Genomic DNA, 112101 nt, shown 5'->3' with positions numbered 1-112101 from the left:
AGCTGGCGCCCGGCGCCCTGGTGCAGGCGAACGCCTTCACGCTGGATGCGTTGAGCCCCGCCACCAAGACCATCGTCGACGACTGGGCGGTGCGCGCAGCCGGCGGTGGCGTGCTGTCCGGCTCGGCCGGCAGCACCCGCACCACGTTGGAGAACAGCACCCGCGCCGAGGTGGGCGATGGCGCCCGCATCACCACGGCCGACCGTGGCACGGCGCCGGCGGTGCTGGCCATCGGCGCCCGCAACCAGCTGGACCTGGCCGACAGCGTGCTGCTGGACACCGGCGGCGCCATCGCGGTGGCGGCCACCGATTCGGTGATCGACGCCCGCCGCAACGATGCCCAGGTGCGCATCGGCAGCGGCGCCCTGCTGCGCAGCAGCCGCGATGTGCTGCTGCAGGCCACCACCAGCGGCGTGGTCGATGTCGAGGCGCAGAGCAAGACCTACGGCCTGGCCGGCGCGGCCGAGGGATCGAGCAGCGCCCGCATCGCCACCGCCAACGGCATCACGCTGGACGGCGGCCGCATCGAGAGCGATGCCAACGTGCGGCTGGAAGCCGGCGCCGGCAATGTGCTGCGTGCCGATGCCGAAACCCGGCTGTGGAACCGCACCGCCGTGCCCATGCCCGGCATCCCCGATGCCGATGCGCTGCTGGAGCAGGACAACCGCATCATCATCCGCCCCTACGCCCTGCCGGCCGGCACCGCGGTGCCGACCGACCTGCGCGAGGCCCAGATCCAGCGCGCCGCCATCGCCACCGTGGGCGACACCACGCTGGCCGCCGGCACCGGCCAGACCACGCTGCGCGGCTTCGGCCGCGGCACCGACCTGTACCGCGAGGCACTGCAGGCCATCGGCCAGCTGTTCGACGGCGACCTGAGCCTGGACACCCAGGGCGGCCGCCAGGTCGATCTGTCGCGCAGCAGCGTGCAGGTCGATGGCACGGTGTTCGCCGGCACCCGCTGGCGCCAGGCGCTGGAGATCGGCGCCGACGGCCGCGTGCTGCGGCAGACCGATGCGCTGCGCTTCTCCACCCGCGACGATGTGCCGCTGGGCCGCGAGATCGAGACCCGCATCAAGGAACTGCAGCGCCTGGTGCAGGCCTATGCCGACAACCCCGCGGTGGCCGCCGGCTTCCAGGCCGACATCGCGGTGCTGGAATCGCGCCGGCAATCGCTGGGCGTCGATGCCAAGGTCGGCTTCATCGATCTGGCGCCGGCCACGGCCCGCGGCGGCAACCTGCGCATCAGCGGCGGCGCGCTGGTGGGCAGCGGCGAGCTGCTGGCGCCGGCCGATGCCAGCATCACCGTGCGCAACGAATCCACCCGCTTCCTGCGGGTGGCGCCCGGCAGCGCGGCGGCCGATTGCAGCGCCGCGCTGTGCATCCCCAGCGAGGGCTTCGGCGAGATCCTCTTCAACGGCGCCCGCGTGGGCAGCAATGCCGACATCACGCTGCGCAACGCGCCGCTGGCCGCGCCCGGCGCCACGGCGGCATTTGCCGACCTGGCCGAGCGCAGCACCACGCCGCCGCCGCTGATCGAGCTGCGCAACACCGCCACCACCGGCGCGCCCGACGGCAAGGGCGGCACCGGGCCGCGGCCCGAGGTGCAGGTCGACGGCAACCTGCTGAACCCGCGCGGCACGGTGCGGGTGGCCAGCACCGGCACCGTCACCGTGGCGGGCGATGTCACGGCCAGCACGGTGGACATCGCCACCCAGGGCGACTTCATCAAGACCTTCAGCCTGGGCTACACGCACAGTGCGGGTGACCCGTCGCTGGTGGTCGACCCGGTGGCCGATGCCCGCGAGGCCACCGCCGCCGCGGCCAACCCCACCGCCAAGGACCCATTCAGTGCCCTGCTGTTCCCGGTGGTCACCAGCAGCGGCACCGTCAACACCGTGGCCCGGCCCGGCGGGGCGGTGATCGCCGGCAACAACGTCTTCATCAGCGGCGAGAAGCTCAACCTCAACGGCCTGATCCAGAGCGGCATCGCCGATGTGCAGGTGCGCATCGACGACAAGGCGCTGGACGCCGCCAAGGCCGCCCGCGGCGCCTGGGTGGCGCTGGACAACACCGCCACCACCGGCCTGGATGCCGCGCTGCGCCCGCGCCTGCGCTGGGATGCCGCCAGCGGCCAGCTGGAGCTGGGCGACATCCGGGTGGAGGGTGGCAAGCTGCAGCTGTTCGGCAACATCTTCAGCACCGGCGGTGGTCAGCTGAAGGTGCTGGACGGCCACGGCCGCATCGTCGTCAGCAACGAGACCGCCGCGCCGCTGAAGCTCAACCAGCTCGACACCGGCAGCGGCAGCGCCGGCCAGATCCGCATCACCGACACCAGCAGCACCGATGCCCAAGGGCGCTTCCTGGTGACCACGCTGCGCCGCATCAACGGCCAGGTGGTCAGCACGCAGGAGAACGCCAACCCGAAGGACGACGACCGCGCCACCGCCGGCGCGGTGGCCGGCGATGCCACCGGCCGCCTGGCCACCTACACCCCGCGTCTGGGCCGGCGGCTGAACTGGATCAACGCCGAGAACACCACGGTCAGCTACAGCCAGCTCTACACCCGCACCTGCTTCGGCAGCTGCAGCTGGGGCGAGCTGGGCGACTGGCTGGCCAAGAACGCGCCCACGCAGACGGTGGTGGTCTCGCCGCCGGCGGTGTACAGCCCGCGCATCAGCGGCTTCTGGCTCAGCGAGCGCGACCGCCGCAGCGCCGACTACGCCTTCAGCTTCCGCAAGGAGCGCGACGGCATGGGCAACACCAACGAGTACTTCGTCGAGCGCTACCGCTCGGGCGTGGGCGGGGCCAACGAGAACATCGTGACCCGGCGCGACTGGACCTGGAAGGAGCGCAACTTCTACACCCACAGCCTGCATGCCAGCCGGCCGGTGGCCATCCAGTTCACCGGCGCCGACAGCGGCACCCTCACCGTCAACAGCAGCCGCAGCACGCTGACGCTGGGCGACACCCTGCGCAACGCGGTGGGCAGCAGCCGCATCGAGGCCAAGGGCCTGGCGGCGGCGCCCGGCGCCAGCGGCGCGCAGATCGTGGCCGACCGGCTGGACCTGCGCATCGGCGACGGCGGCGTGGGCAGCCTGGCCAGCCCGCTGGCGCTGCAGATGCGCGACAACGGCCGGCTCGACCTGCGCAGCACCGGTTCGGCCGTGCTGCGCAACTGGCAGGGCGGGTTGCGGCTGGGCGATGTCAACGCCGAGGGCACGGTGCAGCTGCACACCGAGGGCGACATCACCCGGGCCGACGGCAGCACCGGCAACCTGTCGGCACGCGCGCTGGTGCTGCGCTCGGACAACGGCGCCATCGGCAGCGCCGCCGCACCGCTGAGCATCGACCTGCCGACCAGCGCAGGCAGCCTCGGCGCCACCGCCGCCGGCACCATCGCCATCACCGAGCGCACCGGCGACCTGCGCCTGGGCCGGGTGGCCTCCAGCGGCGGCGATGTGTGGCTGCGCGCACCCACCGGCAGCATCGTCGACGTGGACCAGGCGCAGAGCGTGCGGCCCGAGACCCGCGAGGCCCTGCTGGGCGTGGCCCAGCGCGCCGGGCTGTTCGGCAGCGCGGCCGATGCCAGCGTGCAGGCCACGGTGCAGCAGTACAGCCAGGCCAAGCGCCAGCAGTACCTGGACTACTGGAACCTGCGCGGCATCCGCGAACAATTCGATGCCAAGGGCGTGTCCAAGGGCTACACCGCGGCCGCGTACGACAGCCGCTGGGCCTACAAGCTGGACGCCGCCACCGCCGCCCAGCTGAAGGCGGCCAACGGCTGGGGCGATGCCGAGCTGGCCGCCTTTGCCGCCGAACGCACCCGCTTCTACCACCAGGCCGCGGCCGAGTTCGGCAACGGCCCGGCCAGCAGCTTCAACCCCGGCTTCACCGTGCAGGTGGCACCCGACAGTGCGCTGGCGCAGGCACTGTCGCGCGGCGGCCGCTGGCGCGAGGACGAGGTCACCCAGCGCATCTCGGCCGGCCTGTTCAAGGACACGGCCGACACCCAGGTGACGCAGGAAGCGGCCAATGTGCGCGGACAGCGCATCACGCTGGAGGCGCGCGATGGCATCGGCCGGGCGTCCACCCTGCTGCGCATCAGCGCCAACCCGCGTGACTGGGAGGCGCTGGACGCCGACACCCAGCTGGCCCTGCTGGCCGCCGAACGCGGCGACATCCGCCGTGTCGGCGCGCAGGTGGAGATCACGCCCAAGGACGACATCGACCTGGCCATGGCGGCCGGCGGTGCCGTCAGCGCCAGCGCCAGCGGTGCCATCCACCTGGGCGCCGAGGGCGACCTGCGCCTCGGCCGGGTGGCCAGCAGCGGCGGCGAGGTGCGCATCAAGGCCCGCGGTGCGCTGCTGCAGGAGACCGCCGGCAGCGCCGCGGTGGTGGGCGGCCACCTGCTGGTGGAAGCCGGCGCCGGCGCGCTGGGCCAGACCGGCAACCCGCTGGTGGTGGCGCCGCGCACCGGTGGCCTGCTGGTGGCCCGCGCCGCCGACAGCCTGCTGCTGGCGGCCGAGCAGGCTCTGGTGATCGACCAGGTCTACACCCCGGCCGATGCCACGCTGGCCACCACGGGGTCCATCCTGGCGCGGCCGCAGGCGCCCACCGAGACGGTCGCCGACACCAACATCCGCGCCGGCAGCCTGACGCTGGCCGTCGGCGGCCGCATCGGCGATGCCACCAGCCCGCGCGACGCGCTGGCCGTGCGGGTGGACGGCCCGCTGCGGCTGAGCGCCGACACCGGCGCCTGGCTGGCCGCCAGCGGCGCCCGGCTCGACCTGGCCAGCGCGGTCGTGGCCAGCGGCCCGCTGCGGCTGGATGCCGACGTGGGCACGCTGCTGCTCAGCGGCAGCCTGCAGGCGGCCGGCAGCATCGGCCTGGCCAGCACCGGCGCGCTGCAGCAGGCCAGCGGCAGCCAACTGCGCGCCGCGGCCGTGGGCCTGTCGGCCGGCGGCAACATCGACCTGGCCGGCCGCAGCAGCGTGACAGGCGATCTGCAGGTGCAGACCACCGGCGCGCTGCGCCACAGCGGTCAGACCGGGGCGGGCGGCGCGGTGCAGCTGTCGGCCACCGGGCCGCTGCAACTGGGTGGCCGCCTGCAGGCCGGCAGCCTGGCCGCCGACAGCGACGCGGCGATCAGTCTGGACGGCGTGCTGACCAGCGTCGGCAGCGCCCGCTTCGATGCCGGCACCGACTGGCTGCAGCGCGGCCTGCTGCAGACCGGCCGGCTCGATGTGCTGGCCGGCCGCGACCTGACGCTCACCGGCATCGTGCGGGCCACCGACGATGTGCTGCTGCAGGCCGGCCGCGACATCCGGCTGCAGGGCCTGCTGTCGACCGCCGGCGGGCTGACCGCCAACGCGCTGCGCGACCTGTGGGTGCTGGGCAGTGCGCCGGTGGCCGCCGAAGGCGCCACCTACACGGCCGGCCGCCGCCGCGTGCTGCCGGCGGGGCTGCGCTGATGGGCGCGCCACGCACCACCGCGGCGCTGCTGCTGGCCGCCCTGCTGGCTGGTGCCGCCACGGCCCAGCCGGCGTTGCCGGATGCCGCCGCCCAGCAGGCACTGGAGCGCCAGCAGCGTGAACGCCAGCGCGAGGACGAGCGCCTGCAGCGCCAGCCCGCCCGGCCGCCGGTGGCCGCGCCCGCCGAACCTGCAGCGCCCGCACCCACCGGCGGCCCACTGGTGCCGGTGCAGCGCATCGAGACCGGCCCCTCGGCCATCCTGGGCGCCGCGCAGCTGCGCGCCGCGGTGGCGCCATACGAGGGCCGGTCGCTGCCGCTGGCCACGCTGCAGCAGGTGGTGCAGGCGATCAACGCGCTGTATGCCGCCGCCGGTGCGCCCACCGCCCGCGCCCTGCTGCCGCCGCAGGACGTGACCGACGGCGTGGTGCGCATCACCCTGGTCGAGGCCCGGCTGGGCCAGGTGCGCCTGGGCCCCACCCGCCTGGCTGCCGACGTGGTGCTGCCGCAGCTGCAGCTGGCCGAAGGCACGCTGCTGTCGGTGCCGCAGATCGAGGATGCGCTGCAGCGCTTCAACCGCGTCAACGCGGTGCAGCTGGCCGCCACGCTGGCCGCCGGCAACCGCACCGGCACCACCGATGTGCTGCTGCAGCCCGCCGATCCGCCGGCCCGGCAGTGGACGCTGTGGACCGACAACGCCGGCGCGCCCAGCCTGGGCCGCGCCCGGCTGGGGCTGGCGCTGCGCATCCCGCTGCTGAGCGCCGCCGGCGACAGCCTCAGCGCCAGCCTGCTGGCCACCGGAGCGGCACCCAGCCCCAGCCTGAGCCTGGCCTGGCAGCGCCCGCTGGGCCCCGACTGGCTGCTGGAGGCCAGCGCCACGGCCGGCCGCATCAGCGTGCAGCGCGGGCCGTTCGCGGCGCTGGACGTGCTGAGCCGCTCCGGCGAAGTTGGTCTGGCGCTGACCCGCCGGCTGTGGCTGGCGCCTGCGGGCCAATGGACCGCCGGCCTGCGCCTGGCCGGCCGCAGCGCCGCCACCGAGGTCGGCGGTGTGCGCCAGCAGCACCAGCAGCTGCGGCTGCTGAGCCTGCGCAGCGACCTGGACTGGAGCGACGCCACCGGCAGCTGGACCGCCGACCTGGCCCTGGTGCAGGGCCTGCGCGAGGCCGGCGGCGACCAGCGCTACCGCCTGCTGCGTGCCAATGCCGCCCGCCTGCAGCCGCTGGGCGGCGGCCAGCAACTGCTGCTGCGCGCCGCGCTGCAGTGGACCGATGCGGCCAGCCTGCCGGGTTCGGAAGACTTCCAGCTCGGTGGCGCGGCCAGCGTGCGCGGCCATGACGAAGGCGCGCTGGCCGGCCGCCGCGGCGCGCTGCTGGCGGCCGAGTGGCGCCGGCCCCTGCCGGTGCCGGTGGTCTGCCCGCCGCCCTGCCGGCTGCAGGGCGCGGTGTTTGCCGAAGGCGGCCGCACCAGCACCGCCACCGGCGCCCACACGCTGGCGGGCGCCGGGTTGGGCCTGGCCGGCGACATGGCCACGCCACTGGGCACGGCCGGCGCGCGCCTGGCGCTGGCCTGGCCGCTGCGCGCCATGCCCGGTCAGGCCGATCGCGGCAGCGCGCGGCTGCATGCCACGGCCTCGTTGCAGTGGTGACCCCCTGGAGCGCGGGGGACTAGCACTTCCGGACAGTGCCCCCCAAGCCTCCCGTCCGACCACACTCGCCCGGCCGTGCATCACCACGGCCACCACCGTTCGGAGTTGACACCATGCCCCTGCCCTGCCTCCCGCCGGCCCTGCGCCGACACACCGCCCGCTGGACCCTGGCCGCCTGCGCGCTGGCCGCCGGCCTGGGCATCGGCGCCACCGCCCAGGCCGCCGCCAGCGCCTCGGCGCAGGTCAGCAACCTGACGCTGACCCTGGTCGACCTGGACCCCGACGATGGTCTCGAGGCCCAGGTTGCGTGGGCCGATGGCCGCACCCTGGTCACCGGGCAGCTCGACGGCCTGCCCGGCGGCGCACCGGGCCCCGGCTTCGCGCTGGCCCTGTCGCAAGCCTTCGCCACGCTGGCCGACCAGCGCACGGTGTGGCCTGGCGGCTTCGCCGCAGCGCAAAGCGGACCGCCGCACCTGGTGGCCCACGGCAGCAGCGGCGACGGCGCCAGCTTCTCGGCCAATGCCAGCAGCGGGTACGGCCTGCTCGGGGGCGGTCTGGTGCTGGGCGCGGGCAGCGGGCTGAGGCTGTCGCTGGACTACGTGCTGCAGGCCAGCGTGGATGGCCGCGACAGCGGCTGCGCGTCCTGCGACACCGCACAGGCCCAGCTGGTGGTGGTGCTGGGCCTGGGACAGGACATGCCGCTGACCGCGCCCTTCAGCGTGCTGGCCGACACCGGCCTGGAACTGTTCAGCGACAGCCTGGCCGACAGCCTGGTGCTGCAGTGGGACAACACCAGCGGCGAAGACCAGACCCTGGGCCTGGGCGTGACGCTGTCGGCCTCGGGCTTCGCCACCAGCGCAGCGCCGGTGCCCGAGCCGGCGGCCGCGCTGCTGCTGTGCGGCGGCCTCGGCCTGCTGGCCGCCCTGCGGCGGGTGCGCCACCGCGCCGGCTGAAGTGCGCCTGCCGGCACGGCCGGCTCGGCACAATCCGGCCATGTCTGCCGCCGAGGACACCGCCAGCCACGCCGCAGCCGCCGAGCCCGAGGCGCTGCGCCTGCGCATCCTGGCCGACCAGGTGACGGCGCTGCAGCGCACGCTGCCCTCCATCCTGCTGGGCAACACCCTGGTGCCGCTGATCTTCCTGCTGGCGCTGTGGGGCAAGGCCCACCCGGCGCTGCTGCTGGGCTGGGTGGCGCTGCAGGGCCTGCACAGCGGCTTCAATGCCTGGGCCTGGTGGCGCACCCGCCAGCGCCCGGCGCGGCCGCACAACGCCCGCCAGCGGGCCCGCGCGGCGGTGATCGCCTCGCTGGCCAGCGGCCTGCTGTGGGGCCTCTCGCTGCCACTGCTGTGGCCGGCCGACCGGCTGGACCTGCAGAGCCTGCTGACCTTCCTGATCGGCGGCATGGCCAGCTCGGCGATGCATGCGCTGTCGGCGCTGCTGCCGGCGTTTTACGCCTTCCTGTGGCCGGCGGTGGTGGGCGTGGTGGCCACCAGCCTGTGGGCGGGCTCGCCACAGCACCTGGCGATGGCCGCCACGGTGCTGGTCTACGGCATCACCAGCACCCGCTTCGCCGCCAGCCTGAACCGCACCCTGGTCGATTCGCTGCGCAGCCGCTACCAGGTGGCCGCGCTGGCCGCCGACCTGCAGGTGCAGAAGGAACGGGCCGAGGCCGCCAGCCTGGACAAGAGCCGCTTCCTGGCCGCCGCCAGCCATGACCTGCGCCAGCCGGTGCATGCGCTGTCGCTGTTCCTCAGCGCGCTGCGCCGCCAGCCGTTGACACCCGAGGCCGCCCGCCTGGCCGGCCATGCCGCCACGGCGGTGGACACCATGGGCGGGCTGTTCAATGCCCTGCTCGATGTCTCGCGCCTGGATGCCGGCATGGTGCGGCCCGAGCCGCGGCCGTTTGCCCTGGCCGACCTGCTGCAGCGGGTGGCCGACCAGGAGCAGGCCGCCGCCAGTGCCGCCGGCCTGCGCCTGACGCTGCGCCTGCCACGCCACGGCGGCGGTCCCTGGGTCCACACCGATCCGGTGCTGCTGGAGCGGGTGCTGGGCAACCTGGTGGGCAACGCCCTGCGCTACACCGACCGCGGCACCGTGCTGATCGCGCTGCGCCATGGCGATGGCGGCCCGCGGGTGCAGGTGCGCGACAGCGGCATCGGCATCCCGGCCGACAGCCACGGCCGGGTGTTCCAGGAATTCGTGCAGCTGCACAACCCCGAGCGCGACCGCAGCAAGGGCCTGGGCCTGGGCCTGGCCATCGTGCGGCGCACCTGCGGCCTGCTGGGCGTGGGCATCGGCCTGCGCTCGGCGCCGGGCCGGGGCACCAGCTTCACGCTGGGGCCGTTGCCGCTGCATGCGCCCCTGGCGCCGCTGCCGCGGGCGGTTGCCCAGGCACCGGCGGTGCTGCCGCTGCCGCCGGGCGGCCGGGTGGTGGTGATCGACGACGACCCGGAGATCCTGGCCGCGATGCAGGCCCTGCTGACCGGCTGGGGCTGGCGGGTGCATGCCGCCGCCGACGTGGATGCCCTGGCGCCGGTGCTGCTGGCCGAGCAGGGCGTGCCCGACCTGCTGATCAGCGACTTCCGCCTGCGCGACGGCGCCAGCGGCCTGGATGCCGTGGCCCGGCTGCGCGACGAGTACAACGACGACATCCCCGCCATCCTGGTCACCGGCGACACCGCGCCCGAGCGGCTGGCCGAAGCCCAGGCCAGCGGCCTGCTGCTGCTGCACAAGCCGGTGCGCGACCAGGACCTGCAGGCCGCGATGGCCCGCGCCCTGACCCGCCGGCCCGCCGCCACCACCGGCGCGCAACCACTGGCCACACCGCTCTGACCCCCATCCCACCATGACCAGCCCGCGCCGCTTCCTGCTGATCGACGACCACCCGCTGATGCGCGAGGCCATGGCCAGCCTGGTGCGCGACGTGGAGCCCGCGGCCGAGCTGGTGCAGGCCGGCAGCCTGGCCGAGGGCCGTCGGCTGGCCGGCAGCGGGCGGGTGGATGCGGTGGTGATCGACCTGCAGCTGCCCGACGGCGACGGCAGCCTGCTGGTGGCCGAGTTCCGCCAGCGCTGGCCGCAGCTGCCCATCCTGGTGCTGACGGCCAGCGAAGACCTGGGCCGGGTGCGCCAGCTGATCGGCGCCGGCGCCAGCGGCTATGCGCCGAAGTCGGCCGGCCATGCCACGCTGAGCGCGGCGCTGCGCCTGGTGCTGGCCGGCCAGACCTATGTGCCGCCGATGGTGCTGGCCATGCCGCCGCCGGCGGCCGAGGCCGACGCCGATGCGGAGACCCTGGCCGCCGAGCAGGACGCCCGCGCCACCGCGGCCGACGGCAGCGGCCGGCTGACGCCGCGCCAGCTGGACGTGCTGCGCCTGGTCTGCAGCGGCCTGTCGAACAAGCACATCAGCCGCGAGCTGGGGCTGGCCGAGCGGACGGTGAAGGTGCACATCGGCGCGGTGTTCCGCGCGCTGGGGGTCAGCAACCGCACCCAGGCGGCGATGGTGGCGCAGGCCCGCGGCCTGATCGATTGACGCCCGTCGGCGCGCCGGTCAGAGGCCGAGCAGGCCGCCCACGCCGTACAGCGTGGCCAGCTGCGCCAGCTTGGGCGGTGCGCCCACCAGCTGCAGCGGCTTGCCGGCGGCACGCGCCTGGCGCTGGCATTCCAGCAGCAGCGCGATGGCGGCGGTGTCCAGCTCGGCCAGGGCCGAGGCATCAAGCACCGGCGCGGTGGCGGCCTGCAGCTGCGGCTGCAGCGCCGCCAGCGTGGCCCGCGCGTCGTTCATCGTGATGCGCGCCGGCAGCAAGAGGGCGGTCATGCGCGCGGTCAGTTCTTGGCCGTGGCCAGGCTCTTGTTCTTCTCGGCCAGGCGGGTGATCAGCGCGTCGATGCCGCCACTGCTCAGGTCCTTGGCGAACTGGCCCTTGTAGGCATCGACCAGCCAGAAACCGCCGACGTTGACGTCGTAGATCTTCCAGCCGTCGCCGGCCTTCTCCAGCCGGTAGTCCAGCTGGATCGGGTCGCCCTTGCCTCGCACCTCGCTGCGCACCACCAGCTCGGTCTGGTCAGGCGCCGCACGCAGCGGCCGCACCACCACCGTCTGGTCCTTCACCTGGGTCAGTGCGCCCGAGTAGGTGTTGACCATCAGCGTCTGGAACTCGGTGAGCATTCGCTTCTGCTGGTCGGGCGTGGCACTGCGCCACTGCGGGCCGACCGAGCTGGCCGTCATGCGCTGGAAGTTGACATGGGGCATCACCTTGGCATCGACGAGCGCGCGGATGCGCGACACATCGCCCGACTGGATGGCCTTGTCGGCCTTCACCGCGTCGATCACATCGGCCGACACCTGCTTGACGAAGGCGTCCGCGGCCACCGCCTCGGCCCGCACCAGCGGGCTGGCGGCCAGCAGCGCGGCAGCACCCAGGGCGGCCATCCAGAAACGTCGTTGCATCACTTCCATCCTTTGTTGCACCGGCGGCACCACGCCGCCCTGTCTTGACTCAACGCAAGCGCCCGCCCGGCCGTTGGCTCACTTCGGCATCAGCTGCTTCTTGTAGGGCGCCGAACCTGCACCGCCTTCTTCGGGCGGGTCACCGTCGTAGATCAGGCTGCGGCGGCGCGACAGGAAGGCATCGCGCAGCAGCACGTACTTGTCCAGCGCGATCTCGTCGAACACACGGCCGGCGGTGAGCAAGTTGGCGCGGGTGTCCAGCAGCTGCAACGCCAGCACCGGGTTGTGGTCGCGCGGCTCCGTCCAGATGTGGTTGATGGGGGAGTCATTGACCTCCAGCAGCCGTGCCGTGGTGTCGCGCAATGTCGACGGCCCCAGCAGCGGCAGCACCAGGTAGGGCCCGTTCCCGATGCCCCAGTAGCCCAGCGTCTGGCCCAGGTCCTCGCTGGTGAAGCGCTCCAGCCCGGCTTCTTCGGCCACGTCGAAGACACCGCCGACGCCCAGCACGGTGTTGACCGCCGTGCGCATGCCCATGTTCAGCCCGGCTGCGGGCTTGGCCTGCAGGAACAGGTTGACCGTGGTCCAGGCATCGCCGACGTTGCCGAGCACATTGCCCACGCCACGCCGCACCACGCCGGGCACCAGCGCCTGGTAGAGCTGCGCCGCCGGCTTGATGGCCACCGCATCGACCGCCTCGTTGAAGGCGAAGGTCTGGCGGTTGAAGCGTTCCCAGGGGTCGCCACGGGCGGTGTCGCCCGGCGGCGTGGTGGCGCAGCCACCCAGCAGGGCCACGCCTGCGAAGAGCAGCAGCAGCGATTTCCAGAGGCCGGTCATGGTTTGCCTCCAGGCGCGGCGCCGGCGTCGGCGGCCTTGTTGAACAGGAACTGCCCGATCAGGTTCTCCAGCACCACGGCCGACTGCGTCTGCTTGATGGTGGCACCGGGCGCCAGGTTGTCGACCTCGCCACCGGCTTCGATGCCGACGTACTGGTCGCCCAGCAAACCAGCGGTGAGGATCTTGGCCGAGCTGTCCTTCGGAAACTGGTAGCCGCGCTCGATCTCCATCGTCACCACGCCCTGGAAGGTCTTGGGGTCGAGTTGGATGCCGGTGATGCGGCCGATCACCACACCGGCGGCGCGCACCGGCGCGCGGGCCTTCAGGCCGCCGATGTTGTCGAAGCGGGCGGTGACGGTGTAGGTGTCGGCTTGGCCGAAGCTGGTGAGGTTGGCGGCCTTCAGCGCCACGAACAGCAGCGCCGCCAACCCCAGCAGCACGAACAGCCCCACGCCGATCTCGATGCCTTTCTTGTTCATGTCAATCCCGCCCGGCCGTTCCGAAGGGATTGACAGCCCCCTCGGGGGGCAGCGAACAAAGTGAGCGTGGGGGTGTCATGTCATTCCCTGTGTGCGGTGCAGCTTGCCAGATTCAAGGCGTGGAGAACATCAGCGCGGTGAGGATGAAGTCCATGCCCAGCACCGCCAGCGAGGAAATCACCACGGTGCGGGTGGTGGCGTAGGCCACGCCCTCGGGCGTGGCCTGGGTCTCGTAGCCCTGGTACAGCGCCACGAAGGTGCAGACCACACCGAACACCGCGCTCTTGACCACGCCGTTGCCCACGTCGCGCCAGATGTCCACCTTGTTCTGCTGGATCGACCAGAAGTTGCCGGCGTCGATGCCGATCAGGCCCACGGCCACCACCCAGGCGCCGAGGATGCCGATGGCCGAGAACAGGATGGCCAGCAGCGGCATGCTGATGGCGCCGGCGATGAAGCGCGGCGCGAGCACCCGGGCGCGCGGATCGATGGCCATCAGCTCCATCGCGGCCAGCTGCTCGCCGGCCTTCATCAGGCCGATCTCGGCGGTCAGCGAGGTGCCGGCCCGGCCGGCGAACAGCAGCGCGGTGACCACCGGGCCGAGCTCGCGCACCAGGCTCAAGTTGACCACCAGGCCCAGCGATTCGGCCGCGCCGTAGGTGACCAGCGCGTAGTACATCTGCAGCGCCAGCACGAAGCCCACCGCCAGGCCCGAGGCCAGGATGATCACCAGCGAGCGGTTGCCGATGGCGAAGATCTGGGTGATGACCAGGCCGAAGCGGCGCAGCGCCTGCGGCAGCACGCCCACCAGGCCGGCGAAGAAGATCGCCGCATGGCCCAGGCCCTGCAGCGAGGCCAGCACCCGGGCGCCGACCAGCTGGACGATGTTCATGCACCGCCCCCGAGGCCGAAGTCGTCGGCCATGGGCCGGGCGGGGTAATGGAACTTGACCGGCCCGTCGGGCTCGCCGCGCACGAACTGCCGCACCTCCGGGTCGGTGCTGGCCATCAGCTCGGCCGGTGTGCCCTGGGCCACGATGCGCCCGCCGGTGGCCATCAGCACCACCCAGTCGCTGATGGCCATGCACTCGGGCACGTCATGGCTGATCACCAGCGAGGTGGCGCCGGTCACGTCGTTCAAGGTGCGGATCAGCTTGGCGGCCACGCCCATGCTGATCAGGTCGAGCCCGGCGAACGGCTCGTCGTACATGATCAGCTCGGGGTCCAGCGCGATGGCACGGGCCAGCGCGATGCGCCGGGCCATGCCGCCCGACACCTCGGCGATCTTCAGCTGTGCCGCCCCGCGCAGGCCCACGGCATTGAGCTTCATCAGCACGATGTCATGGATCAGCGGCTCGGGCAGATCGGTCATCTCGCGCAGCGGGAAGGCCACGTTGTCGTAGACCGAGAGATCGGTGAACAACGCGCCGAACTGGAACAGCATGCCCAGACGGCGGCGGATGCGGTAGAGCTGCGCGCGGTCGCGGGTGTCGATCACTTCGCCATCGAAGACCACGCGGCCGCTGTTGGCCGCATGCACGCCGCCGATCAGCCGCAGCAGCGTGGTCTTGCCACAGCCCGAGCCGCCCAGCACGGCCGTGACCTGCCCGCGGCCGAAGCGCAGGCTGACGTCGTTCAGGATGGTGCGACTGCTGTCGTAGCCAAACGTGACGTGGTCGATCTCGATCAGGGGATCAGGGCGCAAGGGGTGGGGTGGGCGCACAGGCGGTGGGCGCAAGGACTGCCACCGCCGGGCCAAGCCGGTTGAAATACTCCGGAAATTGTCGCACGCAGGGCCAGACCCTCAGGGTTGGCCCCGATTCCCGCGGGTAAAGCTGTGTTGCCAGCGTGTCGGCTGCCGGATCAGCGGGGCAGCGTGCTGCTGCCCATCAGGAAGCCATCCACTTCACGCGCCGCCTGCCGGCCTTCGCGGATCGCCCAGACCACCAGGCTCTGCCCACGCCGCATGTCGCCAGCGGCGAACACCTTGTCGACGTTGGTGCGGTAGCCACCCTCGTCGGTGTGGGCCTTGGCGTTGCCGCGGTTGTCCTTGGTGACGCCAAAGGCATCGAGCACCGATGCCACCGGGTTGGTGAAGCCCATGGCCAGCAGCACCAGGTCGGCCTTGTAATCCTTCTCGGTGCCGGGGATCTCGACGAGCTTGCCGTCCTTCATCTCCACATGCACCGTGGTCAGGCCGGTCACCTTGCCCTTGGCGCCATTGAAGCGCTTGGTGCTGATGGCGAACTCGCGCACGCAGCCTTCCTCATGGCTGCTGCTGGTGCGCAGCTTCAGCGGCCAGTAGGGCCACACCAGCGGCTTGTTCTCCTGCTCGGGCGGCTGGGGCATGACCTCGAACTGGGTGACGCTGGCCGCACCGTGGCGGTTGCTGGTGCCCACGCAGTCGCTGCCGGTGTCGCCGCCGCCGATCACGATCACGTGCTTGCCGGTGGCCATGATCTGGCCCTTGAGCTTGTCGCCGGCCACGACCTTGTTCTGCATCGGCAGGAATTCCATCGCGTAGTGCACGCCGTCCAGGTCGCGCCCGGGCACTGGCAGGTCGCGGCTCTGCTCGCTGCCACCGGTCAGGATCACGGCGTCGAACTGGGCCTTCAGTTCGTCGGCGGTGATGGTGGTCTTGGCGTCGTTCGTCACCTTGCTGTCGGCCGGGAAGGCCCCCACCAGCACGCCGGTCTTGAACACCACGCCCTCGGCTTCCATCTGGGTGATGCGGCGGTCGATGTGCGACTTCTCCATCTTGAAGTCGGGGATGCCGTAGCGCAGCAGGCCGCCGATGCGGCTGTTCTTCTCGAACACCGTCACGCTGTGGCCGGCACGCGCCAGCTGCTGCGCGGCGGCCAGGCCGGCCGGGCCGCTGCCGACGATGGCCACGGTCTTGCCGGTCTTCACCGTGGCGGGCTGCGGCGTCACCCAGCCTTCGGCCCAGGCGCGGTCGATGATGGCGTGCTCGATGCTCTTGATGCCCACCGCGTCGTCGTTGACGTTGAGCGTGCAGGCGGCCTCACAGGGCGCCGGGCAGATGCGGCCGGTGAACTCGGGGAAGTTGTTGGTGCTGTGCAGCACGGTGATGGCGTTGGCCCAGTCACCCCGGAACACCAGGTCGTTGAAGTCCGGAATGATGTTGTTGACCGGGCAGCCGCTGTTGCAGAACGGCGTGCCGCAGTCCATGCAGCGCGCGCTCTGCACCTTGGCCTGTTCGTTGTTCAGGCCGATGACGAATTCCTTGTAGTTCTTGACGCGCTGGGGCACGGGCTCGTAGCCCTCTTCCAGACGCTCGAACTCCATGAAGCCGGTGACTTTTCCCATGATGCTGTGTCCTGTTGGTGCGTCGTCGTCAGATCACTTGGCCGGCACGGCCTTGGCCTTGGGCTCGCCCTTGGCCTTGGCGATGGTGGCGTCCTTGGCCTTGGCGGCGTGGATCTCGCCGAGCGCACGCTTGTACTCGTTGGGGAAGACCTTGACGAACTTGCCGCGCAGGGTGGCCCAGTCGTCGAGGATCTCGCGGGCGCGCAGGCTGCCGGTCCAGCTGTGGTGCTGCTCGATCAGCGCCTTCAGCAGTTCCTCGTCGGCCTGGCCCTCGCCGCCGACACGGTGCCAAATGGCACGGTCGACGCTGGCGGCCTGCTCCTCGGCCGTCAGCACCTTGTCCAGCGACACCATCGCGGTGTTGCAGCGCTTGGCGAACTGGCCGTCCTCGTCGTAGACGTAGGCGATGCCGCCGCTCATGCCGGCGGCGAAGTTGCGGCCGGTCTTGCCCAGCACCACCACCGTGCCGCCGGTCATGTATTCACAACCGTGGTCGCCGGTGCCTTCCACCACCGCGGTGGCGCCGCTCAGGCGCACCGCGAAGCGCTCGCCGGCCACGCCACGGAAGAACGCTTCACCGCTCGTCGCGCCGTACAGCGCGGTGTTGCCAATGATGATGTTTTTGGTGGCATCACCCCTGAAGTCGATGCTGGGCCGCACCACCACCCGGCCGCCACTCAGGCCCTTGCCGGCGTAGTCGTTCGCGTCGCCGATCAGGTACTGGGTGATGCCCTTGGCCAGGAAGGCCGCGAAGCTCTGGCCGCCAGTGCCTTCCATCTGCATGAAGATGGTGTGGTCGGGCAGGCCTTCGGGCCGGTGGCGGATCAGCTCGCCCGACAGCATGGCGCCCACGCTGCGGTTGCGGTTGCGCGCATCCTGCATGAACTGCACCTTCTCGCCGCGCAGGATGGCGGGCTGGCACTTCTCGATCAGCTGCACGTCCAGCGCCTTGTCCAGGCCGTGGTCCTGCACCTCGGTGTGGAAACGCGGCACATCGGCCGGCGCATCGGGCTGGTGGAACACGCGGCTGAAGTCCAGGCCGCGGGCCTTCCAGTGGGCGATGCCCTTCTTGGTGTCGAGCAGGTCGCTGCGGCCGATCAGGTCGTCGAACTTGCGGATGCCCAGCTGCGCCATGATCTGGCGCGCCTCTTCGGCGACGAAGAAGAAGTAGTTGACGACGTGCTCGGGCTTGCCGGCGAACTTCTTGCGCAGCACCGGATCCTGCGTGGCCACGCCCACCGGGCAGGTGTTCAGGTGGCACTTGCGCATCATGATGCAGCCCTCCACCACCAGCGGCGCGGTGGCGAAGCCGAATTCGTCGGCGCCCAGCAGCGCACCCACCACCACATCGCGGCCGGTCTTCATCTGGCCGTCGGCCTGCACCCGCACGCGGCTGCGCAGGCGGTTCAGCACCAGGGTCTGCTGGGTCTCGGCCAGGCCCAGTTCCCAGGGCGTGCCGCAGTGCTTGATGCTGCTCCACGGGCTGGCGCCGGTGCCGCCGTCATGCCCGGCGATCACCAGGTGGTCGGCCTTGCACTTGGTGACGCCCGCGGCGATGGTGCCCACGCCCACTTCGGACACCAGCTTCACGCTGATCGACGCGCGCGGGTTGGCGTTCTTCAGGTCGTGGATCAGCTGGGCCAGGTCTTCGATCGAGTAGATGTCATGGTGCGGCGGCGGCGAGATCAGGCCCACGCCCGGCACGCTGTAGCGCAGGAAGCCGATGTAGTCGGACACCTTGCCGCCGGGCAGCTGGCCACCCTCGCCCGGCTTGGCGCCCTGCGCCATCTTGATCTGGATCTGGTCGGCCGAGACCAGGTACTCGGTGGTGACACCGAAGCGGCCCGAGGCCACCTGCTTGATCTTGCTGCGCAGGCTGTCGCCGTCCTGCATCTCGTAGTCGGCCTCGATGACTTTGGCACCGATCACGTCGGACACCTTGGTGCCCTGGGTGATCTTGATGCCCTTCAACTCGTTGCGGTAGCGCGCCGGGTCTTCACCACCTTCACCGGTGTTGCTCTTGCCGCCGATGCGGTTCATCGCAATCGCCAGCGTGCTGTGGGCCTCGGTCGAGATCGAGCCCAGGCTCATCGCACCGGTGGCGAAGCGCTTGACGATCTCGGCCGCGGGCTCCACCTCGTCCAGCGGAATGGCCTTGGTCGGGTCGATCCGGAACTCGAACAGGCCGCGCAGCGTGACATGGCGCTTGCTCTGGTCGTTGATCAGCTGGGCGTATTCCTTGTAGGTGTCCCACTTGTTGGCGCGGGTGCTGTGCTGCAGCTTGGCAATGGCGTCCGGCGTCCACATGTGCTCTTCGCCGCGGGCGCGCCAGGCGTATTCGCCGCCGGCGTCCAGCATGGTGGCCAGCACCGGGTCGTTGCCGAAGGCGGCGCGGTGGGTGCGCAGGGCTTCCTCGGCCACCTCGAACACGCCGATGCCGCCCACCTGCGTGGCCGTGCCGCGGAAGTACTTCTGCACGAAGCTCTTCTCCAGGCCGATGGCCTCGAACAGCTGCGCGCCGCAGTAGCTCATGTAGGTGCTCACGCCCATCTTGGACATGATCTTCGACAGGCCCTTGCCGATGGCCTTGATGTAGTTGTAGATCGCCTTCTCGGACGACAGGGCGCCCGGCAGCTCGGCATGCAGCGCGGCCAGCGTCTCCATCGCCAGGTAGGGGTGCACGGCCTCGGCGCCGTAGCCGGCCAGCACCGCGAAGTGGTGCACCTCACGGGCCGAGCCGGTCTCCACCACCAGGCCGGCGGTGGTGCGCTTGCCTTCGCGCACCAGGTGGTGGTGCACGGCGCTCAGCGCCAGCAGCGCGGGGATGGCGACGTTGTCGCGGTCCATGCGCCGGTCGGTGATGATGAGGATGTTGTGGCCGCCCTGGATGGCATCCACCGCCTCGGCGCACAGGCTGGCCAGCTTGGCTTCCACGCCCTCATGGCCCCAGGCCAGCGGGTAGGTGATGTCCAGCTCGTAGCTCTTGAACTTGCCGCTGGTGTGCTGCTCGATGGCGCGCAGGCGGGCCATGTCGTCGAAGTCCAGCACCGGCTGGGCCACTTCCAGCCGCATCGGCGGGTTCACCGCGTTGATGTCCAGCAGGTTGGGCTTGGGGCCGATGAAGCTGTTCAGGCTCATCACGATGGCCTCGCGGATCGGGTCGATCGGCGGGTTCGTCACCTGGGCGAACAGCTGCTTGAAATAGTTGAACAGCGGCTTGTTCTTGTCACTCAGCACGGCCAGCGGGCTGTCGTTGCCCATCGAGCCGATGGCCTCTTCACCGGCCGTGGCCATCGGCGCCAGCAGGAACTTGATGTCTTCCTGCGTGGTGCCGAAGGCCTGCTGGCGGTCGAGCAGGCTCTCGGTGGCGGTGGGGGCGCTGGCCTTGACATCGATGCTGTCGAGGCGGATGCGCACGTTCTCGATCCACTGCCGGTAGGGCTTGGCAAAGGCGAACTGGTTCTTCAGTTCCTCGTCGTCGATGATGCGGCCCTGCTCCAGGTCGATCAGGAACATCTTGCCGGGCTGCAGGCGCCACTTCTTGACGATCTTGCGCTCGGCAAACGGCAGCACGCCCGATTCGGACGCCATCACCACCAGGTCGTCGTCGGTCACGATGTAGCGCGCCGGGCGCAGGCCGTTGCGGTCCAGCGTGGCACCGATCTGCTTGCCGTCGGTGAAGACCATCGCGGCCGGGCCGTCCCAGGGCTCCAGCATGGCGGCGTGGTACTCGTAGAACGCGCGGCGGCGGGCGTCCATGCCCTCGTGCTGCTCCCAGGCCTCGGGGATCATCATCATGGCCGCATGGGCCAGCGGGTAGCCGCTCATGGTGAGCAGTTCCAGCGCGTTGTCGAAGGTGGCGGTGTCGCTCTGGCCTTCAAAGCTGATCGGATACAGCTTCTTCAGGTCGTCGCCCAGCACCGGGCTCTTCATCACGCCTTCGCGGGCGCGCATCCAGTTGAAGTTGCCCTTGACGGTGTTGATCTCGCCGTTGTGGGCCACCATCCGGTAGGGGTGGGCCAGCGGCCACTCGGGGAAGGTGTTGGTGGAAAAGCGCTGGTGCACCAGCGCCAGGGCCGAGACCACACGCGCATCCTGCAGATCCAGGTAGTAGGTGCCCACCTGGTCGGCCAGCAGCAGGCCCTTGTAGATGATGGTGCGGCAGCTCATGCTGGGCACGTAGTACTCGCGGCTGTGGGTCAGCTGCAGCTTCTGGATGGCGGCGCTGGCGGTCTTGCGGATCACATACAGCTTGCGCTCCAGCGCGTCGGGCACGATCACGTCGGTGCCGCGGCCGATGAAGATCTGGCGGATCACCGGCTCCTTGGCGCGCACGGCCGGGCTCATCGGCATGTCGCGGTTGACCGGCACATCACGCCAGCCCAGCAGCACCTGGCCTTCGGCCTTCACCGCGCGGGCCAGCTCATGCTCGCAGGCCAGGCGGCTGGCCTGCTCCTTGGGCAGGAAGATCATGCCAACGCCGTATTCCCCCGGCGGCGGCAGCGTCACGCCCTGGGTGGCCATCTCGGCGCGGAAGTACTCGTCGGGAATCTGGATCAGGATGCCGGCGCCGTCGCCCATCAGCGCATCGGCACCCACGGCGCCCCGGTGGTCCAGGTTCTCCAGGATCTTCAGGCCCTGCTCGACGATGCTGTGGGCGCGCTGGCCCTTGATGTGCGCGACGAAGCCGACGCCGCAGGCGTCCTTCTCGTTGGCCGGGTCGTACAGGCCATGCTGCGCCAGATCGGCGATCTCGGCCGCGGAGGCCGGCGTGGGGTCCATGCCAGAGGTGTGGTCGGTCATGGCGCGCTCCTTCGCAATTCGGGGGATGGGAATTTACTGCAGTGCAGCAACAGACTCAAGCAGAAATAAATGGGGTCAGGCTTGTTTAAATCTGAGCCGCCACACTCGCTGCCCAATAAATGGGGACAGATCAAAGTCAACGGGCACCCGATGGCGGGAGCAAAACCCGCGCCTGCGGGCGGCCAGTCAGGCTGCGCGCGGCGGGCGACCCCGCGGCCGGGGCTGCACCGGACGGTCGACCTGCTGGGCCAACGCCGCCAGGAAGGCGGCATCGCCCACCGCCCAGCCCTTGTGGGCCGCATCGGCCAGGGCGGTGGCCCGCTCGGGCGCCAGACCGTCGGCCAGGCAGCGGCGGTAGGCCGCCTCGCGCTCGAAGGGCGTGTTGCCGAGCGCCCACCAGGCGGCGCAGTCGGTGATCAGCGGGTCGTGGCGCTCACCCAGGCGGTGGCCCAGGCTGGACCAGGCGGCGTCACCGCCGCCGGCGGACTGGCCCAGCAGGTCGACATGGCGCATGGCGTCCAGCAGGTGCGGCCCCGCCTGCACCACCGCAGTGCGGAAGCGCCCCGCCCACAGCGTGCCGCGCCGGCCGTGGCGGCGGTTGAAGGCGGCGCCATAGCGCCGGCCCAGGCCCTGCATCAGCGCGCCCAGGGCCGTGTCGCTGGCCGGCGTCAGCAGCAGCAGCACCTCGGTGGGCTGCAGCGCATAGGCATGCACCGCCACGCCGTGCTGCAGCGCCGATTCGCGCAGCGCCGCCAGGAACTGCCGGCGGTCGTCGTCATCGACGAACACCGGCTGGGCGCTGTGGCCCAGCATCAGCGCCAGATGGGCCTGGCCGGCCACGGCCAGTCGGGGCAGGCGGGCCATGCGGGTCAGAAGGTGGCGGCGGCCGGGCCGTCGAGGGCGCCGAACAGATCGCGGCCGGTCAGGCGGCGGTGCTCGCGCACCGCGAAGCGGTCGGTCATGCCGGCCACGTAGTCGGCCACCGCGCGGTGGCGGTCGGGCGGGGCCGCGTGCTCGGCCGGCAATTCGTGCGGGGCATCCAGGTAGGCGGCGAACAGCTCGCGCACCACCTGGCGGGCCACATCGGTGGTGCGCATCACCTGCGGATGGCGGTACAGCGCGGCAAACAGGAAGCGCTTGAGCGCGGTGGCCTCGGCATGCATGGCCTCGCTGTGGCGCAGCAGCCGCGGCGCCTGGCGGGCCGCATCGGCGCTGGCCGGCGCGGCCTCGGCCAGCGCCGCGGCGGTGGCATCGATCACGTCATGCACCTGGGCCGACAGCATGCGGCGGATGGTCTCGAACAGCAGCCGCCGGCCCGGCTGGCCGGCCAACGCCGGGTGCTCGGCCAGCGCGGCATCGCGGTGGCGGCGCACCAGCGGCAGCTCGGCCAGGGCGTCGAACTGCAGCAGTCCCGAGCGCACGCCGTCGTCGATGTCATGCGCGTTGTAGGCGATGGCGTCGGCCAGGTTGCAGAGCTGGGCCTCCAGGCTGGGCTGGGTGCCATCGAGGAAACGGCGGGCCACGCCGCCCGGCTCGTCGGCCTCCAGCGCCAGCGCATCGCGCCGGCTGCAGTGCTTGAGGATGCCCTCGCGTGCCTCGAAGCTGAGGTTCAGGCCGTCGAAGGCCGGGTAGCGGATCTCCAGCCGATCGACCACGCGCAGGCTCTGCAGGTTGTGCTCGAAGCCGCCGTGGGTCTGCATGCAGTCGTGCAGCGCGTCCTGTCCGGCATGGCCGAAGGGCGTGTGGCCCAGGTCATGGGCCAGGGCGATGGCTTCCACCAGATCCTCGTTCAGCCCCAGGCCGCGGGCGATGGAACGCCCCAGCTGCGCCACCTCCAGCGAGTGCGTCAGCCGGGTGCGGAACAGGTCGCCCTCGTGGTTGATGAAGACCTGGGTCTTGTAGACCAGCCGCCGGAAGGCGGTGCTGTGCACGATGCGGTCGCGGTCGCGCTGGAACGCATCGCGCAGCCGCACCGGCGGCTCGGGGTGGCGGCGGCCGCGGCTGTGCGCGGCATCACTGGCATAGGGCGCCAACGGCACCGGCAGCCCCTGCGCCGCTCAGCCCGGCGCCGCGTGGGCGCGGATCACATCGGCGACCAGCGTGTCGGGCGCCGGCCGCATCGCCGCGCGGCCCAGGCCGTCGATCACCACGAAGCGGATCTCGCCGCCCTCGGCCTTCTTGTCGACACGCATCAGCGCCATCCAGCGCTCGATGGGCAGGGCGGACAACGGCGGTGCCGTCACCGGCAAGCCGGCGCGGCGGCACAGCGCCTGCAGGCGCGGCACCAGCGCGGCATCCACCAGGCCCAGGCGCGCCGACAGCTCGGCCGCCAGCACCATGCCGCAACCCACCGCCTCGCCATGCAGCCAGGCGCCGTAGCCCAGGCCGGTCTCGATGGCATGGCCGAAGGTGTGGCCGAAGTTCAGGATGGCGCGCAGGCCGCCTTCGCGCTCGTCCTGCCCCACCACCCAGGCCTTGATCTCGCAGCTGCGCTTGACCGCATGGGCCAGCGCAGCGCGGTCACGCGCCATCAGCGCGTCGAGGTTGGCTTCGATCCAGGCCAGGAACTCGACATCGGCGATCGGCCCGTACTTGATCACCTCGGCCAGACCGGCGGAGAACTCACGCGCCGGCAGCGTGGCCAGCAGGTCCAGGTCACACAGCACCCGGGCTGGCTGGTAGAACGCGCCGATCATGTTCTTGCCCAGCGGATGGTTGATCGCCGTCTTGCCACCCACCGATGAATCCACCTGCGCCAGCAGCGTGGTGGGCACCTGCACAAACGGCACGCCGCGCATGTAGCAGGCGGCGGCAAAGCCGGTCATGTCGCCCACCACGCCACCGCCCAGCGCGTAGAGCACCGTCTTGCGGTCGCAGCCGGCGCCCAGCAGGGTGTCGTAGACCTGTTCCAGCACCGCGGCAGTCTTGTGCTCCTCGCCATCGGGCAGGGCCAGCTGCAGCACGCGGCGGTGGCGTTGGCGCATTGGCGCGGCCAGTGCCTCGGCATACAGCGGCGCCACCGTGGTGTTGCTGACGATCAGCGCATCGGCCGACGCCGGCAGTCCGGCCCAGGAGGCCGGATCGGCCAGCAGGCCGCTGCCGATGTGGATGTCGTAGCTGCGGTCGCCCAGGGCGATCGGCACGAGGAGGATGTCGGCCCGGGGCGGGGCGCTGGAAGCCGCTGCAGTCATGGGCGGGCAGTGTATGCGCCGCCTGCCTGCAGGCGCAGCGGGCTCAGGCCAGCGGCGGCATCACCCGGCCCACGGTGGCGGGCACCAGCATCGGGTCGACCAGGCCCGCCAGCTCCAGCTGCATCAGGATCATGTTGACCAGCGTGGGCACGGACGGCCGACCGGTCTCGATGGTGAAGTGGCAGGTCTCGCGGTACAGCGGATCGCGCTCGCGGTACAGATCGCGCAGGCGCTTGAGCGGATCGCGCACCTGCAGCAGCGGGCGCTGGGTGTCGTGGCGCAGGCGGCGGAACAGCTCTTCCGGCGTGGAGCGCAGGTAGAGCACCTGGCAGTGCTGCTGCAGCGCCGCCCGGTTCTCGGACCGCAGCACCGCACCGCCGCCGGTGGCCAGCACGGTGCCGGTCTGCTGGCACAGGCGGGCGATGGTCTGCGCCTCCAGATCCCGGAAGGCTGCCTCGCCGTGCTGCTCGAAGTAGACCCGGATCGAGCCGCCGATGGCGTGCTCGATCTCATGGTCGCTGTCGACGAACTGGCGGCCCAGCTGGCGGGCGAGGTGGCGGCCCACGGTGGATTTGCCGCTGCCGGGCATGCCGACCAGGGCCAGGGGGGCGCCCATCGGCGGAGGCTGCCGGTCCACAATGTCAGTCGGCGCTCTGGCAAGTGGACGAGGTGCCGAACGGGCTGCGAACAAACGCCGGCGGTGTGGCCTCCACGGTGACGTCCGACGACGCAAATGGCAGGCCGGACACGGTGCTGGCTTTGAATTCGCTACCGCCTACACCAGAAGCTGTAACGGTGATCAGGGCATCGATCCAGGACGCTGCGTTCTTCGGATACTCGATCTGCAGATACGCGAGCCCGCTGGCATTGGTTGTCGAGCCACCGACCATGGTGATGGCCACATAGGCCTTACGCGGATCTAGATCACCATTCCAGTTCAGGTCTTCCTGCCGGACGGCCAACACCGGCGCGACCACCCCGGCGTTGAATGTACCTGCCTCCCGAACTGCATTGCGGTTAACGTCTTCATTTGGGCAGGAAGGAGTGAGGGTCGGCGGCCCAAACGTCCAAGCTTTTGCGGCAGCGTCCCAAACATAGTTCTCCGACGATGGCGGTTGACTGACTACTACTGGCGGGCCTGGGCTGGTGATAGTTGCAGGCAGCAAGCTGTTGACCGGCACCCAGAGCGCGCCATTCCAACGGTAGAACCCCTTATAAAAGCGCAGCAGGTCCACCAATGGCGTGATTTGGGTGCCCGGCTTGGCCTGTCCGGCCGCATCAACGACCATCACCGCGTACCGCTTGATGTACGTGAGCCCGTTGGCACCGGGAGTGACTGTGTTGTCTGTTCCGATAGAAACCGACAAAACTTCTGCCCCGACCGTGAGTTTGGTGGTCACTTCATTCGGGCACGTGCTTGTCGCGAACTCGGCATCAGTTCGCGCCCAGCAAGCGCGTACGGTAACGCCATCAGTAGGACCGCCAATTAAGCCCGGCGTGAATGTACCGCGCGCCACTCCGGATGAATCAGAGTAAGCAAAAGCGCCCACATAGGACACCACACCGTCGGTGGTGTTTGTGTTGCCCTTCAGATCGAAGCGAACGCGAATATTTGGCACCGGCGCGTTGTTCGGGCCGATGAACAACGCCCGCAATTGCGCCTGATTGGTCGTGCTGCCAGAGGTGTTGACTGGAACCACGCTTGGGGTCGCCGATAGCGACACGCTTTCGGGCACGGTCGTGGCGTCGGGCACACCGCCGCTGCCCGCGGCAATCACCTGAATCCGCGAATCGCGGGTGGCCCCGGCCGAGATCGCGGTGACCACCACCTCTCCTGCCAAGGATGGAGCAGTGAAGGTGTAGTCGAACGACCCGTTAATGTTGGTTTGCCCGCTGAGGGCCGGCAGACCCGGCGCACCAACTGAAATTGGCTGGGCGGCCATTGGCTGCCCGTTCACATCAACGAGCTTGTAGGAGATGACGTTACCCGGGGTGCTTGCCGTGACCACAGGCGACAACGATGCCGAGAGAGTGGCACCGCGCACCGTGACCGACTTGGAATCAACCAAACTGCCACTGAAGGCGCTGACGCTGAGTGTCCGGTTGGTGAAGTCAGCGCCGACACGTACCAACGCCGTGACCACGCCGTTGCTGTCGGTCACCGCCCCGCCGGGCGTGAGGATTGCGTTGCCACCGACGGTGAAAGTGACGGGAATCCCTGCCAAGGTGTTACGGTTGGCGTCGACCGCTGTCGCTGTGGCTGTCACCGACGCCGCTGCCGTGTTGTCCAACGTGCTGCTGCTTAGTAGCAGGCTCAGCCCGGCCGCGACAGGCCGCGCCGCGCTGACAGCGGAGACAACCGGAAGTTGCACCGTGCGCACGGGCAGACCGTCCGTGCGCGCGCTGACGGTAATCACCCGGTTGCTGCGCTCGGTTCCGATGCCAACGATCGCCGTCATCGTGCCGTTGGCTGCAGTGACTGACCCGGCTGGTGCAACCGTTGCGCCGTTGTTCACCTCGAAGGTTACCGGAACGTTGGCCATTACATTCCGCTGCAGGTCCAGCGCGATCGCTGTGACTGTGACCGTCTGCGAGCCGTCGTTAGGAATCGTTGCCTGTGACAGGCTGACCAGCAGATCAGACGGATCGATGCCAGCGCCGCCGGCGGAACTGACCACCTGCAAGGTGGCAGTCCGGGACTTGGTGCCGCTTGTTGCCGTAATGGAGATCTGACGCGGTAACGCGTTGGCGCCGATGCCGATCGCGGCCGACAGCGTGCCGTCTGTGCCGGTTTTTGTACCGGTGGGAGTCACAACACCGGTGTCAGCAGACACCGTGATGGGCACGCCGGCCAAAGCGTTGTTGCGCGCATCCAGGGCGATAGCTGTTGCGGTGATGGTGGCCGAGCCGTCGTTGGGTACGGTGCTGGCGCTCAAGGTCAGTACTAGATCAACGGCCGTGGGAGTAGTGATGGCCGTCCCGAGCACTGGTGTACCGGGGCCATTTCCAAGGTTGCTGTCACCAGCATCACCACCGCCGCCGCAAGCGACCAGCGCCAGCACGCACAGCCCAGCCACCCAGGATTTGAATTTCACGAGAAACATGTCAGAAGCTCCCTGTCGGGCGTGGCCCGGTGGCCAGCGCCGCAGCTGTCAGCGCGCCGCAGCGCGCTCGGTCACGATCTTGGGTGTGATGAAGATCAGCAGTTCGGTCTTGGTCGCCACCCGGGCGGTGTTGCGGAACAGTGCCCCGGCATAGGGGATGTCGCCCAGCAACGGCACCTTGTTGACATCGTTGCTCTCGGTCTGGGTGAAGATGCCGCCGATCACCACCGTGCCGCCGTTCTCCACCAGCACCTCGGTCTGCACATGCTTGGTGTCGATGGCGAAGCCCTGCGGCGTCTGCTGGCCGACGCTGTCCTTGTTGATGTCCAGCGTCATGATCACGCTGCCCTCGGGCGTGATCTGCGGCTTGACTTCCAGCTTCAGGTTGGCCTTGCGGAACTGGATGGACGTGGCGCCGCTGCTGGTGGCCACCTGGTAGGGCAGCTCGGTGCCCTGCTCGATGATGGCCTTGTTCTGGTCGGCCGTGATCACACGCGGGCTGCTGATGATCTTGCCCTTGCCGTCGGCCTCCAGTGCCGACAGCTCCAGGTTCAGGAAGCGGTTGGCCGAGGGGCTGAACAGGCTCAGTGCGAAGCTGGGCAGCGTGTCGGTGCCCGAGAACACCGAGTTGATGGTGTTGGCCGGCAGGTTGACGAAGTTGGTGTTCGAGAACTCGACGGTACCGGTCTGGCGGGTCTGTGCACCGATGGCCGCGGCATTGCCGCCGATGGTGACGTAGTTGCCGCCACCGATCTTGTAGCCCGGGATGCCCCCCTGGATGCCGCGCAGATCCGATGCACCCAGCTTCACGCCCAGCGTGCGGCCGAACTTGTCGTCGGCCTCGACGATGCGGGCCTCGATCAGCACCTGGCGCACCGGGATGTCGATCTTCGAGATCAGCAGCTGGATCTCCTCGAGCTTGCTGGGGATGTCGGTGACGAACAGCTGGTTGGTGCGGGTCTCGTAGATCACGCTGCCGCGCGGCGACAGGATGCGGGTGGCCGGGTTGCCACTGCCGCTGGACGAGCCACCGCCAGACGCGCTGCCGCCACCGCCACCACCACCGCCCCCGCTGCCGGAGGCCTGCCCCGTCAGCCCGTTCGCCACCACCTCGGCCTTGGTGTAGTTGAGCTGGAACGACTGGGTGCGCGTGGGCTCCAGGTCGGCGATCTTCTTCTTCGATTCCAGGTCCAGCTGCTCCTTGGCCGCCAGCTCGTCCTTGGGCGCGATCCACAGCACGTTGCCGTTCTTGCGCACGCCCAGGCCCTTGCTCTGCATGATGATGTCCAGGGCCTGGTCCCAGGGCACGTCCTTCAGGCGCAGGGTGACGTTGCCGGTCACGGTGTCGCTGGTCACCACGTTGAAGTTGGTGAAGTCGGCGATCACCTGCAGCAGCGCCCGCACCTCGATGTTCTGGAAGTTCAGGCTCAGCTTCTCGCCGGAGAAGCCGGGGCCCTGGGTCAGCTTGTTCGGATCGACCTTCAGCGGCCGCACCTCCAGCACGAACTGGTTGTCGCTCTGGTAGGCACTGTGCTCCCAGCTGCCGCGCGGCTCGACGACCATGCGCACGCGCTCGCCGCTCTGGAAGGTGGCGATGCTCTGCACCGGCGTGCCGAAGTCGGCCACGTCAAGGCGGCGGCGCAGGGTCTCCGGCAGGCTGGAGCGCAGGAACTCGACCACCAGGCTCTGGCCCTGCTGGCGGATGTCCACGCCCACCTGGGTGCTGGCCAAGGCCACGATGACGCGGCCTGCACCGTCCGGTCCGCGGCGGAAGTCGATGTCGCGCAGCGGCAGCTGGTCGCGGTTCTGCGGCGCGGCAAAGTGCACCGGTTCGTTGGTGGTGGCGGCCAGGCCGGGCGCGTTGTTGTTCTCCAGCACCACCACCAGCACCTTGCCCTGCAGTTCTGCGCGGTAGTTGCTGGCCTGGCGCAGGTTCAGCACCAGGCGGGTGCGCTCGCCCGATTGGGCGACGGCGACGCTGCGCAGATTGCCCTGGTTGATGTCGACCACCGACTTGCCGAGCCCGTTGCCCACCGCCGGCAGATCGAGCGCCACCCGCGGCGGCGTCTGCACCACGAAGCCGTTGGGCACGGCCGCCAGCGGCGCGGCCAGTTCGATGCGCACCACCTCGGCGCCGGCCTGCTGGGTGCTGGTGATGGACTGGATGGTGTTGCCCGCCCCGGCCTGCGCCAGGGCCGCCGCGGGCGCCATGAAGGGTGCTGCGCATGCCAGCAGCAAGGCGGCAATCCGGTGTCGCCACTGGGGCATGGTGGTTCTCTCCTGCGGATCGTTCGGCGTTCTGGTCATTTGGGCGTCCCCTGCCCGCGCTCTTGCAGCTGCAGCGTGGCGTTGCGCTCGATCCACTCGCCGGCGGCATCTTGCACGATCTCCCGCAACGCCACCTCGGTCTCGGTGATGCGCAGGATGCGGCCGTAGTTCTGGCCCAGGTAGTCGCCCGCCTTGACCTGGTACAGCAGGTTGTCCACCCGCAGCAGCGCCACCGGTGCACCGGCCTTGGAGACGCTGCCCACCATCGACATGGCGTCCAGCGGGAAGGACTCCAGCGGCTCCTTGCGGCGGCTCATCTCGGCGGCCAGCATCGAGTTGGGCTGCTTGGCCTCCTGCTTCAGCGCCACGCTCAGCTTCTGGGTGCTGAACGGGTCGACCTGCTGCGCATTGGCGTAGGGCACCGGGTTGAACTTCTTGGGCGCGGCCAGCGGCGCCACGCTGGCGCGCACTTCGCGGCGCTGCTGGTCCATCCAGTCCTGCAGCTCCTGGGTCTCGCCGCCGCAGCCGCTCAGGCCCAGCACGGCCAGCAGCACGGCGCCGGCCAGCCAGGGCCGAGTGCAGCCGGGCGATGTCATGCGGGCGGGCTTCATTTGCGCGGCGCCTTGCTCTTGGACTCGGCCTCGCGGGCCTTGCGCACCTCGGCCAGTTCCACCGCGTCCAGGTAGCGGTAGGTGCGGGCCACGGCATCCATGGCCAGGGTACCGGCCGCGTCCTTGGTGGGCACGATGGCCAGGTTGTGCAGCGTGACGATGCGCGACAGGTTGGCCACGTCGGCGGTGAAGGCACCGATGTCATGGAAGCGGCCGGTCACCCGCACGGTGATCGGCAGCACGGCGTAGTAGTCCTTGATCTCGACCTGGCCGGGGCGGAACAGCTCGAACTGCAGGCCGCGGCCGATGCCAGCCTGGTTGATGTCGGACAGCAGCGCATCCATCTCGGCCTTGCCGGGCAGCTGCCGCTCGAGCTGGGTGACGTACTCCTGCACCTGCTGCTTCTGCTTGCGCAGCTCGGACAGGTTGACCGCCTGGCCCAGCTTGGCCCGGAAGTCGTCCTTCAGGCCCGGCTCGACGTTGCGGGCTGCCTCCAGCTCATCGGCGGCCGACGACACCAGCACGACCCAGCCCAGCCCCAGGGCCAGCGCGCCGGTGGCCACCCAGGCCAGCACCTTGGGCAGCAGCGGCCACTGGCCCGGCTCCTGGGGATTGAGCCCCTTGAACTGCTGCTGCGCACGGTCGAAGGCCGTGGCGACATCCAGCGTGCTGGCGGGGCGGATTGTGGTGGTCACCATGGCGCGGTCCTCATGCCGGCTTGGCCGCAGAGCCGGCGCGCGCGGGGGCCGATGCCGGCGCACCCGGCTGCTTGAGCGACACCCGCAGGGCAAATTCAAACAGGCGCCGCTGCTCGCGCGACCCCTGGGCCGGCGGCTGCATCACGGCCTTGATCTCCACCAGCTCCATGCGCTCCAGCCAGGGCGAATTGCTCTGCGCATTGCGCAGGAACTCCGACACCCGCTCATTGGTCTGCGCCACGCCGTTGACCAGCACGGTGCTGTCGGTCTGCTTGATGGCCGACAGGTAGATGCCTTCGGGCGTGAGCCGCACCAGTTCGTCGAGCAGGTGCACCGGCACATTGCGGTTGAGCTGCAGGTCTTCCACCGCGCCCTGGCGGGCCTTCAGGCTGTCGATCTCGGCGCGCAGCGTGGCGATGTCCTTGATCTGGCCCTCGAGCTTGGCAATCTCTTCGCGCAGGAAGTTGTTGCGCGCCTGCTGCGCCTGCGTCATCTGCTGCAGGGCGCCGTACCACAGCCCGGCCACCAGCAGGCCGCAGCACGCGGCCACACCCAGTCCGACGAAGAACGCTTGCTTGCGCTGCTTGCGCCGCGCCTCGCGGTGCGGCAGCAGGTTGATCAAGATCACTGCAGGAACCTCCGCATCGCCAGGCCGCAGGCGGTGAGGTAGGACGGAGACTCCTTGCGGACCTTGGACTCCTTGACGTGGCTGCCGATCTTCATGCCGTCAAACGGGTTCACCACCATCGATGCAAAGCCGGTCAGGTCGGTCACCCGCTCGCGCAGGCCCGGCAGGGTGGCCGTGCCACCCGCCAGCATGACGTAATTCACCTTGTGGTGCGGCGTGCTGGTGAAGAAGTACTGCAGCGCCCGGCCGATCTCCTGCGACAGGCTGTCGACGAAGGGGGTGAGCACCTGGGATTCATAGTCTTCGAGCTGATCGCCGGCCAGCTTCTTGTGCTCGGCTTCCTCGAACGACAGGCCGTACTGGCGCGAGATCAGCGTGGTCAGCTGCGAGCCACCAAAGGCCTGGTCGCGGTCGTAGAGCATCTCGCCCTCGCGCAGCACCTTCAGGCTGGTGGTGTCGGCGCCGATCTCGAACAGCGCCACCAGGGCATCCCGGCCCTCGTTGGGCAGGGTATCGACGATGCGGCCCATGGCCAGCAGCGAGGCATGGCTCTCGATGTCCAGCACCACCGGCTTCAGGCCGGCGGCCTCGGCCAGGCCCTGGCGGTCCTGCACCCGCTCCTTGCGCGAGGCGGCGATCAGCACCTCGATGTCGCCGCCCGATGTGGGGCTGGGGCCGATGACGCAGAAATCCAGGCTCACCTCGTCCAGCGAGAACGGGATGTACTGGTTGGCCTCGCTCTCGACCTGCAGCTCCAGCTCTTCGTCGCGCAGGCCGGCGGGCAGCATGATGCGCTTGGTGATCACCGCCGACTGCGGCATGGCCATCACCACCTGCCGCGTCTTGGTGCCGCTCTTGTCGATCAGCTTGCGCACCGCGGCCACCACCTCGTCGAACTTCTCGATCTGGCCGTCGGTGATCCAGCCCTTCTCGAAGGGTTCGGACGCCAGCCGTTCCAGCACGTACTCGCCCGTGGCCGACATGCCCAGTTCCACCAGCTTGGCACTGGACGAGCTGATGTCCAGCCCGATCATCGGCACATGCTTGCGGCCCAGCAGCAGGTCCAGAAGGCTCACGGAAGGCATCTCCCAACGTACAAAATGGGTGGGCGGGGCAACGGATCGAACTTAATAAGTTACTTCAATGCTAGCAGTAAAGCCTTTGTAGCCCAAAGGAATTTACCGTTTCAGACCGTGTTTGACGTTGTGATCTGCCGACGAATTTGACGGCAGACGGGCCGCTTGCAGCAGGCCATCCTGCAGCGCTTCGTCCCCGGTTGGCGCCGACGCTTTCTATACACTGCCCCCCACGATGACCGACCCCGAGCGCAGCCCGCCCGCGCCCTCGCCTGCTGCAACCACCGGCGGGCGCGCCATCCGGCCGCTGCGCTGGATCGGCCGTGCGCTGGGCGGCATGCTGGGCCTGGCACTGGCGCTGGGCTTGTCGGTGCTGCTGCTGGTCGGCGTGGCCCTGGCGGTGGCCTACCCCAACCTGCCCGACATCGGCGGCCTGACCGACTACCGGCCCAAGCTGCCGCTGCGGGTGATCTCGGCAGACGGCGTGCTGCTCGGAGAGTTCGGCGAGGAACGCCGCATCTACACGCCGATCGCGCAGATTCCGAAGGTGATGCAGGAGGCGGTGCTGGCCATCGAGGACGCCCGCTTCTACCGCCACAGCGGTGTCGACTACCTGGGCGTGGCCCGCGCCGCGCTGGCGCAGTTCAACAAGGCCAAGAGCCAGGGGGCGTCCACCATCACCATGCAGGTGGCGCGCAACTTCTACCTGAGCACCGAGAAGACCTTCACCCGCAAGATCTACGAGATCCTGCTGGCCCTGAAGATCGAGCGGCAGTTGTCCAAGCCGCAGATCCTGGAGGTCTACATGAACCAGATCTTCCTGGGGCAACGGGCCTACGGCTTCGCGGCGGCGGCCGACATCTACTTCGGCAAGCGGCTGGCCGACATCACCGTGGCCGAGGCGGCCATGCTGGCGGGCCTGCCGCAGGCGCCCAGTGCCTACAACCCGGTCAGCAACCCCAAGCGCGCCACCCGCCGCCAGCAGTACATCATCGACCGCATGGAGTCCAACGGCTTCATCACCGAGGAGCAGGCCATCGCCGCCCGCGCCGAGGTGCTGAAGCTGCGCGCCCCGACCGACGCCGTGGTGCATGCCGAGTACGTGGCCGAGGCGGTGCGCCAGCTGGTGCACAGCCAGTACGGCGCCGAGACCACCACCCGCGGCCTGAACGTGCAGGTGACGGTGAACGCCGCCGACCAGGCCGTCGCCTACCGCGCGCTGCGCCGCGGCCTGCTGGACTACGAACGCCGCCAGCACTACCGCGGCCCGGAAGACCGCATCGACCTGCCGGCGCAGATCGACGCCGCCACACTGGACACCCGCATCGCCGAAGCCCTGGCCGACCACCCGGACAACGACGAGTTGAAGGCCGCGGTGGTGCTGGAGGCCTCGCCGAAGAAGGTGGTGGCGGTGCTGCAGTCGGGCGAGAGCATCACCGTCACCGGCGAGGGGCTGAAACCGGTGACCAGCGGCCTGGCCGACAACGCCGAGGCACAGAAGCAGATCCGCCGCGGCGCGGTGGTGCGGGCGGTGCGCGGCCCCAAGGGCGACTGGACGCTGACCCAGCAGCCCGAGGTGGAAGGCGCCTTCGTGGCGATGGAGCCGCGCACCGGCGCCATCCGTGCCCTGGTGGGCGGCTTCGACTTCGGCAAGAACAAGTTCAACCACGTCACCCAGGCATGGCGGCAGCCAGGCTCCAGCTTCAAGCCGTTCATCTACTCGGCAGCGCTGGAGCGCGGCTTCACGCCCAACACCGTGGTGAATGACGCGCCACTGTTCTTCGACGCCGGCACCACCGGCAGCCAGCCCTGGGAGCCGAAGAACTACGACGGCAAGTTCGACGGCCCGATGCCGCTGAAGACCGCGCTGGCCAAGTCCAAGAACATGGTCTCGATCCGCGTGCTGCGCTCCACCGGCGTGCAGTTCGCGCAAGACTGGGTCACCCGCTTCGGCTTCGAGGCCGACAAGCACCCGGCCTACCTGACGATGGCGCTGGGCGCCGGCTCGGTCACCCCGCTGCAGATGGCCAGCGCCTACAGCGTGTTCGCCAACGGCGGCTACCGCGTCAACCCCATGCTGATCACCCGCATCACCGACAACAAGGGCCGGGTGCTGCAGCAGAGCCCGCCGCCGGTGATCGACGAATCGATGCGCGCCATCGATGCCCGCAACGCCTTCGTGATGAGCCAGCTGATGGGCGAGGTGACCCGCTCGGGCACGGCGGCCAAGGTGTATGCCACCTTCAAGCGCATGGACCTGGCCGGCAAGACCGGCACCACCAATGATTCGATGGACGCCTGGTTCGCCGGCTACCAGACCAACCTGGCGGCGGTGGTGTGGATCGGCTACGACAACCCACGCAAGCTGGGCGACCGGGAAACCGGCGGCGGCCTGGCGCTGCCGGTGTGGATCGAATACATGGCCCACGCCCTGCGCAGCCTGCCGCCGCAGGTGCCCGAGGTGCCCGAAGGCCTGGTGCAGCAGGGCGGCGACTGGGTGTTCGACGAGTTTGGCGGCGGCGCCGGCATCAGCAGCGTCGGCCTGGAAGACAAGCTGCCCGAGCCGCCCACCGAGGGCGAGCGCAAGAGCATCCTGGACCTGTTCAGGTGACGGGTGGCTCGAAGCGCAGCGCCTGGCCGGCTTGGGCGCTGGTGTGCTGCGACAGGGCGGTGAAGAACTCGGTGCCATCGCGGGTGTCGCGCCACTGGCCGTCCAGGTAGCGGTAGTGGTGGCCGCCAGCGCGTGCGGCCAGCCAGATCTCATGCAGCGGCGGCTGGGTGTTCAGGATGATCTTGCTGCCGCCGGGCAGGCTCAGCTCCAGCAGGCCGCCGGTGCGCTGGCTGTCGATGTCGACCACATCGTCATCCAGCCAGCGGTCGACCGTGGCCTCCACCTGGGCCAGCACGGCATGGGCCAGGCGGTGGAATTCACTGTCGGACAGCGCGGCTGCGGCAGGGGTGGTCGGGGTCATGGTGCATAGAATCCGGGCGATGGAATTGCGATCGAGTTTAGCGAGCCGGGCTGCCCTGCTGCTGGCAATGCTGCTTGGCACCGCCGCCCTGTCGGGATGTGGCCAGAAGGGCCCGCTCACCCTGCCCCAACCTCCGGCTGGCGCCGCCTCCGCGCCCACCAAATGACCCAAGAACTCCTGCCTGGCGCGCCGCACCTGGCCCGCCGGGATGCCGACCTGTGGCTGGACGGCGTGCGCCTGGCCGACCTGGCCACCGAATTCGGCACGCCGCTGTACGCCTATTCCCGCAGCGCCATGCGCGAGGCCGCCGCCGCCTACCAGCGTGCGCTGGCCGGCCGGCCGCACCTGCTGTGCTACGCGATGAAGGCCAACAGCAGCCTGGCGGTGCTGAAGACCTTTGCCGACCTGGGCCTGGGCTTCGACATCGTCTCGGCCGGTGAACTGGCACGGGTGATCGCCGCCGGCGGCGATCCGGCCAAGGTGGTGTTCTCCGGCGTCGGCAAGCGGCCCGACGAGATGCGCACGGCGTTGCAGGCCGGCGTGCACTGCTTCAACGTCGAGAGCGCAGCCGAGCTGGAGACGCTGTCGGCCGTCGCCAGCAGCATGGGCAAGACGGCCGCCATCAGCCTGCGCGTCAACCCCGATGTCGACGCCCAGACCCACCCCTACATCTCCACCGGGCTGAAGGGCAACAAGTTCGGCGTGGCGCATGACGAGGCCCGCGCCGTCTACCGCCGCGCCGCCAGCCTGCCCGGCATCCACGTGGCCGGCATCGACTGCCACATCGGCTCGCAGATCACCACCGTCGCGCCCTACCTGGACGCGCTGGACCGCCTGCTTGACCTGGTGGAACAGGTCGAGGCCGACGGCATCCCCATCGCCCACCTCGACATGGGCGGCGGCCTGGGCATCACCTACACCGACGAGACACCGCCCGCGGCCGATCTGCTGGTGGGCCAGTTGCTGGCGCGCATCGATGCCCGCGGCCATGGCCACCGCACGGTGCTGATGGAGCCGGGCCGCTCGCTGGTGGGCAATGCCGGCGTGCTGCTGACCGAGGCGCTGGTGCTCAAGCCCGGCCGGGTGGACGATGGCGGCAAGAACTTCTGCATCGTCGACGCCGCGATGAACGACATGGTGCGCCCGGCGATGTACGAGGCCTGGCTGGCCATCGTGCCCTGCCACCAGCGCGCCGAGCCACCCCTGACCTGGGATGTGGTGGGCCCGGTGTGTGAATCCGGCGACTGGCTGGGCCGCGACCGCGCGCTGGCCGTGCAGACTGGCGATGTGCTGGCGGTGCTGTCGGCCGGCGCCTACGGCATGGCCATGGCCAGCAACTACAACACCCGGCCGCGTGCGGCCGAGGTGATGGTCGACAACGGCCGCGCCACGCTGATCCGCCGCCGCGAGACGGTGGCCGACCTGTTCCGCGACGAGCTCATCCCAGGCTGATCAGCCGCACAGCGGGCCGGCGCCGGGCCGCCCCAAGCGGCCCGCTGATCCCCCCGGGGGATCGGGCGCGGTACGCCGCGCACGAGGGGCAGACATCACAGCCGTCCTTCGGTGACGGCGTGGCAGGCGATGCGGATGCCCTGGAAGTCCGCGAGCTCGGGCCGCTCGCTGCTGCAGCGGGCATTGGCATGCGGGCAGCGCGGGTGGAAGGCGCAGCCGCTGGGCGGATTGAGCGGGTTCGGCACCTCGCCCTGCACCGGCGTGCGCTGACGGCCGGTCATCGCGATGTCGGGGATCGCGTCCAGCAGCATGCGGGTGTACGGATGGCGAGGCGCCGAGAACAGCGTGCGCCGCGGCGCCAGTTCCACCAGCCGGCCCAGGTACATCACGCCCACGCTGTCGGCCACGTGGCGCACCACCGCCAGGTTGTGCGAGATGAACAGGTAGGTCAGCCCGCGCTGGCGCTGCAGGTCCTTCATGATGTTCAGCACCTGGGCCTGCACCGACACATCCAGCGCCGAGGTCGGCTCGTCGCAGATCAGGAACTCGGGCTCGGTGGCCAGCGCCCGGGCGATGGAGATGCGCTGCCGCTGCCCGCCCGAGAACTGGTGCGGAAACTTCTCCATGTCGGCCGCCGCCATGCCCACCTGGGCCAGCAGTGCGGCCACCTTGGCCTCCAGTTCGGCCTCGGTCATCGCCAGGCCATGCTCGCGCAGCGGCTCGCCGACGATGGCGCGCACCTTCCAGCGCGGGTTCAGGCTGGCGTACGGGTCCTGGAAGATCATCTGCATGCGCTTGCGCAGCGCGCGGGCGCCGGGCGAGGCCAGCGTGGCCGCGGTGTCGATGCCGTCGAATTCCACCGTGCCCCGGGTCGGGCCGTACAGGCCTACCAGCAGCCGTGCCACCGTGCTCTTGCCGCAACCCGATTCGCCCACCAGCGCCAGCGTGGTGCCGCGCGGGATGGCGAAGCTGACGCCATCGACCGCATGCACGAAACGCCGTGGCTGGCGCTCGATCACCCGGTTCAGCCAGGGCGCCGAGACATCAAACGTCTTGGCCAGGCCTTTGACTTCCACCAGCGCCGTCATGCCGCCACCTTGCTGTCATGCAGCCAGCAGGCGGCGCGGGTGGCGCCGGCGGGCAGCAGGTCCGGCCGGTCCGTCCGGCAGCGGTCCATCACCTTTGGACAGCGTGGGTTGAAGGCGCAGCCGCTGGGGATGGCGTTGAGCCGCGGCATCGCACCGTCGATCTGCATCAGGCGTTCCCGTTCTTCGTCCATGGCCGGAATCGAGCCCATCAGGCCCACGGTGTAGGGATGGGACGGCCGGTGGATCACGTCGGCCACCGGGCCGATCTCCACCACCCGCCCGGCGTACATCACCGCCACCCGGTCGCAGGCCTCGGCGATCACGCCCATGTCGTGCGTCACCAGCATCACCGCGGCGCCCTGCTCCTTGGTGAGCTTCTTGAGCAGGGCGATGATCTGCGCCTGGATGGACACATCCAGCGCGGTGGTGGGCTCGTCGGCCACGATCAGCGCCGGCTGCGCCGCCAGCGCCAGCGCGATGACCACCCGCTGGCGCATGCCGCCGCTGAACTGGTGCGGGTACTGGTCGATGCGTTGCTCGGCCGCCGGGATGCCGGTGCTCTGCAGCAGGGCGATGGCCCGCTGGCGCGCCGCCGCCGCATCCAGCCCCAGGTGCACCTGGATGGTCTCGATCAGCTGCCGGCCCACGGTGTACAGCGGGTTCAGCGAGGTCAGCGGGTCCTGGAAGATGGCGCCGATGCGCTTGCCGCGGATCTTGCGCATGGCCTCGGCCGGCAGGTTGTCGATGCGCTGGCCGTCCAGCAGGATCTGGCCGCTGGCCACCCGGCCGGGCGGTTCCAGCAGGCCGATGATGGCCGCGCCGGTCAGGCTCTTGCCCGCGCCGGATTCACCGACCACGCCGAGGATCTCGCCGGGCGCGATGCTGAACGACACATCGTCCAGCGCGAGCAGGGTGCCGCGCCGGGTCGGGAATTCCACCCGCAGGTGTTGCACTTCAAGGAGAGGCGATGCCATGGTCTCAGCGCAGTCTCGGGTTCAGCGCATCGCGCAGCCAGTCGCCCAGCAGGTTCACGCTCAGGGCGATCATCACCAGCACCAGGCCAGGGAAGATGGTGATCCACCATTCGCCCGAGAAGAGAAAGTCCTGACCCACGCGGATCAGCGTGCCCAGGGACGGCGAGGTGGGCGGCACGCCCACGCCCAGGAAGGACAGCGTGGCCTCGGTGATGATGGCCGAGGCGATCTGGATGGTGGCCAGCACCAGCACCGGCCCCAGCACATTGGGCAGCACATGGCGGCGCATGATGCGGAAGCTGGACACGCCGATCACCCGCGCGGCCTGCACGTATTCCTTCTGCCGCTCGACCAGGGTGCTGCCGCGCACCGTGCGGGCGTACTGCACCCAGCCGGTCAGCGAGATCGCCAGGATCAGCACGGTGAAGGCCAGGGTCTCGTGGGCATTCGGGAACATCGCCCGGCCGACGCCGTCGATCAGCAGCGCCACCAGGATGGCGGGGAAGGACAGCATCACGTCGCAGACCCGCATGATGAAGCTGTCGACCCGGCCGCCGACAAAGCCGGCCAGCAAGCCCAGGCCGACGCCGAGCACCATGCTCAGCACGACGGAGGCCAGCCCCACCAGCAGCGAGATGCGGGCGCCGTACATCAGTGCCGACAGGATGTCGCGGCCCTGGTCATCGGTGCCCAGAGGGTACTTGGCCTGGCCGTCGGCCACCCAGGCCGGCGGCAGGCGGGCATCCATCAGCTGCAGCGAGGCCAGGTCCTGCGGGTTGTGCGGCGCCAGCCAGGGCGCAAACGCCGCGGCGACGACGCAGACCAGGGCGATGACGGCGGCCACCATCGCGGTGGGCGACTGCTTGAAGCTGTGCCAGACATCGCCGTCGAAGAAGCGGGCCAGCGCGCCGGCCGTGGGCGCCAGCGGCGCCGAGGAAGTCTTGGCCATGTCAGTGGCCTCCCGAGCGCTCGATGCGCAGGCGTGGGTCGACCGCGAAATACAGCAGGTCGACCGCGAGGTTGATGACCACGAAGATCAGGGCGATCAGGCAGAGGTAGGCCGCCATCACCGGGATGTCGGCGAACTGCACCGCCTGGATGAACAGCAGGCCCATGCCCGGCCACTGGAACACCGTCTCGGTGATGATGGCGAAGGCGATGATGCCGCCCAGCTGCAGCCCGGCGATGGTGATCACCGGCACCAGGGTGTTCTTCAGCGCATGGCCGAAGTACACCGTGCGGTCGGGCAGGCCGCGGGCGCGGGCGAACTTGATGTAGTCGGTGCGCAGCACCTCCAGCATCTCGCTGCGCACCAGCCGCAGCACCAGGGCCATCGGGAACAGCGCCAGCGTGAAGGCCGGCAGCAGCAGGTGCTTGATGCCGTCCCAGGTGAGCAGGCCGAAGCTCATGGCGCCGATCTGCACCACATCACCACGGCCAAAGCTGGGCAGCCACTTCAGCAGCACCGAGAAGACCAGGATCAGCAGGATGCCGATCAGGAAGTTGGGCAGCGAGACGCCCAGCAGCGAGCCGGTCATCACCAGCTGCGACATGAACTTGCCGCGCCGCAGCGCGGCATACACGCCCAGCGGCACCCCCAACGCCAGGCCGATCACGGCGGCCACGGTGGCCAGTTCCAGCGTGGCTGGAAAGCGCTCGGCGATCAGCGTCGACACCTTGCGGCCCTGGCGCAGGCTGATGCCGAACTCGCCCTGCACCGCATTGCCGATGAAGTGCCCGAACTGCACGATGAAGGGCTTGTCCAGCCCCAGCTCGGCGCGCATCAGCGCACGCTGCTCGGCGGTGGCGTCCTGCCCCATCAGGTTGTTGACCGGATCGCCGACGTACTGGAACAGCATGAAGGCGATGAAGGCGACCGTGAGCATCACGATCAGAGCCTGCATCAGGCGGCGGATGACAAAGGCGAGCATGGAAACCTGAAGGACTGCTGCAACGGCAGCAACCGGGGCGGAATGGCCGCCGCCGGCAGGAGCCGGCGGACAAGGTGCGCATCATCCGCAAAGGCCGTGCCCGGCGCCAAGGGGAGAACCCTTGCCGCCGTCGCCACGGCCCGCTGACGCAAAAAAGCCGCCCGAAGGCGGCTTCCACACCACGCCAGCCTGGCCGCGGGGCCGGGCCGGTGCGCTTCTGACGATCAGAAGTTGTGCTTGATACCGAAGTCGTAGCCGGTCTTGTTGGTGGCCAGCGCGGTGTTGCGCAGGAAGTCGGTGTACAGCGTGGTGCGCTTGCTCAGCGCGTAGTGGTAACCGACAGCGAAGCCCTTGGCGGCATCGACGTTGGCGGTCTCGTTCTTCAGGCGGCCGTAGCTGGCGCGGAATTCGCCTTGGCCCAGGGGAGCCACGGCGGTCAGCAGGTACGACTTGTGGTCGGCGCCGGCGTCGGTGTTGCCCTTGCCGTACAGCGCGCCCAGCTTCACGGCGCCCAGGTTGAACGTGCCGTTGACGGTCAGCCACTTGGCCGAGTCCTTCTGGACCTGGCCGGTCTTCTCGTAGCCGAGCATCAGGGCCACGGGGCCTGCGGCGTAGCTGACGGCGAAGTTGAACGGGCGCTTGTTGAACTTGTTGATCGTGTCGCTGGACTCGGCGATCTGCGCGCCGAGCGAGAAGCCTGCGGCCGAGAAGTTGTAGGTCAGCGAGCTGTCATTGCGGACACGGGCGATCGCGCCGCCAGTGATCAGCTGGTTCAGGCCGCCGGTCGGGGTGCCAGACACCACGGTATCCCAGCCCCAGGGGTCAGCAGCCAGCTGCGACATCAGGAACGCGGTGGTGTACTCACGGCCCAGGGTGATCTTGCCAAAACCGCCTTGCAGACCAACGATCGAACGACCGGTCCAGAAGCGGCTCAGCGGTGCGGCGTTGGCGTTGTTGCCAGCAGCAACCGGCCCGGCCGACTGGGCACCGGTGTCGGCATCAAAACGATGCTCGAGGTTGAAGAAGGCCGACAGGCCACCGCCCAGGTCTTCGACGCCGCGCACGCCGAAACGGCTGCCGGAGCCATTGCTCATGTTCTTCAGGGCGCTGCCCGTGGGCTTGTTGATCGACAGATCAAGACGGCCGTACAGGGTGACGCTGGACTGGGCCGAAGCGGCGCCGGCGATGGTGGCCAGAGCGGCGAAGGCAATCAGTGACTTTTTCATTGCAACTATCTCCTAGGTTGAACAAGAGGTCCCGACCCCGTAGAGAACCCTCTCACCGGGAGCGGTGGGGGCCGGTCAGGCCAACCTCCTCATCGGAAGTTGACGCTATTGCACCAGACCCCCGACGCCAGCGCAAAGATTCAGGGCGAAAAAGGACAGGGGCTGTTGTCTGCCAACAACGAGCGACGCGGCCACCCGCTGCGCTATCCTGACCCCATGATTTCCGGTGATGAACTGATCGCCAGCGCCGATCTGGCGCTGCGCACCCTGCGCCGTGGCGCCCGCGCCGGCCGACCCATGCCGCGGGCCGGCACCCCGGCAGACGACGGCGCCCTGAGCGCCGACGAGCGCCGCCTGTCGGGCGCGTTGATGCGGGTGAACCATGTCGGCGAAGTCTGCGCCCAGGCGCTCTACGCCGCCCAGGCGCTGACGGCGCGCACGCCCGAATTGCGGGCGCAGATGGTCGCCGCCGGCCGCGAGGAGACCGACCACCTCGCCTGGACCGAACGCCGCCTGGATGAACTGGGCGACCGCACCAGCCTGCTGAACCCGCTGTGGTACGCCGGCGCCTTCGCCATCGGCCTGGCGGCCGGGCGGGCGGGCGACCGCATCAGCCTGGGCTTCGTGGTCGAGACCGAACGCCAGGTCGAGGCCCACCTGGCCAGCCATCTGGAGCGCCTGCCCCAGGCGGATGCCGATTCACGGGCCGTGGTGGCGCAGATGAAGGACGACGAGGCCCGCCATGCCGACGAGGCGCTGGCAGCCGGCGGCGCGGCCATGCCGGCACCGGTGCGCTGGCTGATGCGCTCGGCCGCGCGGGTGATGACCCGCACCGCGCACGTGTTCTGAGCCGGTGGCCGGCCTCAGGCCGGCAAGATCTCGTGGCTGGTGGTGATCTCGGCGGTGGCGCCCAGCATGATCGTGGCCGAGCAGTACTTCTCGTGCGACAACGCGATCGCCCGGGCCACCGCTGCCTCCGCCAGGTTGCGGCCGCGCACGGTGAAGTGCAGGTGGATCTTGGTGAACACCTTGGGATCGACAGGCGCGCGTTCGGCCGTCAGCTTCACGTCGCAGCCGGTCACGTCCTGGCGGCCGCGCTTGAGGATCAGCACCACGTCATAGGCGGTGCAGCCGCCGGCGCCGGCCAGCAGGGTTTCCATCGGCCGCGGCGCCAGGTTGCGGCCGCCACCGTCGGGCGCGCCATCCATCGTCAGCAGATGGCCACTGCCGGTTTCGGCGACAAAGGCCATGCCGCTGGCGGGCAGCCACTGGATCGTGCATTCCATCGGGATCTCCTGGTTGCCGCGATTGTCGGACAGGCCGGCGCACCATGCACCGCACCGAAGCCGTGCGCCGCGCCCCAGCGTCTGGAGCGCCCCCTCTAACCAGCCCGCCGCATCCATATTGCGGCGCAGCAATTGCGCCGCTAGACTTGGTGCCTGGATGGGTGGGCTGTGGGTGCGCCGGCCGCCCGCCACCAGTTGTCTCCTCCACCTCCTCCATTGGTGGATTCAGCCCGGGGTGCGAACCCCGGGCTTTTTTCTTGGGGCGCCACGCCGGGGGCGGCGGCTATCATGCCGCGCCGCACAAGAACACCCCTCGCACACCAAGGCTGCCCGCATGGCCCGCGCCAAGACCCCTGCCCCCCGCGCCAAGGCGCCGCCCAAGCCGGCGCCCGACTACCTGAAGAAGATCCTCACCGCACGGGTCTACGACGTCGCCATCGAGTCGCCGCTGGAGCCGGCGCGCAGCCTGTCGCGGCGCATCGGCAACACCGTGCACCTCAAGCGCGAGGACCAGCAGCCGGTGTTCAGCTTCAAGCTGCGCGGCGCCTACAACAAGATGGCGCACCTGAGCAGCGATGCACTGGCCAAGGGCGTGATCTGCGCCTCAGCCGGCAACCACGCCCAAGGCGTGGCGCTGTCGGCCAAGAAACTGGGCTGCCGCGCCGTCATCGTGATGCCGGTGACCACGCCCAAGCTGAAGATCGACGCGGTGGCCGCGCTCGGCGGCGAGGTGCTGCTGCACGGCGACAGCTATTCCGACGCCTACGCCCATGCGCTGGCGGTGCAGCAGGCACAAGGCCTGACCTTCGTCCACCCGTTCGACGATCCGGACGTGATTGCCGGCCAGGGCACGATCGCGATGGAGATCCTGCGCCAGCATGAGGGCCCGATCGACGCCATCTTCGTGGCCATCGGCGGCGGCGGGCTGATCTCGGGCGTGGCCAGCTACATCAAGGCGGTGCGTCCCGAGATCCAGGTGATCGGCGTGCAGACGCGCGATTCGGACGCGATGGTGCGCTCGGTGCGGGCGGGCAAGCGGGTGACGCTGGCCGACGTGGGCCTGTTCTCCGACGGCACCGCGGTGAAGCTGGTGGGCGAGGAGACCTTCCGCATCACCCGCGCACTGGTCGACGACTATGTGGTGGTCGACACCGACGAGGTCTGCGCCGCCATCAAGGATGTGTTCCAGGACACCCGCAGCATCCTGGAGCCGGCCGGTGCGCTGGGTGTGGCCGCCATCAAGCAGTACGTGGCGCAGCACAAGCTCAGGGGCAAGACCCTGGTGGCCATCACCTGCGGCGCCAACATGAACTTCGACCGCCTGCGCTTCGTGGCCGAGCGGGCCGAGTTCGGCGAGCAGCGCGAGGCGCTGTTCGCCGTCACCATCCCCGAGGAGCGCGGCTCGTTCAAGCGCTTCTGCGAGCTGATCGGCCCGCGCGCGGTCACCGAGTTCAACTACCGCATCTCCGATGCCCGGGTGGCCCATGTCTTCGTCGGCCTGGCGATCCAGAAGCGCGACGAGGCCGACAAGATCGCCCGCAGCTTCGTCAAGCACGGCTTCGCCACGGTGAACCTGACCGACGACGAACTGGCCAAGGAACATGTGCGCCACATGGTGGGCGGGCGCTCGGTGCTGGCCGCCGACGAGCGGCTGTTCCGCTTCGTCTTCCCCGAGCGGCCAGGCGCGCTGATGCGCTTTCTGTCCAGCCTGCACCCGGACTGGAACATCAGCCTGTTCCACTACCGCAACCAGGGCGCCGACTACGGCCGCATCCTGGTGGGCATCCAGGTGCCCAGCAAGACGGCGGCCGACCGCAAGGCATTCCAGGCATTTCTCGACACTCTGGCCTATCCCTGCATCGAGGAATCAAGCAACCCGGTGTATCAGTTGTTCCTGCGGTAGCAGGCGCTGCATACACTGAGGCGCATGTCTTTGATCGCCTCGACCGCCAACCCGCTGCTGGAACAGACCCTGGTGGCCAAGCTGCAGCGGCGCGAGCAGGCGCAGGGCGGCCTGGGCGAACTGGAGCCGGTGGCCGTGCGGCTGGGGCTGCTGCAGCACTCGCTGCGGCCGCGCTTCCGCGAGCCGCAGCTGGTGATCTTCGCGGCCGACCATGGCCTGGCGGTGGACGGCATCCATGCCGCGCCCGGCCGCCAGACCGATGAGATGGTCCTGCAGATCCTGGCCGGCCGCCAACCGGTGTCCGTCTTCGCGCGGCAGCAGGGCCTGCAGCTGTCGGTGGTCGATTGCGGCGTCGCCACCAAGCTGCCGCCGCATGAACGGCTGCTGCCGCGCAAGATCGCCCACGGCACGCGCAACGCGCGCGTCGGCAACGCGATGAGCCTGGAGCAGGCCCATGCCGCCATCCGCGCCGGCATGGAGATCGCCGACAGCCTGCGTGGCAACCTCATCGCCTGCGCTGGCCTGGGTGTGGGCAGCCACGAGAGCGCGGCCCTGGTGCTGGGCCGCCTGACCGACACGCCGGTGCGCGAGCTGATGCTCAGCAGCCCCGACATGAACCCCGACCTCCTGGCCCACCTGATGATCGTGGTGCAGGGCGCCCAGGGGCGCCACCGCGATGTCAGCGACGCCGTGGAGGTGCTGGCGGCCTTCGGCGGCTTCGAGACCGCGGTGATGGTGGGCGCGATGCTGGTGGCCGCCAGCAAGCGCCACCTGATCATGGTCGACGGCATGGCCGCCTATGCGGCGCTGCTGGTGGCCTCGCGCATCGCCGAATCGGTGACCGACTACTGCGTGTTCTGCCGCAGCCAGATGCACCACGGGCTGGACCGTGCGCTTGGCCTGTTCCAGGCCAGCGCGCTGCTGGAGCTGGGCCTCGACGCCGCCGACGGCACCGGCGCCTGCCTGTCGTGGCCGCTGGTCAACAGCGCCGCAGCGCTGCTGACCGAGCTGTCGGAGGATGATGTCTCGCAACCCGCCGGCATGGAAATGCCGGTGGTGCAGAGCCTCTACAACGCCGCCAACCCCGACATCCCCGGCCTGCCCTGACCTGCCGCCCGGGCATGAAAAAAGGCACCCGCAGGTGCCTTTGTCATGGGCCGGGGCGTTGCCTCAGGCGGAGAAGCTGGAGCCGCAGCCGCAGGTGGTGGTGGCGTTCGGGTTCTTGATGACGAACTGGGCACCCTGCAGGTCTTCCTTGTAGTCGATCTCGGCGCCGACCAGGTACTGCAGGCTCATCGCGTCGATCAACAGGGTGACGCCGTTCTTCTTCATCTCGGTGTCGTCCTCGTTGACGACCTCGTCGAAGGTGAAGCCGTACTGGAAGCCGGAGCAACCGCCGCCCTGCACGAACACGCGCAACTTCAGTTCAGGGTTGCCTTCTTCGGCCACCAGGTCGGCCACCTTGGCGGCGGCACTGTCGGTGAAGATCAGCGGCGCGGGCATCTCGCCGGTTTCGGGGGCAAGGTTCTCGACGACGGCGTTCATGGTGGCTCCTGCAAGGGTGTCAGCGCCTGCGCGCGGCAGGCTGGAAAGGTGCAAATCCTACTACGGTCATCGGGAAATCGGGGCGCGTCGGCAAAAGCCAAGGCCCGACTGCGGTCATCGGGCGGCGGCGGTCATGAAAAAAGCCGCCCGGAGGCGGCCTTTCGACGATCGACCGAGGCCGATCAGCGCTTGCTGAACTGCTTCCGACGGCGGGCGCCGTGCAGACCGACCTTCTTCCGCTCGACTTCACGCGCGTCGCGCGTCACGAAGCCGGCGTGGCTGAGTTCGGGCTTCAGCGTCGCGTCGTAGTCGATCAGGGCGCGGGTGATGCCGTGGCGCACCGCACCGGCCTGGCCGGATTCACCGCCGCCGCGCACGTTGACCTTGATGTCGAATGCCGTCTCGTTGTTCGTCAGCAGCAGGGGCTGCTTGACGATCATGATCGAGGTCTGGCGGCCGAAGTAGTCGCTCACGGGCTTGCCGTTCACGACGATCTGGCCTTCGCCACGCTTGATGAACACGCGTGCCACCGAGGATTTGCGGCGGCCGGTGCCGTAGTTCCAATTGCCGATCATCACCGCTCCTTAGTTGCCCAGGGCCGGAATGTCCAGCACCTTGGGTTGCTGGGCGGTGTGCGGATGCGTGGCACCGGCGTACACCTTCAGCTTCTTGATCATCGCGTAGCCCAGCGGGCCCTTGGGCAGCATGCCCTTCACAGCCTTCTCGATCGCGCGGCCGGGGTGCTTGGCCTGCATTTCCTTGAAGCTGGTGGCGTGGATGCCGCCCGGGTGGCCGGAATGCCGGTAGTACATCTTGTCTTCGGCCTTGGCGCCGGTGACACGGATCTTGTCGGCATTGACGACGATGATGAAATCACCGGTATCGACGTGAGGCGTGTAAATGGCCTTGTGCTTGCCGCGCAAACGGAGTGCCACTTCGCTGGCAACACGTCCGAGCACCTTGTCGGTGGCATCAAGCACAAACCACTCGTGCGTCACCTCGGCCGGCTTGGCGCTGAAGGTCTTCATGAGGGTCTTTCGGGTTTGGCCGGCGCCCACCATGGACACCGATCCTGCGACGGCACTTCGGCAACTGACCTTGACGGCCTCGGAACCGCTTATCAGGGCGGCCTCTCGGCGACTTTTGCCAACACCTTTGCCAACGAGCTTCGCCGGCATTCGGCTTTTGTGGCGGTCAGCCACCACCCCGCCATCTTGGGGGCAGCCGGGTATTATAGCCAGAAGGCGCGTCGCTGGTGGCGATCCGGTCCGCTCAAAACAACCGGGCGGGCAGACTGGCCGCTCCAGACGCCGATCGGCCGCTTGCCGTAGGATCAGGGTTTATACCAATCCAGGACCTGATCATGCCCATTGCCTCTGTGACGACCGGTGCCGACCGCCTGGCGGCCGGTCTGCCGGCGCCGCCGGCCTCGGGCCCAGTGCCCGCCGGTGGTGATGCCCCCCACAACACGCCGCAGTACGCGCCGTGGATTCCGATCCGCTCCCTGTCGCCCCGCCACCGCGACCGCATCGCCACGCACTTGCTGGCCCTGCCCGAGCGCGACCGCTACCTGCGCTTTGGCTATGCCGCGGGCGATGCCCAGATCCAGCGCTACGTGGACGGGCTGGACTTCGACCGCGACGAGGTGTTCGGCGTGTTCAACCGCCGGCTGGTGCTGATCGCGCTGGCCCACCTGGCCTACCCGCGGCCCGACCAGGCGGCCGGCCCGAAGGCGGCCGAGTTCGGCGGCTCGGTGCTGCCCACGGTGCGCGGGCGCGGCTACGGCGCGCGGCTGTTCGAGCACGCGATGCTGCATGCGCGCAACCGCGGGCTGGACACGATGTTCATCCATGCGCTGAGCGAGAACACCACCATGCTGCACATCGCCCGGCGCGCCGGCGCGGTGGTGCAGCGTGATGGCAGCGAGAGCGAGGCCTTCCTGAAGCTGCCGCAGGAGACCCTGGCCTCGCGGGTGGAGCAGTGGGTGGGCGAAGGCGCCGCGGCACTGGACTACCAGCTCAAGCAGCAGTCGCGGCTGGTCGACGGCGTGCTCGACATGATTGGCGAGGTGCGCCAGGGCGTCAGCAGCCGGCTGGGCCGCGCCGCCAAGGACTGAAGCCGCCCGGCTCCGCAGCAACCCGGTTGCGGCCGGCGGGCCGCGTGTGCGCCAATGCCTGGATGCCAGCTTCCAGGATGTTCCGCGCATGACCACACCGCTGCCCACTGGCGTCTTCCACTACCTGGCGCTCGACCGCGTGCACTTCGGCACGCCGGCCGCCGAGGCGCTGCAGACTGAAGTCCAGCTGCGCGGCGCCCGGCGCATCGCCGTGGTCACCAGCAAATCGCTGAACCGCAAGACCGATGCCGTGACGGCGGCGCTATCGCGCATCCAGCCGCAGGTGGCGGGCCTGTTCGACGACTGCGTGGAGCACACGCCGCGCGAGACGGTGATCGCCGTGGCCGACCTGCTGCGCAGCGTGCAGGCCGACCTGGTGGTGAGCATCGGCGGCGGCACGGTGATCGACACGGTGAAGGTGGCGCTGGTGGCCCTGGCCGAGGGCCTGACCCGCACCGAGCAACTGGACGACTGGCACATGCGCATGGCGCCCGACGGCAGCCGCATCACGCCGCAGCCGCGCACGCCGCCGTGCCGGCAGATCGCCGTGCCGACCACGCTGTCGGGCGCCGAATTCAGTGACCTGGGCGGCAGCACCGATGCCCGCCACGGCACCAAGCAGGGCTACACCGGTGCCTTCATCGGCCCGGCGGCGGTGATCCTGGACCCGCGCATCACCGTGCACACGCCCGACCGGCTGTGGCTGTCCACCGGCGTGCGGGCGGTCGACCATGCGGTGGAGGCGCTGTGCAGCATCAACGCCCAGCCGCTGATCGACGCCACCAGCGTGCGGGCGCTGGCGCTGCTGGGCCGCTCGCTGAAACGCTACGCCACCGATCCGGGCGACCTGGCCGCCCGGCTGGAGGGCCAGCAGGGCGCCTGGCTGGCCGCCACCAGCATCCGCCGCACCGAGTACGGCGCCAGCCACGGCCTGGGTCATGCACTGGGGGCGGACGCCGGCGTGCCGCACGGCATCACCAGCTGCGTGCTGCTGCCCACGGTGATGCGCTTCAACGCCGACGTCTGCGCCAGGCAGATGGCCGAGATCGCCGCCGCGCTGGGCGACCCGCGGCGGCCGGCGGCCGACCAGGTGGAGGAGCTGATCGCCAACCTGGGCCTGCCGACGCGGCTGTCGCAGCTGGGCATCGGCCGCGAGCGGCTGGCAGTCATCGCGCAGAAGGGCATGGCCAATCCCTGGGTGCACACCAACCCGCGCAAGATCAACGGGCCGGCCGAGCTGGAGGCCCTGCTGAACCAGGCCTGGGCGTGACGACGTTGGCCGCCGGCTGGCCCGCCATCGAGGCTGCCCGTCACGCCGATGCCGGCGCCCGGGTGCCTTTCCGCATCCAGGATGGCGGCCGGCCGCGGCCGGTGGGCTCGGTGGCGCGGCGGCACCTGGGCGCACTGGCGCGCTGGCGACCGGCGCTGCGCTGCGATGACCTGGGCGTCACGCTGCACTGCCCGGCACCCGAGCGGGTGGATTTCTTCGCCGAGGTGAACCAGCGCCTGCGCACCGATGGCCTGATCGTGGCCTGGCGCGACGAGACCTATGCGGTGCCCGCGCTGGACGACGGCACCCTGCTGGCGACCTTCGAGCGGGCGGCCTCGCGCTTCTGGGGCAGCACCACCTTCGGCGCGCACTGCAACGGCTATGTGGCCGGGCCAGACGGCCGGCCCAGCCACCTGTGGATCGCCCGCCGGTCGGACAGCAAGCCCACCGACCCCGGCATGCTCGACAACCTGGTGGGCGGCGGCGTGCCGCATGGCCAGAGCCCCGCCGCCTGCGTGCAGCGCGAAGGCTGGGAAGAGGCCGGCCTGACACCGGCGCAGATGGCCGGCCTGCAACCCGGCCGGCGGCTGCGGGTGGCGCGCGACATCCCCGAGGGCTTCCAGCTGGAAGACGTGAGCGCCTACGACCTGGCGCTGCCGCCCGGCCTGGTGCCGCAGAACCAGGACGGCGAGGTGCAGAGCATCACCTGCATGCCGGTGGCCGAGGCCCTGGCCCTGGCCGCCGCCGGAGCGATGACGGTGGACGCCAGCCTGGTGACGCTGGATTTCGCGCTGCGCCACCAGCTGCTGCCGACCGCCGAGGCGGCGGTGCTGGTGGCTCGCGCAGCCCACCTGTGGATGGGCCCATCGCGGCTGGCCGGTGATTTCCCATGAATGAACGGAACTCGGCCGTTCAACTTGACTGAAACGCTGAGTCAAAGCGACTGAACAGCGCGGGCGGTGCCGGCCGGCAGACTGCCGGCCATGCCGTCCCTGCCACCCCCCACCACCACCGCCCGCTACACCGGCACGGCCATGGCCCTGCACTGGCTGCTGGCGCTGCTGATCGTCGGCACCTTCAGCCTCGGCGTGTACATGCACGAGCTGCCGTTCTCGCCGGCGCGGCTGAAGTACTACAGCTGGCACAAGTGGGCCGGCGTCACCATCCTGCTGCTGTCCTTCGTGCGGCTGGCCTGGCGCATCACCCACCGGCCGCCGGCCGATGTGGCCATGCCTGGCTGGCAGGCCCGCGCCGCGCATGCCACCCACCACCTGCTGTACGCGCTGTTCTTCATCGTGCCGCTGGTGGGCTGGGCCTACAGCTCGGCCTCGGGCTTCCCCATCGTGTGGTTCGGCGTGCTGCCGCTGCCCGACTTCGTGCCGGTGGACAAGGCGCTGGCCGAGGCCATCAAGCCCTGGCACGAGCGCACCGCGATGCTGATGGCCGCCCTGGTGCTGCTGCACATCGCCGGCGCGCTGAAGCACCACTTCATCGACCGCGACGGCCTGCTCGACCGCATGCGCCCGGCGCGCAGCTGATCCACCTCCTCAACCCATCCGCCATGCCCCAACCCATGAAACCCCTGTTCCTCGCCCTGGCCGCCGCGGCGCTGGCCGGTCCCGCCCTGGCCCAGCAGGTGCTGCCGGCGCAAAGCGAGATCGCCTTCGTCAGCCGCCAGATGGGCGTGCCGGTGGAGGGCAAGTTCAAGCAGTGGACGGCGCAGATCGCCTTCGACCCGAAGAACGCCGCCGCCGGCAAGGTGGGCTTCACCATCCAGACCGGCAGCGCCAGCTTCGGCTCGCCCGAGACCGATGCCGAGGTGCCCAAGGCGCCGTGGTTCAACGTGGCCAAGTTCCCCACCGCCAGCTTCGCCAGCAGCGCCATCAAGCCGCTGGGCGGCGGCCGGTTCGAGGTGGCCGGCACGCTGTCGATCAAGGGCAGCAGCCAGCCGGTGGTGGTGCCCGTCACCGTCACCCAGGCCGGCGCCACCAGCACCGCCACCGGCAGCTTCACCATCAAGCGGCTCGACTTCAAGATCGGCGAAGGCGAGTGGACCGACACCTCGATGGTGGCCAACGACGTCACCGTGAAGTTCAAGCTGGCGCTCAGCGGCATGGCGCCGTTGTGAGCCGTCTCCATCCCACCCCATCCAACCGACCCCCAGGAGTTCCCATGATCATCCGCACCGCCCTGCTCGCCACCGCCCTGGCTGCCGCCACGGTCGCCGCCCAGGCCCAGACCGCCACCTACGCGATCGATCCGACACACACCTTCGTCACCTTCGAGGTGCCGCACTTCGGCGTGACGACCAACCGCGGCCGCTTCGACAAGAAGACCGGCGCGGTGCAGTTCGACAAGGCCGGCAAGGCCGGCAAGGTGGAGATCACCATCGAGACCGGCTCGATCAACACCGGCACCACCGCCTTCGACAAGCACCTGCAGAGCAAGGACTTCTTCAACAGCGCCGAATTCCCCACCGCCAAGTTCGTGGCCGACAAGTTCAGCTTCAATGGCGAGAAGGTCAGCGAAGTGACCGGCACGCTGACGCTGCTGGGCAAGACCAACCCGGTGGTGCTGAAGGCGACCAACTTCGGCTGCTACCAGAACCCGATGCTGAAGGTGGAGGTCTGCGGCGGCGACTTCGAGACCACCATCACCCGCAGCCAGTGGGGCATGACCTGGGGCCTGAACTTCGGCATCAGCGACGCGGTGCGCCTGGTGGTGCAGGTCGAAGGCATCAAGCAGCCGTAAGCCGACCATCCGGATGGCCGCGCGCGTCGCGGCCCCGCAACGCCCCGCCGGCCCTCCAGCCCGCGGGGCGTTGTGCCTTGTGCCAGCATCGGTTGCATGGTTGCAGGAAGTCAAACCGTGTGGTGCCTGGCCGCAGCACTGCTGCTGGCCACGGCCGCCGCCCCCGCCGCGGCGCAGCCGGTCGACTACGCGCTCGACCCCACCCACAGCAGCGTCACGTTCGAGGTGCTGCACTTCGACACCGCCACCATCCGCGGCCGCTTCAGCCTGCTCAACGGCACGGTGCAGTGGGACCGCAGCGCCGGCCGCGGCCGGGTGCAGGTGGTGATCGACACCGCCAGCGTCAGCACCGGTGTGCCGGTGCTCGATGCGCTGCTGCGCCGCGACGACCTGCTGGCCAGCGGCCCGCATCCGCAGGCGTTCTTCGTGGCCGAGCAGTTCAGCAGCGGTGCCGATGGTGCGGTGCAGGCCGTGGCTGGCGAGTTCACGCTGCGCGGCAGCAGCCGCGGCCTGCGGCTGCAGGCCCAGCGCTTCCGTTGCTACACCCACCCGCTGCTGCGGCGCGAGGTGTGCGGCGGCGACTTCGAGGCCACGCTGCCACGCAGCGCCTTCGGCATCACCCACAGCCTGCCCTTCGTGGCCGACACCGTGCGCCTGCTGGTGCAGGTGGAGGCGATCCGGCAGACGCCCTGAAGGCTGCGCCCCACCACGCGGCCACGGGGGTTGCGTCAAGCTGTCGCGCCAGGGCGGCCGCGGGGCAGGGAACTCCCGCTTGCGCTGCGCCGGCCGCAAACCAACACTCGCGCCCGGTTGCGCCGACCCCGTGCTGTGCTGGGCGGCGCCAGATCCACACCACCTCCGGAGACATCCATGGCAGCACCCAAGACCCCCGGCGCACCGCGCCGCTCGTTCCTGCAGAAGGCCGCGGTTGGCGCGGTGGCCACCGGCGGCCTGGCCGCGCCGATGATCTCGAAGGCACAGACGGTGAGCCTGCGCTTCCAGAGCACCTGGCCGGCCAAGGACATCTTCCACGAGTACGCCAACGATTTCGCCAAGAAGGTCAACGACATGGCCGGCGGCCGGCTGAAGATCGAGGTGCTGCCCTCGGGATCGGTGGTGCCGGCGTTCCAGCTGCTGGACGCGGTGAACAAGGGCACGCTCGACGGCGGCCACGGCGTGCTGGCCTACCACTACGGCAAGAGCACCGCGCTGGCGCTGTGGGGCTCGGGCCCGGCCTTCGGCATGGACCCGAACATGGTGCTCAGCTGGCACTACTACGGCGGCGGCAAGGCCCTGCTGGAGGAGATCTACAAGAGCCTGAACATCGACGTCGTGTCCTACGTCTACGGTCCCATGCCCACCCAGCCGCTGGGCTGGTTCAAGAAGCCGATCGCCAAGGTCGACGACATGAAGGGCCTGAAGTACCGCACCGTGGGCCTGTCGATCGACGTGTTCAAGGAGCTGGGCATGGCGGTGAACCCGCTGCCCGGCGGCGAGATCGTGCCGGCGCTGGACCGCGGCCTGATCGACGCGGCCGAGTTCAACAACGCCAGCTCCGACCGCATCCTCGGCTTCCCCGACGTGGTGAAGAACTGCATGCTGCAGAGCTTCCACCAGAGCGGCGAGCAGTTCGAGATCCTGTTCAACAAGGGCAAGCTCGACGCCCTGCCGGGTGAACTGAAGGCCATCATCGACCACGCCGTGCAGGCCGCCAGCGCCGACATGAGCTGGAAGGCCATCCAGCGCAACAGCCAGGACTACATCGAGCTCAAGACCAAGGACAAGGTCAACTTCTACAAGACCCCCGATGCCATCCTGCGCGCGCAGCTGGCCGCCTGGGACAAGGTGACCGCCGCCAAATCGGCCGAGAACCCGCTGTTCAAGAAGGTGATGGACAGCCAGAAGGCCTTCGCCCAGCGTGCCGGCCAGTGGCAGAACGACTACATGGTCGACTTCAAGATGGCCTGGAACCACTACTTCCGCGCGCCCGCCAAGAAGGGCTGACGCCACCGCGCCTGGCCCGGGGGCCACCGCCTGCACAGGCTGGTGGCCCGATTTTTTTGTCTTGCTTCCACACACAACAAGGACACCGCGATGCAACGCGTGCTGCTGCTGGTGGATCGGCTGTCGACAAGGCTGGGGCAGCTGTTTGCCTGGCTCATCGTCGCGCTGACCCTGATGATCACCTGGGAGGTGTTCTCCCGCTATGCGCTGAACAGCCCGCACGACTGGGCGCTGGATGCGCAGATCATGATGTACGGCACGCTGTTCATGATGGCCGGCGCCTACACCCTGGCCAAGAACGGCCATGTGCGCGGCGACGTGCTCTACGGCTTCTTCATGCCGCGCACCCAGGCCACGCTGGACCTGATCCTGTACTTCCTGTTCTTCCTGCCCGGCGTGGTGGCGATGACCTGGGCGGGCTGGAACTTCGCCAGTGAATCGGCCGCCATCCGCGAAAGCACCTTCAGCGCCACGCCGCTGCCGGTGTACCCGTTCAAGTTCATGATCCCGCTGGCCGGCGGCATGCTGCTGCTGCAGGGCATCGTGGAGATCGTGCGCTGCGTGCAGTGCATCCGCGACGGCGCCTGGCCCTCGCGCGAGCAGGACGTGGAGGAAGTCGACGTCGACAAGCTCAAGGCCATGGTGCACGTGAAGGACGAGGACATCTACGGCCTCGACAAGTACGTGGCGCCCCCGAAAGGCGGTGCCCAATGAAGATCCGCAAGGAGCTGTGGTTCGGCTTCATCCTGATGGCGCTGATCATCGCCGGCACCGCGCTGATGCTGGTGATGGCGCCCAAGATCACCAACGGCCACCTCGGCCTGATGATGCTGGCCCTGGTGGTGGTGGCCATCATGCTGGGCTTTCCCACGGCGTTCACGCTGATGGGCATGGGCATGATCTTCACCTGGATCGCCTACGAGGAGGACACGTCCAAGACCCTCACGCTGATGGTGCAGAGCGCCTTCAAGGTGATGGGCAACGACGTGCTGATCAGCATCCCGCTGTTCGTCTTCATGGGCTACCTGGTCGAACGCGCCAACCTGATCGAGAAGCTGTTCAAGAGCCTGCACCTGGCGATGGCGCGGGTGCCGGGCAGCCTGGCGGTGGCCACGCTGTTCACCTGCGCGGTGTTCGCCACCGCCACCGGCATCGTCGGCGCGGTGGTCACGCTGATGGGCCTGCTGGCACTGCCGCAGATGCTGCGCGGCGGCTACGACGTGCGGGTGTCGGCCGGTGCCATCACCGCCGGCGGCTGCCTGGGCATCCTGATCCCGCCCAGCGTGATGCTGATCGTCTACGGTGCCACCGCCGGCGTGTCGGTGGTGCAGCTGTACGCCGGTGCGTTCTTCCCCGGCATCATGCTGGCCGGGCTGTACGTGGTCTACGTGATCGTGCTGGCCAAGCTCAAGCCGCACCTGATGCCGCCGCTGTCGGCCGCCGACCGCTTCGTGCCGCTGCCGGCGCTGACCACGCCGATCGCCGAGTCGATCTCCAACACCGCGCTGCCGGCCCTGCTGCGGGCGCTGAAGGGCGGCCGCAACCTGGGCGTGCCCACCGGCCACATCCTGCGCCAGCTGGGCGTGGCGCTGATTCCGGCGCTGCTGTTCGCGCTGGCCACCGCCTTCAGCTGGCGGATCAACACCGCACCGCCCGATGCCGAGGCCCGCGCCGACATGGCCCGCGCGTCGGCCACGGTGCAGTCCGACGCCAGCGGCGGCGGCCTGCAGGCGCCCCCGGGCAGCACGCAGGAGGCCGCACCGGCCGAATCGGGTGGCCTGCAGGAGCCGCCCAGCAGCAGCGACCTGAAGGAGCCCGCTGCCGACAGCGGCGGGCTGCAGGAGCCGCCGAGCGCCGACGCCGGCGTCAAGGAGCCGCCCGGGGCAGACAGCGGCGTGAAGGAGCCACCAGGCGCGGATGCCGGCGTGAAGGAGCCGCCCGGCGCCGCACCCGAGGCACCGGCTGCCACCGCCGGCGTGCAGGAGCCCCCGGGTGCCAGCACCGCAGCCGCGCCATCGGCCGAGCGCACGCCCGCCACCCGCGGCTGGTGGATCGGCACCGGCATCGGCACGGTGGCACTGCTGGCCTTCTACGCCATCCTCAGCTTCCAGCGGCTGGAGATCTTCAAGATGCTGCTGGCCAGCTTCTTCCCGCTGCTGGTGCTGATCCTGTCGGTGCTGGGCAGCATCGTGATGGGCCTGGCCACACCCACCGAGGCAGCCGCGGTGGGCGCTTTCGGCGGCTTCCTGCTGGCGGTGGCCTACCGGCAGTTCAACATGACGGTGCTCAAGGAGAGCGTGTTCCTCACCGCCAAGACCAGCGCCATGGTCTGCTGGCTGTTCGTGGGCAGCGCCATCTTCTCGGCCGCCTTCGCGCTGCTGGGCGGGCAGGAGCTGGTCGAGAACTGGGTGATGTCGATGAACCTCACCAAGACCGAGTTCCTGATCCTCAGCCAGGTGATCATCTTCATCCTGGGCTGGCCGCTGGAGTGGACCGAGATCATCGTGATCTTCATGCCCATCTTCATCCCGCTGCTGGACAACTTCGGTGTCGACCCGCTGTTCTTCGGCCTGCTGGTGGCGCTGAACCTGCAGACCGCGTTCCTGAGCCCGCCAGTGGCGATGGCCGCGTTCTACCTGAAGGGCGTGAGCCCGCCGCATGTGACGCTGAACCAGATCTTCGCCGGCATGCTGCCCTTCATGGGCATCCAGGTGATCGCGATCATCCTGCTCTACCAGTTCCCGGCCATCGGCCTGTGGCTGCCGCAGGTGCTGTACAGCCGCTGATGGCCGGCTGCGCCGTGGCGGCCTGTCGGCCGCCGCGGCAGCCTGTCGGCGCAGGGGCGCCGGCGGTCGCAGCGGCGGGGCGGCGCGGCGGCCGCATCGCTACATTGCGGTGCAACGCTCCCGCCCCGCGCACCGCCCGATGACCCCGCCCCTCCCGACCGCCGCGATGCCGACCAGCCGCTGGCAGCGCATCAAGACCACCAGCGTGCGCGGCTTCCATGCCTACGCCAACTGGCTGGTGGGCATCAGCTGGCTGCGCTTTGCGGTGCTGTCGCTGCTGCTGCTGATCCTGTCGGGCGTGCTGCAGAACCTGCCGCCGTTCAGCTGGAGCTACACCCGCGTGGTGCACCTGCCGGCAGAGACCATCGAGGTGCCGGTGCCGCCGCTACCGCCGCTGCCGCCGCCCGGCCCGACCGCCAGCGACCCGATCGGCCCGCGGCCGGCCACGGGCGCGTCGGCACCGGGCAGTGACGGCCAGCCGGTCATCGACATCAAGCTGCCGCCCGGCGCGTCGGAGGCCGTGCGCGAAGCGGTGGACGAAGCGCGCCGGACCATCGAGGCGGCCGTGCAGGAGGCCCGCCAGGAGGCCGAGGCCGCCCGCCGCGAGGCCCAGCAGCAGGCCAAGGAGGCCCGGCGCGAGGCCAAGCGCGCGGCGCAGGAAGCCCGCCGCCAGGTGCTGCGCGAGGAGGTGCAGCTGGGCGAGAGCCTGCCTCAGCTGGCCTTCTTCTGGATCGTGGCCTCGCTGGTGATCAAGATCACCTACCGCAAGCAGATCCAGGCCGAGGCGCAGGCCGCCCAGGCGGTGGAGACGGCCGAGGCCGAATCGCTGAAGCGCCAGGTGGTGGAGGCACGCATGGCCGCGATGCAGGCCCAGGTGGAGCCGCACTTCCTGTTCAACACCCTGGCCAGCATCGACCACCTGATCGAGGTGGACCCGCAGCGCGCCAGCCAGATGCAGAAGAACCTGATCGCCCTGCTGCGCGCCAGCATGCCGACGATGCGCGAGACCGGCGCCGAGGGCAGCCGCCCCCGCGACCTGGGCCGCGAGCTGGCGGTGATCCGGCCGTACCTGGAGATCCTGAAGGTGCGCATGGAAGAGCGGCTGACCACCGAGATCGACGTGCCCGACGGTCTGCTGTCGGCCGAGTTCCCGGCCATGATGGTGCAGACCCTGGTCGAGAACGCCATCAAGCACGGCCTGGAGCCCAAGCCCGAGGGCGGCAAGCTCAGCCTGAAGGCCGAGGTGGTGCACGGCAAGCTCACCGTCACCGTGGCCGACACCGGCCTGGGCTTCGGCCGCGCCGCCACCGCCGGCACCGGCGTGGGCCTGGCCAACATCCGCGAGCGGCTGCAACTGCTGCACGGCCCCAAGGCCAGCCTGACCATCACCGAGAACCCCGGCGGCGGCACCCGCGTGACGTTGGCCGTGCCCTACAAACCCCTGGAAGGAGCCTGAGCATGCGCCCCTGGATCGTCCGTCTGCCGTTCGGCCTGCTGCTGTTGACGGCGGTGCTGCTGATCGCCGCGGTGCTGGCCACCGCCCACGGCCTGCACAGCTGGAGCAGCGCCGACCTGCCGTTCGACCTGCTGGTCGACGGTGACGAGGTGGGCGCCGGCCTGCAGCAGCAGATGGCGCTGTCCAGCCTGGGCGGCGCCGCTGTGCTGTGCCTGGCGGCGCTGCTGCTGGTGGGCCTGCTGGTCGCGGTGCCACTGGTGCTGCTGGGCTTGCTGGGCCTGATGCTGCTGGGCCTGGGCGCCGTGCTGCTGGCGGTGCTGGGCGGTCCGCTGCTGGCGCTGGGCCTGGTGCTGGGGCTGCTGCTGGCGCCGCTGGTGGGCCTGGCGCTGCTGCTGCGCTGGCTGGTGCGCTGAGCGATCCGCACCTGCGATCGATGGCCGGCGACACGCCGCTGTTCCAGGGCCGAGGCTGGCGCGTGGATGCGCTCACCGTGGACCAGTTGCCGCGGCTGCAGGCGCTCTTCGACGCCAACCCTGGCTACTTCCAGGCGATCAACGGCCGCGATGCCGCGCCTGACGAGGCGCAGACCGAGTTCGACGAGCTGCCGCCGCCGCACCTGCCCTTCCGCCAGCGCTGGGTGGCCGGCGTGCACGAGGAGGCCGGCGCCCTGGTCGGCACGCTGGTGGTGGTGGCCGACCTGGGCACGCCCGGCGTCTGGCACATCGCCCTGCTGCTGATCGACCAGGCCCGGCATGGCAGCGGCCTGGCCGCCGCCGTCGTCGCCGGGCTGCAGCGCTGGGCGGCGGCCCGGGGTGCGCAGTGGCTGCGCCTGGGCGTGGTGGTGGGCAATGCCCGGGCCGAGCGCTTCTGGCTGCGCCAGGGCTTCCAGCCCGCCCGGCTGCGCCGCGGCGTGGACACCGGCGGACGGCTGAACGACCTGCAGGTGATGGTGAAGCCGCTGGCTGGCGGCACACTCGCCACTTACCTGACCCTGGTGCCGCGGGACCATCCCGACGCCGACCTGCCATGACCGATGCCCCGCTGCAGCACAGCCTGCGCCCCGCCACCGCCGACGATGCGCTGTGCCTGGGCGTGCTGGCGATGCAGGTGTTCCTCGACACCTACGCCACCGACGGCATCCGCCCGGAGATCGCCCGCGAGGCGCTGGGCAGCTACGCGCCCGCCACCTACCAGCGCCTGCTGCAGGCGCCGGAGGTGGCCATCCTGGTGGCCGAGCGGCAGGGCCACCTGCTGGGCTTTGCCCAGCTGACGCTGGGCGCCCGCCACCCGCTGGTGGACAGCACGGCCCCGGCGGAGCTGGACAGGCTGTATGTGCAGGAGCCCTTCACCGGCCACGGCCTGGGCCGCGCGCTGCTGCATGCCGCCGAGCGCGAGTCGGCCCGCCGCGGCGCCAGCCTGCTGTGGCTGACGCCCTGGGTGCACAACGCCCGCGCACGGCACTTCTACGCCCGCGAAGGCTATGCCGACATCGGCACCACCTGGTTCGAATTCGAGGGCGAGCGCCACGAGAATCGCCTGCTGACACGGCCGCTCACGCCGGCCAATGCCCGCTGACCCGCCACCCGGAGCCCCTGCCATGCCGACCCCTGCCGCCCCTGCCAGCGCCCCGGTGCGCGCCGTCATCGCCGACGACGAACGCCTGATGCGCGAGCAGCTGCGCGCCCGCCTGACCGAGGTGTGGCCCGAGCTGGACATCGTGGCCGAGGCCCGCAACGGCCTGGAGGCGGTGGAGCTGGTGGCCCAGCACCGGCCCGATCTGGTGTTCCTGGACATCCGCATGCCCGGCCTGACCGGCGTGGACGCGGCCCGCCAGATCGCCCAGATGGCCGTGGCCGACGACGAGCACCTGCCCGAGATCGTGTTCATCACCGCCTACGACCAGTACGCGGTCGAGGCCTTCGAACAGGGCGTGTGCGACTACGTGCTGAAGCCCGCCGAGCGCGAGCGGCTGCTGGTCACGGCGCAGCGCATCCAGGCGCGGCTGGCGCAGCGCGACGCGGCCGAGCCCGCCGCCGAATCCGCCGGCAGCCCCGTGCCACCGCTGCAGCAGGTGCTGCACAAGCTGGCCGCGCAGCTGAACCCCGGCGGCGCGCCGCGCTACCTGGACTGGATCCAGGCCAGCGTCGGCCCCGGCATCCAGATGATCCCGGTGCCCGAGGTGCTGTTCTTCATCAGCGACGAGAAATACACCCGGGTGCAGACGCCCACCACCGAGGCGCTGATCCGCAAGCCGATCAAGGAGCTGATCGACGAGCTGGACCCGGCCGTGTTCTGGCAGATCCACCGCAGCACGCTGGTCAACGTGAAGGCGATCGCCGGCATCACCCGGGATTTCCGCGGCCGCCAGATCGTCAGCGTGCGCGGCCACGGCGAGAAGCTGGAAGTCAGCCGCAGCTACACCCACCTGTTCAAGGGCATGTAGCGCGGCGCCGGGTCAGACGACCTGCCGGTCGCGGCCCGCCCAGTAGGGCTTGCGCAGATCGCGCTTGAGCACCTTGCCGGTGGGGTTGCGCGGCAGCTCGGCCAGCACGTCCACCGTCTTGGGGCACTTGTAGGCGGCCATGCGCTCGCGGCACCAGGCCACCAGCTCGTTCGGATCGGCCAGCGTGGCGCCGGGCTTGAGCACCACCACCGCCTTGGGCACCTCGCCCCAGCGCTCGTCGGGCACACCGATCACCGCCACGTCCAGCAGCGCGGGGTGCTCGGCCAGCACCCGCTCGATCTCGGCCGGGTAGATGTTCTCGCCGCCGCTGATGATCATGTCCTTGATGCGGTCGGTCACGTAGACATAGCCGTCAGCGTCGATGTGGCCGCCATCGCCCGAACGGTACCAGCCATCGGCCGTCACGGCCTGGGCGGTGGCTTCCGGCTTGCCCCAGTAGCCGGCCATGATCTGCGCGCTGCGCACCCAGATCTCGCCGGGCTGGCCCACCGGCACCGGCGCGCCGCTGGCCGGGTCACGCACCTCGATCTCGACCCCGTGGATCGCCTTGCCGGCCGACACCAGGCGGTGCGCCACGGCGGGGTTCTCATGGTCGGCGGGCGGCAGGATGGTCACCACGCCGCATTGCTCGGTCATGCCGTAGACCTGCTGCATGGTGCCCTTGGGAAACAGCTGCAGGCAGCCCCGCATCACCGGCAGCGGCATGGGCGAGGCGCCGTACGACACGGCCTGCAAGGCCGAGAAGTCGAACTTGTCGCCGCCGGGCACCTGGATCATGGCGGCCATCAGCGCCGGCACGTAGAACGTGTGGGTGATGCGCTCGCGCTCCAGCATCTGCAGCGCGCCCAGCGGATCGGGCATGCGCATCATGAAGATCGGCGCGCCGCCGGCCCAGGCCACGAAGGAGTAGCTGGTGCCACCCACATGGAACAGCGGCATGGCCACCTGCACCCGCGAACCGGCACCCAGCGCTTGCGTGGCGGCCACGTTGCGGGCATGGGCCAGCATGCCGTGGTGGGTGAGCATGGCGCCCTTGGGGAAACCGGTGGTGCCCGAGGTGTACAGCTGCACGAAGCAATCCGTGCCGGCGGCCGGGTGCATCCGGGCATCGGGCTGGTGCGCGGCCAGCCAGGGCTCGTATTCGTCGGTGGCCCCACCGATGTGGATCACCCGCTCCAGCAACGGCAGCTGGCCGCGCAGCTGGGCAGCGGCGCCCGCGAACTCGGGCCCGACGAACAGGACGCGGGCCTTGGCATCGTTGATCACATAGACGATTTCGGGCGGCGCCAGGCGGAAGTTGACCACCGCATTGGCGCAGCCGGTCAGCGCGCAGGCCAGGGTGAGCTCCAGGCACGAGGGGTGGTTCAGGTCCAGCACGGCGATGCGGTCGCCGGGCTGCAGGCCGGCGGCGCGCAGGCCGGCGGCCACCCGCTGCACCCGTTCACGCAGCTGGGCCCAGGTGCGGCGGGTGTCGCCGAAGACGATGGCAGGGGCGTCGGGCTGTTGGGTGGCCCAGCGGGCCAGCATGTCGCTGAAGTTGGCGTGGTCGGGGATCATCAGGGCTCCGAAGGCGTCTGGACAGGAGCGCGCCGGGGGGCAGCGCGTTGCGCCTGCATCGTAGCCATGCGCCTGCCGGCGCGGCACCAGCGCTTTCCTGGGTCGGGCGCGGATCAGGCCTTGTCGGCCGGGGCGGCCGCGTCCACCTTGGCCGACAGCTGCGCCCGCAGGCGCTTGAGCCGCTCACGCGGGTCTTCCTTGGCGCCGCCGCCCTCGCCCAGCTTCATCTCGGCGATGAAGCGGCTGGGCACACCCTGGATGGTGTCGCGGCCCTTCTTGCGGCGGCGCAGCGTGCTCACCGCCAGCGTGGTGCGGGCGCGGGTGATGCCCACGTACATCAGGCGGCGCTCCTCCTCGATGCGCTGGCCCAGCACCTCCACCGACATGTCCTCGGCATCGACCTTGAAGGGCAGCAGCCCTTCGTTGATGCCGGCTAGCCAGACATGCGGCCATTCCAGGCCCTTGCTGGCATGCAGGGTCGACAGCGTCACCACATCGGCGTCATCGCCCCGCTCGGCCAGGCTGATGATCACGCTGATGGTCTGGGCCACGTCCAGCACCGTCTGCTGTTCGCGGAGCTGGCTGCTGCCGTCCTCGGACAGCTCGCCGCCGCAGCGCTTGGCGATCCAGTCGACGAAGTCCAGCACATTGGTCCAGCGGCTGGCGGCCAGTTTCTCGCTGTCCTCGCTGTCGTACAGGTGCTGCTCGTAGCCGATGTCCTTCAGCCATTCCAGCAGCAGCGCCTTGGCCTCCTCGGCGCCGCGGGTGTGGCCGGCGCGGTGCTGCAGCTCGTTGACGCAACGGCCGAACTCATGCAGCCCGCCAATGGCCTTGGGCCCCAGCTGCGCGGCCAGGCTCTGCGAGAACAGGGCCTCGAACAGACTGCTCTTCCACTTGCCCGAGAACTCGCCCAACTTGCCCAGCGTGGCATGGCCGATGCCGCGCTTGGGCGTGGTCACCGCCCGCAGGAAGGCCGGGTCGTCGTCCTGGTTGACCAGCAGGCGCAGCCAGGCGCACAGGTCCTTGATCTCGGCGCGGTCGAAGAAGCTCTGGCCACCGCTCACCTTGTAGGGGATCTGCGCCGCGCGCAGCTTCTGCTCGAACACCCGCGCCTGGTGGTTGGCGCGGTAGAGCACCGCGAAGTCGCCAAACTTGATCTGGCCGCTGCCGCGTTCATCCGCAATCGCCCCGCCCTGGGCACGCAGGCTCTGGATGAAGGCCACGGCGCGCTCGGCCTCGTGCTCCTCGCCATCGCATTCGACCAGGCGCACCGGGTCGCCGTCGCCCAGCGCGCTCCACAGCTTCTTCTCGAACAGCTTGGGGTTGGCAGCGATCACGTTGTTGGCCGCGCGCAGGATGTGGCCGGTGGAGCGGTAGTTCTGCTCCAGCGGGATGACCTTGAGGTCGGGCCAGTCCTGCGGCAGGCGGCGCAGGTTCTCGATGGTGGCGCCGCGCCAGCCGTAGATGCTCTGGTCGTCGTCGCCCACCGCGGTGAACAGGCCGCGGCGGCGCGGGTCGTCACCCGAGACCAGCATCTTCAGCAGTTCATACTGCACCGCGTTGGTGTCCTGGTACTCGTCGACCAGCACATGGCCGAACATCGCCTGCCACCTGGTGCGTGCTTCTTCGTCCCGTTGCAGCAGCTTCAGCGGCAGGCCGATCAGGTCATCGAAATCCACCGCCTGGTAGGCGGCCAGGCGCTCTTCATAGAGCTTCATCACCCGGGCGGCCACCTGTTCATCGGCGTCCTTGGCGATGGTGGCGGCGCTGGCGCTGTCGTGGCCCATGTTCTTCCACAGGCTGATGGTCCACTGCCAGCTGCGCGCCAGCTTGTTGTCGGTGGCGCCGCCGGCCTCGCGCAGCACGCCCATCACATCGTCGGCATCCAGGATGCTGAACTGCTCCTTCAGGCCCACCTTGGTGCCGTCGCTGCGCAGGATGCGCACGCCCAGGCTGTGGAAGGTGGCCACCACCAGGTCCCTGGCCGCCTTGCCGCCCACCAGCGCCTTGCTGCGCTCGCGCATCTCCTGCGCCGCCTTGTTGGTGAAGGTGATGGCGGCGATCTCCTTCGGCGCCAGGCCGGCCTGCAGCAGGCGGGCGATCTTGTGGGTGATCACCCGCGTCTTGCCCGAGCCGGCGCCAGCCAGCACCAGGCAGGGGCCGGACAGGTGGTGCACCGCCTCCAGCTGAGCGGGGTTCAGAGAGGCAGGGGCGTCGGCCATGGCGGGGGGCTGGAAGGGCCGCGGATGATAGCGGGGCCCTGCAGCGCTGCACCGCTGCAGCGCGGGCCGGCGCGGCTGCCGGGGGCCGGCAGGGATACTCCGCCCCCAGCATGCAGGCCATCCTCGCCGTCACCGTTCCGTTCTTCGCGCTGGTGCTGGCCGGCTGGCTGGCCGCGCGCCGCGGCGTGCTGCCCGAGTCGGCCATCCCGGGGCTGAACGCCTACGTGCTGTACTTCGCCCTGCCCTGCATGCTGATGCGCTTCGGCATGAACACGCCGGTGCTCGACCTGCTGAACCCCTTCCTGCTGGCGGTGTACGTGCTGTGCGCCCTGGTGGTGGTGGGCTTCACCATCGCGGTGTCGCTGAACACCCGCGTCGGCCTGAAGGACGCCAGCTTCGGCGCGCTGGTGGCCGCCTTTCCCAACACCGGCTTCATGGGCGTGCCGCTGCTGGTGGCGCTGCTGGGGCCGGCGGCGGCCGGGCCGGTGATCTGCACCATCCTGGCCGACCTGTTCGTCACCAGCTCGCTGTGCATCGCGCTGTCGCAGCTGCAGGGCGGCGCCGGCGGGGCGCGCGCGGCGGCCTGGCGGGCGGTGCGCGGCGCGCTGTCGAATCCGCTGCCCTGGTCCATCGCGCTGGGCGCTGTGCTGTCGGCCACCGGGCTCAAGACCAGCGGCCCGCTGGACACCGCCCTGCGCATGCTGGCCGACAGCGCCACGCCGGTGGCGCTGTTCACCATCGGCGCGGTGCTGTGGCGCGCCGGCCAGCATGCCCACACCCGCACGCCGCTGGCCGACTACCTGCCGGTGGCGGCGATCAAGCTGTTCGTGCACCCGCTGCTGGTGCTGCTGGTGGGCGCCGGCGCGCAGCAGCTGGGCGCGCCGCTCACCGGCTTCCAGCTGCTGGTGCTGACCCTGGCCGCCGCCCTGCCCAGCGCCAGCAACGTGTCGCTGCTGACCGAGCGCTACGGCGCCGATTCCGGCCGCGTGGCGCGCATCATCCTGGCCAGCACCGTGGGCGCCTTCGCCAGTTTCAGCGCGCTGGCCTGGCTGTTCGGCGTGCAGCCGGCCTGACCGGCGGCCGTGCCTCAGCGCGCGCCCGTCACCAGTTCCAGCAGCACCAGCCGGGTGCGGGCCGGGGCGGCACCCCCATCGTCGGTGACCAGCAGGCACTGCGTGCCCCGGCAGGCCAGCCCTTCCAGGTGATCGACAGCCGCGGTGCCGGAGACGGGCAGCGCCACGTCGCTGGAGTCGCATCGGCCACCGATGCCACAGCCCTCCAGGCTGGTGGCGCGCAGATGGAAACTGACCTGGCCGTCCGCCCGCCGCTGTTCCAGCAGCAGCAGGCGACCGTCGGCCATCCAGCCCATGGCCCGGACCTGGGCACCTGGCAAGGCGGGCAAGCGCCAGTCCGCCCCGGTGGTGGTGAGGATGCGGTGTTCGCCCGTGCTGCCGGACTTCTGGGCCACCAGCAGCACGCCATGGCGCTGATGCCAGGCCATCGCCTCCACGCTGTGCCCGGCATGGGTCGGCAATGCCTGCGGCAGCGCATGCCATGCCACCACCTTGCCAACCCGATCGATCTCCAGCCAAAGGCGGCGCTCCTCATCGATCGCCAGCAGCGGCACGGCACCCGGCCGCAGGGCCAGGGCCTCCAGGTTGGGTCGACCGTCCAGCAGCACGCGGGACAGCTCCTGCACCGCCACCAGCCGGCCATGCTCGATCTCCACTTGCAAGCGGTGCAGCCAGCCGCGGTCGGAGACTGCCCAGACATCGCCGCTGGCCGGGTCCCAGGCCAGGTCGGACAGCTCCAGCCGGTTGCGCCGGCCGTGCCCGGGCAGATCGACTGCCAGGCTGTCGAGCAGCAGCACCTGCAGCGGCGCCGGCGGTGCCGCGACCACCGGCGGCGCCGCCGGCAGGGCCAGGGCCGCGGCCAGCATGCACCGGCCCAGGCAGCGACGAAGCACGCCGTCAGCCATGGGCGCGGCCCGTACCAATCGCCGCCGGCAGGCCGCCCTGGGCATCGCCAGTGGGGCCATGCCGCAGGGTCTCGATCGCATAGCGGTGCAGGAAGATCGGCAGGAAGCTTGTCACCCTGGCTTCGCTGAACTCCTGCTCCAGCAGGTCACGCAGCACCTGCTCGATGCGCTCGACCGGCACCGCACCGCCCAGCGAGGTGCTGAGCTTGGTCACCACCGGGCCCAGTTCCAGCGCCATGGCAGGCGGTGCCACGGCCGGGCCTGCGCGGACCGGCTCAGGCTGCATGGGCCTGCTCCAGCGGCAGGGCACCCAGCTTGCGCAAGGCCGGCCGGAACCGGTTGAACTTCTGCACCGCACCCGTCAGGCTCATGCCCACGCAGTATTTCGAGCAGGCATTGGTGGGATGCAGGTGCTGGGTGCGCAGGATCGCGTCTGCCAGGCCGTTGCCGCAGGCGGACTTGGTCTCGACGATGAAGGTGTCCGCATCCGTGGCGCGCGGAGCGCCTTGGCCGAAGAAGCGGATGTCGGTGTCGATGGTCATGCGCTCGCCCCCGACCCGGGCCACCAGGGTGGCACGCCGGTACCGCATCTGCAGCACCGGCTCCAGCGCACGGTCGAACGGACGCCCGTAGAGCTGCTGGTGGCTGTCGCGCACATGCGCCAGCGCCGCCGCATCCAGCCGGTCGATGGCGTCGGGGCTGCAGGGCAGGCGCTTCTTCACCGTGATGCCGCGCTTGTCCTTGAGCTTGACTTCCACGAAGCAGAGCCCGGCCTCCACATAGCGCCGCACCCGCACCTTCATGCGCTGGCGGCGGCCCTGGTGGTGGTCGTGGTAGCTGCGCAGTTCGGGATCGTCGAAGTAGCAGGTCTCGTAGGTGAAGATGCGGCGGTCATCGATCTCCAGCACGTCGAACGCCTGGGCCAGCTGCGGTGCCAGGGCCTCCAGCACCGGTGCGCGCACCACGTACTTGTTGTCGAGCCGCTCCAGCATGGCGGCCTTGCTGTTGAGCGCCGCCAGGCTGATGGGGTGAAACCCGCTGAAGAGCCGGGCTGCGCCGGTGTCGTCGTCCGAGCGTTCCATGGTTCATGCCTTTCTGTAGAAGACCGTGATGCGGGCCATGTCGTTGATGTAGTCCAGCGCCGTGATCTGGTAGGACATCACCTCCACCCCCAGGCGCTGCGACAGGTCGCGCCGCATCTCGACCGGGTTCGACAGGGCGTGGTGGTCGATCTTGTCCAGCGTGATGCGGATGCCGTCCACCGACTGCAGCACCTTCGGGTGGTCGATCACCCAGGCCCCCAGCAGCACCAGCAGGGCCACCGCCGCCACGAACGGCAGCGGTGTGCCACGCACGGCGCAGATCACGGCGATGGCCACGCTGCCGAAGAAGTAGGTGATCTCGGTCTTGCCGATCGGCTCCGAGCGCAGGGTGAACATCGCCAGGATCGCGAACAGCCCGAAGCCGGCCGCGATGCCGAACTCGACACTCGACAGCACGCTCAGCACGGCGAAGATGAACACGTTGAACAGCGCCGCCGCGGTGACCAGCTCCTTGTCGCGGTAGCGCCGGTAGTACAGGCCGAAGACCAGCAGCAGCATGGTCACGAGGTCGATCAGCAGCCGTGGCAGCAGTTCGGCGGGAATGGTCGGATGGAGAGCGGGCATGGGTGTCGTCCTGGCGTTCTGGTGGGGGGCTGAACCTGCCGGCCGGAAGGGCCGCGCAACGGTCACGCACTTGTCACACGGACGGCGGCAGGGCCCGGCAAATACACGGAACTGTCACAAATCGTCATGACAGGCCGGAAGTGGCCTGGATGCCGATGTACGCACACCGGTCTGGCGCGCTCTGTCCGGTGTATGCACCACAGCCGCCGCCCCCTGCCTCCGGTCCGCCGGTGGCGCCGCACGCTGCCGGCCCTGCTGCTGGCTGCCGCCGCCGGACTGGCGGCCGCCGAGCCCGCGCATGGCGACACCGACGCCGCGGCCACCCGGTCTGTCCAGATGGGATGGCGCCTGCAGCTCGACAGCGGCGGCATCGGCGGCGCGCTCAGCCGCGACGGTCGGCGCCATGCCGGCCACTGGCTGCGCCGCGCGACCTGGGACATCCGCTGGCGGCCGGCGCCCGGCTGGCGCGCCGCCTGGTCGTGGCAGGCCGGCAGTGGCGGCACCTCCAGCGTGGAGGCCGCCTGGCTTCAGTGGCAGCCCAGCGGCGGGCCGGTGGGTGTGCGGCTGGGCCGCGTGGCGCCGGACTTCGGCCTGGACAGCACCATCAGCAGCAGTTGGGGCCACCTGCCCGAACGCTCGCCCTTGTGGGATCTGGCGCCTGACCTGGATGACACACGCAGGACTGTGGCGTTGCGCATGGACGCCGCCGCCCCGGATTGGCATGCCAGCGCGGGGGCCTACCGCCGTCCGGACCGACAGGCCCTGGTGGCGCGGATCGTGTGGCGGCACAACGGCGATGCCCTGCAGCCGCACGCGGTGCCGGGTTGGCTGCCCGCGGGCCTGCACCTGGGGGCGTCCTGGGCATGGCAGCGCAGCGATGCCGACACAGGACGCCTGCGAAGCCGGCTGGGGCAACGCGCTGCCTCGGCGCTCGACAGCGGCCAACGGATCACCCTGCTCCCCGCATGGCCCAGGGACGCCAAGCCCGGCGATGACCAGGCGGCGGGCCTGGAGGCCAGCCTGTCCGCCGGCCGCTGGTGGCTGGCGATGGAAGGCTTGTACCGCCGACAGGACGCTGCTGCGGCCAGCCTGTCATGGACCCGGCAGGCCAGTGGCTGGACCGCCACCGCCGCACGCACGCTGCACGGCAGCCCGCGCGGCTGGGACGCGAACCAGGGCCGCTACCGCGGGCCGTCCGGTGCGGCCGTCAGCACCGTGGAACTGGTGCTGCGCGCCGATCACCTGCGGGCCACCGCATCGGATGCCGGCAGCCCGCTGGCGCACGCCAATCTGCTGAGCCTGGGCCTGAACTGGTTCATCGACGCCCAGTGGCGGCTCTCGGCGGTGGTCAGCCAAGGTCAGGTCAGCGGAACCGGCGCCTTGTCGGGCTGGGCCATGCGCCTGCAGTGGACGCACTGACCAGGTTTCCGCGCCGCCACCGCAGGTGGCCAGCCCCCCGGGGGGCGCGGACGCGGCGTGTGATCAGACCGGGATGGCGAACAGGATGGCCGTGGTGTAGGTCTGCTGGCTCGGCACGCCGGTGGCGCTCTGGAAGGCGCCGGCCCGCACCGTCAGCGTCATCAGGCCCGAGGTGGCGGCCGGCAGCGTGAGCACCACGGTGTAGCGCGTGGCCGACACCTTGGTGAAGCTGCCCAGCGTGCCCGCGTCCGGCTCGATGTCGCCAGCCGCGAAGCTGTCGCCCACATCCACGCTGAAGTCGAAGGTGAAGGTCACCGGCCCGGTGGCGATGTTGGCGGCGGTGCTGTTGGTGATGGTGAGCACCGGCTCGTTGGTGGCCACCACGGTGTCGATGCGCTGGCTGAAGCGGTAGGCCACCAGGCTGGAGGCGGTGCCACCGGCATCCCGGAAGGCGCCGGCCGGCACCTCCACCGTCAGCACGTCCTGCCGGTTGGCCGTGGGTGTGACCTGCAAGGTGTAGACGGTGTCGCTCAGCTTGACCAGCGCCGCGCCGCCCAGCGCACCGTTGGTGAGCAGGATGCGGTTGGCGGCGAAGTTGCTGACCGCAGCACTGAAGGTGAAGCGCACGGTGAACGGGCCGGTGGCATCGCCCGGCACATCGCTGGTGATCACCAGCGACGGCGCGACGGCGTCCTCGTCCTTCTCGGTGTTGCCGCCGCCGCAACCGGCCAACAGCAGCAGGGCGGCGCCAGCCAGGTGGCGGCGTTGCAGGCCGTGGCCGTGCAGGGCGTGGGTCATGGGCGGATCCTCCTGGTGTTGTGGCGGCGGAAGGATACCAAGCGCCCTCCTGCGGCGGCATGCGCCGTTCGGCCCGGGGCGGGCGCCGGGCGGCGTGTCACAGCACGTCCACAGAATCCACCGGCACCGCCGCGGCAGCCGCCGCGGCACCACCACACAGGACGACGCCATGGGACGCCCCAGCCAGCTTTCACCCATCCGCACCGGCACCAACCGGCGCGAGTTCTTCAAGCGCTCCGGCGCCACCACCGTGGGCATCGCCGCCGCCTCGCCGCTGCTGGCCACGTCAGCCGACGCCGCATCGGCCGTCTTCCAGCACGGCGTGGCCAGCGGTGATCCGCTGGCCGACCGGGTGATCCTGTGGACGCGCGTCACCGTGGCCAGCGTCAAGCCGCTGGTGCCGGTGACCTGGGTGGTGGCCACCGACCCCGGCCTGCGCAACGTGGTGCTGCGCGGCGCCACCACCACCAGCGCGGCGCGCGACTTCACCGTCAAGATCGATGCCGCCGGCCTGCGCCCGGCCACCACCTACTACTACCGCTTCACCGCCGGCGGCGCCAGCAGCCCGGTGGGCCGCACCCGCACCCTGCCGGTGGGCGCGGTCGACCGCCTGCGCATCGCGGTGCTGAGCTGCTCCAACCATGCCTACGGCTACTTCAACGCCTATGCCCGCGTGGCCGAGCGGGCCGACCTGGACCTGGTGCTGCACCTGGGCGACTACCTCTACGAATACGGCGCCGGCCAGTACGGCAGCCTGCGCACCCCCGAGCCGCCCACCGAGATGGTGACGCTGGCCGACTACCGCGCCCGCCACGCCCAGTACAAGCGCGATGCCGACTCGCAGGCGGTGCACCGGCAACACCCGTTCGTCTGCATCTGGGACGACCACGAGATCACCAACGACACCTGGAAGGACGGCGCCCAGAACCACCAGAGCGCCACCGAGGGCGACTACCCGCAACGCGTGGCCGCCGGCCTGCAGGCCTACTACGAGTGGATGCCGATCCGCCAGGTGGAGGCCGACCCGCGCAAGAACTTCCGCCGCTTCCAGCTGGGCGACCTGGTCGACCTGCTGATGCTGGAACAGCGGCTGAGCGCCCGCTCGCAGCAGCTGCCGGCCGGCGGCGGCTTTGCGCAGACCGGTGCCTTCACCGATGCCAGCCGCACGCTGCTGGGTGCCGAGCAGGAGGCCTGGCTGTTCAACCGGCTGCAGACGACCCCGGCCCGCTGGAAGTTCCTGGGCCAGGGCGTGATGTTCGCGCAGGTCAAGCTGCGCGGCGCGGCCAATGCCGCCGGCGGCGGCGTGTTCTTCAACAGCGACCAGTGGGACGGCTACCAGCCCGCCCGCGACCGGGTGTACGACGTGCTCAAGGGCAGCAGCACCGGCCGGCCGGTGGACAACATGGTGGTGCTGACCGGCGACATCCACAGCAGCTGGGCGGCCGACCTCACCCAGGACCCGAACAACCCCGACACCGCCACCGGCGGCTACAACCCGGCCACCGGCCAGGGCTCGCGGGCGGTGGAGTTCGTCGGCACCTCGGTGTCCTCGCCCGGAGTCGACAGCGACACCAGCGGCAGCACGGCCGGCTTCCTGCGCAGCCAGAACCCGCACTTCAAGTACATCAACCTGCACAGGCGCGGCTACCTGCTGCTGGACGTGACGCCGCAGCGGGTGGTGGGTGAGTTCTGGCACATCGACACCGTGGCCAGCCTCAGCAACCTGCAGACCTTTGCCGCCGCCTTCGAGGTGCAGGCCGGCACCAACCGGCTGGTGCCGTCGGCCCAGACCACCCCGCGCGCCAACGCGCCGCTGCTGGCGCCCTGAGCACGGCAGCCCAACGGAACCCACCATGAACGCCCTGCACACCTTCGCACGCACCGCCGCCGCGGCCACCCTGGCCCTGGCCAGCCTGGCCGCCCAGGCCGATGTGGCCCGCTTCAGCCAGACCGGCCAGTTCGCCTTCAGCAGCGACGTCCACAGCTTCAACCTGGATGTCGACACCGCATCGGACCTGCGGCTGTGGACCACCTCCTTCGCCGGCGGCCAGGGCGACCCGCTGCTCGCGGTCTTCGACATCGCCTCCGGCGGGCTGCTCAGCCTGGGCGACGACGTCGACAACCCCTACGGGCAGGTCGACCCGACCCAGGGATCGCTGGACGCGGGCATCGTCATCACCGACCTGGCGCCGGGCCGCTACCAGGTGGCGGTGAGTCTGTCGCCCAACCTGCCGGTCGGCAGCACCTGGGCCGAGGGTTACAAGCTGCGCACCAGCCAGGGCCTGCCGATCGGCAGCCGCTGGACGGTGCAGGTGGCGTTGACCAATGCCGCGCCCATCCCCGAGCCCACCACCACCGCCCTGCTGCTGGCCGGCCTGGCCACGGTGGGCTGGTTGGCACGCCGCCGCGGCTGAGCGCGCACCACCGCGCCGGCGTTCAGATCGCCAGCGGGTCCACGTCGATGGCCCAGCGCGCCAGCCCCTTGTGGCGGCTGCGCAGGCCATGCAGTGCCGGCATCCAGTGGACGAGCAGCTGCTGCAGCCGCGCGCGTGACGGCGCCTCCACCAGCATCTGCAGCCGCTCGATGCCGGCCACCTTGCTGACCGCAGGCGGCACCGGGGGGTAGACGGTCACGCCGTCGCCGCCCGGCAGGCCGGCAGCCAACGCGGCCGCCGCCTCCAGCCAGGCCTGGGCCACCGCCACATCCCGTGATTCGGCACGCAGCAGCGCCAGGTGGCTGAAGGGCGGCAGGCCGGCGGCCTCGCGCTCGGCCAGCTGGCTGGCCGCGAAGGCGGCGAAGTCATGCGTCTTCAGCGCGGCGTACAGCGGGTGCTGGGGGTGCCAGGTCTGCACCCACATCTCGCTGGCGCCGGCCTGGGCGGCATCCCGCCCGGCGCGGCCGGCGGCCTGCATCAGCAAGGCGAACAGCCGCTCGGGCGCGCGGAAGTCGCTGGCGAACAGCGCGCTGTCGGGGTTCACCGCCACCACCAGGGTGATGCGGCGGAAGTCATGGCCCTTGGTCACCATCTGCGTGCCCACCAGCACGTCCACATCGCCGGCATGCACCGCCGCCAGGCGGGCTTCCAGCTGGCCCTTGCCGCGGGCGGTGTCGGCATCCAGCCGGGCGATGCGGGCGCCGGGCAGCAGCTCGGCCAGCTGCTCCTCCAGCTTCTCGGTGCCGCGGCCCAGGGGCGCGATGTCGAGGTTGCCGCAGTCGGGGCAGGCCCGCGGCACCCGCTCGGTGAAGCCGCAGTGGTGGCAGCGCAACGTGCGCTCGCCCTTGTGGAACACCCGCCAGGCGCTGCAGTGCGGGCAGCCGCTCTTCCAGCCGCAATCGGCGCAGTGCAGCACCGGCGCATAGCCGCGGCGGTTCAGGAACACCAGGCTCTGCTCGCCGGCGGCGATGCGCTGGCGCAGGCTGTCGACCACCATCGGCGCCAGCACCGGGCTCTGGCCGTTGGTCCGCGGCAGCACGCCCATGTCGAACAGCCGCACCCGCGGCAGTGCGCCGCCGCCCACCCGCTCGGCCAGCGGCAGGCGCTGGTAGCGCTGGCGCGGGCCGGGCAGCGCGTGCTGCCAGGTCTCCAGCGACGGCGTGGCCGATCCAAGAATCACCGGCACCCGCTCCAGGTGGCCGCGGTAGACGGCCAGATCGCGCGCCGAGTAGCGTGCGCCCTCCTGCTGCTTGTAGGACGGGTCATGCTCCTCGTCGACGACGATCAGCCCCAGCCGCGGCAGCGGCGCGAACACGCCCATGCGCGTGCCCAGCACGATGTCGGCGCGGCCCAGGTGGGCCAGCAGCCAGTGGCGCAGGCGCTGCACCGGCGTCAGCCCGCTGTGCAGGCTGACCAGCCGGTGCTGCGGAAAGCGGGCGGCGAAGCGCGCCTCCAGCTGCGGCGTGAGGTTGATCTCGGGCACCAGCACCAGGGCCTGGCGGCCGGCGGCCAGCGCGTCCTCGGCCGCATGCAGGTAGACCTCGGTCTTGCCGCTGCCGGTGACGCCGTGCAGCAGCAGCGGTGCCGGCCGCGGCGTGGCACCGGCCTGGGCGAACGCGGTGCGGAACGCGGCCAGCGCCGCCTGCTGTTCCGGCCCCAGCTGGGGCCGCTGCACCGGCGCGGTTGGCGGGAGGGGCGTGGCATCCAGCTTCTTCAGCAGCCGCGCCACCCGCTTGGCCAGGCCCGGCGGATCGAGCTTGCGCAGCTCGGGCGGCAGCACCGCCAGCGCCAGCTCGCCGACGCCGCGCTGGTAGTAGCTGGCGGCAAAGTCCACCAGGGCCAGCCAGGCCGGCGCCATCGGCGGCAGGCAGTCCAGCAGTGCGCCCACCGGGCGCAGCTGCGTGCCGTCCGGCGGCGTGCCATCCGACGCGCTGCCATGCCAGACGATGCCCAGCAGATCACGCTTGCCCAGCGGCACCCGCAGCAGCGTGCCGGGCGGCAGGTCCTGCGGGCTGCTGTAGTGCAGGGCGCCGGCCAGGCCGCTGTGCTGCGGTGCCTCCACCGCCACCGACAGCGTCAGGTCGCTCAACGCCATGAACCGCTGATTGGCAGCGGTTTTTTCGTCTTCACATCAAGAACCAGCGTTAAGTTGATGATTGAAAACGGCTTTTTCAGCTGTCCCCCACTTCTGTGGATAACTTTGTGGGAAAGCTGCCGATGGCCGCGCTAAGTGCTTGATATGCCGGGCCTCCCGCTGGATTGCCCAAGTTTTCGGCACGCTGGAAAATACGTTCCAGATCAATCACTTAGCACGAATCTCCAGCAGATTCGATGCTGCGCCGCACATTTTTGACCGGCAACTTGTCGCACGCCCGGTTTTGGGGATAAGTCAAGCCCTGAGCGTGCACTCACCCTATCCGTGCATCCCCCAACTTGTTCCGGTGTCAGACTTTCCCCACAGCCGGGCGCAGCGTCGGCGAATGGGCGTGCACCGCCTCCACCAGGGCCTGCACATGCTCCAGCGGCGTGTGCTGGTTGATGCCGTGGCCCAGGTTGAAGATGTGGCCACCCCAGCGGCCGTCGGCACGCTGCGGCGGGCCGAAGCTGTCGAGGATGGCGCGCGCCTCGGCGGCCACCGCCTCAGGCGTGGCGAACAGCGCCATCGGGTCGAAGTTGCCCTGCAGCGCCACCAGGTCGTCGATGCGGCGGCGGGCCAGGCCCAGGTCGGTGGTCCAGTCCAGGCCGACCACATCGGCGCCGGTGGCGGCGATCTGCTCCAGCCACAGTCCACCGCCCTTGGTGAACACGATGGCCGGGATGCGCTGGCCGTTGTGCTCGCGCTTGAGCTGGTTCAGCACCCGCTGGGTGTAGGCCAGGCTGAACTGGTGGAAGGCGCGGTGCTCCAGCACGCCGCCCCAGGAATCGAACACCATCACCGCCTGGGCGCCGGCGTCGATCTGGGCATTCAGGTAGGCGGCCACCGCGTCGGCGTTGATGGCCAGGATGCGGTGCATCAGGTCGGGCCGCGAATACAGCATGGTCTTGACCAGGCGGTAGTCGTCGGACCCGCCGCCTTCGACCATGTAGCAGGCCAGCGTCCAGGGGCTGCCCGAGAAGCCGATCAGCGGCACCCGGCCGTTCAGCGCCTTGCGGATCGAGGTCACCGCGTCGAACACATAGCGCAGCTTGTCCAGGTCGGGCACGGCCAGCTTGGCCACATCGGCCTCGTCGCGCAGCGGATGGGCGAACTTCGGGCCCTCGCCGGCGCCGAAGCTCAGGCCCAGGCCCATGGCGTCGGGCACGGTCAGGATGTCGGAGAACAGGATCGCCGCATCCAGGCGGTAGCGGTCCAGCGGCTGCAGCGTCACGTCGGTGGCGTACTGCGGGTTGGTGGCCAGGCCCATGAAGCTGTTGCCGGCGGCCACGCGCGTGGCCTTGTACTCGGGCAGGTAGCGGCCGGCCTGGCGCATCAGCCAGATCGGCGTGTGGGTGGTTGGCTGGCGCAGGCAGGCCCGCAGGAAGGTGTCGTTTTGCAGCGGTGCGTTCATCCCCGGATTATGGGCGGCGCACCGGGCCGGCCCGGTGCCTGCCGCATGCGGGCATTCACCAGCGCCGGCGGGCGTTGACGGCGCTCAACGGCCGGCCAGCCAGCCAGTCGTCGACCAGGGCATCGGCCTGCGGCTGCTGGGCCGCGGCCCACAGCACCTCGGGCGGCAGCACCCGGGTGCCGGGCGCCGCCTGCGGCAGCGCCACCGCCAGGCGCGCGGCCACGCGGGCCACGGTGTCGCTGCGCACCGGCTGGTCGCCCTGCGGCACCATCCAGTGCAGCTGCCCGATCAGCCAGCTGGCCAGGCGCGCGGGGGCGGGGCCTGCCGCGGCAGACGCCGCAGCGCCTGCCTGGGCCGAGCGCATGAAGACCAGGTGCGCAAAGCCCAGTGCGGCCACCGCGCCTTCGTCCAGCGTCGCCAGGCCGGCCTTCAGCGCCTGCGGCAGCAGGCCGGGGGCATGCGGCACCACCACCACCAGCGATGTCACGCCCACCTGGCGCAGCTGCATGGCCAGCGCCGGCAGGTCGGCCGGCTGCGGGTGGCCGAAGGCGGCCTCGCGGCCGTTGGCATGGCGGGCGCGGTCGAACACCACCACCGCGGTGTCGGGGTGGAAGCGGGCGAAGTCGGTCTCGGCCAGCGGCTCCAAGCCGCGCAGGGCGGTGCGCAGCGGCTGCACCGTCCACACGCCCACCGCCTGGCAGCGGCGGCCGGCCAGCAAACGCTCGACCACCCGTGCACCCAGCGCACCGCCGCCGCCCAGCACCAGCACCCGCGGCATCACGCCGCCAGCCCGCGGCAGGGGCCTGGCGGCGGCGGCCAGGGCCAGCGCGGGATCGTTCATGCCAGGCCCGCCCGGCCGCCCGAAGGGCCTGGCGCGCCCCCACGGGGGGCAGCGAACAGCGTGAGCGTGGGGGCCATGTTGCCCCGATGCTAAGCTGGACCGATTGAAATCCGGCCCGCGGCCCCATCTGCAGGCGAGAACATGCTCCCGGAGGAACCCATGCTGTCCACCTTGCGCCGCCGTCTGCCTGCCCTGGGCCTGGCCCTGGCCCTGTCCGCATCCCTGACCGGTTGCGGCTACAACGACTTCCAGCGCCTCGATGAGCAGGTCAAGAGCGGCTGGGCCGAGGTGCTGAACCAGTACCAGCGCCGCAGCGACCTGATCCCCAACATCGTCGCCACCGTCAAGGGCGAGGCCAACTTCGAGCAGGAGACGCTGACCAAGGTCATCGAGGCGCGCAGCCGCGCCACGTCGATCCAGGCCACGCCCGAGCTGGTGAACGACCCGGCCGCCTTCCAGAAATTCCAGGAGGCCCAGGGCCAGCTGACCGGCGCGCTAAGCCGGCTGATGGTGGTGAGCGAGCAGTACCCCAACCTGAAGGCCAACCAGGCCTTCCAGGACCTGCGGGTGCAGCTGGAAGGCACCGAGAACCGCATCACCGTGGCCCGCAACCGCTACATCAAGACGGTGCAGGACTACAACGTGCTGGCGCGCAGCTTCCCCACCAACCTGACGGCGATGGTGTTCAGCTACGGCGTCAAGCCCAGCTTCACCGTGGCCAACGAGGCGGCGATCAGCGTGCCGCCGGCCGTCAGCTTCGACAAGCCCGCCAGCAAGTGAGCTGAACGTGCACACCGCGCGCCTGCGGGCGCCGCGCGCCGGGCTGCCGCCGGCCATGGCCTGGTTGCTGGCCCTGCTGCTCGCCGCCCTGCTGTGTGGCGGTGCCGCTGCGCAGGACGTGCCGGACATCCCCACCCTCACCGCGCGGGTGATGGACCAGGCCGGCGTGCTGCAGCCCGACCGGCGCGCCGCGCTGGAGGCCAAGCTGGCCGCCTTCGAGGCCCAGGCCGGGCCGCAGATCGTGGTGCTGACGGTGGCCAGCACCGGCATCGAGGACATCGCCGACTATGCCCAGCGGGTCGGCGATGCCTGGAAGATCGGCCGCAAGGACATCGGCGACGGCCTGCTGCTGGTGGTGGCGCGCGACGACCGCAAGCTGCGCATCCAGGTGGCCAAGGCGCTGGAGGGCGCGGTGCCCGACCTGGCGGCACGCCAGATCATCAGCAACCAGATCGCGCCCGCCTTCAAGCGCGGCGACTACGCCGGCGGGCTGGACGCCGGCGTGGATGCGCTGATCGCCCGCATCCGCGGCGAACACCTGCCCGCCCCCACCAGCACCGCCGGCAGCCGGCCTGATGCCGGCTTCGACTGGGAGGAGCTGGCGGTGTTCTTCTTCATCGCCGTGCCGGTGGCCGGCGGCGTGCTCACCAGTGTGCTGGGCCGCAAGCTGGGCGCGGTGCTGACAGCCGGCGGCGCCGGCACGCTGGCCTGGTGGCTGAGCGCCAGCCTGCTGATCGGCGGCCTGGCCGGCATCGTGGCGCTGGTGCTGGTGGGCGTGATGGGCGTGGGCGCGGTGCGCGGTGGTCGCAGTGGCCGCGGCGGTGGCGGGCCGCCCATCATCTGGGGTGGCGGTGGCGGTGGCGGCGGCGGCTTTGGTGGCGGCGGCGGCTTCAGCTCTGGCGGCGGCGGTGATTTCGGCGGCGGCGGCGCCTCGGGAGACTGGTGATGGTGCACAACCCCATGCCCCCACGCCCGCGCCGCAACCTGTGGCAACGGCTGGCCCGCATCCTGCGCCACCGCTGGTGGGACGAGCGTGATGCGGCCCGTGCCCTGCCCGAGGCCGCGCTGCAGCGCATCGAGGCCCGGGTGGCGGCCAGCGAATCCGGCCACAGCGGCGAGATCCGCGTGGTGGTGGAGGCCGGCCTGCCGATCTCCTACCTGTGGCAGGACCTGGCGCCGCGCGACCGTGCCATCACCCTGTTCGGCAAGCTGCGGGTGTGGGACACCGAGGCCAACAACGGCGTGCTGGTCTACCTGCTGCTGGCGGAGCATGCGATCGAGATCGTCGCCGACCGCGGGCTGAACCGGCATGTGGATGCCGCCCAGTGGCAGGCGCTGATCGCGCCGATGCGCGAGGCCTTCCGACAGGGCCGCTTCGAGGCCGGGCTGCTGCAGGCGCTGGAGGCCATCGACGGCCTGCTGCGCCGCCACCATGCGGTGGACGCGCAGCAGGCCAACCCGAACGAGTTGCCGAACCGACCGCTGATGCGCTGACCGGGCGGCGTCAGATCGGCCTGAAGCGTTTGGGCAGGTTTTCCTGCTGCGGTGGGCCCGCCAGGGGCGGGATCCGCAGCGGCTCGGGCGGCACATGGGTGTCGGGCACATGGGCCAGCAGGTGGCGGATCAGCGCCAGCCGGCCACGCCGCTGGTCGTTGAAGTCGACCAGCGTCCACGGTGCATGCCGGGTGTGGGTGGCGGCGAGCATCGCATCCCGCGCCGCCGAGTACGCGGCGTATTGGCTGCGGGATTTCAGGTCGATCGGCGACAGTTTCCAGCGCTTCAGCGGATCCTCCAGTCGCTCGGCGAACCGCCGCTCCTGCTCGGCCTGGTCGACGGTGAGCCAGTACTTGACCAGCAGGATGCCGTCATCGACCAGCATCTTCTCGAAGCTGGGCGCCTGGTCCAGGAAGGCCAGGGCCTGCGCCTCGGTGCAGTAGCCCAGCACCCGCTCGACGCCGGCGCGGTTGTACCAGCTGCGGTCGAACAGCGTGATCTCGCCGGCGGCCGGCAGGTGCGGCACATAGCGCTGGAAGTACCACTGCGACTGCTCGCGCTCGCTGGGCTTGGCCAGCGCCACCACATGGCACTGGCGCGGGTTCAGCGTGTCGGCGATGGCGGCGATGGCGCCGCCCTTGCCCGCCGTGTCGCGGCCCTCGAACACCACCACCAGCCGCCGGCCGGTGTGCTGCAGCCAGCGCGCCAGGTTGTTCAGCGCCAGTTCCAGCGGCTCCAGTTCGGCCAGGTAGTCGGCCTTGCTGAGATGGGACTTGGGCTTGTCGGCCGCCGGCACCGCCACCCCGTCAGCATGCTGCTTCTTTGCGGGCTTCTTGTCCTTGGCCATCGGGGCTCCTGGTGTGGTGACCACCAGCTTAGCCGCAAGGCCCAGAAAAAAGCCTGCCAGGCATGGCCAGGCAGGCTTTCTGTGGCGAGCGCAGGCGCCCGTCGGACAGACTTACCGCTTCTTGCGCAACTTGGAGATGGCGGCGATCTGGGCGGCCATGGTGGCGAATTCGCCCTGGGCCTTGGCGAAGTCGATGTCGGTCTTGGCGTTCTTCATCGCCTCTTCCGCCAGCTTCTTGGCTTCGAGCGCCTTGGCCTCGTCCAGGTCGTGGCCGCGGATGGCGGTGTCGGCCAGCACGGTGACCGTGCCCGGCTGCACTTCCAGGATGCCGCCGGCAACGAAGACGAACACTTCTTCACCGCCATTGGCCGGCTGGATGCGCACCGCACCCGGCTTGATGCGGGTGATCAGCGGCGTGTGCCGCGGCAGGATGCCGAGTTCGCCGTTCTCGCCGGGCAGGGCGACAAACTTCGCCTCGCCCGAGAAGATGCTCGATTCGGCGGAAACCACGTCGACGTGGAGGGTGGCCATGCCGGCTCCTTAGTTGATCTTCTTGGCCTTCTCGAAGGCCTCGTCGATGGTGCCGACCATGTAGAAGGCCTGCTCGGGCAGGTGGTCGCACTCGCCAGCCACGATCATCTTGAAGCCACGGATGGTTTCCTTCAGCGGCACATACTTGCCGGGCGAGCCGGTGAACACCTCGGCCACGTGGAACGGCTGGCTCAGGAAACGCTGGATCTTCCGGGCACGGGCCACGGCCAGCTTGTCTTCCGGCGACAGTTCGTCCATGCCCAGGATGGCGATGATGTCGCGCAGTTCCTTGTAGCGCTGCAGCGTCGACTGCACGGCACGGGTGGTGCTGTAGTGCTCTTCACCCACCACGTTCGGGTCGACCTGGCGGCTGTTGCTGTCCAGCGGGTCCACGGCGGGGTAGATGCCCAGCGAGGCGATGTCGCGCGACAGCACCACGGTGGCGTCCAAGTGGGCGAAGGTGGTGGCAGGCGACGGGTCGGTCAGGTCGTCCGCCGGCACGTACACGGCCTGGATCGAGGTGATCGAGCCGACCTTGGTCGACGTGATCCGCTCCTGCAGGCGGCCCATTTCCTCGGCCAGCGTCGGCTGATAGCCCACGGCGGAGGGCATGCGGCCCAGCAGCGCCGACACTTCGGTACCGGCCAGCGTGTAGCGGTAGATGTTGTCGACGAAGAACAGCACGTCACGGCCTTCGTCGCGGAACGACTCGGCGATGGTCAGGCCGGTCAGGGCCACGCGCAGACGGTTGCCCGGGGGCTCGTTCATCTGGCCGTAGACCATGGACACCTTGCTGTCCTCGAGCTTCTCCAGGTTCACGACGCCCGAGTCGGCCATCTCATGGTAGAAGTCGTTGCCTTCGCGGGTGCGCTCACCCACGCCGGCGAACACCGACAGACCCGAGTGGGCCTTGGCGATGTTGTTGATCAGCTCCATCATGTTCACGGTCTTGCCCACGCCGGCGCCGCCGAACAGGCCCACCTTGCCGCCCTTGGCGAACGGGCAGATCAGGTCGATCACCTTGATGCCGGTTTCCAGCAGTTCTTGGCTGGGGCTCAGCTCGTCATAGCTGGGGGCCTTGCGGTGGATCGGGGCCGACAGCTCCATGCTGACCGGGCCGCGCTCGTCGATGGGGTTGCCCAGCACGTCCATGATGCGGCCCAGCGTGGCCTTGCCCACCGGCACGGTGATGTTGGCGCCGGTGTTGCTGACCATCAGACCGCGGCGCAGGCCGTCGGACGAGCCCAGCGCAATGGTGCGCACCACGCCGTCGCCCAGCTGCTGCTGCACTTCCAGCGTCAGCGTCGAACCGTCGAGCTTGAGGGCGTCATAGACGCGGGGCATGGCATCACGCGGGAATTCCACGTCCACCACGGCGCCGATGCACTGAACGATCTTGCCCTGTGCTTGTGTATTGGCCATTTCAGATTTCCTTCAAACAGTGTTCTGTGCGTGCGGCCTGATCAGCCGCTGATGGCGGCGGCGCCGCTGACGATCTCGGACAGCTCGGTGGTGATCGCGGCCTGGCGGGTCTTGTTGTAGACCAGCTTGAGCTCACCGATCAGGTTGCCGGCGTTCTCGGTCGCGGCCTTCATGGCCACCATGCGGGCCGACTGCTCCGAGGCCATGTTCTCGGCCACCGCCTGGAACACCAGTGCCTCGATGTAGCGGGTCAGCAGCTCGTCGATCACGGTGGCGGCGTCGGGCTCGTAGATGTAGTCCCAGCCGTGCTGCGCCTTCTCGGCGGCCGTCTGCTCGAGACGGTTGGCCGACAGCGGCAGCAGCTGCTCGATCACCGCCTCCTGCTTCATCGTGTTGATGAAACGGGTGTAGCAGAGCAGCACCTTGTCGACCTTGCCTTCGACGAACGCGTCCAGCATCACCTTCACCGGGCCGATCAGCTTCTCGAGCACCGGTGCATCCCCCAGCTGGGTGGCGTGGCTGACCACGTTGGCACCGATGCGGTTGAGGAAGCCGAAGCCCTTGTTGCCGATGGCCACCGCCTGCGCCGTGCCACCTGCGGTCTGCACATCGCGCAGTTCGTTGGTGACGGCGCGCAGCACGTTGGTGTTGAGGCCGCCGCACAGGCCCTTGTCGGCGGTGACGACGATGAAGCCGGTCACCTTGGACGAGCCACCCGAGCGCATGTAGGCGCTCTTGTACTCGGGGTTGGCCTGCGACAGGTTGGCCGTGATGTTGCGGATCTTGTCGGCGTAAGGCCGGGCCGCACGCATGCGGTCCTGCGCCTTGCGCATCTTCGACGCCGAGACCATTTCCATGGCCTTGGTGATCTTCTTCGTGTTCTCGAAGCTCTTGATCTTGCCGCGGATCTCTTTACCGACTGCCATGGCAGTGCTCCTTGTGGCTGTCGGTGGTCAGGCGAACGACTTCTTGAAGGCCGTGATCGCGGCGACCAGCTCTTCCTCGGCGCCCTTGTCCATGGCCTTGTCGTTCTCCAGCTTGGCAAGCAGGGCAGCGTGGCTGCTCTTCAGGTGCTGGTGCAGGCCGTGTTCGAACGCCAGGACCTTCTTGACCTCGATGTCGTCGAAGTAGCCCTTGTTGACGGCGTACAGCGTGGCGCCCATCAGGCTGATCGGCAGCGGCGAGTACTGGGCCTGCTTGAGCAGTTCGGTCACGCGGGCACCGCGGTCCAGCTGCTTCTTGGTGGCCGCGTCCAGGTCGGAGGCGAACTGGGCGAAGGCCGCCAGTTCACGGTACTGGGCCAGGTCGGTCCGGATGCCGCCCGACAGGCTCTTGATCAGCTTGGTCTGGGCGGCCGAACCCACGCGCGACACCGAGATACCGGCGTTGATGGCGGGGCGGATGCCGGCGTTGAACAGACTGGTTTCCAGGAAGATCTGGCCGTCGGTGATCGAGATCACGTTGGTCGGCACGAAGGCCGACACGTCACCGGCTTGCGTCTCGATGATCGGCAGCGCGGTCAGCGAGCCGGTCTTGCCCTTGACTTCACCCTTGGTGAAGGCTTCGACGTAGTCGGCGTTCACACGGGCGGCGCGCTCGAGCAGGCGGCTGTGGAGATAGAACACGTCGCCGGGGAAGGCTTCGCGGCCCGGCGGGCGGCGCAGCAGCAGCGAGACCTGGCGGTAGGCCACGGCCTGCTTGGACAGGTCGTCATAGACGATCAGGGCGTCCTGGCCACGGTCGCGGAAGTACTCGCCCATGGTGCAGCCCGAGTAGGCCGACACGTACTGCATGGCGGCCGATTCCGAGGCGGTGGCGGCCACGACGATGGTGTACTCCATCGCGCCATTGGCTTCCAGCGCGCGCACGACGTTCTTGATCGACGATGCCTTCTGGCCGATCGCGACGTACACGCAGGTCATGTTCTGACCCTTCTGGTTGATGATCGCGTCGATCGCCACCGCGGTCTTGCCGGTCTGGCGGTCGCCGATGATCAGCTCGCGCTGGCCACGGCCGACGGGCACCATCGAGTCGATCGACTTCAGGCCGGTCTGCACCGGCTGGTCCACCGACTTCCGCGCGATCACGCCCGGGGCGACCTTCTCGATCACGTCGGTCATCTTGGCGTTGATCGGGCCCTTGCCGTCGATGGGCTGGCCCAGCGCGTTGACCACGCGGCCGATCAGCTCGGGGCCGACGGGCACTTCCAGGATGCGGCCCGTGCACTTCACGGTGTCGCCTTCGGAGATGTGCTCGTACTCGCCCAGAATCACGGCGCCGACGGAGTCGCGCTCGAGGTTCAGGGCCAGGCCGTAGGTGGGTTGGCCACTGGCGGTGGCGGGGAACTCCAGCATTTCGCCGGCCATCACGTCCGACAGGCCGTGCACACGCACGATGCCGTCGGTCACGGACACCACGGTGCCCTGGTTCTTGATGTCAGCCGATGCACCCAGGCCCTCGATGCGGGACTTGATGAGTTCGGAAATCTCTGCGGGATTCAATTGCATTGCGTTCTCCTTGCGACAGCGTTGAGGCGGCGGGCCGGACGGTGGGTGCGGCCCCGGGCCATCACGCCGTCAGGGCGACTTTCATTTGTTCCAGGCGTGCCTTCACCGAGGTGTCGAGCACTTCGTCGCCCACCACCACGCGGATGCCGCCGATGAGTTCGGCGTCGATCTCGACCCGGGCCTTGAGCTTGCGACCGAAGCGCTTCTCCAGCGATGCCACCACGTCGGCCAGGGCCGCGTCGTCGATGGGGAAGGCGCTGTAGACGGTGGCGTCCGACGAACCCGACTGGGCGTTGACCAGGGCGGTGAACTGCGCAGCGATCTCGGGCAGCGCATTCAGGCGGCCGTTCTCGATCACCGCGGACAGCAGGTTGCTGACCTTGGGGTCGAGCGCGGTCTGCGCAGCGCCGGTCACCACCTCGAAAACCTGGGCAGCGCCCACCTTCGGGTTGTCGGCGAACTGGCGCAGCTGGGCATCGGCCGCCACGGCGGCCAGCACGCCCATCTGGCCGGTCAGGCCGGCCGCAGCGCCGCCGGCGGCCTTGAACAGCGCCTCGGCGTAGGGACGTGCGATGGTTGCAAGCTCGGCCATGGTCAGAGTTCCGCCTTCAGGCGGCCCAGCAGTTCGGCATGCACACCAGCATTGACCTCACGGCGCAGGATCGCTTCCGCGCCCTTGACCGCCAGGCCGGCGACCTGCTCACGCAGCGCCTCGCGGGCCTTGACGGCCTCCTGCTCGGCTTCGGCCTTGGCCGCTGCAATGATCTTGGCGCCTTCTTCCGAGGCGCGCGCCTTGGCTTCCTCGACCATCTGCTGGCCCAGGCGCTCGGCATCGGCCAGGCGCTTGGCGGCGTCGGTGCGGGCGGCAGCCAGTTGCTGCTCGACACGCTGGTTGGCCGCAGCCAGATCGCTCTTGGCCTTGTCGGCAGCCGACAGGCCTTCGGCGATCTTCTTCGCGCGCTCGTCGAGCGCGGTGGCGATCGGCGGCCAGACGAATGACATCGTGAACCAGACGAGGATCGCAAACACGATCATCTGGGCGATGAGGGTACCGTTGATGCTCACTTTGATGCCTCAATCACGGTGTGGAACACAGCGGGTGCACGGCGTCTGCCGCACGCACCCGCAGCCAGGGGCGAACCCCTTGCGCGCGACTTACTTCGGCAGGTTGGCGATCTGGCCCAGGAACGGGTTGGCGGTGGCGAACCACAGCGCGATACCGGTGCCGATGATGAAGGCCGCGTCGATCAGGCCGGCCAGCAGGAACATCTTGGTCTGCAGTTCGCCCATCAGTTCGGGCTGGCGGGCAGCGGATTCGAGGTACTTGCTGCCCATGATGCCGATACCGATACAGGCGCCGACGGCACCCAGACCAATGATCAGGCCAGCGGCGAGGGCGACAAAGCTGATGACTTCCATGATGACTCCAGTTGAGTTGGTTGAGTTGAAAGGGATGAAGCGAGAAAAACCAAAGCCTGCCGGCCCGGGGGATGACAAGGGGCCCAGGGGCCCCCTTGCACAAAGAGCCAGCCGGCTCAGTGAGCGTCGTGTGCTTGACCCAGATACACCAGGGTCAGCATCATGAACACGAAGGCCTGCAAGGCGACGATCAGGATGTGGAAGATGGCCCACACCGTGCCGGCCACGATGTGACCGAGGAACAGGGCGATGCCCGTGCCGGTGAAGGCGAAGGCGCCACCCATCAGGGCGATCAGCATGAAAATCAGTTCGCCGGCGTACATGTTGCCGAACAGCCGCATGCCGTGCGAGACGGTCTTGGCCACGAACTCGATCATCTGCATCAGGAAGTTGACCGGATACAGGTAGAACTTGTCGCCGAACGGGGCCGAGAAGAGCTCGTGCACCCAGCCGCCGAAGCCCTTGATCTTGACGTTGTAGTACAGGCAGATCAGCAGCACCGACACCGACAGGCCCATGGTCACCGACAGGTCGGCGGTGGGCACCACGCGCATGTAGTGGATGCCCATCATCTCGCCGATCTTGGGCAGCAGGTCGACGGGCAGGAAGTCCATCGAGTTCATCAGCAGGATCCAGACGAACACCGTCAGCGCCAGCGGCGAGACCAGCTTGCGGCTCTGGGCGCTGTGCACGATGCCCTTGGCCTGGCTGTCGACCATCTCGACGAGCATCTCCACCGCCGCCTGGAAGCGGCCGGGCACACCCGAGGTGGCCGACTTGGCGGCGCGCCACAGGAAGAAGCTGCCCACCACACCGAGCAACACCGCATAGAAGATGCTGTCGATGTTGAACACCGAGAAATCGACGATGGCGGTCTGCTTCTGATTCTGCAGATGGGTCAGGTGGTGAATGATGTATTCACCGGCGGTCGGTCCGCTCCCTGCGGCGTGTTCTGCGGCTGCCATGCGTGTTGTCCAGTTCCGTCTTGTCTCAGATCGGGCGCCGCCGCCAGAGCAGCGCCACCCAGTACACCTTCATGCACACCACCAGGCCCACCAGCAAGGCAGGCCAGACCAGCGGTTGCACGACACGGCCCGCGACCACCAACATCGCGAGCGATACCCCAATTTTCACCATCTCCCACAACATGAAGCTGACTGCCGAAGCGCCCGGCGCCATGCTGGAGAGCTTGCTGGTCATGCCGCGCGCCATGAGGGCGCCCGGCAACACCACGGTGGCCGCGCCATAGAGCAACGACCAGCCGACTTCCGTCCTCCCGGTGACCAGCCACCCGATCAGGGCGACCACCACACCCACCACCGCTTGCACGGCGACGACCCGCCAGGGTGACACCGGCGGCTCCTGGGCCCTCAAGGCCGCCGCCTCTTCTCGAGTCAGCGGCTTGAAGCTTGGATTTGCTTCCCCATCTTCTGCGGCATCCCACCCCGCCGGACGGCCCTTTTCATGCAATGGCCGACTGGTCATGTGTGTTACGACGCGCTGGTTGCGGCAAACCGCGGGAGTATACGTGGAAACCCGTTGGCGGCCGCCTCCCCCAACTTGGGCGTGGGGTTGGAACAGCGGGGTTACAGCCGCGCCAGGTGCGCCGGCATCCCCGGCACGTCCACCCGGCACTGCAGCACGCAGCCGGCCAGCGGCTGCGCCGCCAGCTCGTCGGGCGGGCGCTTGTCGCGGGCGGTGGTGATGTAGAGCGTCTTCAGGTCGGGTCCGCCGAAGCAGGGCATGGTGGGGCATCGCACCGGCAACGGCAGCTCGGCCAGCAGGCTGCCGTCGGGCGCCAGGCGCAGCAGGCGCTGGCCCTCGAACATCGCCACCCAGTAGGCACCGGCGCTGTCCATGGCAGCGCCGTCGGGGCGGCCGCCATAACCGCTGAGCGGCGCGGCCGGATCGCGCAGCGGGAACTGCGCAAACAGCCGCTGGCGCGACAGGCTGCCGTCGCTGGCATCCAGGTCGAAGGCCTGCACCCGATGGCCCTTGGTGTCGGCCCACAGCAGGGTGCGGCCGTCTGGGCTGAAGGCCAGGCCGTTGCTGGCGGCGATGCCGCCGGCCATCCGCTGCAGCCCGCCGCCATCCAGGCAGTACAAGGCGGCGTCGGGGGCCCGCTTGTCGTCGATGGTGCCAACCCAGAAGCGGCCCTGCGCATCGGCCTTGCCGTCGTTGAAGCGCTGGGCGGCGGGGTCGTAGGGCGGCGGCGCCACCCGGGTGCGCTCGCCGCTGTGCGGATCGAACCGCCACAGACCGTCGCGCGCGGCCAGCAGCAGGCCGCCCCCCAGCAGCGGCGCGATGCATCCAGGCTCGCTGGGGACATGCCATTCATCATGGCGCCCGGTGACGGGGTTGTAGCGGTTGAGCTGCAGACCGGGGATGTCGACCCAGTACAGCAGTTGCTCGTCGGGATGCCACAGCGGCGATTCGCCCAGCAGCGACGGCGCCACGGGCAGGGCAGTGATCTCGGTCATGCCTGGATTCTCAGCCGAGGTCGACCTTCAGGTAGTGCGCGCCGGGGATGGGGTTGAAGTAGTACGGCGGCACTTCCTCGAAGCCCAGCGTGGCGTAGAGGCCGCGTGCGGCCTCCATGTCGTCCAGCGTGTCCAGCAGCATGGCCGAGTAGCCGGCCTGCACTGCGCCGTCGATCAGCGCCTGGGCCAGCAGCCGGCCCAGGCCGAAGCGGCGGAAGGCCCGGCGCACGTAGAGGCGTTTCATCTCGCAGGCGTTGGCATAGTCGACATCGGCCAGCGGGCGGAAGGCGCCACAACCGGCGAGCTCACCGTCCACCCAGGCCAGCAGCAGCGCGCCCTGCGGCGCCGCATAGTCACCGGGCAGCGCGGCCAGTTCGGCCTCGAAGTTCTGGAAGCACAGGTCGACGCCCAGGCCGGCCGCGTACTCGCGGAACAGCGCCCGCGTGGCGTCCAGCGCCTCGGGCGTGTCGGGTGTCTGCAGCCGGATGTCGGGCGCGGCCATGGGCAGCTGGTCAGGCCCCCTGGCGGGCGATCCACACCACCAGCGCGGCGCAGGCGGCCAGCACCACGGCGGCCAGGCCGCGGTTGGCGAGGCCGTCCTGGGTGGCGGGCACATCGGCGGGCAGCGGCTTGTCGCCGGTGATCATCGGCGTGACCAGGTTCTTGCCGCGCAGCTTGTAGACCACGATCGCCACGATGTGCAGCGCCACCAGTCCCAGCAGGATCCACTGGCCATAGCCCTTGTGCCAGCCAGTGGCGGCGATGCCCGTGGCGCTGGCCACAAAGCGGTTGAGCGGGCCGGTGGTGGCGATCTCGTCGTCGGAGATCAGGCCGGTGCCCACCTGCACCAGCAGCAGCGCGATCAGCGCGAACACCGAGAACGCGCCCAGGGGGCTGTGGCCCACCTCGAAGTGGTCACCGGGGCGGTGGTCGCCGCGCAGGTAGCGCAGCACCGTGCCCGGGGCATAAATGAAGCTGGCAAAGCGCGACCAGCGCCCGCCGACCAGCCCCCAGACGACGCGGAAGACCAGCAGCGCCAACACCACCAGCCCCAGGCGCATGTGCCAGACCATGGCATTGCCGCCCACCTTGGCAGTGACGACCAGGGCGATCACGCAGATGGCCAGCACCCAGTGGAAGGCACGTGTCGGCAGATCCCAGACCCGCACCGGAGGATGTTCGACATCGCTTGTCATCGGCCAGGCCTTGTCAGTTGCACAGGTTGGCAACGATAGCCGAAACCGTGCAGGGTCTTTCCGCAGGTGCGGTCGGGAATTTCCAGCCTTCCCACCCGTAGACTCACGGCTGCCCGGCATCCACCCCGGGCGCACCGTGTCCATCCCTGTTGGAGGTTTTGCATGAAACGACTGCTCCTGGCCACCTTGGCCGCCGTTGGCGCGATGGCTGCCCTGCCTGCCGCAGCCCAGTTCCAGAAGCCGGAAGACGCGATCAAGTACCGCCAGTCCGCCTTCACCGTGATGGGCAACCATGTCGGTCGCATCGGTGCCATGGCCTCCGGTCGCGCACCGTTCGACGCCAAGGCCGCCGCCGAAAGCGCGAACATCGTGGCGACGCTGGCCTCGCTGCCCGGCACTGCCTTCGGACCGGGCACCGACAAGGGCATGCCCAACCGCGCCAAGCCCGAGATCTGGAGCGACGCCGCCAAGTTCAAGGCCGCCAACGACAAGATGATCGCCGAGGTCGCCAAGCTCGACGCCGCCGCCAAGAGCGGCAGCCTGGACGCGATCAAGGCCGCGATGGGCGCCGTGGGCGGCAGCTGCAAGGCCTGCCACGACGACTTCCGCGCCGAGAAATACAGCAACTGATCCTGCTGCAGCTTGTTCGGGGGCCCGCTTCGGCGGGCTTTCTGCTGTCTGGCGCTCAGGCCGGCTCGGCGAAACCGAGCACCACGCGCCGGGTCTTGGCGCTCTTCTTCTCGATCTTGGTGACGACGACGGCACCGATCTCGGCGGTGTTGTCCACATGGGTGCCGCCGCAGGGCTGCAGGTCGACGCCCTGCACTTCCACCAGGCGCACCCGACCCGATCCGCGCGGCGGCTGCACGCTCATGCTGCGCACCAGACCGGAGTTGGCGTCGAGCTCGGCATCGGTGATCCAGCGGGTGGTCACCGGGTGGGCGGCGGCCACCAGGCGGGCGATGCCGGCGGTCAGCGTGTCCTTGTCCAGCGGCTCGGTCATGTGGAAGTCCAGCCGCGCGTAGCCGGCGGTGATGCTGCAGCCGTCCACCGGGTGCGGCACCAGGGCGCACAGCAGGTGGGTGGCGGTGTGGAAACGGCGGTGGGCCATGCGCCGGTCGGCATCGATGGTGGCCGTCACCGCCTGGCCGGCAGCCCAACCCGACAGGTCGGTGCCGGGCGCCACCAGGTGCAGGATCTGGCCCGGCTCGGCGCCCTTGCGGGTGTCGACGATGGCCAGGCTGGCACCGTCGGCCCGCTGCAGGTGGCCGGTGTCACCGGCCTGGCCGCCGCCCTGCGGGTAGAACACCGTGCGGTCGAGGGTGAGTCCAGCCTCGCTGACGCTGGTCAGCGAGGCGCTGCATTGCAGCAGCGTGGCGTCGTCGCGGAAGAGTTCGTCGGTCATGCGGTGCTCAGGGTGATGGGGCCGCGCAGCGTGTCCAGCGTGACGGCGATGGCCGGCCCGCCGGCCACCACCTGCGCGCCGCGGAAGCGCAGCAGCGTGGCCTCGCGCGGCTGCACTGCGCCGAAGCGCACGGCCTGCAGCGCCACCGGTGACGGCGGCATGGCCTCGGTGGGATGGCGGCCCTGCCACTGGATCAGCACCGGCAGCCGGCCCTGCCCGGGCAGCGCGCCGTCGTCACGCACCAGGATGCGCCAGGACAGCAGGCCCTCGGGTGTCATGCGCTCGGCAGCCAGCGCCGGGCCGGGGTCGGCCGCGAAGTTGATCAGGCCCCAGCGCAACATCTCGACGTTGGGCGTGCGGGCCACCGCGGTCAGCAGCTGCGGGCCCTGGGCCAGGCGGGCCTGCACCGCCGGGTCGTCCAGGCCGAACCAGCGCACCCGGCCGGGCGGCGGCGCGGACGGGTCGATGGCGATGATCTCGAGGTAGGTGTTGGCGAAACCCGGGCCGTCGATGCGCAGCAGCCGGTTGTGCGTGCCCATGAAGGGATGCACGCCACCCGGGCCGGGTGCCACGCCGAAGGTGGCTTCACACCAGGCCGCGCCCTGCGCCAGGCTGGCCGCGCCGATGACGAGGTGGTCGATGTCGCAGTTCACAGCCTCACGATACCCGAGACCACGTCGCAGACCGCACCGCCAATCCAGACGTCGGCGCCTTCGCGCTGCACATGCACCCGGCCGGCGCGGCCCAGCGCGGCGCCCTGGGCGGCCACATAGGCCTCGGGCGCCAGGCCGGCGCCGATCAGCCACTGCGCCAGGCCGGCATTCAGGCTGCCGGTGACCGGGTCTTCCGGCACGCCCAGGCCGGGCACGAAGGCACGCACCTCGAACTGGCATTCGGCGCCGGCCGGGTGCGGGCCCACCACGCCCAGCTTGAGGCCGCGCATCGCGGCGAAATCGGGCCGCAGTGCCAGCACGGTGGCGGCATCGGCCAGCAGCGCGCCCATCCAGCCGGGGCCGTTGTCGACCCACTCCAGCCGCAGCACCTGGTCATCGGCCAGGCCCAGCGCGGCCACGGCCTGGGCGCGCAGCGTGGGCTCGACCGGGCCGGTGCGGCGCAACGCCGGGGCGGCGAAGGCCAGGCGATCCCCATCCCGCCGCACCCGCACCCGGCCGACGCCGCACTGCTGCACCACCACGCCGGGGTCGCGCGGCACGCCGCCGGCGGCCAGCCAGGCATGGCAGCTGCCCAGCGTGGGGTGGCCGGCAAACGGCAATTCGCCGCCGGGGGTGAAGATGCGCACCCGGTAGTCGGCTTCCGGGTCGTCGGGCGGCAGCAGGAAGGTGGTTTCCGACAGGTTGGTCCAGCGCGCCATGTCGGCCATCTGGGCGTCGGTCAGGCCCTGGGCGTCGTGCACCACGGCCAGCGGGTTGCCGCGCAGCGGCACGGTGGTGAAGACATCGAGCTGGGAGAAGCGGCGTTCGGTCATGGGGGATCGATGGAAGTCAGGGCATGGCGGCGCCGACGGTGGCGCGCACCGGGATGCCGGTGGGGTCGAAGCCTTCGAGGCAGTGCACGTTGATGCCGAAGTGGTCCGGCGTCACCCGCTTGCGGTGGAAGGGGTAGATGCCGCACAGCTGGCAGAAGTGGTGCACCGCGGTGTGGGTGTGCCACTGGTAGCTGGCCAGCTGCTCGGCGCCGGCCAGCAGCTCGAAGGCGCTTTCATGCACCTTGACCATCAGCGCGTTCTTGCGCCTGCAGAGCGAGCAATCGCAGGTGGTCAGCTCGGGAAAGTCGGTGGTGATGGCGAAGCGCACCGCGCCGCAGTGGCAGCTGCCCTGCAGGCGCTGCAGCGGGCGGCTGCCGGCTGGCGTCACGGCGCTTCCTCGCGTGTGCCGTCGATGTGGGTGCGCAGCACCTTGCCCAGCGTGGCCACGCCGCTGGCGATGTCGTCGGGCGACAGGGTGACGAAGCTCAGGCGCAGCGTGCGCGGATCGGCGGCGTGGGCATAGAACGCCGCGCCGGGCACGTAGGCGATGCCCTGGGCCACCGCCTGCGGCAGCAGCGCCATCGCATCGCAGCCGGCGGGCAGGCGCAGCCAGAAGAACATGCCGCCCTGCGGCCGCTGCCATTCGGTGCCCTCGGGCATGTGGCGCTGCAGCGCCTCGGCCATGGCCGCGCACTGGGCGGCATAGCGCGCGCGGATGGTGGGCACATGCTGGTCGAGGAAGCCGTTCTTGATGACCTCGTGCACCACCCGCTGGTTGATGCCGGGCGTGTGCAGGTCGGCCGCCTGCTTGGCCTGCAGCAGCTTGGGGTACAGCGCCGGTGGCGCCACCAGGTAGCCCAGGCGGAAGCCCGGCGTCAGCACCTTGCTGAAGCTGCCGAGGTACAGCACGCCCTCGGGCCAGCGCGCGGCCAGCGGCGCCGGCGGCGGGGCGTCGAACCACAGGTCGCCATACGGGTTGTCTTCCACCAGCGGCAGGCCCACGGCCTGGGCGGCGGCCAGCAGCGCCAGGCGCCGCGCCTCGGGCAGCACCCGGCCGGTGGGGTTCTGGAAGTTGGGCAGCAGGTAGGCGAAGCGGGTGCCCGGCGCATCGTGCGGCAGCGCGCGGATGGAATCGGGCAGCGGGCCGTCGGCATCACCGGCCAGGCTGGTGTAGATCGGCTCGTAGGGGTTGAAGGCCTGCAGCGCGCCCAGGTAGGTGGGCGTTTCCACCGCCACCGGCGCGCCGGCGTCCACCAGCACCTTGCCGACCAGGTCCAGCCCCTGTTGCGAGCCGGTGGTGATCAGCACCTGGCCGGGGTCGACCCGCATGCCCATGCCGCCCAGGTGCTGGGCCACCCACTCGCGCAGCGGGCCGAAGCCCTCGCTGGCGGCGTATTGCAGCGCCTCGCGCGGGGCCTGGGTCAGCACGCGGTCGCAAGCCTCGCGGATGGCCTGGATCGGGAAGGTGTCGGCCGACGGCAGGCCGCCGGCCATCGACAGGATGCCGGGCTGCTCGGTCACCTTCAGGATCTCGCGGATGATCGAAGGGTTCAGCCGCGCGCTGCGGCGGGCCAGGGTCCAGAGGGTCATGGGGGTCTCCTGAAGGGGATTCGGTTCGGGTCAGGCCAGCGCCGTGCGCAGGGCCTGCAGCAGGCGCTGCACATCCTGGTCGTTCACATGCAGGTGCGGCGCAAAGCGCAGCGAGCTGCCGCGCTGGCTGATGTGCACATCCTGGGCGCGCAGATCGGTCAGCAGGGTGGTGGTGGCGCCATCCGGCAGGCGGGCGCCCAGCAGGTGCGGCGAGCGCTGCGCCGGCGGCACCACGGCCAGGCCCAGCGGCTGCAGCGCGTCCGCAATCTGCGTGTTGATGGCGGCCAGGCGGGCAGCGATGGCCGGCACGCCCCAGGCCTGGACCTGGCGCAGCGTGACCACCATGCCGGGCAGCAGCGTGGGCGTGCCCTTCTCGCCGACGTCGAAGCGGCGGGCGCCGCTCTGGTAGGCATCGGCATAGCGCACCAGGCCGGCGAAATCCTCGGCGCCTTCGCGCGACAGCCAGGACTCCTCCAGCGGCCGGGCGCCTTGCCACGCCGGGGCGACGTACAACAGGCCGGTGCCGTAGGGCGCCAGCAGCCACTTGTAGCCGGCGGCCACCAGGAAGTCGGGCTGCACCGTGTCCACCGACAGCGGCACCGCGCCCAGGCTCTGGGTGGCATCGACCACCAGCGCGGCACCCACCGCCCGGCAGGCGGCGCCCACGGCCACCAGGTCGATGGCGGCGCCGTTGGTCCAGTGGCAGGTGGGCACGGCCACCGCTCGAATGTTGGGATGGTGGCCCGGGCGGATGGCGGCCAGCAGCGCCGCCGTCCAGTCGCCATCGGCCGGCGTGGGCACGGTGTGGATCCGCGCGCCGCGCTCGGCCGCGGTGCGGCGCCAGGTCAGCACATTGCTGGGGAAGTCTTCATCGATCAGCAGGATGCCGTCGCCCGGCCGCAGCGTGGGCTCGATGGCGCGGGCAGCGGTGGCCAGGCCGTAGCTGGCGGCCGGCACGATGGCCCAGCTGTCGGCGCCGCCGCCGAACAGCGCCGCCGCCAGGCCGCGGATGGTCTCGGCATCATCGAAGAACTGCGCCGGCTGGCGCAGCCAGGGCTGGCTCTTGGTCCGTGCGCCGGCCAGCAGCGCATCGCGCGTGGCGTTGAGCTGCGGCCCGTTGTAGGCGCAGTTGAAGTAGGCGATGTGCGGCGGCACATCGAACAGGTGGCGCTGGGACGGCAACGGTGTCGACATCGGTTCAGGACTCCTTCAGGGCCGGCGGCGGCGCCACGGCCATGCGCCGCGACAGGAACACCGTGGCCATCACCGCCAGCGCAAACGCCACGGTCACCGGCTGCAGCGGCTCGCCCAGCAGCGGCACCGCCAGCAGCATCGACAGGAACGGCTGCAGCAGCTGGATCTGGCTGACCCGCAGCATGCCACCCAGTTGCAGCCCGCGGTACCAGGCGAAGAAGCCCAGCCACACCGAGAACACGCTGACATACAGGAAGCCGCCCCAGGCCGCTGCCCGCACCGGCCCGGTGGGCCAGGTGGCCAGCGCCACCGGCACGGTGATGGGCAGGCACAGCACCAGCAGCCAGCTGATGACCTGCTGCGGCGGCATCGGCGCGCTGCCGTCGCCCTGCGGCGCCGACAGCTGCGCGCCCTTCACATAGCCGAAGCCGCCCCAGGCCACGGCCAGCAGCAGCAGGCCGTCGGCCGCCTGCAGGTGCGCCCCACCCTGCCAGGCAGCGAAACCCAAAACCAGGGCCGTGCCGGCACCGGCACAACCCCAGAAGCCGGCCGACGGCCGCTGGCGCAGCAGCACCGCGCCGATGGCCGCGGTGGCGATCGGCAGCAGACCCGACACCACCGCCGCATGCGCCGCATCCACCCGCTGCACCGCCAGCCCCAGGAACAGCGGAAAGCCGAACACCACACCCAGCGCGGTGAGGGCCAGCTGCCGCCACTGCGCCGGCCGCGGCCGCGGCGCGCCGGTGGCCCACAGCCAGGCGCCGGCCAGCAGCCCGGCCAGCGCCGCCCGGCCGATGGCCACGAACACCGCCGGCAGCTGCGGCACATCCAGGCTGCCCGAGGCCAGGCGGGTCATCGGGATGGTCAAGGCAAAGACCAGCACGCCCAGCGCGCCCAGCCACCAGCCCAGCGCCTGGGGTGACAGGCGCGGTGCGGGGACCAGGGCGGGTTGCAGGGGGGCGGGCATCGGCCCAGTCTAGGCGCGCCGGCAACACAGCTTCAGTACACTGCGCAATACAGATTGCAGAACTGTATTGCCCACATGCCCGATACAGCCACCACCACCGACCTCCCCGCCAACGCCGCCGGCACCCTGGGCCAGCAGCTGGCTGCCCGGGTGGCAGAGCGCATCCGCCGCGGTGCGCTGTCGCCCGGCGCCCGGCTGCCGTCGGTGCGCGAAGGCGCGCGCCTGCACGGCGTGAGCCCCAGCACCGTGGTGTCGGCCTATGACCAGCTGCAGGCCCAGGGCCTGGTGGAGGCGCGGCGGCAACGCGGCTTCTATGTGCGGGAGCCCCTGGCCGCGGCGCGCGGTGCGGCGGCTGCGGCGGTGCCCGCGGCGCCGACCGCCCCGCTGGCGCCACCGCTGGACGCCACCGCGCTGATCCGCGGCATGTTCCAGCAGGGCGCGGCCACCACCGGGCCGGGCATGGGCACGCTGCCCGAGGCCTGGCTGGACCAGCCGCTGCTCGACCGCGCCTTGCGCCGCACCCTGGGCCGGCCCACCCAGCGCGGCGGCAGCGCCGCCGGCGAGGCGCTGCGCTACGGCAACCCGGCCGGCGACGAGGTGCTGCGCCAGGCCATGGCGCGCCGCCTGGCCGGCGAACTGGGCATCGCCGCCCAGGCCGGGCAGATCGTCACCACCATCGGCGCCACCCATGCGCTGGACGTGGTGGCCCGCACCCTGCTGCAGCCGGGCGATGCGGTGCTGGTCGACGAACCCGGCTGGGCGGTGGAATTCGCCCGCCTCACCCGCATGGGCATGCGCCTGCTGCCGGTGCCGCGCGGGCCCGACGGACCCGACCTGGCGGTGATGGCGCAGCTGCTGGCGCAGCACCGGCCGCGGCTGTATGTGACCGTGTCGGTGCTGCACAACCCCACCGGCCAGTCACTGAGCCTGGCGGCGGCCCACCAGATCCTGAAGCTGGCAGAGCAGCATGACCTGACCATCGTCGAGGACGACACCTACGCCTGGCTGGCGCCGCCGCATGCGCCGCGGCTGGCCGCGCTGGACGGGCTGCAGCGCACCGTCTACATCACCGGCTTCTCCAAGATCCTGGCGCCGGCCTGGCGGGTGGGCATGGTGGCGGCCGCGCCGGCCCTGGCCGAGCGGCTGGTCGACAGCAAGCTGCTGGGCATGCTGACCACGCCGGCCCTGCTGGAGCGGGCGGTGGCCTGGTGCCTGGACCAGGGCCTGCTGCGCCGCCATGCCGAACGGGTGGTGGCCCAGCTCGATGCGGCCCGCCACCGGGTGGTGCGGCTGGCGCAGGACAGCGGCTGCCGCTTCGTCACGCCGCCGCAGGGCCTGTTCGGTTGGGTGGACACCGGCGTCGACACCGAGCCGCTGGCCGCCCGGCTGGCCGCCGACGGCTGGCTGGTCGCGCCGGGCCGACTGTTCCTGGCCGCGCCGCGGCCCACCACGCTGATGCGGGTGAACTTCGCCTCGGCCCAGGATGCACGGTTCTGGCAGGCCTTTACAACCGCGCGTCATGCCCTGGGTGGGCAGGCTGTGCGATAACGCGCTCTGATCCGCTCCGATTCCCGCATGTTTCCCAGCACCCTGCCGATGGGCGAGGCCGACAGCCTGCCGCCCCTGGCCACCCACACGGCCCTCAGCTCGCTCAGCCCGTCGCTGCTGCAGGACCTGCTGCGCTTCGAGACCAGCGGCCCGCAGCGGGAGCTGCTGGAAGTGCTGGCCGCCTGCGTGCGCCACACCCAGGCGCTGGCGCTGACGCTGGCGGTGCCCGGCCAGCCGCGGCTGGTGATCAGCGTCTTCCCCACCGACCGGCAGGTGCACTGCGCCCAGCCGCTGGCCGAGGTGCTGGACGGCAACCTGGCCGCGTTGCAGGTGCTGGAAGTGCAGCCGGCGCGCTGGCGCACCCCCGGCAGCACCGAGGCCCACCGCATCGACCGCGCCGACCACTACGCCCCGCTGGGCCCGCTGCTGTGGGCGGTGGCCCTGCGCGGCGCCCGCGACACCCTGCTGCCCGAGCTGGCCGGCCAGGCGGCCTACCGCGTGTCGCCCGGCCTCAGCCTGGGCGGATTGACGGTGCCGGGCGCGATGGCCGCCTGCATCACCCGGCTGCGCCGCCACACCTGCAACCTGCGCGAGATCGCCAGCTGGCCCGACGTGGGGCCGCAGCGGGCGATGCGGCTGCTGAACGCGCTGTACCTGCAGTCGGGGCTGATCGTCAGCCGCAGCCACCCGGCCGCCACCAACGACAACTGGTCCGGCTACTGAACGCCGCTCAGGCGGCGCCCAGTGCCTCCTGCCGCTCCAGCGCGGCGAGCAGCTCGTCGTCGATGGCGGCGTGGCGCTGGCTCAGCGCGGTGGCCTCGGCAGGCGCCTTGGCGAACAGCGTGCCATCGGCCAGCTTGGCGCTGATGGCGGCCTGCTCGGCTTCCAGCGCGGCAATGCGGGCCGGCAGCTCGTCACGCTCGCGCTGCTCCTTGTAGCTGAGCTTGCGCCTGGCCGCCGCCGGCGCGGGCGCCGGGCCGGGTGCGGCGGCTGGCGCCGCGGCCTTGGGCGCCGAGGCCTGCGCGGCCTGCGCGGCCTGCGCCGCCAGCATGCGCGCCCGCTGGGCCTGCCAGTCGGCGATGCCGCCCTCGTACTCGCGCCAGCGGCCGGGGCTCAGGTCGCCTTCCCAGCAGACCAGGCTGGTGACCACGTTGTCGAGGAAGCGGCGGTCGTGGCTGACCAGGAACACCGTGCCGCTGTAGGCCGACAGCAGTTCCTCCAGCAGCTCCAGCGTGTCGATGTCCAGGTCGTTGGTGGGTTCGTCGAGCACCAGCACGTTGGCCGGCAGCGCGAACAGCCGCGCCAGCAGCACCCGGTTGCGCTCGCCGCCCGACAGCGTGCGCACCGGGCTGTTGGCGCGCTCGGGCGAGAACAGGAAGTCGTTCAGGTAGCTCATCACATGCTTGCGCTGGCCGTTGAACTCCACCCACTCGCTGCCCGGGCTGATGGTGTCGGCCAGCGTGGCATCGAGGTCGAGCCCGGCGCGCATCTGGTCGAAGTAGGCCACCTGCAGCTGCGCGCCCTGGCGCACCTTGCCGCTGCTGGGCTGCAGCTCGCCGAGGATCAGCTTGAGCAGCGTGGTCTTGCCCGCGCCGTTGGGGCCGACCAGGCCGACCTTGTCGCCGCGCAGGATGGTGGCGGTGAAGTCGCGGGCGATCAGCTTGTCGGCACCGTCGGGCCCGGCGCCCGGGAACACCATGCCCACGTCGGTGAGCTCGGCCACGATCTTGCCGCTGGGCGTGCCGCTGGCGATCTCCAGCCGCACCTGGCCCACGGCATCACGCCGGGCCTGGCGGGTGGCGCGCAGCGCCTCCAGCCGCTGGATGCGGGCCACGCTGCGGGTGCGGCGCGCCTCCACGCCCTTGCGGATCCACACCTCCTCCTGCGCCAGCAGCTTGTCGGCGCGGGCATTGGCCAGCGCGTCGGCGGCCAGCTGCTCTTCCTTCATGCGCTCGTAGGCGCTGAAGTTGCCGGGGTAGCTGCGCAGGATGCCGCGGTCCAGTTCGACGATGCGGGTGGCCACGCCGTCCAGAAATGCGCGGTCGTGGGTGATCAGCATCACTGCGCCGCGGAAGCTGCACAGCAGGCCCTGCAGCCAGTCGATGGAATCCAGGTCCAGGTGGTTGGTGGGCTCGTCGAGCAGCAGCACGTCGGGCACGGCCACCAGGGCCTGGGCCAGGGCCACGCGTTTCTTCATGCCGCCCGAGAGCTGGGCGATCTGGCGGCTGCCGTCCAGGTGCAGCTGGGCCAGCGTGGTGTCCACCCGCTGCTCCCAGTTCCAGGCGTCCAGCGCCTCGATGCGGGTCTGCAGCGCGTCCAGGTCGACACCGTCGGCATGCTCCTCGTACGCCTGGCGCACCGCGCGGGCCTCGGCCACGCCCTCGCTCACCGCCTCGAAGACGGTGTGGCCGGCCTCGAACACCGGTTCCTGCGGCACGTAGCAGATGCGCAGCCCCTGGGTCATCTGCAGCAGGCCGTCGTCGAGCTTCTCCAGCCCGGCCACCACCTTCAGCAGGGACGACTTGCCGGCGCCGTTGCGGCCGATCAGGCCCAGGCGCTCGCCGGGCTCCAGGGCGAGGCCGGTGGCATCGAGCAGGGCGACATGGCCGTAGGCGAGGTGGGCGTTCGAGAGGGAGAGCAGGGCCATGCCGCATTGTCGCCGGCCGCGCCGGCCGCACAGGCGCGACGCCGGCGATGTCGCCAGTCGCAGGGGAATGCGGGTTTTGGCGGCCCCGGTCAAACCCTTGTTTGACCTGCCTCAACGACAACTTGTCAGAAATCAGTAAGGCAAAAAAATCACGCTTCGCCCCGCCGTTCATTCAGCTTCGATTCAGGTTCAACCGGGAGCGCCGCATGCTGTTGTTCACACTGGCCTTGAAGCTCATTGCCGAGATTGCCCTGATGGCCCTGCTGGGCCGGGGCCTGCTGGCCCTGCTGGCTGGCGCCGGCCGCCAGACCAACCCGTTCTACCGGGTGCTGGCGGTCATCACCAACCCGTTCGTGCAGGCCGCACGCTGGGTGACGCCGCGGCAGGTGCTGGACCAGCATGTGCCGCTGGTGGCCTTCCTGCTGATGGGCATGCTGTGGGTGGCCACCACCGTGGTCAAGATCAGCCTGTGCCTGGAAGCCGGGGTGCAGACATGCCGGTGAACACGACATCCGGCGGCAGCCAGCGCTGGCGCAAGCTGCAGGCCATGGCCTGGCTGGCGCTGGGCCAGGAGGCCCGGGCGCTGCAGGTGTTCGACGCCATGCTGGCGCAGCAGCCCGACGATGCGCATGCCCTGGCCAGCCGGGCCCACCACCGCGCCCAGGCCGGCCAGCGTGCCGCCGCCATCGCCGACCTGCAGGCCCTGGTGGCCGCCCATCCGCGGCGCAGCGCGGCCGACTGGTTCAACCTGGGCTTCCTGCTGGAGGCCGACGACCGGCCGGCGGAGGCTGCGGCGGCCTTCCGCCAGGCGGTGGCGCTGGATGCCAGGCTGGACCGCGCCTGGTACGGCCTGGGCCTGGCGCTGATCCGCACCGGCCAGCCCGACGAGGCGGTGGCCGCCCTGCAGCGCAACACCGAACTGCAGCCGATGAGCCCCTACGGCTGGTACCAGCTGGCGCGGCTGCATGCCAGCCGCGAGAACGGCGCCGAGGCGCTGAAGATCATCCGCCACCTGCGGGGCTTCGAGCCCAAGGTGGCCGCGCAGCTGGAACGCGAGACCGGCCTGACCGGCTGATCGCGGCTGCGCCTGCCCCAGACCGCGCACAGGCGGCTTGTCACACCGGGGCAACCCGGCCCTTTGTTTCCTTGGAGCTGTATCCATGCAACTGACAGAAAGCCATCACAGGTATTGGCGGCGGAACCTCAACATCACCGGCGCGCTGCTGGTGATCTGGTTCCTGGTCACCTTCGGCGTGGCGTTCTTCGCCCGTGAACTGAGCTTCAGCTTCTTCGGCTGGCCGTTCAGCTTCTGGGTGGGGGCGCAAGGCGCGCTGATCGTCTACATGGTGTTGATCTGGTACTACGCGCGGACGATGAACCGCCTGGACCAGGAACACAACGTGGCTGAGGAGGTCTGACATGGCCGGCTTTTCACCTGAACCCGCCAGTGCCTCGGGCGGCCAGTCACAGGCCGCGTTCAAGCAGCAGCTGAACAAGGTCTACATCTGGTACACCGGCGGCTTCGCGGCCTTCGTCATCCTGCTCACCATCCTGGAGCAGATGGGCCTGACCCGCAGCTGGATCGGCCTGATCTTCCTGCTGGCCACGGTGGGCCTGTATGCCGGCATCGGCATCATGAGCCGCACCTCCGATGCGTCGGAGTACTACGTGGCCGGCCGGCGCGTGCCCGCGCTGTACAACGGCATGGCCACCGGTGCCGACTGGATGAGCGCCGCCTCGTTCATCGGCATGGCCGGCACGCTGTACCTCACCGGCTACGGCGGTCTGGCCTTCATCCTGGGCTGGACCGGCGGCTATTGCCTGGTGGCCTTCCTGCTGGCGCCGTACCTGCGCAAGTTCGGCCAGTTCACCATCCCCGACTTCCTGGGCGCGCGCTACGGCGGCAACCTGCCCCGGCTGATCGGCATCCTGGCGGCGATCCTGGTGTCGTTTGTCTACGTGGTGGCACAGATCTACGGCGTGGGCCTGATCACCGCCCGGCTGACCGGCCTGGACTTCGCCGTGGGCGTGTTCGTGGGCCTGGGCGGCATCCTGGTGTGCTCGTTCCTGGGCGGCATGCGCGCCGTCACCTGGACCCAGGTGGCCCAGTACATCATCCTGATCGTGGCCTACATGATCCCGGTGGTGTGGCTGGCGGTGAAGCAGACCGGCGTGCCGGTGCCCCAGCTGGTGTACGGCACGCAGCTGGAGAAGGTGACGGCCCGCGAAGGCGAGCTGCGCAAGGACCCGAAGGAGCTGGAAGTCATCCAGATCTTCAAGGACCGTGCCGCCGCCGCCGATGCCAAGCTGAAGGACGTGCCCGCCGCGATGGCTGCCGACAAGGCCGCCGCCGAGAAGAAGCTGGCCGACCTGCGCACCGCCAACGGCCCGGCCGCCGACATCCAGGCCGCCGAGAAGGCCCTGGCCGCCCTGCCCGCCACCGAGGAGGACGCGAAGAAGAAGTACGCGGCCGACAAGACCGCGGCCGAGGCCCGCGCCAAGCCGCTGGCCGGCATGCCATCGCACGGCATGCCGTTCGCCGGCGACCCGAACGGCGACGAGAAGGCGCAGAAGGCCTACCGCGATTCGCGCAACAACTTCCTCGCCCTGGTGTTCTGCCTGATGGTGGGCACGGCCGCACTGCCGCACATCCTGATGCGCTACTACACCACGCCGTCGGTGAAGGAGGCACGGGACTCGGTGACCTGGTCGCTGTTCTTCATCTGCCTGCTCTACCTGACGGCGCCGGCCCTGGCGGTGCTGGTGAAGTACGAGATCTTCAACGTGCTGGTGGGCACACCGTTCGACAAGCTGCCCGGCTGGGTGGCGAGCTGGGCGAAGGTGGACCCGGCGCTGCTGTCGATCGCCGACATCAACAAGGACGGCATCTTCCAGCTGGGTGAGATGCGCATCGGCGGCGACATCATCGTGCTGGCCACGCCGGAGATCGCCGGTCTGCCGTATGTCATCTCGGGCCTGGTGGCCGCCGGCGGCCTGGCCGCCGCGCTGTCCACCGCCGACGGCCTGCTGCTGACCATCGCCAACGCGCTGAGCCACGACCTGTACTACAAGATGATCGACCCGAACGCGTCCACCTCGAAGCGCGTGACGATCTCCAAGACGCTGCTGCTGATCGTGGCCCTGGCCGCGGCCTATGTGGCGTCGCTGAAGATCGCCGACATCCTGTTCCTGGTGTCCGCCGCGTTCTCTCTGGCTGCCGCGTCCTTCTTCCCGGCCCTGGTGCTGGGGGTGTTCTGGAAGCGGGCCAACAAGTGGGGCGCCTCGCTGGGCATGGTCTCGGGCCTGGTGATCACGTTCTACTACATGGCCACCACCCAGCCGTGGATGCGCGGGCTGTTCGGTGTGGAAGGCCCGATCGCCGACTACACCTGGTTCGGCATCGCGCCGATCGCCGCCGGCATCTTCGGCGTGCCGCTGGCCTTCGCGGTGACCATCGTGGTGAGCCTGCTGACCCCGGCGCCCAACCGCGAGGTGCAGGAACTGGTGGAGCATGTGCGCTACCCCGACCTGAAGCCCGCCCGCGGCTGACCGCGCTGCAGGCTGCGGCCTGCTGAACGACACGAAGGGGCCGCGCACCGCGCGGCCCCTTTTTTCATGGCCGTGCGGCCGCTGCGGCGGCGCGCTACGATGGTCGCCAGCCCTCTGCACCGCCGCCATGCTGCGCACCACCGATTTCATCGCCCGCCACGGCTTCCGCCGCTGGTACGAGCGCGAGCTGGTGCGCGGCCATGCCCACCTGGTGCTGCTGCTGCTGTGCGCGGTGGCGGTCCTGGGCGCGGTCGAGGCCTTCAGCCAGCAGGATGGCCCGCACCGGCTGCTGCTGGTGGGCTGCCTGCTGGTGGCCGCGGTGCTGGGCGGCTGGGCGGTGCGCCGCTACCTGTTCCACCTGGGCCTGGCCGAGGCGCTGGCCCACCAGGCCGAATGCCCGCACTGCCGCACCTATGCCCGCTGGCAGGCCGATGGCCCGGCCACCGACCAGCCCGGCCAGCTGCAGCTGCCGGTGCGCTGCCGGGCCTGCGAAGGGCGTTGGACGATCCGCTGGTGAGGCTCAGCCCACCACGCCCAGCTGGCGGGCATGGTGGCGCAGGTGGTCGTCGACCAGGCTGGCGATGAAGTAATAGCCGTGGTCGTAACCGGCATGCCGGCGCAGCGACAACGGCTGTCCGACGGCGGCACAGGCGGCCTCGAAGGCCTCGGGATGCAGCTGCTCGGCCAGGAATTTGTCGGCCAGGCCCTGGTCGACCAGGATGCCCTGCGGATACGGCGCCCTGGTCTGGGACGCCATCAGCGCGCTGGCATCGTGGGCGGCCCAGGTGCTGCGGTCATCACCCAGGTAGCCGCTGAAGGCCTTGACACCCCAGGGGCACAACATCGGCGCGCAGATCGGCGCGAAGGCCGACAGGCTGGTGAACACGCCGGGATGGCGCAGCGCCAGCGTCAACGCACCATGGCCGCCCATCGAGTGGCCGAACAGCCCGGTGGCGCCTTCACGCACCGGCGCGCCGGCCCACACCTGGGGCAGCAGCTCCCGCACCAGGTAACTCTCCATGCGCCAGTGGGTGGCCCAGGGCGCCTGGGTGGCATCCAGGTAGAAGCCGGCACCCACGCCGAAGTCCCAGGCATCGGCCTCGCCGGGGGCGTTGGCGCCACGCGGGCTGGTGTCGGGCGTCAGCAGGGCCAGGCCCAGCTGGGCCGCCAGGCGCTGGGCGCCGGCCTTGATGGCGAAGGTCTCCTCGGTGCAGGTCAGGCCGGCCAGGTAGACCAGCAGCGGCACCGCCTCGCCGGCCAGTGCCTGCGGCGGCAGGTACAGGCCGAAGCGCATCGGCAGGCCGATCACCGCCGAGGCATGGCGGTGGAAGCGCTGCTCACCGCCGAAGCAGGCGTGGGCGCTGAGCAGGTCCCAGGTGGACATGGTCAGAACTCGACGACCGTGCGAATCGACTCGCCGCGCTTCATCAGGTCGAAGCCCTCGTTGATGCGCGACAGCGGCAGCTTGTGGGTGATCAGGCTGTCGATGTCGAGCTTGCCATCCATGTACCAGTCGACGATCTTGGGCACGTCCGTCCGCCCGCGGGCGCCGCCGAAGGCCGAGCCCTCCCACTTGCGGCCGGTGACCAGCTGGAACGGCCGGGTGCTGATCTCGGCGCCGGCCTCGGCCACGCCGATGATGATGCTGCGGCCCCAGCCCTTGTGGGTGCACTCCAGCGCATCGCGCATCACCTTGGTGTTGCCGATGCATTCGAAGCTGTAGTCGGCGCCGCCGTCGGTCAGCTGCACGATGGCATCGACCAGGTTGGGCACGTCTTTCGGGTTGATGAAGTGGGTCATGCCGAACTGCCGTGCCATCGCCTCGCGGCCGGGATTCAGGTCGATGCCGATGATCTTGTCGGCGCCCACCATCTTGGCGCCCTGGATCACGTTCAGCCCGATGCCGCCCAGGCCGAACACCACCACGTTGGCGCCGGCCTCCACCTTGGCGGTGAACAGCACCGCGCCCACGCCGGTGGTGACGCCGCAGCCGATGTAGCAGACCTTGTCGAACGGCGCATCCGGCCGGATCTTGGCCAGCGCGATGCCCGGCACCACGATGTGGTTGGCGAAGGTGCTGGTGCCCATGTAGTGCAGGATCGGCTGGCCGCCGATCGAGAAGCGCGACGAGCCATCGGGCATCAGGCCCTTGCCCTGGGTGCTGCGGATGGCCTGGCAGAGGTTGGTCTTGCGCGACAGGCAGAACTTGCACTGCCGGCACTCGGGCGTGTAGAGCGGGATCACATGGTCGCCAGCCTTGAGCCAGGGCACCTTGCTCTCCAGCACCACGCCGGCGCCCTCATGGCCCAGGATGGCGGGGAACAGGCCCTCGGGGTCGGCACCGCTGAGGGTGTAGTAGTCGGTGTGGCAGATGCCGGTGGCCTTCACTTCCACCAGCACCTCGCCGTCACGCGGGCCGTCCAGGTCGACAGTCTCGATGGTGAGCGGGGTGCCGGCTTTCCAGGCGACGGCGGCTTGGGTCTTCATGGCATGGGTCCTTGTTGGGCGACGGGGCGTGGATGGGAAACGGTTCAGCCGGCCAGCGCGCGGGACGCGGCCAGCTGCCAGTCGGTGCCGCCGTGGGCCGCTTCCTCGGCCCGACAGCTGTCGACCAGCTTGATCAGGTGGTCATCGTCGCTGGCCAGCGCAGCGGCCACGATGGCGCGCCAGGGCTGCAGCGGCACCGGCGGCAGGGCCTGCAGGCCGGCGGCGGCCACCGCCGCCACCCAGGCCTGCCAGTACCAGCGCAGGGCTGGCAGCGGATCGTCGGCGAACGGCAGCAGCACCCGCATGGCATGGGCGCTGGTGACCAGGTGCAGCGCGGTGAAGTTGCCGCTGCCGGCATGGGCCTGGGCACCCAGCCGGGCCAGCCGCTGCAACGTGCCGGCATCCACCGCCAGCCCGGCCACCACCGCCTGCAGCGCGGGGCTGGCGGCGGCCGCCTGCATGCGCTGGAAGATCAGCGGGTGGTCCGACGGCAACGCCGGCAGCCGGCGCAGCAGCGGCAACGGATCGGCCTGGCGGCCGGCGCGCGCCGGCAGCGGGCCCAGCGGCAGGTGGCGGGCGGCCCAGCAGGCCAGGCCGTCGGCCAGCTCGCCGGCATGGCCGGCCTGCAGCGCGTAGGCGGTGCGGATCAGGCCGTGGAAGGCGGCCGCGCCACAGCCGGGCATCAGCATGGGCAGCACCTGTTCCAGCACCGCGGCGCTGCCCTCGTTGGCCAGCCATTCAGCGAACAGGCTGCGGTAGGCGGGCCAGGCCGCCGGGTCGCCCAGGCGGCTGGTCCAGGGGTCGCCAGCGGGCCAGGGCCGGGACGGCGGCGCGGGCTGCAGGCGGGTGGCGTAGCCATCGGCAAAGGCCTGCAGCCGGGCATCGCCGGCGCCCAGGCGCTTGAGCGCCACCAGGGCCATCGGCAGGTGGTTGCTCAGCCCGTCGCCGAATTCAGGTGCGAAGCCGGCGCCGGCATCGAGCAGCTGGGCCAGGCTCACCGCAGCGCTGCCTCCAGCGCGTCGATGAACACCTTGGCCACGTCGAAGCCGGTCTGCTGGGTGATCTCCTGGAAGCAGGTGGGGCTGGTGACGTTGATCTCGGTGAGGCTGTCGCCAATGACGTCCAGGCCCACCAGCAGCAGGCCGCGGGCGGCCAGGATGGGCCCCAGGCTGGTCGCGATCTCGCGGTCGCGGTCGCTCAGCGGCTGGGCCACGCCCTTGCCGCCGGCGGCCAGGTTGCCGCGGATCTCGCTGCCCTGCGGAATGCGGGCCAGGCAGTAGGGCACCGGCACGCCGCCGATCACCAGGATGCGCTTGTCGCCTTGCACGATCTCGGGCAGGTAGCGCTGCACCATCAGCGTCTGCGCGCCGTCGGCGTTCAGCGTCTCGGTGATGCTGCCCAGGTTCAGGCCGTCGGGCCCGACGCGGAAGATGCCCATGCCGCCCATGCCATCGAGCGGCTTGAGGATGATGTCCCGGTGCTCGGCATGGAAGCGGCGCACGTCGGCCGCGTCGCGCGTGACCAGCGTGGGGCCGATGAACTGGGGAAATTCCAGGATCGCCAGTTTCTCCGGGTGGTTGCGCAGCGCCGCGGGGTCATTGAAGACGCGCGCGCCCTCGCGCACCGCCTGGCTCAGCAGGTGGGTGGCGTAGAAATACTCGGGGTCGAAGGGCGGGTCCTTGCGCATCAGCACCGCGTCCACCTCGGCCAGCACCTGCGGGCGCTCGTCGGGCGGCTGCTGGGCAGCGCGGAACCAGTCGTCGGCATCACCAGTGAGGGTGATGTCGCGCACGAAGGCGGTGACCTTCTCGCCGCGCTGCCAGCGCACATCCTGCGGGCCGCAACACATCAGCGTGTGGCCGCGGGCAGCGGCCTCGCGCATCATCGCGAAGGTGCTGTCCTTGTGGGTCTTGAAGGTCTCCAGCGGGTCGGCGATGAAGAGCAGGCGCATGGCGGTGGTCCAGGGCAATCAACGGGCGCGCCAGTGTTGCACAGCGAGCGTGACCGCGCCGGCGACCACGCCCCAGAAGGCCGCGCCGATGCCGGCCACGCTGACGCCCGACAGCGTGACCAGGAAGGTCAGCGCCGCGGCATCGCGGTGGCGCGGCTCGGCCAGGGCCTGGGCCAGCCCGCTGGCGATGGTGCCCAGCAAGGCCAGGCCGGCCACCGCAGCCACCAGTTCCTTCGGGAACGCGGTCAGCAGCCCCACCACCGCGCCACCGGCCAACCCCAGCAGGATGTAGAACAGGCCGGCCACCACCGGCGCGGTGTAGCGCCTGGCGGGGTCGGCATGGGCCTCGGGGCCCATGCAGATGGCCGCGGTGATGGCCGCCAGGTTGATGGAGAAGGCGCCGAACGGCGCCAGCACCAGCGTGGTGAGGCCGCTGGCGGTGGTGACCGGCGACACCGGCACGGCATGGCCCGCGGCCCGCTGCGCCGCCACGCCGGGCAGGTTCTGCGAGGCCATGGTGACGATGAACAGCGGCAGCGCCACGCCCACCATGGCGCCCCCCGAGAACTGCGGCGTCACCCACACCGGCGTGGCCCAGGCCCAGTCCACCCCGCCCAGCGCCACCCGGCCCTGGGCGGCAGCCACCACGACGCCGGCTGCCAGGACACCCGGCACGGCGAAGCGCGGCCACCAGCGCCGGCCGGCCAGGAAGGCGGTCAGCATGGCCAGCACCAGCACCGGCGATGTGCGCACCGACAGCACCGCATCCAGCCCGAAGCGGGTGAGCACGCCGGCCAGCAGCGCCGCGGCCACCGCCATCGGCAGCTTGTCCATCACCCGCTCGAACAGCCCGGTGACGCCGCTGGCGATGACCAGCAGCGCGCAGACCACGAAGGCGCCGGTGGCCTCGGGCAGGCTGACGCCCTGGGTGGCCGCCAGCAGCGCGGCAGCGGGCGTGCACCAGGCGGTGAGCACCGGCAGGCGGTAGTGCAGGCTCAGCACCACGCTGCTGATGCCCATGGCCAGGCCCAGGGCCCACATCCAGGAGACGGTCTGCGCCGTGGTGGCGCCCAGCGCCTGCGCTGCCTGGAAGACGATGGCCACCGAGCTGGTGTAGCCCACCAGCACCGCCACGAAGCCGGCCACCACGGCCGACACCGAGACCTCCCGCCACCACGCCACGCGCACGCTCTGCCCCATCGGGTCTCCTCGCCCTGTTGTCGCCCATCTGGCCGGGCCGGGCGGCAGCATAGCCGGGCGGCTCAAGTTGCCCGGCCGCCGGCCGACAACAGGATCAGTGGGCCCGCCTTGGACGGGCCGAGGTCACTGCCCCGCCATGTGCCGATTCGTTGCCTACCTCGGAGAGCCGATCTACCTGGACACGGTGGTGTGCACGCCGCGCCATTCACTGGTGCGGCAGGCGCTGAAGGCCGAGGAGGCGCACACGGTCACCAACGGCGACGGCTTCGGTGTGGGCTGGTATGGCGACCGCACCGAGCCGGGTGTCTACCGCGAGGTGATGCCGGCCTGGTCGGACGAGAACCTGCTGGCGCTGTGTGCCACGGTGCGCTCGGGGCTGTTCTTCGCCCATGTGCGGGCGGCCACCGGCGGCGGCATCGCCCGCACCAATTGCCACCCGTTCCGCCACGGCAAGTGGTTGTTCATGCACAACGGCCAGATCGGCGGCTACGCTGGCGTGCGCCGGGCGCTGGAGGCCCAGCTGCCCGAGCGGCTGTATGCGGCCCGCCGCGGCGCCACCGATTCGGAGCTGCTGTTCCTGCTGGCCCTGGCCCGCATCGAGACCGGCGTGCCGCCGGCCGACGCGATGCAGGGGGTGCTGCAGGACACGCAGGCCCTGATGACCGGTCTGGGCATCGCCGAACCCTTGCGTTTTGCCGCGGCGCTGTCCGACGGTCGGCAACTGCTGGCCTTCCGCTTCGCCAGTGACGACCGGCCGCCGTCTCTGTATGTCGGCCGCCGCGCCGACGGCCACATCGTCGCATCGGAGCCGCTGGACGGCAGCCCCGACGCCTGGCAAGGCCTGCCCGCCAGCAGTTGGGTGCGGGTGGATGAGGACGGCGTGACGCTGCACAGCTGAACTCGCGGCTTGGGGCTCTTGGCAGTCGTTTGATTTGAGCGATCGCGCCGGCTCGGGTGGGCCTGTTTTGCTCCATGTCCCCCGTCCTACACGCCGCAAGCGGCGAATAGGACTCCTCCTAGTATTGTTTTCACCGCTCCCGTCGCGCTGAAGGGAGCCCGTCCGACAGACCCCGATTTCCTCTTTGGGCCAGCAAGCCCGGGGTTAAGACTGGGGCGTCGTTCGGTTTCGAC

General features: G+C 70.2%; 106 protein-coding genes (1 of these 106 only partly in view). 42 read left to right on the top strand and 64 right to left on the bottom strand.

Annotated elements, in window-relative coordinates; translation table 11 throughout:
• The 5 genes from FFT10_RS22200 to FFT10_RS22180 all read left to right on the top strand — a co-directional run.
• Window positions 1-5474: the 3' portion of a leukotoxin LktA family filamentous adhesin gene (locus FFT10_RS22200; RefSeq protein WP_162520882.1), read on the top strand. Its footprint begins 7921 nt before the window's first position; 5474 of the gene's 13395 nt are visible here — the last part of the coding sequence; the start codon falls outside the window, past its left edge; the stop codon is at window positions 5472-5474.
• Complete coding sequence (locus tag FFT10_RS22195; protein WP_137735056.1) at window positions 5474-7117, top strand: ShlB/FhaC/HecB family hemolysin secretion/activation protein; 1644 nt, start codon at window positions 5474-5476, stop codon at window positions 7115-7117. Before FFT10_RS22200 ends, FFT10_RS22195 begins: the two co-directional genes overlap by 1 nt.
• A gap of 113 nt (window positions 7118-7230) precedes the next feature.
• Window positions 7231-8070, top strand: coding sequence for a PEP-CTERM sorting domain-containing protein (locus FFT10_RS22190; RefSeq protein ID WP_137735055.1), 840 nt, complete (start codon window positions 7231-7233; stop codon window positions 8068-8070).
• Window positions 8071-8110: 40 nt separating this feature from the next.
• The gene (locus FFT10_RS22185; protein ID WP_137735054.1) at window positions 8111-9949 is read left to right on the top strand and encodes an ATP-binding response regulator; all 1839 of its coding nucleotides are present in this window, start codon (window positions 8111-8113) and stop codon (window positions 9947-9949) included.
• Window positions 9950-9962: 13 nt separating this feature from the next.
• Window positions 9963-10646, top strand: a complete 684-nt coding sequence (locus FFT10_RS22180) for a response regulator (RefSeq protein ID WP_137735053.1) — start codon at window positions 9963-9965, stop codon at window positions 10644-10646.
• An 18-nt stretch (window positions 10647-10664) separates the two neighbouring features.
• Here the strand turns inward: FFT10_RS22180 and FFT10_RS22175 are convergent, their stop codons facing one another.
• The 18 genes from FFT10_RS22175 to FFT10_RS22090 all read right to left on the bottom strand — a co-directional run bounded on the left by FFT10_RS22175 (window position 10665) and on the right by FFT10_RS22090 (window position 32590).
• Complete coding sequence (locus tag FFT10_RS22175; RefSeq protein ID WP_137735052.1) at window positions 10665-10931, bottom strand: STAS domain-containing protein; 267 nt, start codon at window positions 10929-10931, stop codon at window positions 10665-10667.
• Window positions 10932-10939: 8 nt separating this feature from the next.
• Window positions 10940-11563, bottom strand: coding sequence for an MlaC/ttg2D family ABC transporter substrate-binding protein (locus FFT10_RS22170; protein ID WP_162854869.1), 624 nt, complete (start codon window positions 11561-11563; stop codon window positions 10940-10942).
• Window positions 11564-11641: 78 nt separating this feature from the next.
• A complete protein-coding gene (locus FFT10_RS22165) occupies window positions 11642-12397 on the bottom strand; it encodes an MlaA family lipoprotein (RefSeq protein ID WP_137735051.1) in 756 nt (251 codons plus the stop codon).
• Window positions 12394-12876, bottom strand: coding sequence for an outer membrane lipid asymmetry maintenance protein MlaD (mlaD, locus tag FFT10_RS22160; protein ID WP_137735050.1), 483 nt, complete (start codon window positions 12874-12876; stop codon window positions 12394-12396). The genes FFT10_RS22165 and mlaD overlap by 4 nt, the downstream gene beginning before the upstream one ends.
• A 112-nt stretch (window positions 12877-12988) precedes the next feature.
• The gene (gene mlaE, locus FFT10_RS22155) at window positions 12989-13768 is read right to left on the bottom strand and encodes a lipid asymmetry maintenance ABC transporter permease subunit MlaE (protein WP_137735049.1); all 780 of its coding nucleotides are present in this window, start codon (window positions 13766-13768) and stop codon (window positions 12989-12991) included.
• On the bottom strand, window positions 13765-14580 hold the full coding sequence (locus FFT10_RS22150) for an ABC transporter ATP-binding protein (RefSeq protein WP_137735048.1): 816 nt from the start codon (window positions 14578-14580) through the stop codon (window positions 13765-13767). Before FFT10_RS22150 ends, mlaE begins: the two co-directional genes overlap by 4 nt.
• 158 nt (window positions 14581-14738) lie before the next feature.
• Window positions 14739-16202 carry a glutamate synthase subunit beta gene (locus FFT10_RS22145; RefSeq protein WP_137735047.1) on the bottom strand — a complete coding sequence of 488 codons (1464 nt, stop codon included), beginning with the start codon at window positions 16200-16202 and terminating at the stop codon, window positions 14739-14741.
• Window positions 16203-16235: 33 nt separating this feature from the next.
• Window positions 16236-20984 (bottom strand): glutamate synthase-related protein, encoded by a 4749-nt coding sequence (locus FFT10_RS22140; protein WP_137735077.1) that lies wholly within the window; start codon window positions 20982-20984, stop codon window positions 16236-16238.
• A gap of 207 nt (window positions 20985-21191) precedes the next feature.
• Entirely contained in the window at window positions 21192-21869 is a 678-nt protein-coding gene (locus FFT10_RS22135) for a transposase (protein WP_137735046.1), read from the bottom strand.
• Between the two features lie 5 nt (window positions 21870-21874).
• Window positions 21875-23044 (bottom strand): deoxyguanosinetriphosphate triphosphohydrolase, encoded by a 1170-nt coding sequence (locus FFT10_RS22130; RefSeq protein ID WP_137735045.1) that lies wholly within the window; start codon window positions 23042-23044, stop codon window positions 21875-21877.
• 18 nt (window positions 23045-23062) lie between these two features.
• Window positions 23063-24196 carry a 3-dehydroquinate synthase gene (gene aroB, locus FFT10_RS22125; RefSeq protein ID WP_137735044.1) on the bottom strand — a complete coding sequence of 378 codons (1134 nt, stop codon included), beginning with the start codon at window positions 24194-24196 and terminating at the stop codon, window positions 23063-23065.
• Between the two features lie 43 nt (window positions 24197-24239).
• Entirely contained in the window at window positions 24240-24812 is a 573-nt protein-coding gene (locus tag FFT10_RS22120; protein WP_228027244.1) for a shikimate kinase, read from the bottom strand.
• A gap of 25 nt (window positions 24813-24837) precedes the next feature.
• Window positions 24838-27300 carry an Ig-like domain-containing protein gene (locus FFT10_RS22115; RefSeq protein WP_137735043.1) on the bottom strand — a complete coding sequence of 821 codons (2463 nt, stop codon included), beginning with the start codon at window positions 27298-27300 and terminating at the stop codon, window positions 24838-24840.
• A 48-nt stretch (window positions 27301-27348) separates the two neighbouring features.
• Window positions 27349-29568, bottom strand: coding sequence for a type IV pilus secretin PilQ (locus FFT10_RS22110; protein WP_174246138.1), 2220 nt, complete (start codon window positions 29566-29568; stop codon window positions 27349-27351).
• Window positions 29569-29603: 35 nt separating this feature from the next.
• On the bottom strand, window positions 29604-30164 hold the full coding sequence (locus tag FFT10_RS22105) for a pilus assembly protein PilP (protein WP_137735074.1): 561 nt from the start codon (window positions 30162-30164) through the stop codon (window positions 29604-29606).
• Window positions 30165-30175: 11 nt separating this feature from the next.
• Window positions 30176-30877, bottom strand: coding sequence for a type IV pilus inner membrane component PilO (locus FFT10_RS22100; protein ID WP_137735042.1), 702 nt, complete (start codon window positions 30875-30877; stop codon window positions 30176-30178).
• Between the two features lie 10 nt (window positions 30878-30887).
• Window positions 30888-31505 carry a PilN domain-containing protein gene (locus FFT10_RS22095; protein WP_137735041.1) on the bottom strand — a complete coding sequence of 206 codons (618 nt, stop codon included), beginning with the start codon at window positions 31503-31505 and terminating at the stop codon, window positions 30888-30890.
• The gene (locus tag FFT10_RS22090; RefSeq protein WP_137735040.1) at window positions 31502-32590 is read right to left on the bottom strand and encodes a pilus assembly protein PilM; all 1089 of its coding nucleotides are present in this window, start codon (window positions 32588-32590) and stop codon (window positions 31502-31504) included. Before FFT10_RS22090 ends, FFT10_RS22095 begins: the two co-directional genes overlap by 4 nt.
• 226 nt (window positions 32591-32816) lie before the next feature.
• Between FFT10_RS22090 and FFT10_RS22085 the strand changes: the two genes are divergently transcribed.
• Window positions 32817-35192, top strand: a complete 2376-nt coding sequence (locus FFT10_RS22085) for a penicillin-binding protein 1A (RefSeq protein ID WP_137735039.1) — start codon at window positions 32817-32819, stop codon at window positions 35190-35192.
• On the opposite strand, the gene cyaY is transcribed toward FFT10_RS22085, so the two are convergent.
• Complete coding sequence (gene cyaY / locus FFT10_RS22080; protein ID WP_137735073.1) at window positions 35185-35523, bottom strand: iron donor protein CyaY; 339 nt, start codon at window positions 35521-35523, stop codon at window positions 35185-35187. The genes FFT10_RS22085 and cyaY overlap by 8 nt on opposite strands.
• On the opposite strand from cyaY, the gene lptM reads away from it, so the two are divergent.
• On the top strand, window positions 35429-35719 hold the full coding sequence (gene lptM / locus FFT10_RS28860) for an LPS translocon maturation chaperone LptM (RefSeq protein ID WP_373282570.1): 291 nt from the start codon (window positions 35429-35431) through the stop codon (window positions 35717-35719). The genes cyaY and lptM overlap by 95 nt on opposite strands.
• Window positions 35716-37005 carry a diaminopimelate decarboxylase gene (gene lysA, locus FFT10_RS22070; RefSeq protein WP_137735038.1) on the top strand — a complete coding sequence of 430 codons (1290 nt, stop codon included), beginning with the start codon at window positions 35716-35718 and terminating at the stop codon, window positions 37003-37005. Before lptM ends, lysA begins: the two co-directional genes overlap by 4 nt.
• Window positions 37006-37100: 95 nt before the next feature.
• Here the strand turns inward: lysA and FFT10_RS22065 are convergent, their stop codons facing one another.
• The 5 genes from FFT10_RS22065 to FFT10_RS22045 all read right to left on the bottom strand — a co-directional run bounded on the left by FFT10_RS22065 (window position 37101) and on the right by FFT10_RS22045 (window position 42224).
• Window positions 37101-38093, bottom strand: a complete 993-nt coding sequence (locus tag FFT10_RS22065) for an ABC transporter ATP-binding protein (RefSeq protein ID WP_137735037.1) — start codon at window positions 38091-38093, stop codon at window positions 37101-37103.
• A complete protein-coding gene (locus tag FFT10_RS22060) occupies window positions 38090-39067 on the bottom strand; it encodes an ABC transporter ATP-binding protein (protein WP_137735036.1) in 978 nt (325 codons plus the stop codon). The genes FFT10_RS22065 and FFT10_RS22060 overlap by 4 nt, the downstream gene beginning before the upstream one ends.
• A gap of 4 nt (window positions 39068-39071) precedes the next feature.
• On the bottom strand, window positions 39072-40016 hold the full coding sequence (locus FFT10_RS22055) for an ABC transporter permease (RefSeq protein ID WP_137735035.1): 945 nt from the start codon (window positions 40014-40016) through the stop codon (window positions 39072-39074).
• Window position 40017: 1 nt separating this feature from the next.
• Entirely contained in the window at window positions 40018-40998 is a 981-nt protein-coding gene (locus tag FFT10_RS22050) for an ABC transporter permease (protein WP_137735034.1), read from the bottom strand.
• Window positions 40999-41222: 224 nt separating this feature from the next.
• On the bottom strand, window positions 41223-42224 hold the full coding sequence (locus tag FFT10_RS22045) for a porin (RefSeq protein WP_137735033.1): 1002 nt from the start codon (window positions 42222-42224) through the stop codon (window positions 41223-41225).
• Between the two features lie 216 nt (window positions 42225-42440).
• Between FFT10_RS22045 and coq7 the strand changes: the two genes are divergently transcribed.
• On the top strand, window positions 42441-43073 hold the full coding sequence (gene coq7 / locus FFT10_RS22040; protein WP_137735032.1) for a 2-polyprenyl-3-methyl-6-methoxy-1,4-benzoquinone monooxygenase: 633 nt from the start codon (window positions 42441-42443) through the stop codon (window positions 43071-43073).
• A 14-nt stretch (window positions 43074-43087) separates the two neighbouring features.
• On the opposite strand, the gene FFT10_RS22035 is transcribed toward coq7, so the two are convergent.
• Window positions 43088-43510, bottom strand: a complete 423-nt coding sequence (locus tag FFT10_RS22035; protein WP_137735031.1) for an OsmC family protein — start codon at window positions 43508-43510, stop codon at window positions 43088-43090.
• A gap of 334 nt (window positions 43511-43844) precedes the next feature.
• Between FFT10_RS22035 and ilvA the strand changes: the two genes are divergently transcribed.
• On the top strand, window positions 43845-45413 hold the full coding sequence (gene ilvA, locus FFT10_RS22030) for a threonine ammonia-lyase, biosynthetic (RefSeq protein ID WP_137735030.1): 1569 nt from the start codon (window positions 43845-43847) through the stop codon (window positions 45411-45413).
• Window positions 45414-45437: 24 nt separating this feature from the next.
• The gene (locus FFT10_RS22025) at window positions 45438-46520 is read left to right on the top strand and encodes a nicotinate-nucleotide--dimethylbenzimidazole phosphoribosyltransferase (protein ID WP_137735029.1); all 1083 of its coding nucleotides are present in this window, start codon (window positions 45438-45440) and stop codon (window positions 46518-46520) included.
• Between the two features lie 63 nt (window positions 46521-46583).
• Here the strand turns inward: FFT10_RS22025 and erpA are convergent, their stop codons facing one another.
• The 3 genes from erpA to rplM form a co-directional block, all read right to left on the bottom strand.
• Window positions 46584-46958, bottom strand: coding sequence for an iron-sulfur cluster insertion protein ErpA (erpA, locus tag FFT10_RS22020; protein ID WP_137735028.1), 375 nt, complete (start codon window positions 46956-46958; stop codon window positions 46584-46586).
• Between the two features lie 182 nt (window positions 46959-47140).
• Window positions 47141-47533: a 30S ribosomal protein S9 gene (rpsI, locus tag FFT10_RS22015; RefSeq protein ID WP_137735027.1), complete on the bottom strand. Its 393-nt coding sequence runs from the start codon at window positions 47531-47533 to the stop codon at window positions 47141-47143.
• Window positions 47534-47542: 9 nt separating this feature from the next.
• Window positions 47543-47986, bottom strand: coding sequence for a 50S ribosomal protein L13 (gene rplM, locus FFT10_RS22010; RefSeq protein WP_137735071.1), 444 nt, complete (start codon window positions 47984-47986; stop codon window positions 47543-47545).
• 335 nt (window positions 47987-48321) lie between these two features.
• On the opposite strand from rplM, the gene FFT10_RS22005 reads away from it, so the two are divergent.
• From FFT10_RS22005 to FFT10_RS21935, 15 genes are all read left to right on the top strand, one after another.
• Window positions 48322-49074, top strand: coding sequence for a GNAT family N-acetyltransferase (locus tag FFT10_RS22005; RefSeq protein ID WP_137735026.1), 753 nt, complete (start codon window positions 48322-48324; stop codon window positions 49072-49074).
• A gap of 88 nt (window positions 49075-49162) precedes the next feature.
• Window positions 49163-50344 carry an iron-containing alcohol dehydrogenase gene (locus FFT10_RS22000; RefSeq protein ID WP_228027241.1) on the top strand — a complete coding sequence of 394 codons (1182 nt, stop codon included), beginning with the start codon at window positions 49163-49165 and terminating at the stop codon, window positions 50342-50344.
• On the top strand, window positions 50341-51237 hold the full coding sequence (locus FFT10_RS21995) for an NUDIX hydrolase (protein ID WP_228027240.1): 897 nt from the start codon (window positions 50341-50343) through the stop codon (window positions 51235-51237). The genes FFT10_RS22000 and FFT10_RS21995 overlap by 4 nt, the downstream gene beginning before the upstream one ends.
• 90 nt (window positions 51238-51327) lie before the next feature.
• Window positions 51328-51882 carry a cytochrome b gene (locus FFT10_RS21990; RefSeq protein WP_137735025.1) on the top strand — a complete coding sequence of 185 codons (555 nt, stop codon included), beginning with the start codon at window positions 51328-51330 and terminating at the stop codon, window positions 51880-51882.
• Between the two features lie 35 nt (window positions 51883-51917).
• Window positions 51918-52472: a YceI family protein gene (locus FFT10_RS21985; protein WP_228027239.1), complete on the top strand. Its 555-nt coding sequence runs from the start codon at window positions 51918-51920 to the stop codon at window positions 52470-52472.
• Window positions 52473-52516: 44 nt separating this feature from the next.
• The gene (locus tag FFT10_RS21980; RefSeq protein WP_137735023.1) at window positions 52517-53095 is read left to right on the top strand and encodes a YceI family protein; all 579 of its coding nucleotides are present in this window, start codon (window positions 52517-52519) and stop codon (window positions 53093-53095) included.
• 96 nt (window positions 53096-53191) lie between these two features.
• Window positions 53192-53788, top strand: a complete 597-nt coding sequence (locus FFT10_RS21975) for a YceI family protein (RefSeq protein WP_137735022.1) — start codon at window positions 53192-53194, stop codon at window positions 53786-53788.
• A gap of 177 nt (window positions 53789-53965) precedes the next feature.
• Window positions 53966-55099 (top strand): TRAP transporter substrate-binding protein, encoded by a 1134-nt coding sequence (locus FFT10_RS21970; protein WP_137735021.1) that lies wholly within the window; start codon window positions 53966-53968, stop codon window positions 55097-55099.
• A gap of 90 nt (window positions 55100-55189) precedes the next feature.
• Window positions 55190-55813, top strand: a complete 624-nt coding sequence (locus FFT10_RS21965; protein WP_137735020.1) for a TRAP transporter small permease subunit — start codon at window positions 55190-55192, stop codon at window positions 55811-55813.
• Complete coding sequence (locus FFT10_RS21960) at window positions 55810-57885, top strand: TRAP transporter large permease (RefSeq protein ID WP_137735019.1); 2076 nt, start codon at window positions 55810-55812, stop codon at window positions 57883-57885. Before FFT10_RS21965 ends, FFT10_RS21960 begins: the two co-directional genes overlap by 4 nt.
• 139 nt (window positions 57886-58024) lie before the next feature.
• The gene (locus FFT10_RS21955) at window positions 58025-59341 is read left to right on the top strand and encodes a histidine kinase (protein ID WP_228027238.1); all 1317 of its coding nucleotides are present in this window, start codon (window positions 58025-58027) and stop codon (window positions 59339-59341) included.
• A gap of 2 nt (window positions 59342-59343) precedes the next feature.
• Entirely contained in the window at window positions 59344-59754 is a 411-nt protein-coding gene (locus FFT10_RS21950) for a hypothetical protein (RefSeq protein ID WP_137735018.1), read from the top strand.
• Between the two features lie 20 nt (window positions 59755-59774).
• Window positions 59775-60371: a GNAT family N-acetyltransferase gene (locus FFT10_RS21945; protein WP_137735017.1), complete on the top strand. Its 597-nt coding sequence runs from the start codon at window positions 59775-59777 to the stop codon at window positions 60369-60371.
• Window positions 60368-60916 carry a GNAT family N-acetyltransferase gene (locus tag FFT10_RS21940; RefSeq protein ID WP_137735016.1) on the top strand — a complete coding sequence of 183 codons (549 nt, stop codon included), beginning with the start codon at window positions 60368-60370 and terminating at the stop codon, window positions 60914-60916. Before FFT10_RS21945 ends, FFT10_RS21940 begins: the two co-directional genes overlap by 4 nt.
• Window positions 60917-60938: 22 nt before the next feature.
• Entirely contained in the window at window positions 60939-61784 is an 846-nt protein-coding gene (locus FFT10_RS21935) for a LytR/AlgR family response regulator transcription factor (RefSeq protein WP_137735015.1), read from the top strand.
• Between the two features lie 12 nt (window positions 61785-61796).
• Here the strand turns inward: FFT10_RS21935 and FFT10_RS21930 are convergent, their stop codons facing one another.
• Window positions 61797-63362, bottom strand: a complete 1566-nt coding sequence (locus FFT10_RS21930) for a long-chain-fatty-acid--CoA ligase (RefSeq protein WP_137735014.1) — start codon at window positions 63360-63362, stop codon at window positions 61797-61799.
• Window positions 63363-63475: 113 nt separating this feature from the next.
• The gene (locus tag FFT10_RS21925) at window positions 63476-65584 is read right to left on the bottom strand and encodes an ATP-dependent helicase (protein ID WP_137735013.1); all 2109 of its coding nucleotides are present in this window, start codon (window positions 65582-65584) and stop codon (window positions 63476-63478) included.
• 110 nt (window positions 65585-65694) lie between these two features.
• Here FFT10_RS21925 and FFT10_RS21920 point away from each other — a divergent pair, with 110 nt between their 5' ends.
• On the top strand, window positions 65695-66657 hold the full coding sequence (locus FFT10_RS21920; RefSeq protein WP_137735012.1) for an AEC family transporter: 963 nt from the start codon (window positions 65695-65697) through the stop codon (window positions 66655-66657).
• 14 nt (window positions 66658-66671) lie between these two features.
• On the opposite strand, the gene FFT10_RS21915 is transcribed toward FFT10_RS21920, so the two are convergent.
• Genes FFT10_RS21915 through FFT10_RS21900 form a run of 4 tightly spaced genes read right to left on the bottom strand, consistent with a single transcriptional unit; the run spans window position 66672 to window position 69229 of the window.
• On the bottom strand, window positions 66672-67562 hold the full coding sequence (locus FFT10_RS21915) for an esterase-like activity of phytase family protein (protein ID WP_137735011.1): 891 nt from the start codon (window positions 67560-67562) through the stop codon (window positions 66672-66674).
• Window positions 67555-67815 (bottom strand): three-helix bundle dimerization domain-containing protein, encoded by a 261-nt coding sequence (locus tag FFT10_RS21910; RefSeq protein WP_137735010.1) that lies wholly within the window; start codon window positions 67813-67815, stop codon window positions 67555-67557. Before FFT10_RS21910 ends, FFT10_RS21915 begins: the two co-directional genes overlap by 8 nt.
• A gap of 22 nt (window positions 67816-67837) precedes the next feature.
• Window positions 67838-68644, bottom strand: a complete 807-nt coding sequence (locus tag FFT10_RS21905; protein ID WP_137735009.1) for a polyphosphate polymerase domain-containing protein — start codon at window positions 68642-68644, stop codon at window positions 67838-67840.
• Window positions 68645-68647: 3 nt separating this feature from the next.
• A complete protein-coding gene (locus tag FFT10_RS21900) occupies window positions 68648-69229 on the bottom strand; it encodes a DUF4956 domain-containing protein (RefSeq protein WP_228027237.1) in 582 nt (193 codons plus the stop codon).
• A 192-nt stretch (window positions 69230-69421) separates the two neighbouring features.
• Here FFT10_RS21900 and FFT10_RS21895 point away from each other — a divergent pair, with 192 nt between their 5' ends.
• Window positions 69422-70648: a porin gene (locus FFT10_RS21895; protein ID WP_162520881.1), complete on the top strand. Its 1227-nt coding sequence runs from the start codon at window positions 69422-69424 to the stop codon at window positions 70646-70648.
• Between the two features lie 63 nt (window positions 70649-70711).
• Here FFT10_RS21895 and FFT10_RS21890 read toward each other — a convergent pair whose 3' ends face one another.
• Window positions 70712-71446 (bottom strand): Ig-like domain-containing protein, encoded by a 735-nt coding sequence (locus tag FFT10_RS21890; RefSeq protein WP_137735007.1) that lies wholly within the window; start codon window positions 71444-71446, stop codon window positions 70712-70714.
• A gap of 169 nt (window positions 71447-71615) precedes the next feature.
• On the opposite strand from FFT10_RS21890, the gene FFT10_RS21885 reads away from it, so the two are divergent.
• The gene (locus FFT10_RS21885) at window positions 71616-73274 is read left to right on the top strand and encodes an alkaline phosphatase D family protein (protein WP_137735006.1); all 1659 of its coding nucleotides are present in this window, start codon (window positions 71616-71618) and stop codon (window positions 73272-73274) included.
• A 25-nt stretch (window positions 73275-73299) separates the two neighbouring features.
• Window positions 73300-73860 carry a DVUA0089 family protein gene (locus FFT10_RS21880; RefSeq protein WP_137735005.1) on the top strand — a complete coding sequence of 187 codons (561 nt, stop codon included), beginning with the start codon at window positions 73300-73302 and terminating at the stop codon, window positions 73858-73860.
• A 22-nt stretch (window positions 73861-73882) separates the two neighbouring features.
• Here FFT10_RS21880 and FFT10_RS21875 read toward each other — a convergent pair whose 3' ends face one another.
• The 3 genes from FFT10_RS21875 to FFT10_RS21865 form a co-directional block, all read right to left on the bottom strand.
• A complete protein-coding gene (locus tag FFT10_RS21875) occupies window positions 73883-75976 on the bottom strand; it encodes a primosomal protein N' (protein WP_137735004.1) in 2094 nt (697 codons plus the stop codon).
• Window positions 75977-76325: 349 nt separating this feature from the next.
• Complete coding sequence (hemE, locus tag FFT10_RS21870; protein ID WP_137735003.1) at window positions 76326-77429, bottom strand: uroporphyrinogen decarboxylase; 1104 nt, start codon at window positions 77427-77429, stop codon at window positions 76326-76328.
• Window positions 77430-77484: 55 nt separating this feature from the next.
• On the bottom strand, window positions 77485-78270 hold the full coding sequence (locus tag FFT10_RS21865; RefSeq protein ID WP_137735002.1) for a hypothetical protein: 786 nt from the start codon (window positions 78268-78270) through the stop codon (window positions 77485-77487).
• Between the two features lie 159 nt (window positions 78271-78429).
• Here FFT10_RS21865 and FFT10_RS21860 point away from each other — a divergent pair, with 159 nt between their 5' ends.
• From FFT10_RS21860 to FFT10_RS21850, 3 genes are read left to right on the top strand one after another with little or no spacing between them, the layout of a single operon-like run.
• The gene (locus FFT10_RS21860; RefSeq protein ID WP_174246137.1) at window positions 78430-79050 is read left to right on the top strand and encodes a LemA family protein; all 621 of its coding nucleotides are present in this window, start codon (window positions 78430-78432) and stop codon (window positions 79048-79050) included.
• Between the two features lie 55 nt (window positions 79051-79105).
• Window positions 79106-79996: a TPM domain-containing protein gene (locus FFT10_RS21855; protein WP_137735065.1), complete on the top strand. Its 891-nt coding sequence runs from the start codon at window positions 79106-79108 to the stop codon at window positions 79994-79996.
• A 14-nt stretch (window positions 79997-80010) separates the two neighbouring features.
• Window positions 80011-80544, top strand: a complete 534-nt coding sequence (locus tag FFT10_RS21850) for a TPM domain-containing protein (protein ID WP_137735001.1) — start codon at window positions 80011-80013, stop codon at window positions 80542-80544.
• A 10-nt stretch (window positions 80545-80554) separates the two neighbouring features.
• Here the strand turns inward: FFT10_RS21850 and ppk2 are convergent, their stop codons facing one another.
• The 13 genes from ppk2 to FFT10_RS21785 form a co-directional block, all read right to left on the bottom strand.
• Window positions 80555-81391 carry a polyphosphate kinase 2 gene (gene ppk2, locus FFT10_RS21845; protein WP_137735000.1) on the bottom strand — a complete coding sequence of 279 codons (837 nt, stop codon included), beginning with the start codon at window positions 81389-81391 and terminating at the stop codon, window positions 80555-80557.
• 111 nt (window positions 81392-81502) lie between these two features.
• Window positions 81503-81922: a F0F1 ATP synthase subunit epsilon gene (locus tag FFT10_RS21840; RefSeq protein WP_137734999.1), complete on the bottom strand. Its 420-nt coding sequence runs from the start codon at window positions 81920-81922 to the stop codon at window positions 81503-81505.
• Window positions 81923-81931: 9 nt separating this feature from the next.
• On the bottom strand, window positions 81932-83344 hold the full coding sequence (gene atpD / locus FFT10_RS21835; RefSeq protein WP_137734998.1) for a F0F1 ATP synthase subunit beta: 1413 nt from the start codon (window positions 83342-83344) through the stop codon (window positions 81932-81934).
• 41 nt (window positions 83345-83385) lie between these two features.
• On the bottom strand, window positions 83386-84270 hold the full coding sequence (gene atpG, locus FFT10_RS21830; RefSeq protein ID WP_137734997.1) for a F0F1 ATP synthase subunit gamma: 885 nt from the start codon (window positions 84268-84270) through the stop codon (window positions 83386-83388).
• Window positions 84271-84297: 27 nt separating this feature from the next.
• A complete protein-coding gene (atpA, locus tag FFT10_RS21825; RefSeq protein WP_137734996.1) occupies window positions 84298-85851 on the bottom strand; it encodes a F0F1 ATP synthase subunit alpha in 1554 nt (517 codons plus the stop codon).
• Window positions 85852-85912: 61 nt separating this feature from the next.
• Window positions 85913-86443, bottom strand: a complete 531-nt coding sequence (locus FFT10_RS21820) for a F0F1 ATP synthase subunit delta (protein ID WP_137734995.1) — start codon at window positions 86441-86443, stop codon at window positions 85913-85915.
• A gap of 2 nt (window positions 86444-86445) precedes the next feature.
• Complete coding sequence (locus FFT10_RS21815) at window positions 86446-86916, bottom strand: F0F1 ATP synthase subunit B (RefSeq protein WP_137734994.1); 471 nt, start codon at window positions 86914-86916, stop codon at window positions 86446-86448.
• A 90-nt stretch (window positions 86917-87006) separates the two neighbouring features.
• Window positions 87007-87270: a F0F1 ATP synthase subunit C gene (atpE, locus tag FFT10_RS21810; RefSeq protein ID WP_009548357.1), complete on the bottom strand. Its 264-nt coding sequence runs from the start codon at window positions 87268-87270 to the stop codon at window positions 87007-87009.
• Between the two features lie 116 nt (window positions 87271-87386).
• The gene (gene atpB, locus FFT10_RS21805) at window positions 87387-88235 is read right to left on the bottom strand and encodes a F0F1 ATP synthase subunit A (RefSeq protein ID WP_137734993.1); all 849 of its coding nucleotides are present in this window, start codon (window positions 88233-88235) and stop codon (window positions 87387-87389) included.
• 25 nt (window positions 88236-88260) lie between these two features.
• On the bottom strand, window positions 88261-88755 hold the full coding sequence (locus tag FFT10_RS21800) for an ATP synthase subunit I (RefSeq protein WP_137734992.1): 495 nt from the start codon (window positions 88753-88755) through the stop codon (window positions 88261-88263).
• A gap of 101 nt (window positions 88756-88856) precedes the next feature.
• Window positions 88857-89750, bottom strand: coding sequence for an SMP-30/gluconolactonase/LRE family protein (locus FFT10_RS21795; protein ID WP_137734991.1), 894 nt, complete (start codon window positions 89748-89750; stop codon window positions 88857-88859).
• A 10-nt stretch (window positions 89751-89760) separates the two neighbouring features.
• Entirely contained in the window at window positions 89761-90252 is a 492-nt protein-coding gene (locus FFT10_RS21790; protein WP_137734990.1) for a GNAT family N-acetyltransferase, read from the bottom strand.
• Window positions 90253-90262: 10 nt separating this feature from the next.
• On the bottom strand, window positions 90263-90946 hold the full coding sequence (locus FFT10_RS21785) for a cytochrome b/b6 domain-containing protein (protein ID WP_137734989.1): 684 nt from the start codon (window positions 90944-90946) through the stop codon (window positions 90263-90265).
• Window positions 90947-91108: 162 nt separating this feature from the next.
• On the opposite strand from FFT10_RS21785, the gene FFT10_RS21780 reads away from it, so the two are divergent.
• The gene (locus FFT10_RS21780) at window positions 91109-91576 is read left to right on the top strand and encodes a c-type cytochrome (protein ID WP_137734988.1); all 468 of its coding nucleotides are present in this window, start codon (window positions 91109-91111) and stop codon (window positions 91574-91576) included.
• Window positions 91577-91631: 55 nt separating this feature from the next.
• On the opposite strand, the gene FFT10_RS21775 is transcribed toward FFT10_RS21780, so the two are convergent.
• Genes FFT10_RS21775 through FFT10_RS21745 form a run of 7 tightly spaced genes read right to left on the bottom strand, consistent with a single transcriptional unit; the run spans window position 91632 to window position 97588 of the window.
• Window positions 91632-92351, bottom strand: a complete 720-nt coding sequence (locus FFT10_RS21775; protein ID WP_137734987.1) for an alanyl-tRNA editing protein — start codon at window positions 92349-92351, stop codon at window positions 91632-91634.
• Entirely contained in the window at window positions 92348-93004 is a 657-nt protein-coding gene (locus FFT10_RS21770; protein ID WP_137734986.1) for a VOC family protein, read from the bottom strand. The genes FFT10_RS21775 and FFT10_RS21770 overlap by 4 nt, the downstream gene beginning before the upstream one ends.
• The gene (locus FFT10_RS21765) at window positions 93001-93837 is read right to left on the bottom strand and encodes a PhzF family phenazine biosynthesis protein (protein ID WP_137734985.1); all 837 of its coding nucleotides are present in this window, start codon (window positions 93835-93837) and stop codon (window positions 93001-93003) included. The genes FFT10_RS21770 and FFT10_RS21765 overlap by 4 nt, the downstream gene beginning before the upstream one ends.
• Window positions 93838-93853: 16 nt before the next feature.
• Window positions 93854-94225, bottom strand: a complete 372-nt coding sequence (locus FFT10_RS21760) for a GFA family protein (RefSeq protein WP_228027236.1) — start codon at window positions 94223-94225, stop codon at window positions 93854-93856.
• Window positions 94222-95427, bottom strand: a complete 1206-nt coding sequence (locus FFT10_RS21755; protein WP_137734984.1) for an aminotransferase-like domain-containing protein — start codon at window positions 95425-95427, stop codon at window positions 94222-94224. Before FFT10_RS21755 ends, FFT10_RS21760 begins: the two co-directional genes overlap by 4 nt.
• A 30-nt stretch (window positions 95428-95457) precedes the next feature.
• Window positions 95458-96621 carry an aminotransferase class V-fold PLP-dependent enzyme gene (locus FFT10_RS21750; RefSeq protein WP_137734983.1) on the bottom strand — a complete coding sequence of 388 codons (1164 nt, stop codon included), beginning with the start codon at window positions 96619-96621 and terminating at the stop codon, window positions 95458-95460.
• A 4-nt stretch (window positions 96622-96625) separates the two neighbouring features.
• The gene (locus FFT10_RS21745) at window positions 96626-97588 is read right to left on the bottom strand and encodes a DMT family transporter (RefSeq protein WP_137734982.1); all 963 of its coding nucleotides are present in this window, start codon (window positions 97586-97588) and stop codon (window positions 96626-96628) included.
• A gap of 75 nt (window positions 97589-97663) precedes the next feature.
• Between FFT10_RS21745 and FFT10_RS21740 the strand changes: the two genes are divergently transcribed.
• Both FFT10_RS21740 and FFT10_RS21735 read left to right on the top strand, forming a co-directional pair.
• Window positions 97664-99136, top strand: coding sequence for an aminotransferase-like domain-containing protein (locus FFT10_RS21740; protein ID WP_137734981.1), 1473 nt, complete (start codon window positions 97664-97666; stop codon window positions 99134-99136).
• 27 nt (window positions 99137-99163) lie between these two features.
• The gene (locus FFT10_RS21735; protein WP_137734980.1) at window positions 99164-99859 is read left to right on the top strand and encodes a hypothetical protein; all 696 of its coding nucleotides are present in this window, start codon (window positions 99164-99166) and stop codon (window positions 99857-99859) included.
• A 7-nt stretch (window positions 99860-99866) separates the two neighbouring features.
• Here the strand turns inward: FFT10_RS21735 and FFT10_RS21730 are convergent, their stop codons facing one another.
• On the bottom strand, window positions 99867-101783 hold the full coding sequence (locus FFT10_RS21730) for an ATP-binding cassette domain-containing protein (protein WP_137734979.1): 1917 nt from the start codon (window positions 101781-101783) through the stop codon (window positions 99867-99869).
• A gap of 206 nt (window positions 101784-101989) precedes the next feature.
• Between FFT10_RS21730 and FFT10_RS21725 the strand changes: the two genes are divergently transcribed.
• From FFT10_RS21725 to FFT10_RS21705, 5 genes are all read left to right on the top strand, one after another.
• Window positions 101990-102286, top strand: coding sequence for a hypothetical protein (locus FFT10_RS21725; RefSeq protein ID WP_137734978.1), 297 nt, complete (start codon window positions 101990-101992; stop codon window positions 102284-102286).
• Window positions 102283-102858 carry a tetratricopeptide repeat protein gene (locus tag FFT10_RS21720; protein ID WP_228027235.1) on the top strand — a complete coding sequence of 192 codons (576 nt, stop codon included), beginning with the start codon at window positions 102283-102285 and terminating at the stop codon, window positions 102856-102858. Before FFT10_RS21725 ends, FFT10_RS21720 begins: the two co-directional genes overlap by 4 nt.
• An 85-nt stretch (window positions 102859-102943) precedes the next feature.
• Window positions 102944-103201, top strand: coding sequence for a DUF4212 domain-containing protein (locus FFT10_RS21715; protein ID WP_137734976.1), 258 nt, complete (start codon window positions 102944-102946; stop codon window positions 103199-103201).
• Window position 103202: 1 nt separating this feature from the next.
• The gene (locus FFT10_RS21710; protein ID WP_137734975.1) at window positions 103203-105332 is read left to right on the top strand and encodes a sodium:solute symporter family protein; all 2130 of its coding nucleotides are present in this window, start codon (window positions 103203-103205) and stop codon (window positions 105330-105332) included.
• A 127-nt stretch (window positions 105333-105459) separates the two neighbouring features.
• Entirely contained in the window at window positions 105460-105849 is a 390-nt protein-coding gene (locus FFT10_RS21705; RefSeq protein ID WP_137734974.1) for a hypothetical protein, read from the top strand.
• A 3-nt stretch (window positions 105850-105852) separates the two neighbouring features.
• Here FFT10_RS21705 and fghA read toward each other — a convergent pair whose 3' ends face one another.
• The 5 genes from fghA to FFT10_RS21680 are packed head-to-tail and all read right to left on the bottom strand — an operon-like array spanning window position 105853 to window position 110970.
• On the bottom strand, window positions 105853-106716 hold the full coding sequence (gene fghA / locus FFT10_RS21700; protein WP_137734973.1) for an S-formylglutathione hydrolase: 864 nt from the start codon (window positions 106714-106716) through the stop codon (window positions 105853-105855).
• A gap of 2 nt (window positions 106717-106718) precedes the next feature.
• The gene (locus FFT10_RS21695) at window positions 106719-107819 is read right to left on the bottom strand and encodes an S-(hydroxymethyl)glutathione dehydrogenase/class III alcohol dehydrogenase (RefSeq protein ID WP_137734972.1); all 1101 of its coding nucleotides are present in this window, start codon (window positions 107817-107819) and stop codon (window positions 106719-106721) included.
• A 44-nt stretch (window positions 107820-107863) separates the two neighbouring features.
• Complete coding sequence (locus tag FFT10_RS21690) at window positions 107864-108817, bottom strand: questin oxidase family protein (protein WP_137734971.1); 954 nt, start codon at window positions 108815-108817, stop codon at window positions 107864-107866.
• Complete coding sequence (gshB, locus tag FFT10_RS21685) at window positions 108814-109770, bottom strand: glutathione synthase (protein WP_137734970.1); 957 nt, start codon at window positions 109768-109770, stop codon at window positions 108814-108816. Before gshB ends, FFT10_RS21690 begins: the two co-directional genes overlap by 4 nt.
• Before the next feature lie 18 nt (window positions 109771-109788).
• Window positions 109789-110970 carry a benzoate/H(+) symporter BenE family transporter gene (locus FFT10_RS21680; RefSeq protein ID WP_137734969.1) on the bottom strand — a complete coding sequence of 394 codons (1182 nt, stop codon included), beginning with the start codon at window positions 110968-110970 and terminating at the stop codon, window positions 109789-109791.
• 136 nt (window positions 110971-111106) lie between these two features.
• Here FFT10_RS21680 and FFT10_RS21675 point away from each other — a divergent pair, with 136 nt between their 5' ends.
• Window positions 111107-111868 carry a class II glutamine amidotransferase gene (locus tag FFT10_RS21675; protein ID WP_137734968.1) on the top strand — a complete coding sequence of 254 codons (762 nt, stop codon included), beginning with the start codon at window positions 111107-111109 and terminating at the stop codon, window positions 111866-111868.
• The last annotated feature ends 233 nt before the right edge of the window (window positions 111869-112101 follow it).

This window comes from Pseudaquabacterium pictum (assembly GCF_005403045.1).
GTDB classification, from domain to species: Bacteria; Pseudomonadota; Gammaproteobacteria; order Burkholderiales; family Burkholderiaceae_C; genus Pseudaquabacterium; species Pseudaquabacterium pictum.
This window is presented reverse-complemented; position numbering and strand designations above follow the sequence as displayed.

What these genes read in the sequence shown, in the direction of transcription:
- lysA (WP_137735038.1), top strand. Translation starts at nt 35,716, where the DNA reads ATGACCCAAGAACTCCTGCCTGGCGCGCCGCACCTGGCCCGCCGGGAT.
- atpE (WP_009548357.1), bottom strand. Translation starts at nt 87,270, where the DNA reads ATGGAAGTCATCAGCTTTGTCGCCCTCGCCGCTGGCCTGATCATTGGT.
- FFT10_RS21915 (WP_137735011.1), bottom strand. Translation starts at nt 67,562, where the DNA reads ATGGCTGACGGCGTGCTTCGTCGCTGCCTGGGCCGGTGCATGCTGGCC.
- FFT10_RS22170 (WP_162854869.1), bottom strand. Translation starts at nt 11,563, where the DNA reads ATGCAACGACGTTTCTGGATGGCCGCCCTGGGTGCTGCCGCGCTGCTG.
- atpB (WP_137734993.1), bottom strand. Translation starts at nt 88,235, where the DNA reads ATGGCAGCCGCAGAACACGCCGCAGGGAGCGGACCGACCGCCGGTGAA.
- FFT10_RS21895 (WP_162520881.1), top strand. Translation starts at nt 69,422, where the DNA reads ATGCACCACAGCCGCCGCCCCCTGCCTCCGGTCCGCCGGTGGCGCCGC.
- FFT10_RS21885 (WP_137735006.1), top strand. Translation starts at nt 71,616, where the DNA reads ATGGGACGCCCCAGCCAGCTTTCACCCATCCGCACCGGCACCAACCGG.
- FFT10_RS21785 (WP_137734989.1), bottom strand. Translation starts at nt 90,946, where the DNA reads ATGACAAGCGATGTCGAACATCCTCCGGTGCGGGTCTGGGATCTGCCG.
- FFT10_RS22060 (WP_137735036.1), bottom strand. Translation starts at nt 39,067, where the DNA reads ATGGCATCGCCTCTCCTTGAAGTGCAACACCTGCGGGTGGAATTCCCG.
- rplM (WP_137735071.1), bottom strand. Translation starts at nt 47,986, where the DNA reads ATGAAGACCTTCAGCGCCAAGCCGGCCGAGGTGACGCACGAGTGGTTT.
- FFT10_RS21750 (WP_137734983.1), bottom strand. Translation starts at nt 96,621, where the DNA reads ATGTCGACACCGTTGCCGTCCCAGCGCCACCTGTTCGATGTGCCGCCG.
- FFT10_RS21965 (WP_137735020.1), top strand. Translation starts at nt 55,190, where the DNA reads ATGCAACGCGTGCTGCTGCTGGTGGATCGGCTGTCGACAAGGCTGGGG.
- FFT10_RS21880 (WP_137735005.1), top strand. Translation starts at nt 73,300, where the DNA reads ATGAACGCCCTGCACACCTTCGCACGCACCGCCGCCGCGGCCACCCTG.
- FFT10_RS21985 (WP_228027239.1), top strand. Translation starts at nt 51,918, where the DNA reads ATGAAACCCCTGTTCCTCGCCCTGGCCGCCGCGGCGCTGGCCGGTCCC.
- coq7 (WP_137735032.1), top strand. Translation starts at nt 42,441, where the DNA reads ATGATTTCCGGTGATGAACTGATCGCCAGCGCCGATCTGGCGCTGCGC.
- FFT10_RS22105 (WP_137735074.1), bottom strand. Translation starts at nt 30,164, where the DNA reads ATGACATCGCCCGGCTGCACTCGGCCCTGGCTGGCCGGCGCCGTGCTG.
- FFT10_RS22190 (WP_137735055.1), top strand. Translation starts at nt 7,231, where the DNA reads ATGCCCCTGCCCTGCCTCCCGCCGGCCCTGCGCCGACACACCGCCCGC.
- FFT10_RS22140 (WP_137735077.1), bottom strand. Translation starts at nt 20,984, where the DNA reads ATGGACCCCACGCCGGCCTCCGCGGCCGAGATCGCCGATCTGGCGCAG.
- FFT10_RS21790 (WP_137734990.1), bottom strand. Translation starts at nt 90,252, where the DNA reads ATGGCCGCGCCCGACATCCGGCTGCAGACACCCGACACGCCCGAGGCG.
- FFT10_RS21695 (WP_137734972.1), bottom strand. Translation starts at nt 107,819, where the DNA reads ATGAAGACCCAAGCCGCCGTCGCCTGGAAAGCCGGCACCCCGCTCACC.
- FFT10_RS21935 (WP_137735015.1), top strand. Translation starts at nt 60,939, where the DNA reads ATGCCGACCCCTGCCGCCCCTGCCAGCGCCCCGGTGCGCGCCGTCATC.
- FFT10_RS21990 (WP_137735025.1), top strand. Translation starts at nt 51,328, where the DNA reads ATGCCGTCCCTGCCACCCCCCACCACCACCGCCCGCTACACCGGCACG.
- FFT10_RS21930 (WP_137735014.1), bottom strand. Translation starts at nt 63,362, where the DNA reads ATGATCCCCGACCACGCCAACTTCAGCGACATGCTGGCCCGCTGGGCC.
- erpA (WP_137735028.1), bottom strand. Translation starts at nt 46,958, where the DNA reads ATGAACGCCGTCGTCGAGAACCTTGCCCCCGAAACCGGCGAGATGCCC.
- FFT10_RS21710 (WP_137734975.1), top strand. Translation starts at nt 103,203, where the DNA reads ATGGCCGGCTTTTCACCTGAACCCGCCAGTGCCTCGGGCGGCCAGTCA.
- FFT10_RS22185 (WP_137735054.1), top strand. Translation starts at nt 8,111, where the DNA reads ATGTCTGCCGCCGAGGACACCGCCAGCCACGCCGCAGCCGCCGAGCCC.
- gshB (WP_137734970.1), bottom strand. Translation starts at nt 109,770, where the DNA reads ATGCGCCTGCTCTTCATCGCCGACCCGCTGGAGACCTTCAAGACCCAC.
- FFT10_RS21875 (WP_137735004.1), bottom strand. Translation starts at nt 75,976, where the DNA reads ATGGCGTTGAGCGACCTGACGCTGTCGGTGGCGGTGGAGGCACCGCAG.
- FFT10_RS21940 (WP_137735016.1), top strand. Translation starts at nt 60,368, where the DNA reads ATGACCGATGCCCCGCTGCAGCACAGCCTGCGCCCCGCCACCGCCGAC.
- FFT10_RS22165 (WP_137735051.1), bottom strand. Translation starts at nt 12,397, where the DNA reads ATGACCGGCCTCTGGAAATCGCTGCTGCTGCTCTTCGCAGGCGTGGCC.
- FFT10_RS22180 (WP_137735053.1), top strand. Translation starts at nt 9,963, where the DNA reads ATGACCAGCCCGCGCCGCTTCCTGCTGATCGACGACCACCCGCTGATG.
- FFT10_RS21800 (WP_137734992.1), bottom strand. Translation starts at nt 88,755, where the DNA reads ATGACCAGTCGGCCATTGCATGAAAAGGGCCGTCCGGCGGGGTGGGAT.
- FFT10_RS21960 (WP_137735019.1), top strand. Translation starts at nt 55,810, where the DNA reads ATGAAGATCCGCAAGGAGCTGTGGTTCGGCTTCATCCTGATGGCGCTG.
- FFT10_RS21755 (WP_137734984.1), bottom strand. Translation starts at nt 95,427, where the DNA reads ATGACCCTCTGGACCCTGGCCCGCCGCAGCGCGCGGCTGAACCCTTCG.
- FFT10_RS21855 (WP_137735065.1), top strand. Translation starts at nt 79,106, where the DNA reads ATGGCCTGGTTGCTGGCCCTGCTGCTCGCCGCCCTGCTGTGTGGCGGT.
- lptM (WP_373282570.1), top strand. Translation starts at nt 35,429, where the DNA reads ATGTCGACCACATCGTCATCCAGCCAGCGGTCGACCGTGGCCTCCACC.
- FFT10_RS22045 (WP_137735033.1), bottom strand. Translation starts at nt 42,224, where the DNA reads ATGAAAAAGTCACTGATTGCCTTCGCCGCTCTGGCCACCATCGCCGGC.
- FFT10_RS21740 (WP_137734981.1), top strand. Translation starts at nt 97,664, where the DNA reads ATGCCCGATACAGCCACCACCACCGACCTCCCCGCCAACGCCGCCGGC.
- FFT10_RS22035 (WP_137735031.1), bottom strand. Translation starts at nt 43,510, where the DNA reads ATGGAATGCACGATCCAGTGGCTGCCCGCCAGCGGCATGGCCTTTGTC.
- FFT10_RS22090 (WP_137735040.1), bottom strand. Translation starts at nt 32,590, where the DNA reads ATGCCTTCCGTGAGCCTTCTGGACCTGCTGCTGGGCCGCAAGCATGTG.
- FFT10_RS21865 (WP_137735002.1), bottom strand. Translation starts at nt 78,270, where the DNA reads ATGAACGATCCCGCGCTGGCCCTGGCCGCCGCCGCCAGGCCCCTGCCG.
- FFT10_RS21735 (WP_137734980.1), top strand. Translation starts at nt 99,164, where the DNA reads ATGTTTCCCAGCACCCTGCCGATGGGCGAGGCCGACAGCCTGCCGCCC.
- FFT10_RS21745 (WP_137734982.1), bottom strand. Translation starts at nt 97,588, where the DNA reads ATGCCCGCCCCCCTGCAACCCGCCCTGGTCCCCGCACCGCGCCTGTCA.
- FFT10_RS22085 (WP_137735039.1), top strand. Translation starts at nt 32,817, where the DNA reads ATGACCGACCCCGAGCGCAGCCCGCCCGCGCCCTCGCCTGCTGCAACC.
- FFT10_RS21905 (WP_137735009.1), bottom strand. Translation starts at nt 68,644, where the DNA reads ATGGAACGCTCGGACGACGACACCGGCGCAGCCCGGCTCTTCAGCGGG.
- FFT10_RS21850 (WP_137735001.1), top strand. Translation starts at nt 80,011, where the DNA reads ATGCCCCCACGCCCGCGCCGCAACCTGTGGCAACGGCTGGCCCGCATC.
- atpA (WP_137734996.1), bottom strand. Translation starts at nt 85,851, where the DNA reads ATGCAATTGAATCCCGCAGAGATTTCCGAACTCATCAAGTCCCGCATC.
- FFT10_RS21975 (WP_137735022.1), top strand. Translation starts at nt 53,192, where the DNA reads ATGGTTGCAGGAAGTCAAACCGTGTGGTGCCTGGCCGCAGCACTGCTG.
- hemE (WP_137735003.1), bottom strand. Translation starts at nt 77,429, where the DNA reads ATGAACGCACCGCTGCAAAACGACACCTTCCTGCGGGCCTGCCTGCGC.
- mlaD (WP_137735050.1), bottom strand. Translation starts at nt 12,876, where the DNA reads ATGAACAAGAAAGGCATCGAGATCGGCGTGGGGCTGTTCGTGCTGCTG.
- FFT10_RS21675 (WP_137734968.1), top strand. Translation starts at nt 111,107, where the DNA reads ATGTGCCGATTCGTTGCCTACCTCGGAGAGCCGATCTACCTGGACACG.
- FFT10_RS21980 (WP_137735023.1), top strand. Translation starts at nt 52,517, where the DNA reads ATGATCATCCGCACCGCCCTGCTCGCCACCGCCCTGGCTGCCGCCACG.
- ppk2 (WP_137735000.1), bottom strand. Translation starts at nt 81,391, where the DNA reads ATGGCCAAGGACAAGAAGCCCGCAAAGAAGCAGCATGCTGACGGGGTG.
- FFT10_RS21970 (WP_137735021.1), top strand. Translation starts at nt 53,966, where the DNA reads ATGGCAGCACCCAAGACCCCCGGCGCACCGCGCCGCTCGTTCCTGCAG.
- FFT10_RS22135 (WP_137735046.1), bottom strand. Translation starts at nt 21,869, where the DNA reads ATGGCCCGCCTGCCCCGACTGGCCGTGGCCGGCCAGGCCCATCTGGCG.
- atpD (WP_137734998.1), bottom strand. Translation starts at nt 83,344, where the DNA reads ATGGCCAATACACAAGCACAGGGCAAGATCGTTCAGTGCATCGGCGCC.
- FFT10_RS22055 (WP_137735035.1), bottom strand. Translation starts at nt 40,016, where the DNA reads ATGGCCAAGACTTCCTCGGCGCCGCTGGCGCCCACGGCCGGCGCGCTG.
- FFT10_RS22115 (WP_137735043.1), bottom strand. Translation starts at nt 27,300, where the DNA reads ATGTTTCTCGTGAAATTCAAATCCTGGGTGGCTGGGCTGTGCGTGCTG.
- FFT10_RS21780 (WP_137734988.1), top strand. Translation starts at nt 91,109, where the DNA reads ATGAAACGACTGCTCCTGGCCACCTTGGCCGCCGTTGGCGCGATGGCT.
- FFT10_RS22065 (WP_137735037.1), bottom strand. Translation starts at nt 38,093, where the DNA reads ATGACGGCGCTGGTGGAAGTCAAAGGCCTGGCCAAGACGTTTGATGTC.
- FFT10_RS21955 (WP_228027238.1), top strand. Translation starts at nt 58,025, where the DNA reads ATGACCCCGCCCCTCCCGACCGCCGCGATGCCGACCAGCCGCTGGCAG.
- FFT10_RS21920 (WP_137735012.1), top strand. Translation starts at nt 65,695, where the DNA reads ATGCAGGCCATCCTCGCCGTCACCGTTCCGTTCTTCGCGCTGGTGCTG.
- FFT10_RS22025 (WP_137735029.1), top strand. Translation starts at nt 45,438, where the DNA reads ATGTCTTTGATCGCCTCGACCGCCAACCCGCTGCTGGAACAGACCCTG.
- FFT10_RS21705 (WP_137734974.1), top strand. Translation starts at nt 105,460, where the DNA reads ATGCTGCGCACCACCGATTTCATCGCCCGCCACGGCTTCCGCCGCTGG.
- aroB (WP_137735044.1), bottom strand. Translation starts at nt 24,196, where the DNA reads ATGACTGCAGCGGCTTCCAGCGCCCCGCCCCGGGCCGACATCCTCCTC.
- rpsI (WP_137735027.1), bottom strand. Translation starts at nt 47,533, where the DNA reads ATGATCGGCAATTGGAACTACGGCACCGGCCGCCGCAAATCCTCGGTG.
- FFT10_RS21795 (WP_137734991.1), bottom strand. Translation starts at nt 89,750, where the DNA reads ATGACCGAGATCACTGCCCTGCCCGTGGCGCCGTCGCTGCTGGGCGAA.
- FFT10_RS21820 (WP_137734995.1), bottom strand. Translation starts at nt 86,443, where the DNA reads ATGGCCGAGCTTGCAACCATCGCACGTCCCTACGCCGAGGCGCTGTTC.
- FFT10_RS22000 (WP_228027241.1), top strand. Translation starts at nt 49,163, where the DNA reads ATGACCACACCGCTGCCCACTGGCGTCTTCCACTACCTGGCGCTCGAC.
- mlaE (WP_137735049.1), bottom strand. Translation starts at nt 13,768, where the DNA reads ATGAACATCGTCCAGCTGGTCGGCGCCCGGGTGCTGGCCTCGCTGCAG.
- FFT10_RS22120 (WP_228027244.1), bottom strand. Translation starts at nt 24,812, where the DNA reads ATGGGCGCCCCCCTGGCCCTGGTCGGCATGCCCGGCAGCGGCAAATCC.
- FFT10_RS21840 (WP_137734999.1), bottom strand. Translation starts at nt 81,922, where the DNA reads ATGGCCACCCTCCACGTCGACGTGGTTTCCGCCGAATCGAGCATCTTC.
- FFT10_RS21715 (WP_137734976.1), top strand. Translation starts at nt 102,944, where the DNA reads ATGCAACTGACAGAAAGCCATCACAGGTATTGGCGGCGGAACCTCAAC.
- FFT10_RS22050 (WP_137735034.1), bottom strand. Translation starts at nt 40,998, where the DNA reads ATGCTCGCCTTTGTCATCCGCCGCCTGATGCAGGCTCTGATCGTGATG.
- FFT10_RS22145 (WP_137735047.1), bottom strand. Translation starts at nt 16,202, where the DNA reads ATGGGAAAAGTCACCGGCTTCATGGAGTTCGAGCGTCTGGAAGAGGGC.
- fghA (WP_137734973.1), bottom strand. Translation starts at nt 106,716, where the DNA reads ATGTCCACCTGGGACCTGCTCAGCGCCCACGCCTGCTTCGGCGGTGAG.
- atpG (WP_137734997.1), bottom strand. Translation starts at nt 84,270, where the DNA reads ATGGCAGTCGGTAAAGAGATCCGCGGCAAGATCAAGAGCTTCGAGAAC.
- FFT10_RS21890 (WP_137735007.1), bottom strand. Translation starts at nt 71,446, where the DNA reads ATGACCCACGCCCTGCACGGCCACGGCCTGCAACGCCGCCACCTGGCT.
- FFT10_RS21680 (WP_137734969.1), bottom strand. Translation starts at nt 110,970, where the DNA reads ATGGGGCAGAGCGTGCGCGTGGCGTGGTGGCGGGAGGTCTCGGTGTCG.
- FFT10_RS21945 (WP_137735017.1), top strand. Translation starts at nt 59,775, where the DNA reads ATGGCCGGCGACACGCCGCTGTTCCAGGGCCGAGGCTGGCGCGTGGAT.
- FFT10_RS21860 (WP_174246137.1), top strand. Translation starts at nt 78,430, where the DNA reads ATGCTGTCCACCTTGCGCCGCCGTCTGCCTGCCCTGGGCCTGGCCCTG.
- ilvA (WP_137735030.1), top strand. Translation starts at nt 43,845, where the DNA reads ATGGCCCGCGCCAAGACCCCTGCCCCCCGCGCCAAGGCGCCGCCCAAG.
- FFT10_RS21950 (WP_137735018.1), top strand. Translation starts at nt 59,344, where the DNA reads ATGCGCCCCTGGATCGTCCGTCTGCCGTTCGGCCTGCTGCTGTTGACG.
- FFT10_RS22100 (WP_137735042.1), bottom strand. Translation starts at nt 30,877, where the DNA reads ATGGTGACCACCACAATCCGCCCCGCCAGCACGCTGGATGTCGCCACG.
- FFT10_RS21730 (WP_137734979.1), bottom strand. Translation starts at nt 101,783, where the DNA reads ATGGCCCTGCTCTCCCTCTCGAACGCCCACCTCGCCTACGGCCATGTC.
- FFT10_RS22195 (WP_137735056.1), top strand. Translation starts at nt 5,474, where the DNA reads ATGGGCGCGCCACGCACCACCGCGGCGCTGCTGCTGGCCGCCCTGCTG.
- FFT10_RS21925 (WP_137735013.1), bottom strand. Translation starts at nt 65,584, where the DNA reads ATGGCCGACGCCCCTGCCTCTCTGAACCCCGCTCAGCTGGAGGCGGTG.
- FFT10_RS22110 (WP_174246138.1), bottom strand. Translation starts at nt 29,568, where the DNA reads ATGCCCCAGTGGCGACACCGGATTGCCGCCTTGCTGCTGGCATGCGCA.
- FFT10_RS21725 (WP_137734978.1), top strand. Translation starts at nt 101,990, where the DNA reads ATGCTGTTGTTCACACTGGCCTTGAAGCTCATTGCCGAGATTGCCCTG.
- FFT10_RS21775 (WP_137734987.1), bottom strand. Translation starts at nt 92,351, where the DNA reads ATGACCGACGAACTCTTCCGCGACGACGCCACGCTGCTGCAATGCAGC.
- FFT10_RS21765 (WP_137734985.1), bottom strand. Translation starts at nt 93,837, where the DNA reads ATGACCGAACGCCGCTTCTCCCAGCTCGATGTCTTCACCACCGTGCCG.
- FFT10_RS22175 (WP_137735052.1), bottom strand. Translation starts at nt 10,931, where the DNA reads ATGACCGCCCTCTTGCTGCCGGCGCGCATCACGATGAACGACGCGCGG.
- FFT10_RS21900 (WP_228027237.1), bottom strand. Translation starts at nt 69,229, where the DNA reads ATGCCCGCTCTCCATCCGACCATTCCCGCCGAACTGCTGCCACGGCTG.
- FFT10_RS22005 (WP_137735026.1), top strand. Translation starts at nt 48,322, where the DNA reads ATGCCCATTGCCTCTGTGACGACCGGTGCCGACCGCCTGGCGGCCGGT.